Genomic DNA, 87,789 nt, shown 5'->3' with positions numbered 1-87,789 from the left:
GACTTCCAGCCCCGTGGTCGTGTTGAGATAGGTCACGGCGCCGTAGAGGTCGCCAATCCAGCGATTGAGCGCGACATTCGACAGCTGGCCGTCCTGATAGGCGCCGGCGGGAATGTTGACGGCAACACCGGTCGTCCAGTGGAAATTGCCGGAATGCCAGCCGATGAAGCTGGTGACGACGGGATCGCCGATGTTGAAGGTGGCGTCGCGCTGGCTGAAGGCGAAAGCTCGCCCCAGGCGCGGGGCGGCAATTAGGGCTCCGGCGCTGACTCTCGGAATGCCGAAGGGCAAGGTCACGGCGAAGCCGAGATTGCCGCCCAGGACCTCGAGCGGAGTCACCCAGGTCGGTGTCAGGAAATCGACCCGCGCCTCGACCTTGACGTCGCTGAGGACGGCCCCGCCGAGCTGGAGACGGCGGGAGCCCGGCAAGCTGCCGGAATAGCTGTAGAAATCATTCTGAAAATAGAAGCCCGGCGGCGGCACCAGGCCCGACAGAGCCCCGCGCAAGCCCGGGATATAAAGACTAGCGCCGCCTTCGGTCGCAAATGCCGGGCCCGCTGCCAGGCCGGCGAAGGCGCAGATTGCGGCACCGATTTTCAAAACGTGCCGCCGCATCGATTCGGTCCCCACATCGTGATGGAGGGAAGCTGGGCCGGCCTCGGTTTCATCGTCAAGCGAAGAGTTTCGGTGCAGAGACAGAAGACTGGCGAAGGTTTTCGAGTGTGGTGTTTACGACCCGGTAAGACGCAGACGATGTTATGCTGGGGGTGCAAGACGGGTGCCCAGACCGAAGAGGCTCCAATCCATGACTGTCTCATGAGCAGAGTTCTGTTGAGCGGCCTTGCGGCAGCGACAATCGTCGCTGCACTGTCGTCGCGCGCCGAGGCTTTCTGGGAGCGCTCCCAGATCATGGCCTGTGCGGAAGCCCAGTCCGAAGCAGAGCGGATCAGGCGGCAATGCTGGATTTTCGCTCCTGTGCCGGAGTTTCCGGCGCCGGTGCTGTCCGGGTACCGGTATGTGCCTTATGAGAAACGCTCCGGGCGCGCGCGTGGTCCCTGGCCGAATGGCGAGAAGGTCATCCGGCGCCTCGGCTAGGTCTTTCCTGAACCGAACGAGCGTTTGCCGCGGCGTTTCCTATTGTCGTGCTGCCGCGAAGGAACGAACGAAACCCGACGCAATCCGAGCCTCGGGCCGATCCCCAGGCGGGTCTCAGCACTTATAGACTGTGCCGGCGGTGCTGGGTCCCTTCCAGGTATGGGCTGCGACCGGTGAGACCACATGTGTCCCGCCGGCTTCGGCGGCACGGATCTTCAGCYTGGCAAGGGCACTGTCGCGGGCGCTGTCGATCAGCAGCGTCTGATTGATGGTCGAATCGCCATTGATCTCCGCGATCTGCTTGCAGGCTTGAACGATTTCCTTGTTCTCCGTCACGACGACTGCGTTGGAGCGCGAGTTCGGAACGGCGCAGGCGGCGAGTGCGAGCGTCGACAGGAGCAGTATCGGGCGCAGTAGCATCGGGGTCTTTCCTGAAGGCCTGTGTGTGGCCATATCACATTTCGCACGATCAGCCGCCTGGCTGCAATTTCGGGAAACAGGCCGCCGCGGACGATCGCATTGAACCGCGGACGCAGGTGTTCTATCCCGGGGCCGCTTTCACTCAGGTCGCTTCAAGAGCCGCAGGCCCATCGCGCCGCAGCCGGCGACCTTTCGCATAAGGATCGACCATGGCCCGCAAGAAATCCAAACCGCTCGATGCCGAGTTCGTCATGTTCGACATCGTCTATTCCGATGGCTCGCGCTCGTCGAACCGGCGGGTTCCCTCCGACCTGCTCGGCGGGCTCGATGGTGACGAGCCGGCGCGCGAGGCCATCATGGAACAGGACCAGATCATCGCGGAGAAGTCCGGCAGGCCGGCTCTCGCGATCACCTCGCTGACCCGTTCCGGAAAGGCCGCCCCGGAAAAGCCGGCGCAGAAAGCCCGCCGCTAGCACGCGTAACCGCGACGCCACACATGCGGAAACCTTAATATCTCGTCTGCCTTGACGGTTGCCGTAGCGATAGTTTTCATGCGAATTGGCGGTCTTGGGTGGCTGAAAAAGGATATATTGATGCGTTCTCTTATTGTCGTGGGGCTTCTGGCCGCGGGGCTGGCCGGCTGCCAGACTGCACAGGAATCGATGGCCGACGCAGAAATCACCTGCGAAGCTCAGGGCTTCCGTCCGGGCACGCGCGCTTATCAGCAGTGCCGTTCTGCCAATTATGTCGAGAACCGCCGTGCATCGAATGAGACCGCCAGTGCGGTGACCGCCGGCGTTGCCGCGGGCGTCGTCGGCGGCGCAATTGTCGGTGCCGCAGCGTCTCGCCCCTATTACGGTCGCGGCTATTACTATGGCCGTCCCGGCTACTGGTGGTGACATTCCATTTCCGGGAGGCTTCGGCCTCCCGGTTTTTGTTTGAAGCGCGCACTGGTTGGTTGACCGGCTGCAGGTCTCCCCGATCACTTTTTAAGATCACCGGACTGGATCTCGAAATCCGTCCAATGATTTCACTTTTCTGTTTGCATCGGCTTGCCCGAAGGCCGCGATCCACCTCTCGGGCCGATGCTCTAGCGTTTCGTGCTGCGGCGTCGCACCGGAGCCGGCGCTGGCTCGCTCGATGACGTCAGCAGCGAGCCGAGCACATAGACCGCGATGCCAATGCCGAGCAACGCTGCGAGCGGCTCCTTCTCCGTCCGTTTCGCCAGCAGGCGGCTGCCATCACGGGCATAATCCTGGGCGATATTGCCTGACGATTGCAGCCAGCTTTCGCCGGCCTTCATCGAATCTCTCCCCGCCTTGATCATGTCGTCTCCGCCATAATCGGAGAAGAGCCGGCGCAGGCGCCCGTAGTCGGGCTCCCATTGCGGTCGTGCGGGTCGCATGCTCGCCCAGGCGATCAAGCCGACGCTGAGGGCGCCGAGGCCGAAGGCGACGACCGGATGGCGTTGGATGGCGCGCAGGGCAACCTCGCCCTTTTCCTGGGCGTAATGCCCTGCCTCGCCGGGATCGACATCGCGGATCGCGTCCTTGGCGCGATCATAGCCATCCTTGACGGTCCCAGCGAGATCGGCCGCCTTGGCGCGGATCGTATTGCCGGCACGCTTGGCCTCATCCTCTGCCTCGTCCCAATCCTTCGGCATGTCGGGCGGAAACGCATTGTTGGTCGCCATCGCGGACACTCCAGTCTCTCGTTTCGGGTGTGCAAACTGAACGATGCTGTAGCGACAGAGTTCCGTCAGCGTTCACGGAAATGTGCCGAGCCTGCCGGCTAAGGCTTGTTGAGGCCGACTTCCGGTCACGAGGGTGCCCAGATTGGATGCGAGGTCGTCACCATCCGATCGGGATCGACTAAGGAGATGATCATGGAAACACAGCACCTTCAGATGCAGTGCAACCCCATCATGACCGACCCGGAATGGATTGCCCTTGAAAGCCTCGACGAGGAGACCAAGCACTTCATCTTCGACGATGCCGTGTTGCTGTCGCTGCGGCAGCGGGGACTCGTGGAGCCGGCCGATGGCCTGTGGCGTGTCACTGCGCGCGGCCACCGGGCTCTGAGCGAGCGCAACTATTGGTGGCTCGCGCATACCCAGGCCTCGCGCTCGCTCTGCTCCAGCGCGTTCTCGGGGTGAGCGGAAGCCCTTTCGGCCAAAACCCGGTCTCTTGGCCATCATTGGCCGGGTGTGCCTCTGGATATCGCGCGGCGATACATCACATGACAGTCAGTCGTCCTGATTGAAGAGCGCCATGGCCAAGCCTGTCAGCATCACCGTTTCTCATGACCTCGGACGCGAGGCCGCCCTGGACCGGCTGCGCAGCGGCATCGACCGCATCCGCGACAAGCTCGGCATGGTGAAGATGCAGCTGGTCGAGGAGAACTGGGACGGGGATGCCGTCCAGTTCGGCGTCGCCGCACTCGGCTATACCGTCAGGGGCAAGCTCGAGGTCGAGGAGACGCTTGTCCGCATCGAGGTGATGTTGCCCTGGGTGCTCGCGGTCTTCGCCGAGAAGCTCGAGCTCGGCGTCGAGAAGCAGGGACAGGTCCTGCTCGAGAAGCCACGCTCCTGATCACAGGTGGCGGGCGCTGCCGGAACGCTTCGCGTTCGTAAAGTTTCCGTTCACCATCAGGCTGCTGCAGTGACCCATTGCGACAATTCGCCGGGCACGATCGGCAATATTATTGCTGCCTGAAGCGAGAGGGGCGGCGCGCTGCGGTTGAAATTCCACCTTCCGCCCGCMATGGTCTGACAACCCCTTTTCATCACTCACCGCTCCGGGAGACCAATGCATCACGGCCCGCTGATCGCCATCCTTGTCGCGGGCCTCGGCCTTGCTTTCGTCTTCGGGGCGCTTGCCCAGAAATTCCGCTTCCCTCCTCTCGTCGGTTATTTGCTCGCAGGCGTCGCGGTCGGGCCCTTCACCCCGGGGTTCGTCGCGGATCAGGGGCTTGCCAATCAGCTGGCCGAAATCGGCGTCATCCTGCTGATGTTCGGCGTCGGCCTGCATTTCTCGCTGAAGGACCTGCTTTCCGTCAAAGCCGTTGCCGTGCCCGGCGCCATCGTTCAGATCGGCGTCGCGACCTTGCTGGGCCTCGGCCTCGGCTTGCTGCTGGGCTGGACATGGGTCGCAGGCGTGGTCTTCGGCCTCGCTTTGTCGGTGGCGAGTACGGTCGTGCTGTTGCGGGCGCTCCAGGAGCGTCGCCTCGTCCAGACCGAGAAGGGCAAGATCGCGGTCGGCTGGCTGATCGTCGAGGATCTCGCCATGGTCCTCGCGCTGGTCCTGATTCCGGCGGTCGCTGATGCGCTGAACGGCGCGCGGCCGGGTGCGCCGAGCCCGCTTGCGGCCCAGTTCGATCTGGGGCTGTGGGGCGTGCTCGGGCTGACCCTCGCCAAGGTCATCGCCTTCGTCGCGTTCATGCTCATCGTCGGTCGTCGCGTCATTCCCTGGTGCCTGCACTGGGTCGCCCATACCGGCTCTCGCGAGCTGTTCCGGCTGGCGGTGCTCRCTGTCGCTCTCGGTGTCGCCTTCCTGGCAGCCAGCCTGTTCGGTGTCTCGTTCGCACTTGGTGCCTTCTTCGCGGGCATGATCTTGAGCGAGTCACCGCTCAGCCAGCGCGCTGCGGAGGAATCCCTGCCGCTGCGCGATGCCTTCGCGGTGCTGTTCTTCGTCTCGGTCGGCATGTTGTTCGATCCGGGGATTCTGCTGCGCGCGCCGGGCCCGCTGCTCGCGACGCTCGCGATCATCCTGGTCGGAAAATCGGTGGCGGCCTGGCTGATCGTGCGCGCCTTTGGCCGGTCGAATGCCGTGGCGCTGACGATCTCGGCCAGCCTGGCGCAGATCGGCGAGTTCTCCTTCATCCTGGCCGGGCTTGGCGTTTCGCTCGCGATCCTGCCGGAGCAGGGGCGCGACCTGATCCTGGCCGGCGCCATCCTGTCGATCCTGCTCAACCCGGTCCTGTTCGCGATCGTCGAGAAGATCAGCGCGGAGACGCAGCCGGCGAAGCCGAAGCCGAGCGTGGCGGCGCCCGCGCCGGCGCCTGAGCCCGAACGGGATATCGTGCCGACCTCGCTTTCCCAACACATGATCGTCGTCGGTTACGGTCGTGTCGGCTCATTGCTGGGGGCCGGGCTGCTCGCGCATGGCGAGAAGCTGCTGGTGATCGAGGACCAGTCCGATGCGATCGAAACCGCCAGGCGCGATGGGGCCGAGATCATCGTCGGGAATGCGGCTGATCCCGAAGTCCTTTCGGCTGCGGGTGTGGCGCGGGCCAAACGGCTCTTCGTGGCGATTCCGCAGAGCTTCGAGGCCGGCCAGGTTTGCATGCAGGCCCGACGCGACAACCCGACGCTGCCGATCGTCGCCCGCGCGCATTCGGATGCGGAGGTCGAGCACCTGACCAAATGCGGTGCGACGCTGACGATCATGGGTGAGGCCGAGATCGCGCGTGCCATGCTGGCGCTGTGCGTGAGACTGGGGTCGGCGCCAACCGAGCCGCCGCCGCCGGCAGAAGCAGCCTGAGGTTTCCGCTGGACCCCACGATATCCGCGATTGCCGGAAGGCGCCTTCGTAGGTCTCGGTGGAAGCGAGTTCTTTCGGATTGAGCCGGGCGGCCCAATGCCTCACGCCCGTTCGCGAGTGTGCTCAGGTGGGCTCGGTTTCCGATTTCGGCGCATCGGGAAACCGGTCCGTCCGATCAGGCATACCCCGGTCGGACCGCCGGAGACGGGGCCTTGCGGTTGAAATCGGCGGGCAGCTTCCCCACCTGCCTTGCCCGATGTCCTGCCAACCCAAGAGCCGATGAGCCAATTGATCCAGAAGCGCGCGCTGCTGCTGCGCAATCCCAAGGCGCGGCGTGGCCAGGAGTCGATCACGCCCCTCCTCGAGCGGCTGGAAGGCGGCGGGCTCACCGTAAGCGTTGAAACCTTCGAGGCATTGCCCGAGATCGCCCGCGATATCGTACGCCTGCGCCACATGGCGGATCTCGTCATCGTTTGCGGTGGCGATGGTTCGGTGTCCTCTGCGGCGCTCGCGGCGATGGAAAGCGGCCTGCCGCTGGGCATCATCCCGATGGGCACGGCCAATGACCTGGCTCGAACGCTCGACATCCCGATGGACCTGCTGGCAGCCGCCGATGTGATCGCGCGTGGCGAAACGCGCCCGGTCGATGTCGGCACGGTCAATGGCCACGCCTTCTTCAATGTCGCGAGCATCGGGCTGAGCAGCGAGCTCGCGCAAAGTCTCGACCCGGTGCTGAAGCGGCGTTTCGGAAGGCTGGGTTACGCGCTGGCCGCCATGAAGGTCATGACCCGGGCGTCCAGGTTCAGCGCGACCATCACCGAGAAGGGGCGGGCGATCGACGTCGAGACCTATCAGATCGCGGTCGGCAACGGGCGGCACTATGGCGGTGGCAATGTGGTGCAGGAGAATGCCGAGATCGATGACGGGCATCTCGACCTCTACAGCCTGGAGATGACGAACCTCTGGAAGCTGGCATTGATGCTGCGTTCATTCCGCTCGGGAACTCATGGTGCGTGGCGCGAGGTTCGCACTGCGAAATGCGTCGAGTTCGACATCGAGACGAAGAGGCCCATGCCGATCAACACTGACGGCGAGATCGTCACTGCAACGCCGGCCCATTTCAAGGTTCATCCCAAGGCCATCTCGATCTTTGCGCCGGCCTCCGCCACGCATTTGGCAATGGCGCGCCCTTCCTTGTATCACCGTTGACGAGGCGCTTTGGCGTGGCAGGGCTGCCTGGCAACATGGCCGCGATGCTGGGCGGACGGTAAAGCCGAGCCTCGCGACCTGCTCCGCAACCGTCAGGCAGGCACAGTGTCTGCCGCGGGCATCGCGGCCTTCATATCCATCCACGCCAGCTCGAGGACATGGCCGTCCGGATCCTCGAAGGCGCGGTTATACAAGAAGCCCAGGTCAATCGGGTCACGAACCTCGATCACATAGATGCCGAGCAACTGTTCCTTTGTCTCGGCAAAGGGACCGTCGGTGACGAGTGTCCCGCTCTTGCGCACGCTTGTCGCGGTATTGGTGGGCATCCGCCGAACCACCGGCCTGAACGTCCGGCCCGATTTGTCGTGTACGGCAATCAACCGGTCGACGACGACCGCTTCCTCCTCGCGCGACCAGGCGGTCGTGATATCCTTGTCATGGTAGCACAGCACGGTGTAAAGCATCTGCAGACCTGCCTTCGGTTCAAGGACGAAGCTTGAGCCCCCGTGCCGACATGTGGTGCCAGAATTTTGCCGGGTGGCCTGCCACCTGAAAAGATCGCGCTTGCCACGAACTCGCAGTGTCCCGAAACGCGCTGCCGGGATCGTTCAGACGGACAGCTTGCCCAACGCGCGGATCGTTTCCATGAGGCCCTTGTGCAGTTTCTTGTCGCGCCGGACGACGATCGCCAGCGTGCGCTTGAGGTTCGGGGTCAGGCTCCTCACCGCGACGCCGGATGGTGCTCGGTGGCCTGCGACGGCCATGCCTGGCAGGACGGCACAGCCCAGCCCTGCACCGACGAGTTCCTTGATGGCTTCGACGCTCCCCAGCGACATGATCGGCCTGAGCGTCACCCCAGACTGAGAGAGCCACGCATCGGCAATGCTGCGCGTCCTCCCGCCGGGCTCGAAAAGAATCACGGGCCGTCCGGCGAGCCAGGCCGGGTCGACCTTGGCGGGAAGCGGCATGTCCTGCGGCGCGATGAGCACGAACTCGTCGTCGAGCACCGGGGTCACGTCCAGCATGCGGCCCGCTGCAGGCAACGTCACCAGTGCGATATCGATCGCGTTCTCCTCGATGGCCTTGAGAAAATCGGTCGTGTTGCCGGTGGTGACCGTGATCTCGAGCGTCGGGAATTTCCGGCGGAGTTCCTTCAGCACCGGTGGCAGCAGATAGATGCAGGCCGTTGCGCCTGTTCCGAGCCTGACACGTCCCATCGCGCCCTTGCCATGCCGTGCCATGGCTTCGGTCGCGCTKCCGACCAGGCGGCCGATCTGGTGCGCATAGCCCAGGAGTTCATCACCTGCCGGGGTTGTCTGGCATTTGCGGCCGATCCGTTCGATCAGCGTCACTCCCAGACGCCGCTCCAGCTGGCGCAACTGCAAGCTGACCGCGGGCTGCGAGAGCCCTCGGCGTTCGGCCGCAGCGGTGAAGCTGCTCAGCTCCACGACGTCGACGAAGGCCTGTAACTGATCGAGACTGAGATTGGACACCCAAAGAATATCTCATGCTCCGTATAATGAGGCAAATCTTCCCTAATGACGGAGGGAGGCGTAGCCAGGGTGCCAGGATCCACCTTCGAAGAGCGAAACATGCCCAGCCTGGCGGAATGCCCATCACAGCTATCGGCCATCTCGTCGTCCAGGGTCGCAATCCGCGCGGCGCAAGAGCGCGACCTCGAGACCATCCAGGAGATTTATGCGCACCATGTTCTGCATGGGCTCGCCAGTTTCGAGACCGTTCCGCCTTCGCTCGACGAGTTGGCGGCCAGGCGCGCCGCTGTCCTCGATCTCGGCCTGCCCTTCCTGGTTGCGGAAATCGACGCGGCGGTCGTCGGCTACTGCTATGCGACGTGCTACCGGCCCCGGCCCGCCTATCGTTATACGGTGGAGGATTCCGTCTATGTCGCGCCGGGAATGGCAGGGCGCGGCATCGGGAGCCGGCTCCTGGCCGCCCTCATCGACCACTGCGAGAGGGGCCCCTGGCGCCAGATGGTGGCCGTCATAGGCAATAGCGACAATCGTGGTTCGATCGCCTTGCACGGCAGGCTCGGCTTCGAACCGGTCGGCACGTTTCGGGCAATCGGCTTCAAGCTGGGAGGGTGGCTGGACACGGTGCTGATGCAAAGGGCGTTGGGCCAGGGAGCCCATACGCCACCAGATGACGGTTCGTATCCATCGGCCTCGGCATGATGCGCCCCTGGGCGGTCTTCAATCTCGGTCTCACGCAGCTCATCTCGTGGGGGGTGACGTATTACCTGATCGGCGCGTTCGGCAATCTGATCGTCGCGGATACGGGCTGGTCGCGAGAGGCGGTCTACGGAGGGTATTCGCTTGCCCTCCTGGTGATGGGGCTGAGCTCTGCGCCGATTGGCGCACTGATCGATCGAAGGGGAGGGCGCTCCGTCATGATCGGGGGAGCGTGGCTCAATGCGCTCGGCTGCCTCTTGCTCGCGCTGGGAGGCAATCTCGCGCTCTACTTCACGGCCTGGTTCATGCTCGGTCTGGGCATGCGCATGTCGCTCTACGACGCTGCCTTCGCCACCCTGGCGCGGTTGCTGGGTAGCGACGCGCGCCGCCCGATATCCCAGATCACGCTCCTGGGAGGCCTGGCCTCGACGGTCTTCTGGCCGATCGGCAGTGCTCTTGCGGAAACCCTGGGCTGGCGGGGAGCCGTGTTCGCCTATGCGGCGATTTCTCTGCTGGCGATCCCGCTGCTGATCACATTGCCCGTCCCCTCGCGGCCGATCAGGTCGTCCTCCCGGTCCAGTACCGGCCGCATCGAAACCCCGCGTCGGAAGATTTGGGCGGCAGGCCTGTTTGCCTTGATCGTGACGCTGGCGAACTTCCTGAATTCGGCGATGTCGGCGCACATGATTGCGATGATGGTCGGCCTCGGGTTGAGCGCGTCGACTGCAATCATGGCCGCGAGCTTCCGTGGGATCGGCCAGTCGGCGGCGCGCCTCTGCGAGGTCCTGTTCGGAGCCCGGGTCGATCCCATTGCTCTCAACCTCTTTGCCACCGTCGTCCTGCTCGTCAGTTTCGTCGCTGGCTTCCTGGCGGTGTCGACTTGGCAGGCTGCGCTTGTCTTCGCCTTCATGTATGGCGCCGGCAACGGCTTGCTGACGATCACGCGGGGAACCGTGCCGCTCATCCTGTTCGATCCGGCGAGCTATGGACGCTTCGTCGGGACACTCGTGGCCCCGAGCTTCCTGCTATCGGCCACGGCGCCGATCGCCTATGCGGCCACGATCACGCGCTACGGCGACGCGGGTGCGCTCCTGCTGTCGGCCGCGGTCGCAACCGTCGGGGCCTTCGCAGCGCTCGCCTTGTTCGTTCTCGGCCATGTGCGAGCACCCTGACCTGGGCGAAGCCGGGCCGCCGGCGTTTCGCTAAAGGACGTAATCCTTGTAACGCTCGATGTATTCGCGCGCGCTCCGGTTTAGTTCTCTGATGCGCATCTCGGCGTCGTCGGCGTCGCCTCGGATGATCGCTGCCAGTACGGCCCGATATTGAAGTATGCCCGCCTGGGCACGGCCGGGAAGGAGCGCCACCCGACGGATCGTGACACGGGTGCGGTCGTAGATGCGCTCGAGCAGATCGGTGAGGACCGGGTTGCGCGCGGCTTCGGTTATGCGGGTTCGAAACGTCTCGATTGCCTCGACATGGCGGTCGATATCGCCTGCCTTCAGGCTTTCCTCGAATGACGGGCCGAACAATTCGCTGATGTCGTCCCAATCGCCCCTTTTCGAGTTCAGGGTCGCCAGCCGAACGGCGAGGCCGTCGAGCGCTTCCCGTACCTCGTAGAGGCGATATGTGGTCTCCATATCAACCGCGGAGACGATTGCACCCTTGTTGGGTTCTCGTGTGATCAGGCTGCGGTCTTCCAGCGTCGCCAGCACCTCGCGCGCCTTAGCTCGCGGCAAATCATAGGCCTGGGCCAGATCCTCTTCCGGAATGCGGCTGCCAGGGCTGATCGCCCGCGAGGAAATTTTCCTGCGCATGTCGGCGATGGCGCCCACGACAGTCGCCGCCTTTCTCTTTTGCCTAGGCATTCTGCAACCTCACGGTGTCGGTTCCCTTCGATAGAGCGGCTGAACAGATAGATCAATCGTCTCGACAACAGATTGTACAATCGATTGCAAGATAGTTGACACACGAAAATGTACACGCTTAACTCCACTCATGGCGATTGCCGCCGGGGAGGGAGCCGCATGAGGCTGAATCAAGAATTGGCCGTTCCGGGCCCTGAGTGCGCATCGTTGCTCGACAGGCGGAATGCCGCCGTGGCGCGTGGCGTCGCGAATGGCCCGCCGGTCTTTGCTTCACACGCCTCCGGCGCGAAGCTGACGGATGTCGACGGCAATGCGTTCCTGGATTTCGCGGGCGGAATCGGCACGCTGAACGTGGGGCACGCGCACCCGGACGTAGTGCAGGCGGTGAAGGCCCAGGCCGACCAGTTCCTGCATACCTGCTTCAATATCGTTATGTATCCCGGCTATGTCGATCTGGCCGAGAAGCTCATCGAACTCGTTCCCGGTTCATGGCCGAAGAAGGTCATGCTCCAGACGACCGGCGCGGAGGCGGTCGAAAACGCCATCAAGGTGGCGCGCAGCGCGACGGGGCGCCAGGCTGTCATTGCTTTCGAAGGAGCCTTCCATGGCCGTACCTTCATGGCTCTGTCGCTCACCGCGAAGGCGCCGGCCTATAAGAGCGGGTTCGGGCCCCTGGCGTCGGAGATCTACCGCGCGCCGTTCCCGGTCCTCTATCGTTCCGGCCATGAAAGCGAAGAGGCTTGCAGCGCGGCCGCCTTCGCCGAGTTTGCTCGGCTGGTCGAAATGGAGGTCTCTCCCGACGCCGTCGCTGCAGTGATCATCGAGCCGCTTCAGGGCGAGGGCGGCTTTCATGCTGCGCCTGCGCCCTTCCTGAGGCAGCTCCGCGAATACTGCACGCGGCACGGTATCGTGCTCATTGCCGACGAGATCCAGTCCGGTTTCTGTCGGACGGGCGAGTGGTTCGCGACGCAGCATGCCGGCATCGAGGCCGACCTTTACACACTCGCCAAATCGATGGGCGGCGGGCTGCCGATCGCCGCGTTAGTCGGACGCGCCGAGCTGATGGATGCGCCCCGTGTCGGCGGTCTGGGCGGGACCTATGGAGGCAATCCTCTTTCCTGCGCCGCCGCCCTGGCCACGATCGCGGTGATGGAACGGGATGATTATCAGGAGAAGGCCCGCCGCATCGGTGCGGTCGTCGAGGATCGTTTCTCCGGCTGGGCGCAGCAATAWGCGATCGTCGGCGATGCGCGTGGCCTCGGGGCGATGCGAGCCATCGAGATCGTCCGGGATCGCAAATCTCACGCGCCGGCCGGCGATCTGGCGGCTCAGATCGTCGAAGAGTGCTATCGCAATGGTCTGATCCTGGTGAAGGCTGGCTTCCACGGCAACGTCATTCGCTTCCTTGGGCCGCTCTCGCTGGAGGCGGAGGAGTTGGAGCGCGGCCTCGGCATTCTCGGCGATGCGGTCGCCGCCGCAGACCGGCGCGCCAGCCCGCTGGCAATGAGCGCCTGAGATCGACATGAACACGCTTCTCAAGCTCAAAAATGCGCGCAAGGTCGTGAAACTGCTCGGCAATGCCGGGTCGGACAGCCAGGTTCTGGTCCTTTACGACCTCTTCACCGATCATAATGTCGAGGCGCTGGCGATCGCCCTGTCCGAAGCCGGCGCGGGCGTGCACCTCATGCAGATCGAGGGCTCGTCGAGACATGGGCGGCAGCTCTCCGAGATCACCGCGCAAGCCATGAAGGCGTCGGATCTCGTCATCGGACTGACCCGCGCCAATATCGCACACACACAGGCGCGTCAGGAGGCCACGCGCGCCGGTGTGGGAGTCATCGTTCTGCCCGAGTCGCATCAAGGCGATTTCTTCCTGGCAGAGGGTTGGGAGGCGGATTTCGTGGCCTTGCGGCCGCAGATCGAATGTCTGGCCGATGCCTTCACCCAGGCCGGCACTGCCCGTGTCACCAGTCCMGACGGGACGAACGTGACCATGAGCATCGCCGGGCGACGTGGTCGCGCCCTTCATGGCTTCGCCAACACGGTCGACATCTCCGCAGGCTACTGTCTCGAGGCTAGCCTGGCGCCGGTGGAGGGAACGGCCGAGGGCGTCATTGTCGTCAACGCCAGCATTCCAGGCGTGAGCCTGATCCGTGACGAGCCCGTCCGCATCCACATGGAGAAGGGCATGGCGGTCGCGATCGAAGGCGGAGCCGAGGCCCGGATGTTCAGCGACCTCCTGAAGAGCTTCAACGATCCGCTGGTCTATAATCTCGGTGAACTCGGCGTCGGCATGAATCCGAACTGCGTTCTCGACGGCACCATGCTGTCCGATGAGAGCGTTTACGGCTCGATCCAGCTTGCCCTCGGCACCAGCGCCTATATCGGCGGCACAGTAAAGGCCGCTGCCCACTACGACACCATCCTCACCGACGCCACGCTCGAGCTGGATGGACGCGCCGTCCTTCGCGGCAGGGACCTGCTGCTGGAGTACGTATGATGGGCATCGAGGTTTCGCGCGACGGGACAGGCGTGGTGACGGTCCTGCTCAACCGTCCCGAGAAGCGCAACGCTTTCACCATGGAGATGTACCAGGCGTTCGGCGCAGCCTTCTCCCAGCTTGAGAGTGATGACGCGGTCCGCTGCGTCGTCGTCAGGGGCGCCGGCGGGCATTTTTGTGCCGGGAGTGACATTGGCGGCTTCGGGGATGATCGCGACGGGCGCCAGCAAGCCCGCGACTATGCCGACTTCACGCTTGCGATGACGGACCGGCTCAAGAACCTGCGTCACCCGACTGTCGCCTGCATCGAAGGCGCTTGTGTCGGGGGCGGCCTGGAGATCGCCTCGATGTGCGACATCCGGATCGCGGCGTGCTCGGCCCGGTTCGGAGTGCCGATCAACCGCATTGGCATCACGCTGGACTACCGCGAGCTTGAGGACATCGTCGCCGTCATCGGCCATTCCGCGGCGCTCGAAATCCTGCTGGAAGGTCGAATCTTCGGAGCCGAGGAGGCTCTGTCGAAAGGACTCGTGACCCGGCTTGCCGATGATGATGCCGTCGCCGCCGAGGCCTATGGCGCCGCAGAGCGGATCGCCGGCGCGGCGCCTCTGGTCAATCGCTGGCACAAGAAATTCATCCAGCGCCTGCGGCAGGGCGGGACGCTGACGCCGGAGGAAAGTGACGAAGCCTATGCCTGCTTCGACACCGAGGATTACCGGCTGGGCCGAGCGGCGTTCGGACAGAAGATCAAGCCGGCTTTTGTCGGGCGCTGACAAGAAGATGACAGGTAAAATTCCGATGAGCAGCCGTCCGTCGCCAATCTCCGGCATGAAGGTCCTCGATCTCTCCCAGATCATGGCGGGTCCTTACTGCACCATGGTCCTGGCCGATCTCGGTGCCGAGGTGATCAAGGTCGAGAAGCCCGTCACCGGCGACGATTCCCGTGAGATGGGCCCCTATGTGAACGGCGAGTCGACTTGCTTCGCGCAGATCAACCGGAACAAGGAGGGTATCTCCCTCAACCTGAAGGATCCGCAGGCGCGCGATATCCTTTACGACATGGTTCGCTGGGCCGATGTGGTGGTGGAGAACTACCGGGTCGGCGTGACGAAGTCCCTCGGGGTCGACTACGAGACGCTGAGCAAGATCAATCCGCGCCTGATTTACTGCTCGGTGTCCGGCTACGGCCAGACGGGGCCTTATTCCGGGAAGGGCGGCTTCGACCTGGTCGCCCAGGGCCTGACCGGCATCATGAGCATGACCGGCGAACCCGACGGCCGACCCCTCAAATCCGGTATCGCGATTTATGATGTTGGCGCGGGTCTCACGGCCGCCTATTCGATCATCGCGGCCCATGTCCATCAGCTTAAGACCGGCGAGGGCCAGCACATCGACATCTCCCTCGCCGAATGCGGTCTGCCCTGGTTCATCTGGGAGGCTGCCGCCTATTTCGCCGAGGGTACGGTGGCAAAGGCGACGGGCAGCCGCCACCGCGTTTCGGCGCCGTACCAGGCACTGCGCACCGGCGACGGCTTCATCATCATCGGAGCCGCGAACCAGCGGACGTGGGAGAAGCTCTGCCGGGATGTGATCGGCCGTCCGGAACTGATCACCGACCCGCGATTTGTGACCAATATGGACCGGCTCGAGAACATTAAGGCGCTCGAGCCCCTGCTCGAAGAGGCTTTCGCCTCCGCCGATGCTGCGACCTGGATCGCGCGCTGCGAGGCGGCCAGTGTCCCATGTGGTCCGATTAACGACTTCGGACAGGCGATGAATGACCCGCATTACATCGCTCGCGGCATGATCGAGGAGATCGACCATCCCAAGCTCGGTGCCATGCGGATGATCGGGATTCCGACCAAATTCTCGAAGACGCCAGGTGCAATCAGGAAGCCGGCCCCACTGCTCGGAGAGGATACCGACAGGGTCCTGCGTCGGTTCGGCATTTCGGATGACCAGATCGCGAGCCTACGAGGCCGCGGCGCCGTTCAATAGACCGTCACTCGGGGGCGGAAAGCCGCCCCCAACCGTCCAAGAATAACGGCAAAAGCCAACATAGGGGAACGATGATGAAACAGCCTTACAATCTGTCACGCCGCGCCTTTTTGGTCTCAGGGACCGCCGCAGCAGGCCTAGGGGCGCTTCCGGGCCAAAGCTTCGCGCAGGGGGAGCGGGTATTTCGGCTCGGCGCGCTCAACTCGATCACCGGCATCGGCGGCCCCTACGGCCCCTACATGTTGGAAGCGATCAAACTAGCGGTGGCCGAGGTCAACTCTGCGGGCGGTGCGGCGGGCCGCAAGTTCCAGCTCTTCGCCGAAGATGATCAGACGAAGCCCGAGGCGGCTGTCCTCGCGGTCAAGAAGCTCGTCGAGATCAACAAGGTCGAGGCGGTCGTAGGCATCTGGGCGTCCTCGGTCGGCCTGGCGACGATGCCGATCACCAACGACGCCAATCTGATCACGATGAACACCTGCGGCGCGCCGGAGATGCTCACCGAGAACAAGAAGGGCCTCGCCTGGATGTTCCAGGCTTCCAATGCGATCTTCGGGAATGCCTTTGCGGAGGTTGCGCGGCGCCGGGGCTTCAAGCGCCCCGCCGTCATGGCCTTCAACAACTCGACCTTTGTCGGGCAGGCGAACTATTTCAAGAGCGCCTGGGAGGCCAATGGCGGCAAGGTCAGCGCCTTTGTCGTCTACGAGCCCAACCAGAGCAGCTATCGCACCGAGCTTGCCCGTGTCCTCGCGTCGAAGCCGGATGTCATCTCGCTCAGCGCCTATCGTCCCGACGCCACCATCATCCTCAAGGAATGGTACCAGAGCGGCCAGGACTGCAAGTTCATCATGCCTGGCTGGACCGCCAACGAAGACCTCGTCAAGGCGCTCGGCAAGGAAGCGACGGAAGGGCTGATCTCGATCTCGAATGTCGCGGCCGAGCAGCATCCGGCGTTCAAGCGTTTCGCAGCCGAATTCAAGACGATCACCAAGCGCGAGCCCRATATTTTTGCCGCGCAGTGCTACGACATGGTGATCACGCTTGCCCTTGCCCTCGAAGCTGCGGGAGCCCAGGCGGACGTCGCCGCCATCAACGGTCAGATCCGCGCGGTCACCGGGACCGGAGGCACCAAGGCCAACTCCTTCGTCGAAGGCCGCGATATCCTGCGCAAGGGACAGAAGGTCGATTACGACGGGGCGTCCTCGCGTCTCGAGTTCGGCAAGCATGGCGAGACGGTGCCCGATTTCGGTGTGTTCGACATTCAGGACGGCAAGCTCGTCCTGAAAGAGACCATCCCCGGCCAGCTGCCGGCATAGGAAGGTCGCACCGATGGATTGGATCTCGATCGCTAACGCGGTCATCAACGGCGTCGTGATCGGGATGTTACTGGCCTTGCCCGCACTCGCGATCACGCTCGTGTTCGGCATTGCTCGCTTTCCCAATGCGGCCACCGGCGACTACATGACCCTGGGCGCCTACACGACCATTGCCTCCCAGATGTTTCTGGGAGGCTCGATCGTAACCGCCGTGCTCGGCGCGATGACGATGACCGCCGCTGTTTCGCTGTTGATGTATTTCTGGGTCTTCCGGGCACTGGCGGAACGCTCGCACGTCGCCCGGCTTATTGCTTCCATCGGCGTGGCCTTTGCCGTTCGCAGCACAATCACCTTCTTCGCGGGGCAGGACCAATATGTCGTGGACCTGCCACTGGTGCGGGCCTGGAATTTCGGCGGAATCCGCATCCTGCCGACGGATCTCTACATCGTCGGCGCTGCGATCATCGCGCTCCTGCTGGTTTTCTGCGTCATGTATCTGACCCCGACGGGACGTCGCATGAGGGCGATCGCGGACAGCTCGGAACTGGCCGCCGCGAGCGGCATTCGAGCGCGCAGGGTGATGATCTTCCTCTGGGCCGTGGCCGGAGCATTCTGCGGACTCGGTGGTGCGCTGCTGGGCATCAAGGCAGTGGTGCTGCCCGAACTCGGCTGGGAACTCCTGATGCCGATGTTTGCTGGCGTGATCCTCGGCGGGATCGGCAGCCCTGTGGGCGCGGTTCTGGGCATCGTGACGTTCAGCATCGCGCAGGAAGTCGCGAGCTTGTTCGTCGGCCCTGCCTACAAGGTCGTTCTCGCCTTCCTGATCCTTCTTTGCGTGCTGCTCCTGCGACCGCAGGGAATGTTCGGCCGTCCGATTGCAGCGAGGTGATGCCATGGAAGGCTATTTGATCGCGATCTCGATCAGCGTGCTGATCTATCTCCTGATGGCGAGCGGGCTGGCGCTGCAATACGGCTTCACCGGCCTGGTGAATTTCGGCCATGTCGGGTTCTTCGCCATCGGCTCCTACAYCTCGGCCCTGCTAGCATTGAAAGGGGTGCCGATCCCCGTCTCGCTGGCTGCAGCGACGGCGCTCGCCGCCCTCGCGGCCTACCCGTTGGGGATGATCTCGCTGCGGCTGGGCGGCGACTATCTCGCCATCGTCACGCTCGGCTTCTCCGAAGCTGTCCGCATGACACTGCAGACAGAGGAATGGCTGACGCGCGGCATGCATGGGCTGCCGGGCATCCCCAGGCTCTTTGCCGGTTGGGTCGATCCGAAAATGACCGATTTCTACATCTTTCTCTTGCTGCTTGCGGTCTGTGCCGTGGTCTTCCTGCTGATCCATCATATCATCAGGAGCCCGTTCGGCCGGGTGATCGAAGCCATCCGCGACAACGAGGTAGCGGTCAGGGCGCTGGGCAAGAATCCGGCCCAGTTCAAGACGCGATCCCTGATGATCGGGGCCGGAATCGCGGGCCTCGCGGGCGGACTCCAGGCCCATTACCTGACCTTCATCAGCCCCGAGCAATACGTCCCGCTCATCACCTTCTACATCTGGATCGCCCTTGTCCTGGGCGGTGTCGGATCATTGCGCGGCGTGGTCATCGGAACCGTATTGCTCGTCGGGTTCCTCGAAGGCTCGCGTTTCCTGCGCGATGTCTTCACCGGCGTCTCCGAGGTCCAACTGGCGAGCGTCCGGATCTGGATCATCGGCATGGCTCTGATCTGCGTCGTGCTCTACCGCCCGCAAGGCCTGTTCGGAAAATCGTCGCGGAGGAGCAACTGATGGCGCTCCTTTCGATAACCGATATCACGGCTCGCTTCGGCGGCTTTCGTGCCCTCGACTATGTTTCGCTCGAAGTCGGCGAAGGCGAACTGGTCGGGTTGATCGGAACGAATGGTGCGGGAAAGAGCACGCTGTTCTCGGTCGCCACCGGCTATATTCCGGCGGGGTCCGGCAGTGTGGTCTTCCAGGGCGAAGACATCACCGAAGTGCCGGTCCATCAGCGGGTCCGGCGCGGTCTCGCCCGCACATTCCAGGTCCCGCGTGAATTCAGCCACATGACGGTGTTCGACAACCTGATGGTGGCAGCGCGGGATCAGCGTGGCGAGAAGCTCGCCGCCCTGGTTTTCGCGCGCGGCGCGATCCGGCAGGAGGAAGAGCGACTGGCCGAGCGCGTGCGGGAAGTGATGGCCTTCCTCAACCTCGCGCGCGTCTCGGACGAACTGGCGGGCAAGCTCTCGGGCGGCCAGAAGAAGCTGCTCGAGATCGGCCGGCTGCTGATGCTCGAACCCAAATGCATCCTGCTCGACGAGCCTTTCGCCGGGGTGAATCCGGTTCTGATCGAGCAGCTCTGCGACCGGATCGTCGAGTTGAACCGGCGCGGCATCGCCGTGCTGATCATCGAGCACAATCTCGCCGAGCTCGCGCGCGTCGTGCCCCGACTCTACGCGATGGATCGCGGCAAGGTCATCGCCAGTGGCACGCCTGACGCGGTTCTCGCCGATCCGGGCGTCCGCGAAGCCTATATGGGGGGTGTGATATGAGCCTTCTGCAAATCGCCAACCTGTCCGGCGGTTACGGCGATGTCGACATCATCACCGGTATCGACATGCATGTCGGCGCCAGGGAAATCGTCACGATCGCGGGCACCAACGGCGCCGGCAAGTCGACCCTCATCAAGGCGGCGATGGGCATCCTGCCCCGTATCGCCGGCACCATGGTGTTCGACGGCATCGATCTGATGAAGCTGCAAATCGAGGACCGCGTCCGCATCGGCATTTCCTACGTGCCGCAAGTCCGAAACGTCTTTGGCACCCTGACCGTGCTGGAGAACCTGCAGGTCGTGGAACATGCGCCTGGCAAAAGCGCACGAATCCGCGACATGTTCGATCTCTTCCCCGCTCTGGCGGGGCGGCGCGGCACCTATGCGGAAAACCTCTCCGGCGGCGAGCGTCAGCAACTCGCCTTTGCGCGGGCCTTGATGTCCTCGCCCCGCCTGATCCTGCTTGACGAGCCGTCCGCGGCGCTGTCGCCGGCGCTGACCGACCAGGTCTTCGAGGAGGTCAAGCGGCTGCCGCAGGCCGATGTTGCGGTGCTGATGGTCGAGCAACGGGCACGTCAGGCGCTCGCCTTCAGCGACCGCGGATACATCCTCGATGCGGGGCGCATCGTCTTGTCTGACACAGGCGCAAGCCTGCTAGCCAACGAGGAAATGGGCGACGTCTATATCGGACGCGGCCAATCCCAGGCGGCAATGCCCCACGCACCTTCCACGCACGTCTAGAAACGGGACAGGCACAATGGACATTTCTTCCGTCGACCGGCCGGTGACGGCCAAACGGCCGGCTGCCTCGCGCACGGCCATGCTCACCGCGACCGAGGGCTTGCGAGCGCTCGATCAGGGGACTCTGACCTGCGAAGCCTGGGCACGCGCCTGCCTGGAGCGCATCGAGGAGCGCAATGGCGGCGTCAAGGCGTGGGTCCATGTGAACGCCGACGCCGCCCTCGCTCACGCGCGGGCTCTCGACCGGAACGGCCGTAGCCGCCTGTTCGACGGCGTCCCGCTCGGTCTCAAGGATACGATCGACACCGCCGACATGCCGACTGAGCTGGGCGATCCCGAGATATTTCCTCGCCGCCAGCCGCAGTCCGACGCGCCGGTGGTTTCGATGGCGCGCAATTTCGGCTTCACCATCCTTGGGAAGAACACGGTCTCGCGGCACGCCATCATGCTGCCGGGACCCGCACGCAATCCTCACGATCTGACGCGCACGCCGGCGGCCTCCTCGGCCGGCTCCGGCGCCGCCGTCGCCGATTTCATGACGCCGATCTCCATCGGCACACAGACGGCCGGCTCGATCCTGAGGCCATCCGCCTTCTGCGGAGCGGTAGGCTTCAAGCCAACGCTGGACGCCATTCCCTATGTCGGCATCAGGACCTATTCGCGCCCGCTCGACGTCATCGGGCCGATCTGTCGCTCGGTGGAAGACGCGACGCTCTTCATGCGCGGCTTCACCCGCGATCCGCGCTTCGATGCAACGACATCCGTGCGTACCGACATGCGCGTCGGCGTGTGGAGGACGAAGGATTTCGATAAGGCCGATCCCGCTGCGCTGGCCATCTTCGAGGACAATCTGCGCAAACTGGAAGCGGCAGGTGCGACCGTCCAGTCGCTGGTCATGCCCGCGATCTTCGAGACGATCGGGGAAGCGCAGGATGTGATCATGGCCTATGATCTGGCGCGCGAGTATGCCGACATCAAGCGCAACCATGCGGACAAGTGCGATCGCGAACTGATCGAATACCTCGAACTCGGCGAGAGCTACTCCGCCGACGATTATGCGCGTGCGCTCGACGCCGCGGACGCGTGCCGCAGGGCCTTCCACGATCTCGCGCGCGATGTCGACGTGCTCGTCATGCCGTCGACCTTGGGCGAGGCGCCGGAGGCGACGAGCACCGGCAGCTCCGCCTTCATCCGCATCTGGTCCCTGCTGCACAACCCTTCGATCACCTTGCCGGTGTCTCGCGGACCAGCAGGCTTGCCGCTCGGTTTCCAGGTGGTCGGCTGCGTCAAGGAAGATGCGCGCCTGCTCTACTGGTCTCGCTGCATCGAAACCATCCTGGGAAGCTCGGCCCATATCGCCTGATTGGCCCGAGCCGCGACGCCTGGCTGGAACTCTCATGGGATCCAGTGCACAAGCGATGGATGACGACGAGCTTTAGACCGGAGCAACGGGAGAGCGGCAGGGATGCGATCGTACGCACCGCAACCCTGCTGTTCGGTGAGCGCGGTTATCAGGGGGTGAGCATGCGCCTCCTGGCGGAGCAGCTCGGCATCACCGCCCCCAGCCTCTATCACCATTTCTCCTCAAAGGAGGCGCTGCTCTTCGCCGTCCTCGAGGACAATCAACGGGATTTCCTCGCAACGACCGAGGAAGCCGTCGCGAAGGCAGCTCCCGACCCAAGGCGCCCTCGATGTGTGACGGCGTCATCACCTGGTATCGCAGCAACGGCAGGCTTACCGTGAAAGAAGCGGCCGGGCTCTATGCCACCATGGCGCTTGACCTCGTCGGCGTCAGACCAGATGCCGGGAGCTCCGCGCTGGATGGTCAATTGCCATCTCCGCGATGAAGCGTCGGTGGTTGGAGACATATTCCGCCGCGGTCTCCGCGATGTCGTGGATCTCCTGATCCGTCAACGACCGCACCGCCTTGGCAGGGGCCCCCACGATCAGCGAGTTCGGTTCGAAGCGCTTGCCCTGGGTGATGAGAGCGTTTGCGCCGACGATGCAGTTTTCTCCGATGACGGCGCCGTTCAGAATGGTCGAGCCCATGCCGACGAGCACCCGGTCGGCAAGCGTGCAGCCGTGCAGAACGGCGCGGTGCCCGACAGTGCACGAGGCGCCGACCGCCAAAGGATATCCTGCGTCCACGTGGAGCACGGCGCCGTCCTGAATGTTTGATCCGGCACCGATCGATATGCGGTCATTGTCGCCCCGGATGACGGCGGCGAACCAAACGCTGGTGTCGTCATCGAAGATGACGTCGCCGATGATCGAGGCATCGGGGGCGAACCAATAGCGGCCCGAGCGCGGAAGGGTCGGGCGCAGATCGCCCAGGTTCATGATTGGCATGGATCTTCTGTGGAGACCGAGGGATTTTGAGGCTTCTCACGGGGCAGGGCGCGGGCATCCGCCTCCCTTGCGCGAGTCTAGAAGCCGACCGAGAGACCCAGCCGCTTCGCTGCGTTCATGACGTGCCGCCGGGCGGCGCTGCGTGCCGCCTCCACACGTTGCTCGACAATATTGTCATAGATTTCCTTATGTTCCATGAGAACTGCCTCCGGCCGGCCGACATAGGAGGAAGAATTCAGACGGGCGATGCGGACAGAGTTCTTGAGCTGCGCTCCAAGAAGATCAACCAGCTCGAGAATGAACGCATTTCCGGTCGCCTTGGCGATCGTGCTGTGGAAAGCGAAGTCCGCGTCAATGCCGTCATCCCCATCGCGGATATTCGCATCAATGGCGTGGAGACACTGAGAGAGCGCGCGCAAGTCGCTGTCCGAACGCCTTAGCGCGGCATAGCCCGCCGCATCACCCTCGAGAGTCAGGCGCAATTCGAAGACCTGCGACAGCTGCTCGCGATTATTCTCGATCTCTCGTGGATCGAGCCGGAACGATCCCGCGGCGCGCATGCTCGTCACGAAGGCGCCGCTGCCCTGGCGCGCGTCGACCAGCCCCTCCTGCTTGAGCCTCGAGATGGCTTCCCTGATGACGGCTCGGCTGACACCCATGCTCCGTGAGAGTGCGAACTCGGTCGGCAATTTCTGGCCGATCTCGAGTTCGCCCCCGCTGATGCGTGCCGCGAGATCGCCGGCGATCTGCTCGGCAAGGTTCGGCCGTCGCAAGGGACGAGGCTCTTCGGCAGGCGTGGATCCGGCGCTCTTGGCTTTCATTTCACCCAATCCCTATCAAAGGAATATTTGTCGGGCAACTTTGATCGTCGCTGGAATGCGGCGCTTGTTCATGCTGCAGGAACACATTCTCGGGGCAGGCCTCTGCTCGATTCCAGGCGGAGCGTGTCATCTTCCCGCGAAACCTATGAAAGGCTCGCGCGCCCAGCTGTGTAACTCGATTCAGGGACATTCTTCGCGCTGCTTGGTTTTCGCGATCCGCAAAGTCGGGCGGAACGCGACCGCGCTTGACGGCCATCTTCTAGTATGTCTTTTTGTCCGACAACCAAACGCTTGTTAAGTTCAAGACAAGAACAAAGAATGCAGCATCCGGGGAGGCTGACGTGAACGCAATCAAACTGCCATACGAGTCGAACGGCGGATGCATAGCCCAGCGGAGGTGCCCTGGAGGTTGGGGCGTGGCGATGCTGGTCGCTGCCGGCGTGACCTTATCAGTCGCCGCCTGCGGCTTCCTCCTCGGTTCTGTGATCGGTGGCCTTGTTGCCTGGGTGAAGCTGTCAGGCGGTGCGGTCGCTCGCGCTGCGGCCGATGCCTACACCACGATTCTTCGCGGCATTCCGGACCTTCTCATCATCTACCTCTTCTATTTCGGGGGGAGCGCGCTGCTCAGCAGCATCGCGGGACTTTTCGGTCCCGGGGGCTTCGTCGGTGTGTCGGGGTTCGCCGCGGGTGCCGCTGCGATCGGCATTATCTCCGGCGCCTATCAGTCAGAGGTCTTTCGAGGCGCGTACACGGCGCTGAACTGGGGTGAGATCGAGGCGGCGAAATCCGTGGGCATGCACCGCACGCTGATGTTCCGCCGCATCATCGCGCCACAGGTGCTGCGATATGCCATCCCGGGCCTGGGCAATGTCTGGCAACTGGCCTTGAAGGAGTCCGCCCTCGTCTCGGTCACGGGGCTGGTCGAGCTGCTCCGCCAGTCGGCCATTGGCGCCGGCTCCACGCGTGAGCCGTTCAGCTTCTATCTCGCTGCCGCTGTGCTCTACCTGGCAATCACCACGGTTTCCTCATGGGGATTCCGGCGCGCCGAGAGCTACGCGATGCGCGGCGTCCGGAGAGCCTGAATGCAGCCCGCTCACATGCCCATCACCCTCAAGCATCCTGAGAAGCGAAGCCCGTGATTGACGCCGCATTCATGGGGGAAACCTTCCTCAAGCTGCTGGAAGGACTGCCCCTCACACTCAAACTCACGTTTTCATCCGTCACTCTGGGTCTGATCGTTGCGATGGCCCTCGCGACGATGCGCATGTCAGGGGTGCCGGTCCTGGACTGGCTTGCGCGCAGCTATGTGTTCGTGTTCCGCGGGACGCCGCTTCTTGTTCAGATCTTCCTCATCTACTACGGGCTCGGTCAATTTCGGCTGGCCCTGCAGGCCATGAACCTATGGGGTTTCTTCCGCGAGCCGTATTGGTGCGCTCTGCTCGCCCTGACCCTGAATACCGCCGCCTATGTGAGCGAGATCATCCGCGGAGGCTTGCAGTCCGTCCCGCAAGGTCAGATCGAAGCGGCACGCGCCTGCGGGATGTCGCCGCTTCTCCTCTATCGGCGGATCATCGTTCCGATTGCTGTCCGTCAGGCACTTCCGGGCTACGGCAATGAAATCATCCTGATGGTGAAGGCGACCTCGCTCGCCTCGATCATCACGATGATGGAAGTGACCGGCATTGCGCATAAGCTGATTTCGCAGAGCTTCCGCGCGATCGAGATCTTCATCTGCGCCGGGGCCATCTACCTCATTCTCAATTTCCTCGTGACGCGGGCCATTCAAGCCCTGGAGCACAGGCTTTCGCCGCATCTGCGGGACGCGCCCATGCCCATTCAGCGCCTTGAGCCGGTCCATGAGTAGCGGAGACGATCGGTGACCTCATTGTCCACGCCAGCCGTTTCGGTGCGCGATCTGCGCAAAAGTTTCGGCTCCTTGGAAGTTTTGCGCGGTATTTCGCTCGATGCGGCCGAGGGACAGGTGATCTCAATCCTCGGCTCGTCGGGCTCCGGCAAGTCAACGATGCTTCGATGCATCAACGTGCTGGAGACGCCCGACGCCGGCGAGATCGCGATCGGCGGTGAAGTCATTGCACTGCGCAAGGGCCGAAACGGACGCACGGAGCCGGCTAATCGCTCCCAGGTCGACCGGATCCGCTCCCGCGTCGCGATGGTCTTCCAGAGCTTCAATCTCTGGTCGCACCTGACGGTGCTTGAGAACGTCATCGAGGCGCCGATCCATGTGCAAAAGCGACCAAGGGCGGAGTGCATCGCCGAGGCCGAGGCGCTGCTTGCGAAGGTCGGCATCGTCGACAAGCGCAACCACTATCCGGCTCATCTGTCGGGCGGCCAGCAGCAGCGTGCCGCAATCGCGCGCGCCCTCGCCATGAAGCCGAAGCTGATGCTGTTCGACGAGCCAACCTCGGCGCTCGATCCCGAACTCGTCGGCGAGGTCCTGCGCGTCATGCGATCGCTGGCGGAAGAGGGCCGCACCATGCTCGTGGTCACGCACGAAATGGGTTTTGCCCGGGATGTCTCGTCTCGCGTGGTGTTCCTCCACAAGGGGATGGTGGAGGAGGACGGGCCGCCTGGCGAAGTATTCAGCGCACCAACATCGCCACGGTTTCGACAATTCATCTCTGAGCATCGTTAGGAGGGGACACGATGAACAACCCGAGATTTCGACTGGGCTGGCTGGCGCTGAGCGCTTGCGCATTCCTGGCGACTGCCGCCGAAGCACAGCAGGGAAAGGAGATCACCATCGCAACCGAAGGTGCCTTCATGCCCTGGAACTACACCGAGCCGAGCGGGAAGCTCGGCGGTTTCGACGTCGAGTTGGTGAACGATCTCTGCCGCCGGATGAATGCCAAGTGCAAGGTCGTCGGTCAGGACTGGGCCGGCATCATCCCGGCTCTCCAGGCCGGAAAGCACGATGCGGTGATGACGGGAATGAACATCACCGACAAAAGGCTGGCGGTGATCGGCTTTTCGAGGCCCTACGCCACGAGCCGCCACGTCTTCGCGACGATGACCGATCGCGAAATGCTCAATCTGCCCAAGAGCGGACAGCTGATCGACATCACATCTCTGAACGACGACGGCAAAAACACGATTGAGCAGATGAAAAAGCTGATCAAGGGGAAAACGATCGGCGTGCAGACATCGACCAACGCCCTTGCATTCCTGGAGACCTACTTCAAGGGAGACATCGAGATCAGGGAGTACAAGACAGCCGAGCAGCATGATCTTGATCTCTCCGCAGGTCGCATCGATGCGGTGTTCGTCGATTACGCGTCTGCGATGTCGTCGCGTGAAAGGAAGGAACTGAACGGCATGACCGTTGCGGGGCCGTCATTTCGCGGCGGACTGCTTGGTCGTGGCGTCGCGATCGGCCTGCGCAAGGACGATGGCGAGCTCAAGCAACGCTTTGACCAGGCGATCGAGCAGGCACTCGCGGATGGCACGATCAAGACTCTGTCGATGAAATGGTTCAAGTCCGACATGTCGCCTCCGCAATAGTCCCGTCGATGGAGTGGATTGACGGACTGGATCTTGAGAACCCCCGGGCGGGCAGGGCTGTCGGCCGAGCCCACCCGGACCGAACTCCGCCTGTTGACCTTAGGTCGGCAAGGCCAGGCACAATCAGTGGCCGGTGCAAGCAAAGCGAATCCGTCTGACGGGGCGAGAGTTCCCAAACGGTTCCGATCAACACGCCCGGATTTGCCAGCGATCGAGCACAGACATGAGCGACACCAGACATCTTGACGCCATCAGCGCAATCGTCGGGACCAAGGGATTGGTCACAGACGCTGCCGATAGGCGCCGATACGAGGTCGGAGCACGGTATGACGAGGGGAGGGCGCTATTCGTCGTCCGGCCCGGGACAACCGAAGAGGTGTCCCGCATCGTCGCCTATGCGGTCTCGAATGGCATTCGCCTCGTGCCCCAAGGCGGGAATACGGGTGTGGTCGGGGGATCCACTCCCGATCAGTCGGGAACGCAGGTCGTTCTCAGCGTCGACCGCTTGAGCGCTCCGCTCGAAATCGATCTGACCAATCGCACGGTGACGGTAGGGGCCGGCGTTCGCTTGTCGACGCTGAATGAGACCCTCGCGACGCATGGGCTCTTTCTGCCGATCGATCTCGGCGCAGATCCGATGGTTGGCGGCATGATTGCCACGAACACCGGTGGCGCTCGCTTCCTCCGTTATGGCGCCATGCGGCGACAGGTTCTGGGTCTGGAGGTCGTGCTTCCAGATTGCAATGGCACCATCCTTGACCTCACAACCGGCCTGCGGAAGGACAACGCGCATATCGACCTGAAACATCTCTTCGTCGGGACGAGCGGGGCGTTCGGCGTTATTACAAGGGCGGTTCTCGAAGTGCAGCGCGTCCCGCGACAGGTCGCGACGGCGTTGCTCGTGCCGCGTGACGATGAGGCCATTCCCCTCCTGCTCACGGCGCTTGAGGAAGCGTGCGGCGAGTATCTGAGCGCCGTCGAGGGGATTTCGCGGAACGCGATGAAGCGAACATTTGCCCATGTCGAGCGCCTGAGGAATCCGTTCGCTCGCGGCGAGATTCCGCCTTACGCGATCCTCGTCGAACTGACCCGGAATTGGCCCGAGCGCGGGCATGAAGCCGCGCTCCCAGCCGTTCTCGAGACCGTTCTCGCCGAGCTGTTCGAGCAGGATGATCCGCTGCTCGCCGATGCGCTGATTGGTCGGTCGGAGGAACTCTGGGCGTTGCGGCATTCCTTGCCGGAGGGGCTGAAGGCGGCGGGGCATGTGATCGCCTTCGATCTTTCCCTGAAGCGCTCAGACCTTGTTCCCTTCCGAACCGAGATCATTCCGCTCCTCAACGCCGAGTTCCCCGAGCTCGAGCTCTGCGATTTCGGGCATATTGCCGATGGCGGCATGCACTTCAATCTTGTGCATCCCGGCCGGCCAGATGCCGCCTATATCGACCGCGTCCGGGACAAGGTGCTGGACGTCGTGATCCGAGGCTACGCGGGCAGTTTTACCGGCGAGCATGCGCTGGGCCGATCAAACCAGTCTCTCTACGATCGATACACACCGGAACTCGTGAAGCAGCTTTCGGGATCTCTCCAGGGCGCGCTGACCGAGGCTACGATGGGAAACGTGCGTTTCGCGTCGGCGAACCGGGCGCCTCGTTAGCGCGGTTCTCCGGGTCTCAACTGCGTTCATCCTGCCGGTGCTGAAATGACCTGAGACGCAACTGCGCCAGCAGGGCCCCGGCTGGAGCAGGCGCTTGGAGACGCCCGCCTACGGACGGGAGTCCAGGTTCGGCTCACGGCGCCCCCGAGCTTGGAGCCTTTCCGTGCACCTTCTGGCGCTCAAGATGCAGATGCGCGACGAAGTCGGAGACAAGTTGCGAGCGCAGGCTGTGCGAGGGGTAGAGAACTCCGAAATTATAGGCGATGGCCGGCCGGAACGGACGGGAGACTAACCCCAGCGGTTCGAACGCTTTTGCCGTGAACGGGTCCGCAATCGTCAGGCCCAGTCCCTGCGCCACCATCTGGCAAGCAATGGCGGCGATCGGGGTTTCGACGCGAACGTCGCAGCGCACCCTGGCGTCGTCGAGCACCTGCTGCAGCGAGCGGGACATGAAACTCCCCGCGCCCTTGCCGATGAACGGCATGCCGTCCAGGTCCTGCGGGACGATCTCCGGCCGCACCGCAAGCGGGTGACCGGCCGGCATCACGCAGACGCCGATGGCAGGGTCGAACAGCTCGATCTCGACACCGGGCTTGTCCATCGGGAGCATCGCGAAGCCGACATCGAATTGCTGTGTCGAAACCCACGAGGCAATCGACTCCGAACGCTGCGCCTGGATCGCAGCGGCGACGCTCGGGCGGTCCTTGAGAAATCCGGCAAGGGCGACAGGCAGGAAGGTGTGCGCCAGCGCGGGCATGCTGACGATCCGCAACTGCTCGACGCGGCGCTCCTTGATCTGGGCGGCGCGCTCGCTGATCCGTTCGAGCCCGACGAAACTGCGCTCGACTTCCTGATGCAGGGCCATCGCTTCGGGCGTCGCGACCGTGCGGCCATCGCTGCGCGTGAACAACACGAATCCGACCGCCTCCTGCAGCTCCTTCATCAATCGGCTGATCGAGGGCTGGGAGCTGCGAAGCAGGCGCGCGGCCTTGGTGAAGCTCCCGACATGCAGAACCGCGTTGAAGGCTTCGGCATGCCTGTGGGTGATCTGAGCCAAATCCGGCACTCCATTCCCGTTCCGCTACGGTCGGCCTGACCGGGCATTGCGACCCGGTCGGTGCGCCGGCAGGGCAATCGCGGCGATACCATATCAAATCTGAATGGCGTGATCCATAATCAGTCGATTGACAGATGGGTGCCGCTCCCCAACCCTTGGCTGCAACGGGGGCCGTGTTCCCCGGCCAAACAGGGGATTTTTCGGCATGGCCACTTTGCGTTCGACTTCGCTTGGATCCGTCTTCGCCCTCGCGCTCGCCACGGGCGGCCTTGTCAGCGCGGGAGCGAGCGCCCAGCAGACGATGTATGTCGCGGGCTATGGCGGCTCCTTCGAGCGCCTGATGCGCACCGCGATCATTCCGCCCTTCGAGAAGGCGAACAACGTCAAGGTCGAGTATGTCGCGGGACAGTCGACGGCGACGCTCGCCAAGCTGCAGGCCCAGCGCGGCAAGCAGGAGATCGACGTCGCCATGGTCGATGACGGCCCGATGTATCAGGCCGTGCAGTTCGGGTTCTGCGCGCCGATCGAGAAGGCCCCGGTGCTCGACGATGTCTATCCGATCGCGAAACTGGACGAGAAGGCCATCGCCTTCGGCATCGGCGTCACCACCCCGGTCTACAATGCCAAGATCTTCAAGGAGAAAGGCTGGCCGGTGCCGACCTCCTGGGGCGACCTCGGCAACAGCGCCTATAAGGGGCAGCTTGCCCTGCTCGGCGCCGCCAGCACGACCGGCCTGCATGGGCTGATCATGGTGGCGCGCGCCGAGGGCGGCGGCGAGAGCAAGATCGAGCCCGGCTTCGCCGCCTTCAAGGACAAGATCCGGCCCAATATCCTGACCTTCGCACCCTCCGCACCGAAGCTCGAGGAGCTGCTGCAAAGCGGCGAGATCGCGCTGACCGTGATCTCGCGCTCGCGCGCCGTCGCGCTGAAGAAGGAGGGCCTGCCGCTTGAAGTGGCCGAGCCGAAGGAAGGGGCCGGCGCACTGATGGTGACGATGTGCCCCGTCGTTGACAGCGACGTGGCGCCGCAATCGCAAAAGTTCATCCAGCACATGCTCTCGCCAGCCATCCAGAAGGTCTTTGCCGGCGCGGGCTATGGCCCGGTGAACCGCAAGACGGAGCTGACGGCGGATGAAGCCGCGGGGCTGGCGGTCGGCGACCAGGCCGTTTCCAAGCTCGCCAAGATCGACTGGCCGACCGTCAACCAGAACCGGGCTGCGTGGACGCAGCGCTGGAACCGCGAGATCGAGCGCTAGATCAGCGGACCGGATCTTATCCGATTCGCCGATCTAACCTTTTGATCTGCATCACCTTTCGGGCCGATTCCTGAAGCCCTCGTTCCTCCGGACATCAGGCCTGCGCCAAGGGCGCAGGCGGTTTCATGGATCACCCTCGACTATGGCCAAGATCGCCCTTCGCGGGCTTACCAAGCGCTTTGCCGCCTTCACGGCGCTCAACGGAATCGACCTGGCGATCGAGCCCGGCGAGTTCGTCGGGCTGCTCGGTCCGTCCGGCTGCGGCAAGACCACGACGCTGAACATCGTCGCCGGCTTCGAGGAGCCGACCAGCGGCGAGGTACTGCTCGACGGGCGCAGCCTCCGGGGTGTTCCGGCCAGCCAGCGCGGCATGGGCATCGTCTTCCAGAGCTATGCCCTGTTCCCGCACCTGACGGTCGCCGAGAATGTCGCGTTCGGGCTCGAAATGCGGAAGATCGCCAAGCCCGCCCGTCAGCAGAAGGTCAAGGAAGCGCTCGATCTGGTGCGTCTCGGCCATCTCGCCGAGCGCTATCCCCGGCAATTGTCCGGCGGGCAGCAACAGCGGGTCGCGCTGGCGCGGGCGCTCGCCATCGAGCCCGCCCTGTTGCTGCTCGACGAGCCGCTTTCCAATCTCGATGCCAAGCTGCGCGAGGAAATGCAGGTCGAGATCCGGGCGATCCAGCGCCGCGTCGGCACGACGACGATCATGGTCACGCATGATCAGGCCGAGGCGCTGGCGACCTGTGACCGGATCGCGGTGATGGATGCCGGGCGGATCGTCCAGCTTGCCGATCCGTTGACGCTCTATGACGCACCGACGAGCCATTTCGCCGCGAGCTTCGTCGGCCGCTCCTCCCAACTCAAGGCAAGGATCGTCTCGGTGGAGGCCGGGCGTTGCTCGCTGCGCATCGAGGGCGTCGAGGCGGCGGTGCCCGGCACGGCGCAGCCCTCGCTTTCGGCAGGCAGCGCGGTGGTGATCGCCTTGCGCCCGGAAAAGGTCCGCCTCGTGCCGCCCGGGACCGGTTTTCTCGGCGGTCGGCTGACATCACGGGTCTTCCAAGGCAGTTCATGGCTGTTCTCCGTCGAGACGGCCATTGGTGCGGTCCTGTCGTCGGRGCCGCATCGTGGAGTGCCCGCCTTCAACGAGGGCGACGATGTCGGGCTCAACTGGCGGCCCGAGGATGCCGCCATCATCGCGGACGCGCATCATGGCTGAGGCATCCAGGAGCCGCGTGCCGCTGCTGCTCAGTCTGCCGGCGCTGCTCTTCTTCGCAGCGCTTCTGGTGACGCCGCTGGTGATGATCGCCGTGCTGAGCTTCCAGTCCTTCGACCTCGCGACCGGTGCGACCGGCGGGGCGACACTGTCGAACTTCGCGGATACGCTGGGCGATCCCTATTACCACACCATCTTCCTGCGGACGGTCGGGATCGCGCTGGCGACGACGGTGCTCTGCGTGCTGATCGGCGCACCCGAAGCCTATTTCCTGTCGCGGATGCGACCACCCTGGCGCTCGATCTTCCTGATCGTGACGCTGAGCCCGCTGCTGATCTCGGTCGTGGTGCGCACGCTCGGATGGGCGCTGCTGTTCGGCCGCAACGGTGTGATCAACAACGTCGCCTCCGGGCTCGGCCTGACGAGCGGGCCGATCCCGATGCTCTACACCATCCAGGGCGTCGTCATCGCGCTCGTCCATGTCGCGGTGCCGTTCATGATCATCTCGGTCTGGGCCGCCCTGCAACGGCTCGACCCCAAGGTGGTTCGTTCGGCGCAGTCGCTCGGCGCTGGCGAGACCACGATCTTCATCAGGATCATCCTGCCCCAGATCGTGCCCGGCATCCTGTCGGGATCGCTGATCGTCTTCGCGCTCGCGGCCAGTGCCTTCGCGACGCCCGCGATCATCGGCGGGCGCCAGCTCAAGGTCGTCGCCACCGCCACCTATGACGAGTTCCTGGGCACGCTGAACTGGCCGCTCGGCGCGGCGATCGCGATCGTGCTGCTCATCGTCAACGCCACGATCATGCTGACCTATAACCGCTTGCTCGAGCGGCGCTATGCGAGGTTTGCCCAATGAACCGCAACGGCCCCGTCGCGCTCCTCTGCCACAGCCTGTTCGTCATCTTCATGCTGGCACCGCTAATTGTGGTGATGTGGATGTCGCTGACGCCGAGCAACCTGCTCTCGCTGCCCACGACCTCGTTCTCGCTGCGCTGGTTCAGGGCCATCCTGGCCAATCCGCAGTTCGTTTCCGCCTTCTGGATGAGCATCGTGCTCGGCGTCGTTGCCGCGACCTGCGCGATGGCGCTCGCCGTGCCGGCCGCGCTCGCTCTGGCACGGCATCAATTCCCCGGGCGCGAGGCCCTGGTCGGGCTGTTCCTGTCGCCGCTGATCATCCCGCATGTCGTGCTCGGCGTCGCGTTCCTGCGCTTCTTCACACAGGTCAATATTACCGGCTCGACCGCAGGCCTGCTCGCCAGCCACGTGCTGATCATTTTCCCCTATGGGCTGAGGCTGGTGCTCGCGGCCCTGACCGCGGCCGATCCGGCGCTCGAACGCGCCGCGATCTCGCTCGGCGCCTCCAGCTGGACCGTGTTCCGGCGGGTGGTGTTTCCGCTGATGATCCCCGGCGTCGCCGGCGGCTGGGTGATCTCATTCATCCAGAGCTTCGACGAGGTGACGATGACGGTGTTCGTGGCGACGCCGTCCTCGATGACGCTGCCGGTCAAGATGTACCACTACATCGAGGAATCGATCGATCCGCTCGTCGCCTCGGTCTCGACCGTCGTCATCCTGCTGACCTTCCTGCTGATGGTCCTCGTCGACCGCATCTACGGGCTCGATCGCATGCTGGTCGGGAAAGGCTGACTAGCCGGGCTGACCGGCAAGCGCGGACAGGCCAGGCCGCCGCGCCCCCCTCTTCTCAATCGTCAAGGACATTCCAGATGAAAGCCATCGTCGTCGGTGCCGGTGTCATCGGCTCGTCGGTCGCCTATCGCCTCGCCCAGGCCGGCGCGGCGGTCACCATCGTCGAGGAAAGGCGGATCGGCGGCGGCACCTCCAGCGTGACCTATGCCTGGGTCAATGCCTGCGAGAAGCTGACCTCCCATGCCTATTACAAGTTGAACTTCGCCGGCCGGCAGGCCCATGAGGACATCCTGGCCGAGTTTCCGCACGCGAACTGGTACCACCGCCCTGGCGTGCTGCAATGGCAGAATGCGGAGGCCGAAGCCGGCGCACGCGACGGCACCGACCCGCTGGTGAAGCTCAGGCAGCTGATCGACTGGGGCTACCCGGCCGAGCTGCTCAGTCTGAAGGAGGTTCGCGAGCTCGAGCCGGAGATCGACCCGGACGTGATCGGCAATGCGCCGGTGATCTACTACCCCCGGGATGGTTGGCTCGATGCCGTGCCCTATGCCGGCGCGCTCGTCACTGCTGCGCAGGAGCGCCATGGTGCGAGGCTCGTCAACGCCAAGGTCTCGGGACTGCTGGTCAGCGGCGGGCGCTGCGATGGCGTGGAGATCGCGGGCGGCGATCCGATCCATGCCGATATCGTCGTGAACTGTTCGGGACGCTGGTCCAACGAGGTCGCCAACCGGAGCGAACATCAGGTTCCGCTCGCACCGACGGTCGGCCTAGTCGCCTATACCCCACCGGCGGGCGTGACGCTGCGCAGTGCCTTGCGCACTCCCCTGCTCAATATGCGGCCCGATGGCGGCGGCAGGTTCCTGCTGCGCTCGAACGAGCTTGACCGGCTGGTCGCCGCCGACGCCGCTTCCCTGCCCACGCATCCCCAGGCTCAGGAACTGCTCGCCCGGGCCAAGACGACGATCCCGGCACTGCGCTCCGTCGAGGTCGAGGCCGTTCGCATCGCGATCCGGCCGATCCCGCGTGACACGCTCTCGGCTGTCGGGCCGGTCCCGGGGCTCGACAACTACTATGTCGCCGTCACGCATAGCGGCGTGACGCTCGGCGCCTTCCTCGGCGAAGCCATCGCCGACGAAGTCGTGCGCGGCCGCACCCGCTCCGAACTGGCCGAGTTCCGGCCGGCCCGCTTCTTCAACTGACGACCCGACGAGGACAGGACATGAAAACCGCCATCATGGGCGCAGGCGCGATCGCCTATGCAAGCGCAGCACTGCTGATCCAGAACGGTCATGAAGCCCGGCTGTGGTCGCCATCCGGCCGCCGCATCGCAGCGCTCGCCCAGGGCCAGACGCTGCGCAGCGAAGGGGTCGTCGCCGGGGAGTTCAAGCCGACCATCGCCACGGATTGCGCTGCCGCGCTGGCAGGGGCGGATGCGATCCTGATCGCGCTTCCCGCGAACGGCCATAAGGCGGTGATGGACGCCATGGCGCCGCATCTCGTCTCGGGCCAGACGGTCGTGATCAGCTCGCACGCCTCGCTGGGCGCGATCTATCTGGCACGATTGATCGCGGATCGCGGGCTCGATGTCCCGGTCGTGGCGTTGAGCACGACGGTGCTGCGCGCGCGCCAGACGAGCGACACGTCCGTGAAGATCGCGACGCTGCGCGGCAAGGTCGATATCTCGACCCTGCCGACGGAAGCCGCCGCGCGCGGCCTCACTATCTGCAAGACGCTGTTTGGCGACCGTTTCCGCGCGATCTCGAATGTGCTGGCCGTGGCGCTGAGCAACGTCAATCCGCAAAGCCATATGGCGCTGGCCCTCTGCAATTTCACGCGCATGGAGAAGGCCGAGGCCTGGGGCCAGAGCGAGCACATGACGATGGCCGTCGGGCGGCTGTTGGAAGCGATCGACGCCGAACGCCTCGCCATCGCGGCGGCGTTCGGCGTCGAGGTCCGCACCATGCGCGAGCATTATTCGCTGACCTATGGGCTTCCCGATGCAGCCCTCGGAGAGACCGCGAAATTGCTGGCAGCCAGCCAGGAGCCGACGCTCGGGCCGGCCACGATCGACACGCGCTATACACTCGAGGACGTGCCGTTCGGGCTCTCGCCCCTGGTCGCACTCGGACGCCTATGCGGGGTCGCGACCCCCTTGCACGAGGCTGGCCTCCAGATTTTCTCGGCACTTTACGGTCGCGATCTCGCCGCGGAAAACGACATCCTGCCGGCGCTGATGGCCCGCCAGCTCACGCGAGAATCACTCATTGCAATGACGCGGTGACGAGGAGCCTCGAGAGGGCGCTCAAAGGTCGGTGCTCTGGGGTAGGATCACCAGGTCCCGGATGGTGACGTTTCGCGGCCGGGTCAGCATGAAATGCACGGCCTCGGCGACCTCCTCGGCCTCGATCAGGCCGCCCCTGGCGCGCTCCGCTTCGAGCTTCTCCTGCGGCCAGTCGGCGATGAGGGCGGTGACGACCGGACCCGGCAGGACCGCCCCGACGCGCAGTCCGTGCGGAATGACCTGGCGCCGTAGGGTATGAACGAAGGCCTGCACCGCGTGCTTGGAGGCGGTGTAGATCGGCTCCCACACCACGGGCACAATGCCGGCGATAGAACTGGTGACGAGAATATCGCCCGTCTTGCGCGCGATCATATGTGGGAGCACCGCATGGATGCTGCGGAATACGGCGTTGATATTGAGATGCAGCATGCGGTCCCAGGCGTCGGGATCTCCGTCGCTGACGGGCCCGCCGACATAGGCTCCGGCATTGGCGTGGAAGATGTCGAGCTCTCCGGCCCGCTCGAGGATCTGCGACATCATGCCGGAGACGGAGGCCGGATCGGCCAGGTCCACGACGAGCGGTATGGCCTCGGCGCCGAGAGACTTGGTGACACGGCCCAATGCTTCACTGTCGCGATCGACGAGAACGACGCGCGCGCCAGCCGCCAGCAGCCGTTTCGCGCAGGCCAGTCCGATCCCCGATGCGGCGCCGGTAATCGCGGCGACCTTTCCGGCCAGTTCCTGAGTCACGTCATCGCCTCCGACACGGCATGATCTTTCGTCTCCTGCAGCAGATCGCGCGCCGCGCGTGCGGCTGCCTGCAGCGTTTCAAAGGCAGCAAAGCGCCTGTCGTGTAACTKGGCGATGTCGCCGCCGACCGGTGCGAAGACACTGGCGCCCGGTGCCATCTCGACCATGGCTTGCGCGAGGTCCTGGAAGTTTCCGGCCGCCGTCGCACCAAGCATCGCGGATCCGAGAAGGACGGGGTCGACATCCTCGGGAACGAGCACGGGCAATCCGGCACAATCAGCGAGCATTTGCCGGATCAGCGGAGCGCGACCGGCGCCGCCGCTGAGCACGATCGCATCGATCGTTGCGCCCTTGGCGCGGCTGACCTCGATGATCTGCCGAAGGCCGTAGCCGATGCCCGTCAGCCCGGCGACATAGAGCGCGACGAGATGGTCCAGATCGCGCTCCATGCCCAGGCCGGCGATCAAGGCTCGGGCCTGCGGATCGGCATGCGGCGATCGGTTCCCGAGAAAATCCGGCACGACGACGAGACCCTTCGCAAGACGTGCAGCCTCCGAAAGGTCGGCGGCGCTCGTCGCCGCGCGCGCGGCGAGCCAGTCTGGCAATGAGCAATGGTCCGCCGCCGCGCGCTGCTGCGCCTCCGGCGCGGCCGGATGAAATCCGATCAATTGTTCGATCGCGGCGCCGGCGCCGGATTGACCGCCCTCGCTGAGCCAGAGATCAGGCGCCATCGCCGAGAAGTAGGGGCCCCACACACCGGGAATGAAGATCGGCTCGCGGCTGCTTGCCATGGTACAGGCGGAGGTGCCGAAGACATAGGCCATGCGGGTTAGTGCCGTGCCGTGCGACGAGCGCACACCAACCGAGCCGACACCGCCGGCATGAGCGTCGATCAAGCCCGCCGCTACGGCAGTGCCTGGCTTCAGCCCGAGTTCGGCAGCTGCCTCTTCGGTCAGCCCCTGTGCGAGGGCAGTGCCTCCGGGAACGATCTCCGTGCCGATGCGGGCAAAGCCATCGTCGCCGAGATCGCCGAGCCCGATCTGGTGGAAATAGCCTGCGTCCCAGCGCGCTTCATGCGCGAGATAGGTCCATTTGCAGGTCACCGTGCAGGTCGAGCGCGCCAGCGAGCCGCTTGCCCGCCAGGTCAGGAAGTCGGCGAGGTCGAGGAACTGCCAGGCTGCATGATAGGTGGCCGGCAGATTCTCCTTCAACCAAAGCAGCTTCGGCGTCTCCATCTCGGGCGAAATCGTGCCGCCGACATAGGCGAGCACCGGATGGTTCGTGCGGTTGATGCGTTCGGCCTGATCCAGCGCACGATGGTCCATCCAGACGATGATGTTGCGGCCCGGATCGCCATGGGGACCGACGGGCAGCGGCACGCCGTTCTRCCCGAGCACCACCAGCGAGCATGTCGCATCGAAGCCGATGCCCGCGATGGCCTCCGGCGCGAGCTGTGCCATCGCCATGGCCTCGCGGACGCAGGCGCAGACCGCATTCCAAATGTCAGCGCTCGATTGCTCGGCGATGTCCGGCCCGTCCCGATAGAGCGCGATGCCCCGCTTCGCCGTCGCGAGCATGCGCCCGCTCGGGTCGAAGATTCCGGCGCGGGCGCTCGCGGTGCCGACATCGATGCCAATGAAATGCTCGGTCATATCCTCGCGATCCTGTCGGAAGGGGCGGCATCGGCCGCCCCGTGCAGAGCGGTCAGGCTGCGGCGCGATTTGGCGACCCGGCACGCGTCCCATCTGGATTGCGCAAGTAGACGCCGCGCTCGAGTTGCTGGCGGCGTAGGTCCTCGATGTCGATATCGGCCGGCGGGCGGTTGCCGCGGACCGAGATCCTGGCGGCGCGCCCGGCCGCCTCGCCCATTGCCATGCAGGTTGCCATGACGCGGATCGCGCCCATGGCCTCGTGTGTCGCAGAGATGCTGCGTCCGGCGACCAGCAGATTGCCGATCTTCTGCGGGATCAGTGAGCGGTATGGAATATCGTAGCAGTCGCCGCACCAGATCAGGGTACAGCCGTCGTCGGACGGGCGGTGAATATCGATCGGATAGCTCGCCACCGCGATCGCATCGTCGAAATGGCGACAGGACAGGACGTCGTCCTGCGTCATCACATATTGGCCGATGATGCGGCGTGTCTCGCGGATGCCCAGGAAAGGCGCGGTCTTGGTGAAATAGGCCTTCTCGAAGCCCGGCACGTAATTGACGAGATAGGTGACGATATCGTCGATCTGGGCGCGACCTTCGATCTCGCCCTTGGTCAGGCTGCGGGCGTTGGTTCCATCCGTGCCCTTGACGCGGGTCATGTTGATCCAGACCTCGCCCTTCTTCAGACCGGTGATGATGATGGTCCGCTCGTTCGGGATCTGCAGGCCGCGCTCGGCCTTGGCCTTGGCCATCAGCTCACGCATGCCGACGACGATGAACTGCCGGTTCTGGCCGAAATACTCGGCGGGAATGAAGTCGGTGAGGTAGGTGCGTGCTTCCGGCGGAGCATTTGCGATGCTCATCCGAAGCGCATCGGTGTCGACGCCGGCCAGGCAGAACATCAGCGTCGGCGGCTGCATGCCGCCGTCGGCATTGCCCTTCTCCGTGGGCACGCCGGCGCTGTAGGCGACGTCGGCATCGCCGCTGCAGTCGATGACGACCTTGGCGAGGATGGCGATGCGGCCGGTCTTGCTCTCCGTGATGACGCCGCGAATGATGTCGTTCTCGACAAGCGCGCCGGCGAAGAAGGTGTAGAACAGCACATCGACGCCGGCCTCGGTCAGCATCTCGAGCGCCACGGTCTTGACCGCTTCGGGTTCGACCAGCGTGATGCCCATATGCAGCGGGCAGGGCCGATGCTCGCTCGCGCCATCCCGCTCATTGCGCAGGCGTTCGATGAATTTCTGCGGCAGCTGCGGCTTTCGATGAGCCCGACGCGGAGACCGTCTTCGGCTGCGGCCAGGGCAGCGGTGATTCCGGACGGCCCGCCGCCGACGACGAGCACGTCATAATCGGCTGAAACGGGGATGGAGCGCGCCGGCTCCTCGATGAAGCGAACCCCTGTGGTGGACATGAGGCGATTTCCTTCCATTGGCATCGTTCGATCGTGGTGCGGGGCCGGCGCCGAGGCGCCGGCCGTTGTCGTTCAATCAGGCCGGCATCATCGGCTTGACGCGCTCGATGATGGCGCCGACTGCGTCCTTGACGGGCTTGCGTCCGAGCACGGCGAGTTGGACCTCCTCAAGGAACGTCGCCTGCGCTCGGGCCGCCTCGGGAAATGGCGGGAAGGCGCCGCGCGCCGTCGCCAGCACCCTGGCTTCTGTGGCGGCGAGAGCGTTTTTGGCCTTCAGGCTTTCATCGGCATAGGTCGAGACGCGCACCGGGCCATTGCCGTTGACGGCCATGCCGAGCGTCACGCGCTTGCTCGACACTTCCCTGATGAAGCTCCAGGCCAGCGCCTTGTCCTTGGCATTCTTCGGGATCGACATCGCCCAGGCTTCGACCACGGAGGCCATCGGCATCTTGCCCTTGAGCCCGGCGGCGATCGGGAACTCGACCGCCTTGATCTTGCCCGCAAACTTACTCTGCTCGGGATTGTTGAGCTGCGCGCCGCGGGCGAAAGGCAGGACGGTGAAGGCGGCACGGCCCTGTTGCAGCCAGGTCACCTGATCGTCGTTCTTKGTCGTCGCATAGCTGCGCGGCAGGCTTCCGGATTCGAACATGCCGCGCAAAGCCGCGAGCCCGCTTTCCAGAGCGGCACGGTCCGGGACCAACTTGAGATCAGGACTGATGAAGTCTCCGCCATAGGCGCGGGCAAACATCACGGGGAAGACGGCGAGATCGCTCGCCAGCACCATGCCGGTTACCGGCGTACCGGCCTTGGAGGTGAAGGTCGTCTTTTTGGCCTGCTCGATCAGCTCTTCGAGGGTCGTCGGCGGCGCCGAGATCCCGGCCTCATCGAGCAGGGCCTCGTTGTAGAACAGGCCCTGCGTCGCATGACGCACCGGGATGCCGATCAGCTTGCCGTCGACCGTCATGCCCTGCACGAGACCAGGCGCGATATCGCCGAAATCCTCGATCGGGTCCTGCTTCTGAAGAGCGTCCAGCGGCTCGAACAGGGCGGCGATCTGAGAGGTCGGCCGGTTGTCGATGAGATAGCCAACCCCGTACTCGGTCTCCTTCAGGCTCGCCTCCCGGAAGAGCCGGTCCTGCAGCGGGTTGGAGTCGAAGGTGGTGAAGGTGATCTCGGCATCATTGGCCTTGCGCCAGTCCTTCAGCAGGTCACTGTCGCCGCTGCCGAGCACGGTCTGATGGACCTTGTGGCTCAGCACGTTCAGCGTCTTGCCGGCGGCCAGGGCAGGCCCGGTTGCGAGCGCGGCCGCGGCGCCGGCAGCGCCGGCCATGAAACCGCGGCGTGTCACGTCTGTTGCAGGCTTGTTCGACATGGCTTCCTCCCTTTTTTGATTGGCTACCCCTTCGTCGAACCGGCGGTGAGGCCGGCCACGAGATAGCGGTTCATGAAGACGACGAAGAGCAGGACGGGCACGAGCTGCACCGTCGAGGCGGCAAAGAGGATCCCCCAGTCGACGCCGTCGATGGAGCCGATCATCTCCGAGATGACGAGCGGCGCGGTCTTGGCGCGCGTCGCCGTGAAGATGAAGGCGAACAGGAACTCGTTCCAGGAGAAGACGATCACGAAGACCGCGACGGCGAGAACGCCCGGCATCGCCAGTGGCGCGATGATCTTGCGCAGGATCGTCATGCGGCTGGCGCCGTCGATCGAGGCAGCCTCGTCGAGCTCGCGCGGGATCTGGTCCATGAAGGTGCGCATCAGCACCGTCCCGAGCGACACGAAGAAGGTCGCGTAGAGCAGGATCAGCACGAGATGGGTGTCGCTGAGGCCAAGTGCGTTGACGATCGGGAACAGCGGCAGCGTCACCACGATCGGCGGGATGAGGCGTACGACGATCAGTCCGACGATGCTGGCTCCCAGCCATCGGCTGGAATGGCGGGAATAGACATAGCCCGCACAGGCGCTGGCGATGATCGCGAGCAGCGTCGCGCCGACCGTGATCAGCAGGCTGTTCAGCAGAGCTTCGAAGAAGACACCCCAGGACCGCCAGAGTTCGGCGTAGTGCTTCAGCGTCGGCGTGAAGAGCCATTTCGGCGGAACCGCGAAAATGTCCTGACCCGGCTTCAGCGACGAAACGGCGATGAAGAGGATCGGAAACAGCGACCAGAACAGGATCGCCGCGACGGCGAGAGCCTTGCCGGCCCCGATGAGGAGACGCTCAGTGCGCATGGGAGAGGCCTCCCCGTCGCAGCAGAAGAACATAGCCGGCCGCGAGCAGCAGCGAGACCACGACCATGATCCAGGCGGTCGCCGCCGCCGACCCGAAGGCGTTGAAGCTGAACGCCTCCTGATAGAGATAGATCGCCACGACTTCGGTCGAGCGCGCCGGTCCGCCCTTGGTCAGCAGCCACGCCTCCGAGAACAGGCGGAAGGCGAAGATGTAGCGGAAGAGCAGCGCGATCAGYATCGCCGGGCCGAGCAGTGGCAGTGTCACACGCCGGAAGGCCTGCCAGCGCGTGGCTCCGTCGATCCGCGCCGCCTCGTAGAGCTGGGCGGGGATGGCGAGGCGTGCCGCATAGACGATCACGAAGGTAAAGGGCAGATGCAGCCAGACCGTCAGCAGCCCGATCAGCACCATGGCGTGCGACGGTTCGAAGGACCAATCCAGCGTCGGCAGGCTCAATGCCCGCAAGGCCAGCGTGACCGGCCCGGCATCGGGATCGAACAGGAAGCGCCACATCACCACGGCGGTGACCTCGCTGACGGCATAGGGCGCGAGCACGGCGACGAGAAGGAAGCGGCGAAACGGCAGGCCACTGGCGAAAAGCAGCGCCATGCCGAGCCCGACGGCCAGTTCGAGGTGGACGGCCACGACGACGAGCACGACCGTGTTCAGCAGCGCGCTGTGAAAGGCCGGGTCCGCGAGGACACGCATATAATTCTGAAGCCCGACGAAGCTCGGCGCCTGGCCGAAGCTCGAGGTGTTCAGGCTGAGCCACATCACATAGAGCGACGGCAGCACGATCACGCTCAGGATGAGCAGATGGACYGGCGCGAGCAGCGGCAGAATCCGTGCCGTTTTTTCAGGCTGCACTCTTTCCTCCAGGACTTCTTTCGATCCAGGCTCTCTTGGCCCGGTGGCGCGGACATGGGGTTGTCCGTCAATGCATGGCTTTGGGCGCAGAGATCGCCGTCTCCGGGTTCAGAAGCGGTTCGGGGCTATCGCTGTCGCGACCATCGTCCGCCGCGGGCACGAGATCGCGGACGGACTCGCGGACCTGCAGGCTGGTCTGCAGTACGATGCGCTGCGGCGCCGAGCCGTCGCCCGCCATGCGCGCGCGCAGGCGCTGCCAGGCGGCTGCGGCGATCTCCGCGATCGGCTGCCGAATTGCGGTGAGGCCGGTCTTGCGCGCGCTCATCCAGGGATAGTCGTCGAAACCGACCACGGAGACCGGATCGGGAATATCGACCCGCAGACGGGCCAGCGCCGAGAGCGCGCTGAGCGTCGTGACGTTGGTCAGGGCGATGACTGCGCTCGGCCGCCGGTGTCGCTCGAGCCAATGCAGGAAGGCGCCGGCCCCGCGCTCGGCATTGGAAYCKAGTTCGATGACGGTCGGCTCGTGGCCGATCGTCGCACGAATCAGGTCGCAGGCGCCGCGCGTGCGCTCGCGGATCGGTGAAATTCCGAGGCTTGAGGCGGCGACGACGATGTCACGATGACCCCTGCCCAACAGATGCCTTGCCGCGATCTCACCGGCTTCTCGATTATCGATTGCGACCGTGTCGACGATGCAGCCTTCGGGCGGCACGCGATCCGCGAAAACCATCGGCAGGCGACCGATCTCGCGCTCGAGTCCTGCGGGCATGCCGTCGCTGCAGGGAATCGCGATCAGGCCGGAAGGGCGCCAGGCCAGCAGGGCACGCAGCCGCGATTGTTCCAAAGCGATGTCGTCACGCGAATTGGCGACGATGATGTCATATCCGTCCGCCTGCGCCATCACTTCGAGCTGCGAGACCAGGGAGGTGAAGAACACGTCGTCCAGATCCGGAACGAGTACGCCCACGACCTTTGCCTGGCCCGAACGGAGCTGAGAGGCAGCGCGGTCGACTTGGTAGGACAGCTCGCGGGCCGCCTTCTGGACCCGCTCCTGGAGATCGGCATTGACCGGCTTGTTGCCGCTGAAGACGTTCGACACCGTGGCGATAGACACGCCAGCGAGCGCCGCTACCTCCTTGATCGTGACACGTTTCGAGCTCACCGCATGGCCTGTTAAACGTTTTACAGTAAAACGTTTAACGGAGCGCGCGCGTTGATGCAACTGCCTTTCACATGGCTCCCTGTGGCCGGGGGCCAGGCTTGAGCGGGTCGGCCAAGCCTCCGTGCAACGGAGCCCGAAGCTCAGCGATCCAATCCCTTGACATCTGGGGTCCGTCCTATCTGGCACCCTGTGTGCATGGCGCGCCGCTCTGCCGCGCTTATAGCGACGACCTGCGGCTTGCCGGCCATGAGATCATCCTGAAGGGCGGCCAGATGGGGCCCGCAGGATTTCTTTGCGAGGGCTCGCGGGGGTATTCTTCCCAAGGTAGCCAATCGCTCCCCGCGCGGCAGATATCGGAATACGGAGCGCTCAACCGCCTGAGAGAGCGACGGGCCTTGGCAGGACGCCGTTCGTTGCAGCCAATCTGTTCAACGACGCTCGGGGGCGTTCGAAACTGAGCCGTCCGCGCTTGAAGCCAGTGATGGGCTCGGCAATCTCTGCCAGCGCATCGGTTGGGGTCTTGGCATCGAGAATGACAAGATCCGCGGGATTCCCAACCGCGATCCCGTAGTCAGGCAGCCGCATCAGCCGCGCAGGCAGCGTCGTGATCAGGTCCAGACAGCACGGAAAATCGCCCGGCCCGCATTGCGCGACATTGGCATAGAGATTCGCCATGCGGAGCAGCGAACAGTCACCGAAAGGGGTGAAGGGATTGAGAACGTTGTTGGTCGCGATCGAGCAGACCACACCTTGCGCGGCGAGACGATGGGCTGGTGCGAGCCCGCGCGGCTGAGCGTAGGCCGATTGCCGCCCCATCAAATACAGGTCTGTCGCCGGGAGCACAGTCAGTGCAACTCCGGAATCGGAAAGCCGGTGCCCGATCACAGCCAGCGTTTCCGGATCGACCATCGATAGTTTGCTGACATGGCCAATTGTGACGCGACCCTGCCAGCGATGGTGCTCAGACTGGCGGCAGACTTCGTCGAGATGCATCCAGCTCGGATCGAGGTCGAAGTCGAGATGGAAGTCGAGGTCGACGTCAAATTCCCTTGCCAGTGCGAAGAGACGGTCGATCTGGGCAACCGGGTCGGTATCAGTATAGGGGCAGCCGCCGAGGAGGTCGGCGCCATCGCGTAACGCTGCAAGCAGCAGCGCCTCCGTGCCCGGGTCGTTGGTCAAGCCCTCTTGTGGGAAGACGCAGATCGAAAGATCGAGCGCCCAGGCATAGTCGGTTCTCAAGGCCTTGATCGCCTGAAAGCTCCGAATCCCGGCACGGGGATCGACCTCGACATGAGTGCGCATGCGGGTCGTGCCCTTCGCGATTGCCTTGTCGAGCACGCAAGCGCCGCGCTCGTAGACATCGGTCACGCTAAAGTCCCGTTTCATCGCGGCCACAGCCGCAATGGCGTTGCTGAGCCCGCCATGGGAGTGGCCGCAGCGGCCAAGCAAGCAGGCCTTGTCGAGATGGATATGGCTGTCGACGAAACCTGGCACGACAAGGCGGCCACCGACGTCATGGGCCGGTGCATCGGTGACGAGATTTGGTGCCATGGCGACGATACGACCGGCGCTGACTCCGATGTCCTGCGGCCGCTCGCATCCCGCAATGGCGGCCTGGCGGAAGACGAGATCGAGAGCTGTGTCGGACGGCATGATGCTGCTTCGGAATCGGCATTGAATGGATCGAAAACATGCATGCACTTAATGTGCCGGGATGATGCTCTCCGACGCACCGCCGTTGAGCCATGGCTGCGGCGAGGAGGGGAAGGCGCGAGAGGAGGCGAGATAGTCAGGCGTCGCCATGAACCCGTGGGGGTCACGGGCCCCCGAGCCAGGCCCCTGGCTCGGGGGCCCGCTGTCGCCGGGATGTCTGGAACGAGAATGTTGCCTCGATCCTGCAGCCGCACGGCATCGCCGCGGGCAGCGCTATTCCGCTGCGTCCAGGCGCCGCTTGCGGACGGTGGATCGCGTGACCGGCGCGTCAGCATAGGGCGCCAGGATATCCATGATGTCGCGGCCGCGCGGCTTGGCCTGCGCGACGAGGGCCCGCTCCGCCACCGAATCGAGGTGGTGATGCATCAAGCTCATCACCTTCTCCGCATCGCCGCTTTCAAGCGCATCGATGAGCAGGCGATGCTCATTGATTGCGCATTCCGAGGAATGCGGGCGGCTGAACAGCGATAGCGTCAGGCAACAGCGATAGGCGATCTCGCTGACATAGCGGATCATGATCGCGCTTTCCGTCATGGTGGCGAGAAGGATGTGGAATTCGGTGGCGAGCCGGATCGAGACCGCGTCGGGCCCACCGCGTGCCGCGTCTTCCTGATCGATATGAGCGCGTAGCGCCGTGAGCTGGGCCTTGCTCAACCTGCCTGCGAGCTGGCGCACGACGAGGCGCTCGAGCTGGATCCGAATATCGAAGGTGTCGCGCGCCTCTTGCCAGCTCGGGGTGGCGACGACGGCGATGCGGTTGCGGCGTAATTCCACCAGGCCCTCGGCCGCGAGCTGGCCGAGCGCGTGGCGCGCGATCGTGCGGCTCACGCCAAAGCGTTCCCCGAGCGCATCCTCCGGCAGTTTGGCGCCAGGCTCGAGCGCCTGCTCGATGATCGCACGCCGCAACGCCCGGCAGATCGTTCCGACCTTGTCCGATGGGCTGTCTTCGGCCTTGTCGCGCGCCATGTCCCGTGTCCGCGTGTGAAGCCACCCCTCTTAGCGCCTCGGTTCCAAACTCTGCAATCTGCTCGGATCGGGAGCCGCCGGATAGAATACAAGATGGCATCATGATTGCATGCACTTTTGGGAATGAACCTCGCGATAGCCACACTCCCTATCGTCTCGGCTCCTGATGCGATCATGGCACAGGGCACCATGACACGGCCGGGCTCGGCGATCGAACTGTCGCAGACGAGCGTCACCTTCGGGCGGGGCGCAAACGCCGTTCCCGCCTTGGCGGAGACGACCCTGCGTATCCAGGACGGTGAGTTCCTCGCGCTGGTCGGCCCGTCGGGTTGCGGCAAGTCGACGATCCTGAAGCTCGTCAGCGGGCTCGTGCAGCCGACGACGGGCGTCGTCATCGTGGGTGGCCGCGAGGTTGCGGCGAAGGCGCTCAGGATCGGGATGGCATTCCAGAACCCGACCATGTTGCCCTGGCTGACGATCGAACAGAACGTCATGTTGCCCTTGAAGATCGTCCAGCCTTTCCGCTCGCGTTATCGGCGGGAGAAACGCGCTGCTTTCCGCGACAAGGCGCATGCATTGCTGGCGCAAGTCGGATTGCAGGGATTTGCCAGCAAATATCCCTGGCAACTCTCAGGCGGCATGCTTCAGCGGGCCAATCTTTGCCGAGCGTTGATCCATGAGCCGCGCATGCTGCTGCTCGATGAGCCCTTTGGCGCTCTCGATCAGTTCACGCGCGAGGAACTTTGGGCGATCCTGCAGGATCTTTGGCTGGCTCACCGTCCGACCGTGCTGCTGGTGACGCATGATCTGCGCGAGGCCGGATTCCTGGCGAGCCGCATCTGCGTGATGAGCGCGCGGCCCGGCCGCATCCTCGACGACAGCGAGGTTGCGTTTGCACGCCCGCGCACCATCGCCATGAGCTTCGAGCCGGATTTCGTGGCGCTGAACCAGCGCTTGCGTGACTTCATTGTTGATGCCCGCTCGGCGCCGGCAAGCCAGGACGGTGCATGAGATGAGCGAGTTCAAGCGCAAGTTCTGGGCAGCGGCGCTGATCGCGCTCTTCTTCGCGTCCTGGGAGCTGTTCTGCCTGCTCGCGGGCGTGTCGGACCTGATCCTGCCGCGGCCAAGCCAGGTCTTCGCTACGCTTCTCGCGCGCTTCCCTGTTCTCTGGCCCCATATCCTGCAGACGCTGGCGACGACGATGGCCGGCTTCGTCCTCGGCGTCCTGCTCGGGGTCTTCCTTGGTGCGACGATCGGGGTGTCGCGCACGGCCTATGACACGGTCTATCCGCTACTGATCGRCTTCTCCTCGATCCCCAAGGTCGCGGTCGTGCCGATCTTCGTGCTCTGGTTCGGCTCCGRCACAGTCCCGGCCGTGCTGACCTCGCTCGCGATGTGCTTCTTCCCGATCGCCGTCAATATTGCGACCGGGCTTGCCACCACCGAGCCGGAAATGGAGGACGTGCTGAAGGCGCTCGGCGCCAGCAAGCTCGACATCCTGTGGAATGTCGGCCTGCCGCGGACGATGCCGTTCTTCTTCGCCTCGCTGAAGGTCGCGATCACCTATGCCTTCGTCGGCACCGTGCTGGCGGAAACCGTCGCCTCCAATCGCGGCATCGGCAACGTGATGATGAGCGCCTCGTCGAATTTCAACGTGCCGCTGGTCTTTGCCGGGCTCTTCATCCTCGCCGGCCTGGGAGTCGCGCTCTACGCCGCGTTCTCGCTGATCGAGATGCGTGTCACCGGCTGGGCCAATCGCAAGAACGACTTCGCTGCCGCCTGATCCAATTCGTATCAACCAGAGGGGACATGAGGATGCTCAAGACGTTGACCGCGACGCTGTTCGCAGGCCTTGCACTGGCCAACTCCGCCATGGCGCAGGAGACGACGCTCAAGTTCACGCTGGGCTGGAAGACCCAGGGCTCCGATGCGGTGTTCTTCGTCGCCCGTGACAAGGGCTACTACAAGGCAGAGGGCTTGAACGTCGTGATCGACCAGGGCGAGGGTTCGGGCTGCTGATCAAGGGCGATGTCGACGGCGCGCTCGTCTTCAACATCACCGGCTACTTCAACCTGCTTCTCAACCGGCAGGATCCCGACAAGGATTTCAACTGGCTGAGCTTCGGGGATTACGGGCTCGACCTCTATTCCAACGGGCTGATGGTCTCGCAGAAGCTGCTGAAGGATAACCCCAAGGCGGTGGCAGGGCTCGTTCGTGCGACCAACAAGGCCATGATCGAGATCGCTAAGGACCAGGCCCTCGGCATGAAGGGCGTGATGAATTTCGACAATCTCGTCAACGAGGCTGTCGAGAAGAAGCGGCTGCAATACTCCTTCAGCGAGCTGATCGTCTCGCCGGAAATGAAGGAAATCGGTGTCGGCGACACCAAGGACGACCGCATGGCGCGCGCCATCGACATCATTGCCGAGGGCTATCAGCTCGCCCGCAAGCCGAAGCCCGAAGAGATCTTTTCGCGCCAGTTCCTTCCGCCCAAGGCGGAGCGCGAGCTGGTCTACACGGCAAATTGATCGGCCATGGCGGCAGGGCGGCGCGATCGGCACCGTCCTGACCGATCCGTCGCTGGTTTGTGACCAGGCGTCGGTGATTGTTTTCTATGCTCGTCAACGTCGCATGACACAGGGAGATTCTGCCCTTCGCGATTACTGGTGCGCGCCGCGGTCGTGGCTACGCGGGCTGTACAGTCCCGACGTCGCGCCCGATCTTCGTGTAGATACCGGCGCCGATCATGCCACCATCGACGGCGAGATCCGTGCCGGTGATGAAGCGGCTATCGGGTCCGAGCAGGAACATCACCGCGCCGGCGATCTCGTCCGGGTCGGCACCACGCGCGAGTGGCGTCATCATCCGGTTCCCTTCGAAGAAGGCGGTTGCGCGCTGAGCGTCGTAGCCTCCGTTGGGCTGATTGATCATCGGGGTATCGACCAGCCCCGGGCAGATCGTGTTCACCCGAATTCCCCGAGCCGCCAGTTCGATGGCAGCCGCCTTCGCGAGACCGCGCAGCCCCCATTTGCTGGCGGTGTAGGCGGCGCTGAAATAGCCGGTGAGGCCAGCCGTGGAAGACACGTTCACGATCGACCCGCCGTCGGCCATGTGCGGCGCCAGGTGCCGGATACCCAGGAAGGCGGCATTGAGGTTGACGTTCAGCACGGCCAGCCACTCGTCATGCGTGGTCTCCGTAACGGTCTTGCGCAGCGTGATGCCGGCGTTGTTGACCAGCCCCGAGAGCGAGCCTCCGAGTGTGCCGGCTGCGGCGAGGATCTCGGCCCAGGATTCCTCCCGCGATATGTCGGCCGTGACGACACTCAGCCTGTCCGCTGTGTCGCCGAGCACTGACCAATGCGGGTCGTCGGGGCCAAGCACGTCGGCGACCACGACCTTCGCGCCGGCCGCAAGAAGGCGGGACACCTCGGCAGCGCCTTGCCCCCTTGCCCCACCGGTGACGACGAAGACCCGATCCTGCCAGAAGGACGAACTCATGACCTGCCGATGCCTCCGTCGACACCCAGAACGTGGCCGGTGATGTAGCCGGCGGCATCGGAAGCGAGGAAGCTCACGGAATCCGCGATCTCTGTCGGCTGCCCCATGCGTCCGAGTGGCGTCCGACCAAGATAGATCGCCTTCTGCTCGGGATCGGCATGCATCCATGCGCTCATCGGGGTCTCGATATAGCCGGGGGCGATGGCGTTGACGCGAATGTTCAGGGGGCCCCACTCGATCGCGAGACAGGACGTCAGATGCGCGATTGCGGCCTTGGCAGCAGCATAATGAGCGCAGTTGGGCCGGGCCTTCAGGCCGGCATAGCTTGAGAGGTTGACGATCGAACCACCGCCGCCGTCCTTCATGACCCGCGCAGCGGCCTGTGCCCCGAAGAATGCCGCCGTCAGATTGACGTCGATCGACTTGCTCCAGTCATCGACCGTGATGTCGAGTGCGGCCTGGCGTTCCAGGAAGCCCGCGTTGTTCACCCAGATGTCGATGCGGCCGTGATCGGCTGCGATCTGCGCGACGGTATCCTGCAGGGCGGCCGTATTCGCGATGTCGACGATCCGGCGATCGATGCCGGCCGACCCTGGTCCGTCCTGGCGGTCGAGCGCAACGACCCTGGCGCCTTCGGCATTCAGCTTCGCGCAGATGGCTGCTCCAATGCCGCCGCTCGCGCCGGTCACGACGGCGATCTTGCCCCGATGGGCCTTCTGGCAATCCTGCATGGTTCCCGTTCCTGGAAGAATGGGCCGCACGCTGTGCGGCCCGGTTGGTCAGCGACCGCTGCGGATCTGGCTGAGGGGGACGCCGCGGGTTTCGCGGATCATGATGGCGGCGATGACGGCGAGGGCGCCGAGGACCATGATGTAGAGCGAGAACACCCAGGACAGTCCGATCGAGCTCAGCCAGGCGTTGAGATAAGGGGCCGTGCCTCCGAAAATCGCGACCGAAAGCGACGACAGGAAGCCGACTCCGAGCGCCCGCTGCTGGGTCGGGATCTGCTCTGCGATCAGGGTCGGGTAGATCGAGGCGATGATCGCCCAGACGGCCAGGCCGATGCCTTGAGAGAGGAAGAGGGTCCAGGGCTCGTTTGTCAGAATCGCTGCGACCGGGATCGGAGCCAGGATCAGTCCGAGCCCATAGATGAACACCATCGGCTTGCGGCCGACCTTGTCTGCGAGGTGCCCGAACAAGGGCAGCAGACAGAGAACGACGAGTTGAGCGAGCAGGCTCGCGATGAGGGCTCCGCGGGCATCCATTCCGCGCGCGGAGATCGCAAAGCTCGGAGCGAAGGTCACCCAGGTGTAGTAGGCGACATTGGAGCCGGCCGAGAAGAAGACCACCTTCAGCAGGATCTGGAGTTTGTCGCGGCCATTCATCGGCGCGACAACCGCAGGTGTGGCTTCGTCCGCGTCATAGACCGGGGACTCATGCGCGGCGCGGCGCATGTAGAGCGCGAACAGACCGAGGATACCACCGAAGGCGAAGCCGAGACGCCAGCCATAGGCCATCATGTCCGCCGGCGAGAATAGCGACGTCAGCACGATACCGAGGAGGGTCGCCGCCATGACGCCGAGCGTCACGCTGATGAAGACGCTGCTTGCCCAAAGGCCGCGCCTTTCGGCGGGAGCGATCTCTGCAACATAGGCATAGGAGACGCCGGACTCTCCGCCATGCGCCAGGCCCTGCAGCAGGCGTGCGATCAGCAACAGCGCCGACGCCCAGATTCCGATGCTCGCGTAGGAGGGGATGAGGGCGATCATCAGGCTGGCCGCAGCCATCGTCGACATCGTCACGATCAGGGTGTTCTTGCGGCCGATCCGATCGCCGAAGCGCCCAAAGATGATGCCGCCGATCGGTCTCGCAACGAAACCAACCGCAAAGACGGCGAGCGTCGAGAGCAGCGCGGATGTGGAGTCCGTCTTCTCGAAGAAGTTGGCTGCGAGATAGACGGCGAAGGTGCCATAGAGCGTCCAGTCGAACCACTCGAGCAGATTCCCGACGGCGGCGGCTCGGAGCGACTGGAGCGATTTGCTCCTAGCGACACGATCGTGCGGACGCGCGGCCTCGCCGCCCGCCAGAATATCGGCTGACATGAATTCCTCCCTGGTGGCTCTTTGGCCGTTCTGTTTAGAGATGGGTCGAGAACCAGCGCGCTGCCGCGCTGCTCGTCGTCTCGAAATGCTGCTGGTAGGCGGAGTAATGGCCGCCCTGGAGCAGCAGCAATTCCTTGGGCTCGCGCGCCTGGGTGAAGGCGTCGAGTTGAAGATCGGTCGGCGTCTGAAGGTCGTTGTCGGCAACGATCATCAGGAGCGCTGCGGGCCCGATCCGCGACACCCATTGACCTGGCTCGTAGCTGCGCGCGAGTTCGAGAGATCGGATGGTCACTTCGTTGCGCCATTCGGGGCAGCGCGCGGCCTGTCCGATCATGTAGTCGTATGATTCCGCGCCGGGATAGGCGACGTCCGGCCCTTCATCCTGCCCGACCTCGCGCATCGTGCCTGGCGGTTGTCCGTTCAGGCGCGCCAACCGGTCATCCGCGAAAAAGCGCTGGAGCGTCTCGGCGTGGCGCGGATGGACCTTCCGCAGGCCGGACAGGTAGCCGCTGATCGTCGGAACCTGGCTCACGACGCATTTCACCCGGCGATCGGTGGCACCGACTACGAGGACATGGCCTCCGCTGTAGCTGGTTCCCCAGATCCCGATGCGCTGCACGTCGACGTCGGGGCGCGAACAAAGATAGGTGACCGCAGTCCTATAGTCCTCCTGCTGCCAGGCGGGATCGATCTCCTGGCGGGGCAGTCCGGAGCTCTTGCCGAGCCGCCGATAATCGAAGGTCAGGCAGGCGATGCCCTGTGCCGCAATGATGCGGGCATAGTCCTCGAGATCACCGCCCGCGACCATTCCCCAGCCGTGTCCGAGGGCAACGGCGGGAAGCGGTCCGCTCGTCGACGGCAGATGGAAGGAGCCGCGAATGACATCCTCACCGGCGCGAAATTCCACGGGGGTGGTTGAAACGTCCATTCGCCTGTCCTCCTGATCCGCCTTGGCGCTGGCTGCGGGAGCGGATGTATTTTCAAGAGGTTTTGGCGAATGGTGCCTCTTGATCAACGCCGCAAAACAACTTTATCAATCGGTATTCCCGATTGATCAGGCGCCATGGATCTCCGCAAACTCGATTGCTTCCTGGCCGTGGCTCACCGGCTGCACTTCGGCCAGGCCGCCGAAGCACTGGGCGTGAAGCAATCCGTCGTATCGGAGTCGATCAAATCTCTCGAGAGCCATCTCGGAGGTCGGCTGTTTGAGCGGACGAGCCGGCGCGTATCGCTCACAGCTCTCGGGCAAGCTCTGCTGAAGGATCTCGAACCGCCGGTCAATGCTCTCAGGGCGGCGCTTGGCGATGCGCGCAAACGCGCTCAGGGCCAGCAGACGGAATTGCTCGTCGGCTATCTCGGCGGTGGATTCTACGAGCTCACATCGGCGGTGGTTGCGGAATTCGCGCGCTCTCGTCCCGACATCTCGCTCCGCTTCGTCGAGCTCAACTATCTGAACCAGGGATCGGCGGTCCTGGACGGCAAGGTCGACGTGGCGCTGGCGCGGCTGCCGCTTGCGACACACAGCCTGACGCGAGGCGCCATTCTCTTCCAGGATGCACGCACGCTCGTTGTGCCGAGCGGACACCGCCTGGCGGCCAACAAGCTGGTGGATCCAGAAGAGCTGCAATACGAGCGAATGGTCCGATTGCCCGCCGGCGCAGCGTCCGACGAGTGGTGCAACTATCATTTTCCGCGTGTGACCCCGTCGGGGCAGGCCATCGCCGACGGTCCCGAGATCGCGACGGTGCGAGAAGGGCTGGTCGCGGTCGCAGCCGGCCAATGCGTCATGACCTTGACCTCGCGAGCCCGGAACTACTTCGCCCATCCTGGCGTCGAGTTCATCGAGATTGATCTGCCGCCGATCCAGAGCGCCCTGACCTGGCGCACTTTCGATCACCGCTCAGGGCCCCGAGATCTCGAAATGGCGGCAAGGGCCGTCGCCGCCCGCCTCGGCACGCTCGCCCTTGCAGAAGGCCCGCGCTGATCGGGGCGGCCTCGCAATTCCGGTCTTCCCGGGGCCTGGCGATCAGCTCTCGTCGGCCAGGGGGTGCAGGTCGCGCACCATGCTCTTCAGGCGCTCGTCGAGGACATGGGTGTAGATCTGGGTCGTGGCGATATCGGCATGGCCGAGCAGTTCCTGCACGACGCGAAGATCCGCACCGTTCTGCAGCAGATGGCTGGCGAAGGCGTGGCGCAGCACGTGCGGGCTCAGCGCCGCGGATAAGCCGGCTGCCCCGGCCAGCATCTTGAGGTCGCGGCCAAAGGCCTGGCGCGTCAGATGCCCACTCTCGCCGTCGGACGGGAAGAGCCAGCGGCCGTCCGCGCTTCCAGCCTGGCGCAGGGCCTCCAGATAGCTGCGTGCGGCCTCGCGGGCAGCGTCGTTCAGCGSCACCAGCCGGTCCTTGTTGCCCTTGCCGCGCACGACAAGGAAGCGCTCGCGCGTCGTTGCCGCTGAGAGCGGCAACGCCAWCAGTTCGGACACGCGCAGGCCCGTGGCGTAGAGCATCTCGATCAGGCAGCGCATGCGCAGGGCCTTCAGCCGTGCCGCCGGGGTAAGACCATCGCGTTCGCTGAGGAGCCGCGCCGTCTCGATCAGGCGATCGACATCGGCGACGGAAATGACCTTGGGCAGCGGCCGGCCCTGCCTTGGTCCGTCGATCGCGGCGGAGGGGTCGGCGCCCGTCAGCCCTTCCGTATAGAGGAAGCGATGGAACTGGCGCACCGCGGAAAGCCGGCGCGCCGTCGATGACGCCTTCAATCCACGGGCTGCAAGATCGGCGAGCCAGTCCCGGATGTCCTGGGCGCCGATGGAGCCGAGGTCGCCGCGGCCGGCGATGAAGCCGGTATAGTCGTCGAGGTCGCGCTCATAGGCCTCGAGCGTGTTCTTCGCCGCGCCGCGCTCCGCCGCGAGCATGTCGAGAAAGGCCGTGATCCGGCTGCGCGCCAGCCGGCTCATCGCTGCTGCAGCTTGGACGGTGGCACGATCTCGACCATCTCGCGCTGCTCGGGCTGGACGAAGGTGACCAGCGCGATCATTCCGGCGAAGATCAGCCCGCCGACGATGGCGAGAAAGGCGATGAATCTGAAGAGGGTCGGCACGGGCCGGATGTCTCCTGGAACCTTGCCCCGATTCAGGACTATCCGGTTATTCCCGATGCCTGGCGGTTCGCGCAAGTGCAGACCGGTTCATCAGCGTCGTGAGGGCATGACGTCGGCTGACGGCTCATGCTAGACCGGCTGCGAGGAAATGCCGCGATGACAATAGCCGACCCCATCGAGAACYTGGACAATTCCGAGTTGCGCAGTCTGCTCGGGAAGCGCGCAGTCGTGCTTGTCGGCATGATGGGCTCGGGCAAGAGTTCCGTGGGGCGGCGGCTGGCAACGCGGCTCGGCCTGGCTTTCGTCGACGCCGACGTCGAAATCGAAACTGCGGCCGGCATGACGATTCCCGAGATTTTCGCGCAGCGCGGCGAAACCGAGTTCCGTGACGGCGAGAGACGCGTCATCAGCCGGGTTCTGGCGACACGCGCGCCGCTGGTGCTCGCGACCGGGGGCGGCGCCTTCATGAACGCGGAAACGCGGGAGCGCATCATCGAACTCGGCATCTCGATCTGGCTCAAGGCGGATGCCGATGTGCTGATGCGCCGGGTGCGCAAGCGCTCCAACCGGCCCCTGCTGCAGACTGCCGACCCTGAAGCGACGATGCGGCGGATGCTGGCGGAGCGCGAACCGGTCTATGCTCTGGCTGATGTAACGGTGACCTCGCGCGATGACCCCCATGAGGTCGTCGTCGAGGAGGCGATAGTCGCGCTCGATCGCCATTTGCGTTCCCTTGAGAGCCTTTGAGCTGCTGAGAGCGAAGACATGATCAAACCTGCGAACGAGAAGTCCGGCGCGCGGATCGTGGTTCCCGTTGCGCTCGAAGGGCGCAGCTACGACATCCATATCGGCCGCCACCAGCTTTGCGAGGCGGCGAGCCTGATCGCCAGCTTCGCGCCTGGCGCCAAGGCGGCGCTGGTCACCGACGAGCATGTCGCCGGCCTGCATGCGCCCGCCTTCGAAACCTGCCTCCAACAGGCCGGCGTCGCGACCACGCGGATCGAGATCCCGCCCGGCGAGGCATCGAAATCCTATGCTCGGTTCGCGGCGCTTTGCGACGCGCTGCTCGCTGCGAAGATCGAGCGCAACGATCTCGTCATCGCCTTTGGCGGCGGTGTGGTCGGCGACCTGACCGGTTTCGCGGCGGCCGTGCTCAGGCGCGGCGTGCGCTTCGTGCAGATCCCGACGACGTTGCTGTCGCAGGTCGATTCCTCGGTCGGCGGCAAGACAGGGATCAACTCCTCGCATGGCAAGAACCTGATCGGCGCCTTCCACCAGCCAGCCCTGGTCATTGCCGACACGGCGCTGCTCGATACGCTGAGCGAGCGGGAGTTCAAGGCTGGCTATGCCGAGGTTGTGAAATACGGGTTGATCGGCGACCCGAATTTCTTCGACTGGTGCGAAGTCAACTGGAGCCGCATCATTGCAGGCGGACCCGAGCGCGATCATGCTGTCGCCGTGTCCTGCCGCGCCAAGGCGGCGATCGTGGCACGGGACGAACGCGAGGAGGGGGACCGCGCCTTGCTCAATCTCGGCCACACCTTCGCTCACGCGCTGGAGCGCCTAACCGGCTATGACGCGAACCGGCTGGTGCATGGCGAGGCGGTGGCGATCGGTCTTGCGCTCGCCTTCCGCTTCTCGCAGCGGCTCGGCCTTTGTTCCGGACAGGATGCAGGGCGGGTCGCGGCGCATCTCGATGCCGTCGGCCTGCCGAGCCGATTGCAGCAGGTGCCGGGCGGGGCCGGCAGCACGGAGGAGATCGTTGCCGCGATGACCCAGGACAAGAAGGTCAAGCGCGGCGTGCTGACCTTCATCCTGGCGCGCGGCATCGGCAAGAGCTTCATCGCGCCGGGCGTCGCGGCGGACGAGGTCAGGGACTTCATCGAGGCCGAGCTCGCGGCCGCCTGAGCACGCTGGGACCATGCTCGAGAACATCAACCCCTGGCTGGCCGCGCTGATCGTCCTGATCTGCCTGTTGCTATCAGCCTTCTTCTCGGGCAGCGAGACGGCGCTGACGGCTGCCTCGAAAGCCCGGATCGCCGCGCTGGAGAAGGCGGGAAGCCGACGGGCCGGCATCGCGATGCGGCTGCTGGCGACGCGGGAGCGGCTGATCGGCGCCATGCTGATCGGCAACAATGTCGTCAATATCGGTGCCTCGGCCTTCGCCACCAGCGTGCTGGTCGCGGCCTTCGGCAATGCCGGGGTGATCTATGCGACGGCCGTGATGTCGGTCCTCGTGATCATCTTCGCGGAGATCATGCCGAAGACAGCGGCGATCGCGAAGCCCGACCAGGCGGCGCTGCGGCTGGCGCGGCCGGTGGCCTGGGTCGTTGCCGTGCTGGGCCCGCTGACACTGGCGATCGAATGGTTTGTTCGGCGCTTCCTGCGCCTCTTCGGCATCCGTATCGACGAGAACCAGTCGATCCTTTCACCGAATGAAGAGCTGCGTGGTCAGGTCGACCTGATGCACCAGGAGGGGGCGGTCAAGAAGGCCGATCGCGACATGCTCGGCGGGCTGCTCGACCTGAAGGAGCTCGGCGTCGAGGACGTGATGATCCACCGCACCAAGATGCGGACGATCAATCTCGATATCGGACCGGAAGCGATCGTGCGCGAGGTCCTGGCCTCGCCCTATACGCGGATGCCGCTCTGGCGCGACAAGCCGGAGAACATTGTCGGCATCCTGCACGCCAAGGACCTGCTGCGGGCGCTCGATGCTGCCGGCGGGGATGCCGGCAAGCTCGACGTGGCGCAGATCGCCCTCGCGCCCTGGTTCACCCCGGTCACGACCTCGCTGCCTGATCAGCTCAAGGCCTTCCTGGCGCGCAAGACCCATTTCGCGCTTGTCGTCGACGAGTATGGCGAGGTGATGGGGCTGGTGACGCTCGAGGATATCCTCGAGGAAATCGTCGGCGATATCCGCGACGAACATGACATCGCGGTGCCGGGCCTGCGCCAGCAGGTGGATGGGTCGGTGGTCGTTGATGGCGGAGTGCCGATCCGGGACCTGAACCGCGCGATGGACTGGGACCTGCCCGACGAGGAGGCGACAACGATTGCCGGCCTCGTCATTCACGAGGCCCGCACCATCCCCGAGGCCGGGCAGGCCTTCACCTTCCACGGCTTCAAGTTCGAAGTGGTGCGCAAGAGCCGCAACCGCGTGACCTCGCTCCGGATCACCCCCCTGGCGCTTGCCCTCGCCGCTACGGGCTGAACACTAGCACCAGGAAGACGAAGAAGACGCAGAGATGCACGGCGCCTTCCAGCATCGTCGTGCGTGAGCCGGTGAAAGTCAGCGTGCTCAGCATCAGCGTCATCGCCAGGATGACCATATTGGTGGCCGACAGGCCGAGCGTGACCGGCTGGCCGGTGAGAAGGCCGATGCCCAGCACGGCAGGCACCGTCAGGCCAAGCGTCGAGGCTGCCGCACCCAGGCACAGATTGATCGCGCGCTGGAGCTGGTTGGCATTGATCGCGCGCAGGGCCGTAATGCATTCCGGCGTGAAGACGACCATCGCGATCAGGATGCCGCCGAGCGCCGGGGGGGCGTCGAGCTTGGCGATGCCGAAATCGAGCACGGCCGCCAGGCTCTTCGCCAGGATGACGATCGGCAGGATATTGGCCAGGAGCAGCCCGATATTGGGCAGGATGCTCCCGGACGCGGCGTGCCCGACGCCGGATCAGGAAGGCCGCGTAGAGCGCCAGGGTGAACAGCGAGAAGCAGATGGCCTGCACGTTGGTCAGCGTGCCGTCGCTGGTCGAGGTGGTGAAATTCGGCAGAACCAGCGCGATGACCGTCAGCGGGATGATCACGACCAGATAGGCGGTGGCACCTTGCAGATTGTAGCTCTGCTGGAAATGGCGCAGGCCGCCGAAGATCAGCCCGATGCCGACGACGCCGTTGAGCACGATCATCAGCACGGCGAACATCGTGTCGCGGCCAAGTGTCGGCGCCCCGGTTGCCCCGAGCATCACGGCCCCGATCAGCGCCACCTCGATGATGACGATCGAGAGCGTCAGGATCAGCGTGCCATAGGGTTCGCCCAGCCTGTGCGCCAGTTCCTCCGCCTCATGCACGACGCCGATCGCCGACCAGGCGATGATGCCGAGCAACCAGGCAAAGATCAGCATGGACAGGACGGGGGAGCCAAGCTGCCCGAGAATCGTCTTGCCGAAGAACAGATAAGCAAGGACMGAGGCCCAGGCGCAGATGAGGCGGATGATCATGCTGGTCAAAGACAGACCCCATCCTTGTGGCGGGCGGACGACAAACGAGACATCGCCCGGCGAGGACGCCGGGCGATGGACCGAGGGATATACGCGCGGCGTCGGAGGATCGTTGGCTCCGCCGCGCCTCATTCGCAAGTATTCACTGTCGGCGTAGCACATCCGTCGCCAGATGGTCGGACGAAACACCATCGATGAAAAAGACCGCGCCGGACGAATTGCGCATGCGCAAGGGCAGGATAGCCTGATAGGCCTCTGATTCGTACCAGGCCTTCGCGGCCGCACGGTTCGGGAACTCGATCACGATCAGGTCGCCCGACCAGCTGCCCTCCAGCAGCTCCGGCGGATCGCCATGGATGATGAAGCGCCCCTGGAACGGTGCCAGCGTCGCATCGATACCTTCGAGATAGCCAATGATCTCAGGTCCCAGAGCGACGTGGGTGAGGTGGGCCATGGCGTAGGTCTTCATCGTGAAATCCCCTTCGTTGTCAGCCGGGCTGGTCTGCCGATGTCGCGACCTTCGCCTGCAGATGGAATGAAGTCGATTACCTCCAGGGTTATCGCGGCAACCCGTTCGCAATCCCGCCGCAAACCCGCGCGACAGCTGGGGCATGACCAAGCGTCTCCTTCGTTCGAGGGAGAGTTGACCATGGTCCGCTTCGACGGGGCGCTGGTCTATCTCGCGCTCTGTCATGCGCCGGATCCGCAGGTTCTGTGCGTCACCTATGCCGAGAATGGCAGCAAGCTCGGCGACCGGGTCGTGGCCAGCGGCAGCTTCGAACGGGTCGGACCCAACCATGTGAAGCTCGATCCCTGTCTGCATCACGAACCGGACAAGGAGAGGCCGCGCTAAGGCATCGGCCCGAAAAGTGGATTGCGGTTTTCGGAAAAGCCGATGCAAAGACAAAGGGTTAGATCATCGGACTGGATACGATATCCGGTCCGATGATCTAAGGCATCGGCTCGAACAATGGATTGCGGTTTTCGGCACAGCCGATGATCCAAGGCCGTCCGGTGCAGCACGCGGTCAATCGGCGGCGAGCTTCTGGGCGAGCGGGCTGACCGCGTCCTCTGCCAGCATCGCGACCGGCTTGTCGGTGACGAGATACTGCGCCCGCGCGAGCGCGGCGAAGCGTCCGCCCCTGGCGACGAGTTCGTCGAAGGAGCCCATCTCGATGACGCGGCCCTGCTCGAAAACGAGAATCCGGTTGGCGTTGCGGATGGTGGCCAGGCGGTGCGCAATGACGAAAGTCGTGCGGCCCTTCATCACCTCGTCGAGCGCCTTCTGGAGCTTCACTTCCGTGGCAGCGTCGAGCGCGGAGGTGGCTTCGTCGAGAATCAGGATCGGTGGGTTCTTGAGGAGCGCGCGCGCGATCGAAAGGCGCTGGCGCTCGCCGCCAGACAGCGTGCGGCCGCGTTCGCCAACCAGGGTGTCGAGCCCGTCGGTCTGGCGCGCCATGACTTCGGTCGCCTGGGCCCGGTCGAGCGCCTCAAGCATCTCGGCATCGGTCGCGTCGGGCTTGCCGACGGTGAGATTCTCGCGGATCGAGCGAGCGAAGAGCATCGGCTCCTGAAAGACGACGCCGATATTGCGGCGCAGGCTGAGCAGCGAGATGTCCCGAATATCACTGCCATCGGCGAGGATACGGCCGGATTGCGGATCGAAGGCGCGGTGCAGCAGGCCGAGCGTGGTCGACTTGCCGGAGCCGGTCGAGCCGACAATGGCGATGGTCTCGCCGGGCTCGACGGCGAAGGACACGTCGGCGACCGCCGCGCGCTTGCCGTCATAGGAGAACGAAACGTCATCGAAGGTGATGCGGCCCTCGAGGCGGCCGACATCGGGCGCGCCCGGGAGATCGCGCACGGCCGGCATGGTGTCGAGCACCCCGAAGAATTCGCGCATCTTCGGCGCCTGCATGAAGATGAAGTTCACGAAGGAGACGATCTGCTCAAGCCGGCCGACCAGCATGGTGGCGAAGCCCATGAAGGTGACGATTTCACCGACGGTTGTCTGCCCCATCATCAGGAGCCAGGTGCCGACGACGAAGATCGCCAGCACGGTGAGCGTTGCCGAGGCGCGGGTTGCCACCGTCGCGATCGCCMACCAGGACAGCACCGGAAGCTGCGCCTCCAGCAGGCTGGCGATGGTGGAGCGCAGGCCGCGTACCTCCGCTTCGATGCGGGTGAAGCTCTGGATCACCGGGACATTGCCGAGCGCGTCCGAGGCGCGTTCGGCAAGGTTGGAGTGGTAACCTTCGACATTGCTCTGGAGCTTTTCGGTCTTGCGCAGCACGAAGGCCGTCAGCGTGCCAAAGAGCACGACGAGGCTGATCAGCAGCAGCCCGAGCTGCCAGTTCTTCCAGAGGGTGAAGGGCAGCAGGATGAAGAGCGCGACGAAGCTGGCGCAGTGTTCGCGGAAGAAGGAGAGCCATAGCGCCCACATGCCGCTGGTGCCTTCCAGCATCACCTTGAGCACCCGGCCGGAATGAGTCTGGGTGTGGTAGGCCAGCGGCAGGGTCAGGGCATGCTCGAAATAGTCGGCCATCACGGCGAGGCGGCGGCGATGGGCCAGCCGGTCGGCATGGAGGGCGACGAAAACGCTGGCTCCGATATTGAAGAGCCCGAAGCCGACCCAAGCCGCGATCAGGACATTGATGTCGCTCCAGTTTGGTCGCTGGCCGGAGCTCTGGATGCTGGTCAACCTGTCGATCAGCGTGCCGAACAGAATCGGCTCGGCGAAGGCTGCGGCCGCCAGCAGGATATTGGCGAGCGCAAGGATCAGCCCCAGCCGCTTTTCGGGGCCGAGTTCGCCGAGGACGCGGGCATAGAGCGCAAACAAGGACATCCGCGGAGCATTATCCGAGCCGCGGGCCTGAGCAAGTGCTCAAGCTTAACGCTTCGTTCAAACCGCTCCCGCTATGGTTACCAGACTGCCAAGACAGGGCGCTGCGCGGGTGCTGGATCTGCGTGGATCAGGATGGCTTAAATGGATATCGCAACCGGCGTCGGCATTCTGGGCGGTATCGCGACAATCATTTCGCTGATCATGATCGATGGTGGCAATTTCGCCGCCTATTGGGATAAGCACGCCGCGATCATCATCTTCGGTGGTGCCTCGGCCGCGACCATGCTGCGCTTCCCGTTCACCGTGATTGCCCATGGCATTCCGATGGGCTTCCGTTTCGCCTTCACGATGCGCTCGATCCATCCGCGCGAGTTGATCGACGAGATCACGCGCGTCGCCGAGATCGCCCGCAAGAGCGGCCCTGTCGCGCTGGAAAACGTCGAGGTCTCCGATCCGTTCCTGGCCCAGGGCCTGCGCTACATCGCCGACGGCTATGACAAGGAGTTCATCCGCGACACGATGGAGCGTGACCGCGACAACTTCCTGCAGCGGCTCGACGAGGGTTCGAAGGTCTATCGCGCCATCGGCGACTGCGCCCCGGCCTGGGGCATGATCGGCACGATTCTCGGCATGGTGACGATGTTCGCCAATATGAGCGACCCGTCCAAGCTTGGCCCCGCCATGGCGACGGCGCTGCTCGCGACGCTCTATGGAGCGATGGTCGCGAACATGTTCACGCTGCCAATCGCCGACAAGCTGCATATCAAGCTCGAGGAAGAAGAGATCTCGCGCACGCTGATCATCGACGGCGTCCTGCAGATGCGCGATGCCAAGAGCGCGACGCTGGTGCGCGAAATGCTGCTCGCCTATCTCCCCGACCATCATCGGGCCGAGATGGCCCAAGCGGCCTGACGGAAACCTGAGCGATGGCGAAGAAAAATCGCGGCGGCCATGGCGGTCACGGCTGGTTCGTGACCTTCGCCGATCTGATGGCGCTGCTGATGGCGTTCTTCGTCATGGTCGCGGCCTATTCGAGCCAGGACAAGAACAAGCTCCAGATCGTCGCGGGCTCGATGCGCGAGGCTTTCGGCACACAGACCGACATGCGGCTCGCCGGCATCGTCGAGGTCGACGGCATCCCGACCAAGACCCATATCAAGAACGCCTATATCCGGCCGCTCAGCGATGCGTCCGACACGACAGCGCCCAACCACAACCAGCAGAAGGAAGACGGCCTGGTCTCGGCGACGCATGACCGTGGCTTTGCGCTCGCGGCCGCCTCGCTCCGGCAGGCCCTGCGCGAGATGCCGGAGATCGCCGAGCTCTCGCGTAACATCCTGGTGGAGGTTTCCGAGGCGGGCATCGATATCCAGCTCGTCGATCAGGATGGGCGGGCGATGTTTGCCGAGGGCTCGGCGCAGCCGAACGAGCGCATGCGCAAGCTGCTCGCGGCCGTCGCCCCGACGCTGCGGCGGATGTCCAACAAGATCGCGATCACGGGCCATACGGCGGCGCCACGTCCCGGAGCGGCCCCGGAAGGCAATCCCTGGGAGCTCTCCGTGGCGCGTGCCGCGGCGGTCCGCGAGATCCTCAGCAATACGGGTGTCCCGGATGACCGCTTCGCCTCCGTCACCGGCAAGGGCGACACCGAGCCGCTGATCAAGGACAATCCTTATCTCGCCTATAACCGCCGTGTCGGGATCGTCCTCAAGGCGGATGCACCGCCGCTGCCCTTCGGCGCGAAACCCTGAGGCAGCTTCGTCTCAGCGCGTCAGCMTTGCCTCAGGGGGCGAGGATCAGTGCCCAGTAGACCTGATATTTCGAGCCCGGCGCATAGGCGGTGGCAATGCCCATGCGGGTGGCGCCCGGCGTCTTCATGACACGGTCGTGCTGCGGCGAGTCGCGCCAGCCCGAGAAAGCTTCGGCCAACCGCCGATAGCCGGCGGACAGATTGGCTTCCGCTCCCGGCTGGCCGGCCCGCGCCAGCCGCGCCTTGACGGCTTCGGCCTGGACTGGCTTGTCGGCCGCGGCCATGGCGCCGGCCTCCTGCTCGGCAGCCTCGACCAGGGCCGGATCAAGTTTCAGCGTGCCGAGCCCGTGGTTCATCCGGTAGGCCGAGATCATGGCGCGCGCCTCATTTGCATCGACCCGGGCCGAGGGCGAGCCGAGATCGCGGTAGAAAGCGGGCTGGCTGGTCCGGGCAGGCTCGGTGCAGCCGGCAATGCCGAAGACGGCGAGCGCACCGGCGACGAGGGCGGGGCAGGTCACGGTTCGGTGCGCCACGGCGGCTGCACGGAAAGGCTTGGGCATCRCATCATTCCTTGCTGTCGTCCTTGGACGCATCCTTGGCCGGCTCGGGCGCGTGCGTGGTTTCGCGCCGCACCTGCTCCTCCGGCTCCTCCTCCTCCCCCGTCTCACCGTTGAGGAGGCGGGGCCTTGATGCGCGCGCGGTGGTTACGGCTTTCTTGCGATGCGAAGGCTTTGTTTCGCGCCCGACGGCGGCGGCGATGTCTCCGAGCGATTGTTCGATTCCGTCGAGGCCCTTGACGAGCAGCTCTGCGCCGGCTGCCGGCCCTTCCATTTCGGTCAGGCGCTTGTGAATGGCGAAGTTGAGATCGCTGGTGACGCGGCCGACGATGTCGACATCCGCGACGACGCAGATCAGGTCGAAATCCATCGTCGAGGTGCCGATCTTCTTGAACTGCACGGTTGGCGGCGGCTTCTGTAACACGTCGCCATGGGAGTGGGCGGCCTCGGYGAGCATCGTGCGCACGTCGGACGCGTCCAAACTCCTGGGCACGGTGATCGAGATCAGCGAGCGGCCGGTGCGATCGGCGCGCACCCGGTTCCTGACCACACCCGAGACGAGGTTGGAGTTCGGCACGATCACGGTCGAGCGATCGAAGGTCGCGATCTCGGTCGAGCGGACATTGATGCGCTTGACGATGCCTTCCGCGTCGCCGACCACGACCTGATCGCCGACCCGGATCGGGCGCTCCCACAGCAGGATCAGCCCCGAGACGAAATTCGAGACCACGGACTGCAGGCCAAAACCGATACCGACGGAGAGGGCGCTGGCGACGAGGGTCAGGCGTTCGAGGCTGAGACCCAGCGCAGAGACGGAGAGCGCGACGGCTGCGGCATAGCCGAGATAGCCGGCGGCGGTGATGATCGAGTTGCGCAAACCGGTATCGAGCTGCGTCGTCGGCAGGAACTTGCCTTCAAGCCAGCCCTGGGCGCCGCGTGTCGCCGTCAGGGCGAGCGCGAAGAGCAACCCGGAGACGATGATCGAGGACAGCGAGATCGTGACGCCGCCGACCTGGAAACCGAAGAAGGCGGCGCGCAGCGATGTCAGGAAATCGACCGATTCCAGGCCCCAGGGGGCCAGCGCGAGCATCAACGTCACCACGATCAGCACGAGCTTGAGCAGCCCGGTGACGATGACGGCGATCTTCTGCAGCGCCGAGCCCCGGATGCCGACGCCGGCCTTCAGGGTCAGCGCGAAATGTCCGTTGCCGGTCAAGAGCTCGCTGATGCCGAGATCGAGCAGCTGGTAGGCAAGGACGAACAGGCAGGCGAGAATGCCGAGCCAGAGCACCTGCTCGGTCAGGAAGGAGGCGAAGACGACATAGCCCGTCAATGCAGCCAATGCGATGACGAGGCCGACGATCCAGCCGAAGATGCGGATCGGCCCGAGCGAGGCGCCATCGACTGCCACATAGGGGCCGAGACAGGCCTCCTCCTCGACTTCCTTGTCGTCGCGAAGCTGGTAAAGCCCGGCGATCAGGACCRCCGCGAAGACGAGCACAACCACGCCGCGGACGACAATCGACGATGCCAGGCTGGCGGCGATGGCCTGGAGCCAGGCCTCGAGCACCTTGCCGGTCGATACAACGAGCGCGAGCGACGCCGCGATCCAGACCACGGTCCGGGCCGTCGAGTCCATGACGCTGACAAGGCGCCGCTGCGGCTTGTTGGGAGCAAACAGCGCGTCGGCCAATGCCTGGACGAAAGCGAAGATCGCGAGCCCGACGACGATCGCCCAGATGACCGGCTGGATGCGTGGCGGCAGGAGGCCCGCAGTTTTGAGCGCGGCGTAGATCAACCAGCTTGCGAGCGCCGGTGGGGCCGCACCGGCCACGATATGGGCGAGCGCGACGTGAAGGCAGCGCAAGCTGTTGGTATCGCCTGTTGGATCGAGCCGTTCCGCAAAGCGCGGCAGGTAGCGTGCACGGGCGACGTAGAGCAGGATCGCGCCGAGGAGGGCGACAGCGACAAGCGCTCCGCGGGCCGTGCTGGATGCTTCGACGACGACGGAGAGCCAGTCCCCGAAGATCAGGCCGGACGCGCGCATGTCCTCCGGCGAGGTCGACAGTGCTGCGCCCCAGAGCTCCGGGTTGACGATGGCGGGCCCCGGCGCGAACAAGGCCTTGGCGAAGAGGTCGCGGCGCCGGTCGCCGATGCTGGCCAGAAGCTGTTCTGCCTGGAGAAGGGCCGAGCGCGAGATCTTCAAAGTCTCGTCAGCGTCGGCAAACGCCTTCTCTCGCGTTTCGCGCTCTCGGACGACTTCGGCGGATTCGGCCGGCGCCTTTGCGTCGGGCTTCGGGCCAAGCTGCTCGATGCGCAACTTGGCCTGCTCGGTCTTCGGAGCCTGTTCCTCGGTGATATGGCGGAGCTGTTCGAGCAGAGGCTGCAGCCTGAGCCGGTGGCGCTGCAGCTCGGCATCGGTCGCATTCGGATTGGCGAAGAGGGTCTCGATCTGGGCGAGTTCGGCACGCGCTGCGTCGAGACGCGTCCTGGCCGGGGCCGGATCGGGAGCCTGGGCCCAGCTCTGTGCGGCAAAGATCAGGGCTATGGCCAGAAGCCCAAGCGCTGCCAGTGCGGCGCGCCACGCCGTGGCGATGGAAACCTCTCGTATGGCGCGGGCCGTCATGGCGATCCTGGCTCGTTCAGGCTGATTCGACGCGATGCCGCACCTCGCCCTCTCCAGCTGCGTAAGGCAAGGCGAGATCGGAAAATGCGTCGGATGGGGCAAGGACGGCACCTTGTTGCTGGGAATGCCGAACTGGCGCCTGATTCATCACATTGATGTGAGAAATGGAGCAGTCAGCGAAATGCGAGGATTGCCCTGATCGTCGATAATCAGGACGTGATCATGGCGATCAGGGGGCTGATTGCGCATTTTTGGGTCGATCCTGCTGGGATCGTACAGGTCATCCCGGAGCGGAGCGTCTGGGATACGGGCGCGGCGCTCGCACTTTTGGCATTGGCTCAAGGTCGCTTTCTGGATTTCAATCTCATCTAAATACAATCTGTCCGCGTGCCCGTTGGCACGGTGGACTCCTGGCGAGGCGCGCTGGCTCTCTCGCCACTCTTCTGAAATCGAACCGGGAGGTTGCGGTGGCGAAGCTGAGCATAAACGGCAAAGTGGTGGATGTGGCGGTCGATGGCGACACGCCGCTRCTTTGGGTGATACGCGAAAAGATCGGCCTGACCGGAACGAAATATGGCTGCGGCGTCGCGCAATGCGGTGCCTGTACCGTGCATATCGACGGGGTCGCGGCGCGCTCCTGCGCTCTCCCCGTGAGTGCCGTTTCGGCGGAACAGAAGATCGTCACCATCGAAGGGCTTTCGCCGGATGGATMGCATCCGGTGCAGAAAGCCTGGATCGCTCATGATGTTCCGCAATGCGGCTACTGCCAGAGCGGTATGATCATGGCCGCTGCTGCGCTCCTCCAGGCCAATCCCAAGCCGAGCGACGCCGATATCGCCAATGAAATGACCAATATCTGCCGTTGCGGCACCTATACGCGGGTCAAGGCGGCAATCCTGGATGTGGCGGCCAGCGGCACGCTCGGCCGGGGCTAAGCCTCTTCGCGTCGGCCCGGCTGAGCGTCGGTCCGCATGTTTCACGTTTCGCCTGGGTAGGGTCGAGCGCGACGGGCCAGGTGCCCTTGCTCCCCTGCTTCCCTAACGGAATCTGGAGAACGATATGATTTCTGCCTCGGCTGACACATCTGCGACCCTGTCCCGCCGCACCATGCTCGCCGGCTCCGCTGCGGCGGCCGGGGCCTTCACCTTCGGCTTTGCCATACCGTTCGCTGGCGAGGCGATGGCGCAGGGGGCCGTCAAGGAAATCAATGCGTGGGTGGTGGTCCATCCCGACGACAAGGTGGTGATCCGCATCGCCCGCTCCGAAATGGGGCAGGGGACGCTGACGGGGCTCGCCCAGCTCGTCGCCGAGGAACTGAACTGCGACTGGGCCAGGGTGACGACCGAATATCCGACGCCGGGCCAGAACGTCGCGCGCAACCGCGTCTGGGGCAATTTTTCGACGGGTGGCAGCCGTGGCATCCGGGAATCGCATGAGTATGTCCGCAAGGGCGGCGCGGCGGCGCGAATGATGCTGATCCGGGCTGCCGCGAACCAGTGGAGCGTGCCGGCGGCGGAGTGCTCCGCCGAGAAGAGCATCATCACGCACAAGGCTTCCGGCCGCTCGCTGCGATATGGGCAGGTCGCCGAGGCGGCGTCGAAGCTCGAGGCTCCCAAGGATGTTCCGCTCAAGGATCCGAAGGACTGGACGATTGCCGGCAAGCCGCTGAAGCGGCTCGACACGGTCGACAAGACCAATGGCGCCAAGATCTACGGCATCGATCTGAAGATGCCCGGCATGCTCAATGCCGCAATCAAGGACTGCCCGGTCTTCGGCGGCAAGGTGAAGAGTTTCGACGCTGCCAAGGTCAAGGCCATGCCGGGTGTGACGCATGTCGTGCCGGTGGGCGAGACGGCCGTCGCCGTCGTCGCCGAGACCTGGTGGCAGGCGAAGACGGCACTCGATGCGCTGCCGATCGAGTGGGACAATGGCGAGAATGCCAAGGTCTCGAGCGAGAGCATCGCTGCTTGGCTCAAGGAAGGTCTCGATGCGCCCGAAGCCGTCATCGGTAACCAGGTCGGAGACGCGAAGGCTGCGATCGCCAAGGCGGCGCGTGTCGTCGAGTCGGTCTATTCCTACCCCTTCCAGAACCACGCCACGATGGAGCCGATGAACGCGACGGCGCGCTACACGCCGGAGCGCTGCGAGGTCTGGACCCCGACCCAGAACGGGGAGGCGGCACTGGCTGCGGCGTCCGAAGCCTCGGGACTGCCGATCGCCAAATGCGAGGCCTACAAGATCGATCTTGGCGGCGGGTTTGGCCGGCGCGGCGCGGTGCATGACTGGGTCAGGCAAGTGGTTGCCATCGCCAAGCAGATTCCCGGCACGCCGATCAAGCTTGTCTGGTCGCGCGAGGAGGACATGCTGCATGGCCGCTACCACCCGGTGACGCAGTGCAAACTGACCGGCGGGCTCGACAAGGATGGCAATCTGACCGGGCTGCACATGCGCATTTCCGGCCAGTCGATCGTTGCCGGCATCTTCCCGCAGAACATCCAGAACGGGCGTGACCCCGCCGTCTTCCAGGGCCTCAATCCCCCGGGGCCGGAGGCTTCGATCGGATATGGCATCCCGAATCTGCTGATCGACCATGCGATGCGCAATCCGCATGTGCCGCCCGGCTTCTGGCGCGGCGTGAACCTGAACCAGAACACGATCTATCTCGAATGCTTCATGGACGAGCTCGCCCATGCGGCGGGCAAGGACCCGCTCGAATTCCGCCGGGCGCTGATGAAGAACCATCCCAAGCATCTGGCAGTTCTCAATGCGGTCGCCGAGAAGGCGGAATGGGGCAAGACCCTGCCGGCCGGGGTCTATCGCGGCATCTGCCAGACCATGGGTTTTGGCTCCTATGTCGCGGCGGTCGCGGAGGTTTCGGTCAGCGCAGAGGGCAAGCTGAAGATTCACCGTATCGTCGCGGCGACCGACCCGGGCCACGCCGTCAACCCGGCCCAGATCGAGCGCCAGGTCGAGGGCTCCTTCGTCTATGGCCTTTCGGCGGCGCTCTATGGCGAGTGCACGGTCAAGGACGGGCGCATGGTCGAGGAGAATTTCGACACCTACACCGTGCTGCGCCTGGATGAGATGCCGGTGGTCGAGACGGTGATCGTTCCGTCCGGCGGTTTCTGGGGTGGCGTCGGCGAACCGACGATCGCGGTTGCCGCCCCGGCGGTGTTCAACGCGATCTTCGCGGCGATCGGCAAGCGTGTGCGCTCGGTCCCGCTGAAGAACATGGATCTGCGGAAGGCCTAGGACCCGGCGTGTGACGCGCCTCGGCTTCGCCACAGCCCTCCTGCTCGGAGGACTGGCTTCCTCCCGGCCGGGCGCGGCGCTGGAGCCCTACGCCGTCGTCGGGGACGCGATTCCAAAGGCTCTCGGCGCGCGTGTCGGCGATGTGGCGCGAGGGCAGGCCATCCTGCGCGACCGGGAGCGCGGCAATTGCCTGATCTGTCATCAGGGGGCGGATCCGGCAGAGCCGTTCCAGGGTGCGATAGGACCGCCACTGGCCGGCATCGGGGCCCGGCTCGACGCCGGGCAGATCAGGCTGAGGCTGGTCGATTCATCGCGGCTCAATCCGGAGACGGTGATGCCGCCCTATTACCGGACCGAGGGCTTGCACGATGTCGGCCCGGTCTATCGTGGCAAGCCGGCTCTGTCGGAGCAGGAGATCGAGGATGTCGTTGCCTATCTCGCCACTCTCAAGACATTCTGAGTCCGCCCCGAGCCGGCGTGACATCGTCGTCGGTGCTGCGGCCGGGATCGGCCTTGCCAGCCTGCCGAAGGTGGCGATGGCTGCGACGCAGCCGGCGCTGCCGGAGCTGATCGCGCGGCTGACCGATGGCGCGGTGCCGGAGCGCGGCAGGATCACGCTGGAGATTCCGGCGCTCGTCGAGAACGGCAATTCGGTCGATACGAGTATCGTGGTCGAGAGCCCGATGACGGAGGCGGACCATGTCCGCTGGATTCATCTTATCGCCGAGAAGAACCCGTTCCCGGACATGGCGCGGTTTCATCTTGGCCCCCGCTCCGGCCGCGCCGAGGTCGCGACCACTTTGCGGCTGGCGACCTCGCAGAAGGTTACCGTCGTCGCTGCGCTCAGCACGGGGGGCTATCTCATGAGCGATGCCGATGTCGTCGTGACGTTGAGCGCCTGCATCGACGGCGGATGAGGAGAGATCTCCGATGGCATTCAACGCCCGCATCAGCATGCCGACGGAAGCTCGCGCCGGCGAGATCATCGAGATCCGCGTTCTGACGCGGCATCCGATGGATCGCGGCGGCCAATCCGACGGCAAGGGAGGCACCGTTCCGCGGAAAATCCTGAACCGGCTGACGGCGACCTATTCCGGGGAACCGATCTTCCGGCTCGACATGTATACGGGGGTCTCGGCCAATCCCTTCGTCTCCTTCACGACGCGCGCGGTCGAGACGGGCGACATCGTCTTCGAATGGCGCGAGGACGGCGGAGCGGTCTTCACCCGGACGGCCAGGCTGACGGTGACGTGAGCCCGGGCGATGTGGTTGAAGCTGGCCTTGGGACTCCTGATCGCGACGCTCGGCACAGCCGCGGGCGGCGAAGAGATCACCTCGGGGAGCGCCTTCCTGTCGCCCGATCTGCGCCGGCAGCAGGATGATCCGACGCGAAACCCGGCCTGGTTCTGGGTCGAGCAGGGTCAGGAACTTTTCAGTCGCAAGCCGGGGGCCAGCCAGGCCTGCAGCCAGTGCCATGCCGAGCCGGAGAGGAGCCTGCGTGGCGCGGCGACGCATTATCCGCGGGTGGATGCCGGCACCGGGCAGCTCCTGAATCTCGAGGGGCGCATCGAACAGTGCCGCGTGGAGCGGCAGAAGCAGCCGGCCTTCGGCTATGAGAGCGGTGAGCTTCTGGCGCTGACGGCCTATGTCGCTTCGTTGTCGCGGGGCTTGCCGATGGACGTCGAGACCCGCGGTCCGGCACAACCTTTCTACGACGCGGGCAGGGCCTTCTTCGAGCGCCGCCAGGGGCAGCTCAACCTCTCCTGCAAGCAATGCCATGACGGGCTGGTTGGCCAGAAGTTGCGCGGCGACACGATCAGCCATGGCGCGGGGACCGGCTATCCGGCCTATCGGCTGGAATGGGACGGCGTCGGTTCGCTGCATCGGCGCTTGCGCGCCTGCTCGCTCGGCGTCCGGGCGACGCAGTTCGACTACGGCGCGCCGGAATATCTGGCGCTCGAGCTCTATCTTGCCGGGCGTGCGCGCGGCCTGCCGATCGAGACGCCGGCCATGCGGCGTTAGATCATCGGACCGGATATCGTATCCGGTCCGATGATCTAACCATCTGTGATTGCATCGGCTTTCCCGAAAACCGCAATCCACTTTTCGGGCCGATGCTTTAGCTCTTGGCGGACCGACCGGGAACCGTCACGATCCCGGCACATTCATGTCGGAGATCCGGCGAATGCCTCGCCTGCCTGTCCTGCTTGCCGCCCTCGGGTTCGCCAGCGTTGCCGTTGCCCAGCCGGCTCCCGAACCTCCGGCTGCTGTTGCGGTCCCGTCGAGTCCGGCGCCCTTCGTTCTGAAGGACACTGAGGTCCGGACGATCCATGCCAAGACGCTGCAGCGCGACTACGAGATCTATGTCAGCCTGCCGGTCTCCTATCACTCCTCGCCACGCCGGCGCTTTCCCGTGCTGTTCGTCACCGATGCCGATTACGCCTTCCCGCTGGTGCGCAGCATTGCCCGCCGGGTCGGCAATCGCGGCCAGGGGCTGGAAGAGTTCATTCTGGTCGGTCTCTCCTACGCGCTCGGCGACACGCCGCAGTTCAGCCGCCGCCGGGACTACACGCCGACGCCCAATGGCGAAAAGACGAAGGACGAATCCGGCCGGACACCGATCTTCGGCGAAGCAGAGCCCTATCGCCGCTTTCTTGCCGACGAGGTGATGCCCTTCGTTGCCGCGACCTATCGCACCGACACCAATCGCAGCATCTTTGCCGGCCATTCCTATGGCGGGCTGCTCGGCGTCCACATCCTGCTGACCGAGCCGAAGATGTTCTCGCATTATATCATCGGCAGCCCTTCGCTCTGGTACGACCAGAAGGTGATGCTTGCGCGCGAGCGCACCTATGCCGAGACGAACAAGGACCTGAAGGCCGATGTGCTGATGGCGATCGCTTCCTTCGAGACGATCAGCAAGGCCTCGCCGCGCTATAGCGGCAAGCTCGACATGATCGCCGACCTGCAGGAATTCGAGAAGGCGCTCCGCTCGCACAACTATCCCGGCCTGAAGCTGACCACGGAGATCATCCAGGACGAGGATCATCTCACTGTCTTCCCCGCGATCATCACGCGTGGGCTGATGTGGGCGCTGCCGGCAAAGCGGAGCTGAGCGGTCAGYCCTTCTTATCGTCGGCCTTTCCATTCTTGGCCTTGCCGCGGCCCTTCGGCTTCGTCCGGTTCTGGTAGCTTGCATTGCCAAGGCCGGTGCCGATGGTCAGCACCGCCCAATGCTCGACATCCTGCATTGACGGCATCTCGCTCAGTCCCTGGATGACGGCGTCGTTATGCATCACGACCGTCGTCTCGTGTCCGCCGATCTCGGGGACCATCTCGCGGATGCTCTCGACCAGGTTGAACCGGCTGCTTTGCCAGTTGCCAGGCAGGTTCTGCGCGCCGCGGTCGATCGAGCCGTCCCGTTCGATCAGGCCGGGGCAGCCGACGCCGATAAAGGGAGCAACGCGGAGGCCCGCCTTGCCGGCCTGCTTGATCTGGGCATCGAGCATCTTGCCGAGCCGCTTGATTGCGTCGTCGCGATTGGTCTCCTCGTCGGCGTGGCGCCAGAGTTCGGATTGCCAGACCTTGGCCTTGGCGAGGTCAGGCGCCTTGTCCTGGCGCAGCTCGACGATGCCGGCGCGAATATTCGAGCCGCCGATATCGACGGCGACGAGGCTGTCATAGGCCTCGAAGATCCATTTCGGCGCAAGATGGGCGCTACCGACCAGCCCGGCCTCGTCGGGATGATGGCGGATCGGCACAAGGTCGATACTATGTCCGTCGGTCTGCAGGATGATGCCGGCACGCGCGATCGCAAGCTCGCCGACCCTGCTCTGGCGGAATCCGCCGCCGACCACGATACGCTCGACGGTGCTCCAGGGCTTCAGCCTGGCGAAGCGGCGAATGACGAAGGCCAGCGACTGGGCGTAGCGTTCGATGGCGCTGAGGATGAGAGCCGCCTCGCGCGGCTCGCCTTCCCCCAGCAGCGCATCGAGCTCCTTCTTGCCGATCTTGTCGGAGTCGACCGTGATGGGGTCTTCGCCGGTCCGGCGCAGGTGCTCGCGAAGGGCGTCGAGATGCTCGAGAAATGCGCCACGTTTAGCCTTGTCGCCAACGAAGCCGTCCTCGTCGCGAACCTCCAGATTATAGCTGGTGACGACAACCGAAGGCAGGTCATCCACTCCGTGAGGACCGCCCGCGCGTGCTTTCGTCGTCATTTCGGCTGCCATGTTCCGCTATCCCCCGTGTGGACTCCCGAAGGGAACGGCCTCGGTGCTCCCAGGGTTCCGTAAGCTGGCGGCATATCGCCTCCTGGGATGAACAGCGCATGGCGCCCCTGCGCGGCGCGCGCGGGGAAGACCGCCCCCTGCGATTGACCTCGCGGGGCCTCTTCCCTTCCATGGCGGCCAAGGCGCGACGGTCGATGCGCCATGGCTGGTTTCCGGGGATATGCGATGCTTGAGTTTCTTCTGCGCGCGGTGCTGATCGGTGTCGGCGCGACAATCCTGTTCGATCTCTGGGCCCAGTTCCTGAACCGCGCCTTCGGCCTGCCGACTCCGAACTGGGCTATGACCGGGCGCTGGTTCGGCCATCTGGCGCAAGGTCGACTGGCGCATGAGGATATTGGACGCTCCGAGCCGGTGGCGAACGAACGCGCCCTCGGCTGGATCGCGCATTACCTGATCGGCATCCTGTTCGCGGCGGTCCTGCTGGCGATCTGGGGGCTCGACTGGGCCCGCAATCCGAGCCTCGCGCCTGCTCTGATCGTCGGTCTCGTCACGGTCGGCTGCGGCTGGTTCATCCTGCAGCCGGGAATGGGCGCCGGCATCGCGGCGTCGAAGAAGCCGAATGCCGGCCAGATCCGCGCCATGAACATCGCGGGCCATATCGTCTTTGGCGTGGGGCTCTATTGCTCGGCGCTCCTGCTGCGCTGAGCATGCCGGCGGCAGCTCCCCGGTTCAGGACCTTCCCCGGTTCAGGACCTGGCGAGAAGGGCCGTAAGCGCGGGCGACAGGCCGACGCTCCCGACCGGCGCCGGGAAGGCGAGATCGCCGCTTGCCGGTTTCGCCGTACCGCCATTGAGAGCGGCCAGGACCGCTTTCATGCCGGTCTGGACCGAGCAGATCACCGGAATATCGAGAAGTGGCTGGACGCGTGCGGCGAGGCCGGCAAGTCCGGCGCCGCCGAGAATGACGGCTCCGGCGCCGTCGCGTTCCGCCGTCTTGCGGCAGGCTGCGGCGAGCAGTGCAATCGAGCCATCGGGATCACGGGCGATATCGGCCCCCGTCGGAGTGACTGTTTCAACCGAGGCAAGCCGGCCGTCGAGGCCGATCATGGCGACGAATTCATGCAGGATCGGTCCCCAGCGCTCGCCGCCGGTGACGATCGAGAACTGCCGCGCCATCGCCGCGGCGGCCAGGCAACTCGCCTCCGCCATGCCGATGACCGGAACGGGAGAGACCTCCTTCAGGGCGTGAAGCCCTGGGTCGCCAAAGCAGGCGAGATAGACCGCGTCGCAGCCGGCGCCATGCTCGGCATAGGCCTCGAGGGCGGCATGGGCCGCAATCACCCCCGCGCTGCGGCTCGAAATATACTGCGCGCCGAAGCGGCCTGTCACCGGATGCAGGGCGACATTGGACGGAGCATGCGGCGCCACGACCTGCATGACGAGATCCGTCATCGCCTGGGTCGTGTTGGGATTGATCAGCAGGATACGCAAGAGAGCCTCGGGCAGGGTGCAGGCTTCAGGCTTAGCGAGCTCGAGGCCCCAGGCCAAGCGACCAGCGCGGACAAGGTCCAAGTCATGAATGTATACGGGGCGCTTCGCAGAGGCGCGGTGTGGGCGCTGCGATGGCCCCGATGCCTCTGGCGGGCGACCGCCACGGCCGAGAGCGCCGTTCGATGAGCCTGAGGGCGGAGGCGATGCTTGGACAAGGTGCTCAAAGTGGCGCGTTGCGATCTAAGCGCGAATAGCGCTGACCAATGGGCGATGAGAGGCGTTTGTGGGTTGATAGTGGGAGAGCGCTCCCTACCGTAAGGATCAAGGTCGGCCTCCGGTCTGTGGCGCTCAGGCGCGCGCAGACCGAAGGCGAGTGCGGGGCCTTTCCTTGCGCGGCACAAAACGGCTACATTCCGCGCTCATAATGCCGCAACTTTGCCACATGTCTGACAAGGGGCCAGCATGGTGAACTTAGTCTGTCGCGTGAGCCTTGCCGGCTTGCTGGCTGCTGGCTGCTCGCCACAAGCGATGCCAACGGTCGAAGCGATCACAAAGCCGACGGTCGAGACTTTTGCTCGGCTGGGGAGTTGGCGACCCTGGCAGTCTGCTCAAGCGGAGAAGCCGCAGACTGCGCCTCTCGTTCTCTCTGACCCCGCGCCGGAGGCGAACAAGCCAGATTCGATCGTGCGTGAGCCGGTAACGGTGACCAGGCCAGCGCCCAAGCTGACAGCGGTCGCTGTACGGGCCCCGAAGCCGGTCGCTCGGCCCGTTCAACCTATTGTGCCCGCTTCGATGCCCGAGGAACCCAGTAAGACCCCGCCGGCCCTCGTCTCTTGCCGCACGCATAACGAACCCGGCCAGCGCGTACACATGGAGTGTAGTCCTGTCGATTGATAGAAGGCGGTGAACAGGTAACTGGAGCGCGAGCAAATCGCGGGCTATCAAGGTCCACGAGGCATTGATTGCATTGCTGTGCGGGCACAAACCTGAAGAAGGAGTGTCCGGTATCTCGGGTTCGGTAGGACCAATACCGGGGCATAACTATGTTTGTTCTGTTCAACCCGGTTGCCGGAAGGGCTCGTGGGTTCTCGGCTTGCGATCTCGCAAAACTCTTTCCCAATATCGGAGGCCGCGTCGGGCATGATCGGATCGCGTGCCGAACTCGGTGTGTTGCCACTCGGCACTGCGAATTTGTTCGCGCAGGAACTCGGGATCCCGCTTGATATCGTGGAAGCCGCTCGCCTTATCAATGAGGGATATTCAGTGCCGGTCTATCCGGGACTGTACTCTGCTGTGGGGCGTCGAGAACGAGTATTCGTCCAAACTCTAGGAGTTGGATTCGATGGTGCGGTTGTTCGCCGCCTGAACAAAGATGCGAAGAAGATAATTGGTAAACTCGCATACGTCATCGCGGCTATACAGTGCCTGCTGGTGCATCGAGACCAAAAATTCTCCGTGCGCATCGATGGAGGCCCCGATGAACTTGTTTCGGGACTGCTGGTGATGAAGGGCCGGTTCTACGCAGGGTCCTTCATTATAAGCGAAAATGCCACGCCAAAGGCATCAGGTTTCATTGTCGCGCTTCAACGTGAAGGAAGCCGTTTCGCGCAGTTGAAGTCCGCATTCTGTATCGCCACAAATAGGTTTTCGTCGCTTTCGTTCATTGAAATGAGACGCGCCGACCATGTCTCCATTCGTGGTACATCGGATGTACAAATCGATGGCGATCTGGCGCCGCCGCCCCCGGCGGACATTCGTGCCGCAGGCTCATGTGTCCATGTTCGCGTGGCCCGATCGACAGCAGCGAACAGCATCCGTGTGTCGCGATCAGCTTCTGTGCGTTGATCTTGCGCGGTTTCAGGCCAGGGGCCTCGTTCCTGCCCAGCGATGTCACAGTCCGTGGGGACAACCGATCTGCACAGAGGACCATAGCTCGCGCTTTCAACACGATCGAGGCCCGCCTAGTGCCTTCGCAGTGGCGGGCCAATAATGAAACGCGTCGGGGCTGCCTTGGTTATGGGGGAGTGGGCGAGCGGTGCTCGCGATCAACAAGTCGCCTGAGCTTCCTGGCGCCCTGGCGATAAGAGACCGCCGCGTTGGAGCAGTCAGGGGGGCGTTGGGATTGGTCGACGCCGTATCTGGATTAACGCGCGGAAGCCCGCGAGCATCGGCGTTTCGATGAAGCGAAAAACGACATAGGCCAGCAATACGCTCATGCCGACAGACGCGAGCATGACCGGAATGCTCTGCGCCTGATCGAGCCAGGGCAGCTTGGTGGCTACGATCCGCATTGGCTCGATCACCATCAGGTGGGTCAGGTAGAGCGAATAGGACATGCCGCCGAGCGCAAGCAGGGCCCGATTCCGACAGGCGAGGCCGGATGCTTCGGCCAAGAGTGCGGTCAAGAGAACTGCTGTGACGATGATGAGCGCCACAGCCGCTGGCGGCTCGTGCCACGCCACGCAGATCGTGACGACGCCGCCGGCAACGATCGCGGACACGACCTTCATTGTCCTGCGCAACGGAGGCATCCAGAGCCGCGCGGCAAGCCAAACATAGTAGAGAGCAATGCCGATCACGAAGAAGCCGGTCACCCTCCCCCCATAGGTCGAGCAGACCCGCCCGCATGGGGCAAAATGCTGAACCGCCTGCAAGAGCAGTAGCACAACCGCAGCGATCAGTGGCGCCCACCTCTTGCTTATCGCGAGCGCGACACCAAACAGCACGTAGAAAAACATTTCATAGTTGAGGGTCCAACCGACGCGCAGCACCGGCGGCTTGTCGGCCGGAACGAACAGAAGGCTCTCGAGCAAGTGCGGCCACGTATAGGGTGTAAAAATGAAGAAAACCGCAGTTGCGATCCAGTAGAGAGGCACCACACGGACAAGGCGTTTGAGCAGGAACCCGGTGCTATCCTGGCGTGTCACATGGGTGATGATGAAACCGCTGATCGCGAAGAAGATGGACACGCCATAGAATTCAGTTGAGATGCCGCGGACGATCTGAAAATCGCTGTGGTAGAAACTCACTCCAAGCGCCGCCAAGCCTCTGAGCAATTGCAGATTGTAGATCATCCCGGCGCAGCCCCCGATGCGCCGAATGACGCGTTGAAATTGTTCCGCGTCGCAGTTTCGACCGCCTCTGCAGACACCCTCTTCCTTCATGATGCATGACAACGCGGATCGCAATATCGCGGCCGATCGGGGCACTTGTCAGTGCAGGCCAACGCGACGCTCGGGCTTCGCCGACTCTGGATGCCGCGCGCAGGCGATCGCTGACAGAAGAGCCTCCGTGGCGATGCAGTGCTGATGGGAGGTCGTCCGCAAGAAGCGCGCGACATGGCCAGGGCGCGCCACAAGGCGGGAATACCGGGCTTGAAAGCCTTCCGAAAACGCCAGTGAGCAGGCGTATCGAGAATGAATGGTGCCCCTGGCCGGGATCGAAATATAAGCCTAATGCATTGTTATCAAACTGATATTCAATCAATTATCTTCATAAAGGCCATCAAATAAGCCAACAATCCTATTCGGCAGGCACTCACGCATTCCGGCGCATTGGGGCGCATCACTTATCAACAGATACGTCGGCATGCCGCGCTACTGAAGCGGTTGCTGAAGGCCGCGACACGTCTGAGAACAGAGATGTGGATCTGCCGGAAAAACGGCCGCTCAGCGAAGATGGTAATAATGCGCAACGAGGCTGCCTTACACGTTTGCGCGGATCTCAATTCGTAGAACTTTGCTCGACCTGACCCAGGAGGCGCTGCGCGGCGAGGTCCGCAAGCCGAGGCTCAAACTCCGTGATAGGCTCGCCCAGGCGAAGCAAAGCTCGGAGCCTACCAGGCCGCAACAACTGCGGCAGCTACATCCAGTCACAGCACGCCTCGGCAGCCCTTAACCGCCCTCATTGCGTCTGACGATAATGACTTCGGCGCCGGCGTCGAGGCAGCGCCGCGCCCATCATTCGTCCGGTTCTAGTGAAATTAATTGCACAACAGGGTGGGAAAAAACCCCGTAGAGACCATCTCGAAATTGGCTCTACGGGGTCTCAGGCACCCGACACCTCTGGGGGAGTAGTCGGGGGGTTCGGAGATGGAGAAGTCTCAGGCTCTCCGCAACTGCGGCTCCTGGCCGTCGAGGCGGGTCATGGCGGAGGTTTTGCCACTCCTTATGCTGAGCCCGGTGAGCAGCCCGGTCAACCACGCACACGTTCATGCCTCGCTCCGTCGGAAGAAGCGCACGGCTGCATCGAGCTTCGGGCCACTGTTGGCGACAATGATGCGGCCAAGGCTTTCCGTCGCGGAGATGCCGTCGGCCATCATATGCGCAACAATCGCTTCCCGCACCTCATCGAGTGCCTTCACAAGCCTGGCGGCGCGGTCCTCGATGGCGTCATGAGCATTGCGCATCGCATCGAGGCGACCTCGGCCTGGGCACCACGCTGCACGCTGCATGAGCCCGGTGCGGCCCTTGGCGGCAGCCTTCAGCCGCGCAGCCTGGTCCTCCATGTCGATTTGGTCCTCGGCCCCCTCGCCGTGGCCTTGCCCGTTTGCAGACATTCCGAAGGTCGCAGGAGGGTGGATTGTGCCTTGGTGGACTTGGACGTGGCCTGTACTGGGCTGGGTGATCCTCCTGTTGGCATTTTCCGTCGGCGGCGGGGGCGCCACCGCGGCTGCGGGAATAGCCCTGCTAGGCACGGTGTTCGCGGCCGTTCACCACGCGGAGGTGGTCGCGCACCGCGTCGGCGAGCCGTTTGGAACGCTCGTTCTCGCCGTGGCGGTCGCGGTGATTGAGACGGCACTGATCATCTCGATCACGATTTCAGCTCCAGCCGAAAACACCGGATTGGCACGCGACGCGGTATTCGCCGCTGTCATGATTGTGTGCAATGGCATCGTGGGCGCCTGTCTACTCTTGGGCGGCGCCCGCTACCACGAACAGGGATTTCAACTCCAGGGGGCGAGCGCGGCCTTGGCGGTGTTAGCCGCGCTGACCGGCCTCACCCTGATCCTTCCAAACTTTGCGGCCAGCGAACTCGGTCCGCAATACAGCATATCGCAACTCGTCTTCGCTGGGCTTGTGTCTCTGGTGCTCTATAGCTCCTTTGTTTTCGTCCAGACCGTACGGCACCGCGATTACTTCCTCCCACTCCAAACCGACAACGAGGAAGTGCACGCGCCTCCTCCCACTAACGGAATCGCTGTTCTGAGCGCCGGCCTTCTTTTCGTCTCCCTGGTCGCCGTCGTCGGTCTCGCCAAATTTCTGACGCCCATGGTGGAACTTGGAGTAACGCGCCTTAGGGTGCCGAAAGCCGTCGTGGGAATTATCATCGCTGCGCTGGTGCTACTGCCCGAAGGAGCGCGGCCTCGGGCAATCGAATGCAGACCAGTTTGAACCTGGCGCTGGGATCCGCGCTCGCGACAATCGGCATGACCATACCGGCCGTTGCTGCTGTTTCGATCATGCTTGGGCAGCCGCTCACACTCGGCCTGGATGCAAAGGATCAAGTCCTGCTGGCGCTGACGCTGCTTATCAGCGTGATCACCTTGGGCACCGGCCGGACCACGGTGCTTCAGGGAGTCGTGCATCTGGTCCTCTTCGCCGTTTTCTTGTTCTTTGCGGTGGTGCCGTAAGGCACGGCGCATAAGCGAGCCGAACACCCGCTTCCGGATCCAGTTCGGACATCGACCTCGGTGCACTATCTCGGCCGGAACTGGCCCATGGCTGCCCCCTCGGCCTTCTGGTTCCGGGCAGCGCTCGCGTCAACGACCTTCGCGCCAGGTTCACCAGGTCATGTTTTGCGGCGTTCCTGTTCGTCGCCGTAGGGCCGTAAGGCTTGGTCGAGGGCAGCCGCACGACCACGAACGCGGCTTGCGGCCCCCGGCAAGAGGCGTATTTTGTATAGCACTTCCTCGCTGACCTTTGCGGCGCGGCCTCTCGCCGGTGACAAGGGGCACGGCATGTCGACGGTCGCACCCTGATCGGGACGCGATCATGAGATTGCCGCTCGCGCGCTCGGGAGGATGCCATGGGCATGTCTATCGGCGCCGTCTCAAGTACTCCGGGGCGCACAACCCCTTGGCCCGCACTGATCCTGCTCGGGCTGCTGGGCGCGTGCCAGCAGGCCGAAGCCCCGGCACCGGAGATCCGGCCCGTCAAAACCATTACGGTCGAGCGCCGCGCCGATGAGCAATCCGTGTCCCTGACCGGACAGATCCGGGCCCAGAATGAGGTCAGCCTCGCCTTCCGCATCGACGGTCGCATGCTGGAGCGGCCGGTCAATGTCGGCGATCAGGTCAAGCCCGGTCAGGTCGTGGCGCGGCTTGACCCGCAGAACCCGCAGAATGCCCTCCGCTCGGCTCAGGCCAGCCTGTCGGCCGCGCAGGGTCAGCTTACCCAGGCGAGGAACACCTTCGGGCGGCAACAGAGCCTGCTCCAGAAGGGTTACACGACCCGCGCCCAGTTTGATGACGCCCAGCAGTCGTTGCAGACCACCGAGGCGCAGGTGGATTCCTCACAGGCGCAGTTGCGCAACGCCCAGGACCAGCTCGGCTACACCGAACTCCAGGCTGACGCACCCGGCACCGTGACCGCCAAAGGGGCGGAGCCCGGCGAGGTGGTGAGGGCCGGGCAAATGATCGTCCAGGTCGCTCGTCAGGGCGGGCGGGACGCCGTGTTCGACGTGCCGGCGCAACTCGTCCGCATGAGGCCGCGTCAGGCGACCATCACCATCGCGTTGGCGGACGACGCCACCGTGAAGGCCATCGGCAGGGTGCGGGAGATCGCACCGCAAGCCGATCCGGTCACGCGTACCTACCAGGTGAAGGTCGGTCTGACGGACCCGCCCACCGCCATGCGTCTCGGCTCGACCGTGGTCGGGCGGGTCTCCGAGACCTCCGGCGAGGTGATTGAGGTCCCGGCAACGGCGCTGACCGAAGCGAATGGACGTCCGGCGGTCTGGGTGGTCGATCCCGCCGCGCAAACCGTGTCACTGCGCAATATCGACGTGGTCCGCTACGACCCGGCCAGCGTGACTATCTCCCAGGGCATCGAAGCCGGCGACGTCGTCGTCACCGCTGGCGTCCAGGCCCTGCGACCTAGGCAGAAGGTCCGACTGCTCGGAGCTACGTCATGAGGCTCAATCTGTCCGAGTGGGCAATCCACCATCGTTCCTTCATCGTTTTCCTGATGCTCATCGTCCTGACTGCGGGGAGCGCCTCCTACTTTGCCCTGGGGCGGGCCGAGGATCCGGCATTCTCCGTCAAGACCATGATTGTCAGCGCTGGATGGCCCGGCGCGACCCTTAACAACACGCTTCAGCAGGTTACTGAGCGCCTCGAACGGAAGCTCCAGGAGACCCCGCATCTCGACTACATCCGCAGTTACACGACACCCGGCCAGACGACGATCTTCGTCAACTTGAAAGGCGAGGTTGCGGCCCGGAACGTCCCTGACATCTGGTACCAGGTCCGCAAGAAGATCGGCGACATCCGGAACACCTTGCCCCAGGGAGTGACCGGCCCGGGCTTCAACGACGAGTTCGGCGACACCTATGGGATCGTCTACGGCTTCACTGCCAGTGGGTTCACCCACCGCGAGCTGCGCGACTACGTCGAGGATACCCGCTCGCGGCTTCTCCTGGTGCGCGACGTGTCCAAGATCGACGTCGTCGGGGCGCAGGACGAGAAAATCTATATCGAGTTCTCGACCGAGCAACTCGCAGGGCTCGGGCTCGACAATGCCGCCCTCGTCGCGACCCTTCAGAAGCAGAATGCCGTCGCCCCCGCGGGGGTGGTCGAGACCGGCAACGAGAAGCTCCTGATCCGGGTATCGGGAGAGTTCCGCTCCGAGCAGGACCTGCTGGCGGTCAATTTCGTTGCCAACGGGCGCATCATCCGCCTGAGCGACATCGCCACGGTCCGGCGCGCCTACGGCGATCCGCCTCAACCGATGTTCAGGGCCAACGGACAGCCCGCCATCGGGATTGCCATTTCCATGCGGGACGGCGGCGACGTGCTGGCGCTCGGCCGGAATATCGCAAATGCCATGGCAGCGATCCGAGTGGACCTGCCCATTGGGATCGAGCCTGTGCTCGTGGCCGACCAGCCGGTGACGGTCGAGCACTCGATCAAGGAATTCATGAAGACACTATGGGAGGCCGTCGCCATCGTTCTGGTGATCAGCTTCCTCAGCCTCGGTCTGCGGGCGGGCGCAGTCGTCGCGCTGTCGATCCCGCTGGTTCTCGCCATGGTGTTCATGACGATGGCGTATGCCGGCATCGACCTGCAACGGATCTCGCTCGGCGCGCTCATCATCTCCCTCGGCCTCCTGGTGGACGACGCCATGATCACGGTCGAGACGATGATCACGCGGCTCGAACAGGGCGCCAGCAAGGAGGACGCCGCCACCTTTGCCTACACGTCGGTCGCGTTCCCCATGCTGACCGGCACCCTGGTCACCGTGGCGGGCTTCGTCCCCATTGGCTTCGCCCGCAGCTCCGCTGGGGAATACACCTTCTCGATCTTCGCCGTGGTCGGCATCGCGCTCGTCGCGTCGTGGTTCGTCGCCGTGCTCTTCTCGCCGCTGCTCGGGGTCTGGCTCCTGCCCAGGCAAGCGAAGCACGCCCATGCCGAGCCGGGGCGGCTGATGCGGGCGTTCCGGCGTTTTCTCATCGTCGCCATGCGGGCGCGCTGGGCCACCATCCTGGCGACGCTTGTCCTGTTTGGGCTCGCGCTCTACGGAATGCGCTTCGTCCCGCAGCAGTTCTTCCCAGCCTCGGACCGGCCCGAACTGCTCGTCGATCTCAAGCTTCCTCAGAATGCCTCGATCCAAGCGAGCGAGACCGTGGTCAGCCGGCTCGACGGTATCCTGAAGGGTGACGGCGAGATCGACCACTGGAGCACCTATGTGGGCCGTGGCGCCGTCCGGTTCTATCTACCGCTGAATGTCCAGCTCCCGAATGACTTCTTCTCGCAGGCGGTGATCGTCACGAAGAACCTTGAGGCCCGGGAGCGGGTCAGGGCCCGCTTGGAGAGGGTGCTGGAGACTGAGTTCCCGAGCGTCGTCGCCCGGGTGTATCCGCTTGAGCTTGGGCCGCCTGTGGGTTGGCCGTTGCAGTATCGCGTCACCGGACCCGACGTGAACACCGTCCGTGAGACCGCATTCAAGGTCGCCGACGTGATGGGCTCGGATTCGTATGTCCAGAAGATCAACTTCGAGTGGATCGAGCCGGCACGAACCTTTCAGATCCGTGTCAACCAGGACGAGGCCCGGCTGCTGGGCCTAAACTCCCAGGATGTGGCTCAGGCCCTCAACGGTGTCGTGACCGGCGCGTCGGTAACCCAGGTGCGGGACGGCATCTACCTCATCGACGTCGTCGTCCGCGCCGGCAGCGAGCAACGCACCTCGCTGGCGGCCCTGCGCGATCTTCAGCTTCCGCTGCCGAACGGCCGGACGGTGCCGATCACCCAGCTCGCATCCGTGGATTACGGTCTGGAGTTTCCGCTCGTCTGGCGGCGGGATCGGGTGCCGAGCCTCGTCGTGCAGGCGGATGTCGCTCCCGGCGCCCAGTCGGCATCGATCGTCGAGGAGCTGGCCCCCAGGATGGACAAGCTGATTGCGAGCCTGCCCGGCGGCTACAACGTGGCCGTCGGCGGCACGGCGGAGGAGAGCGCCAAGTCGCAGGCGTCGGTGATCGCGGTCGTTCCCCTCATGTTTGCGCTGATGCTCATTCTGCTCATGGTGCAGCTCCAAAGCTTCCAGCGCCTGTTCCTGGTGCTGAGCGTGGCGCCCCTGGGTCTGATCGGGGTCGTTCTGGCTCTTCTGCTGGTGAACAAGCCGCTCGGGTTCGTCGCCATCCTGGGTGTCCTCGCGCTTGTCGGCATGATCGCGCGCAACTCGGTGATCCTGATCGACCAGATCGAGACGGAAAGAGCCCATGGGCTGCATCCGTGGGATGCCGTCGTAGAGGCAACGGTGCACCGCTTCCGTCCCATCCTGCTAACAGCGGCGGCGGCGATCCTGGGCATGATTCCAATTGCCCCAACGGTGTTTTGGGGCCCGATGGCCTACGCTATCATGGGCGGGCTTGCGGTCGCGACAGGGCTGACGCTGATATTCCTACCGGCGCTGTACGTCGCATGGTTCCGAATAAGCTCGCCGGTCGTGATAGAGGCGTCCGAGCGGCCGCCCGAGGCGGCACCGGCCCTGGAGGGCGCGACCGCCAAATGACGGCAGGTACAACGCAGCACCGGCTTGGCAAAGGAAGGTGGCGGTCCACGCCTGACGCGAACGCACGATCCGGTCTCCTCGCCGAGCAGGTATTGTGTCTGCCTGGGGCGTCTTCACACGGTCAAGGTTCCGGACCGGCCTTATCGCGCTGCCGCCGGCAAGCGGACCTTCTGAATGCCGGCTTTAGATCAACTTCGGCCCCCAGGTGGTACAGGCTTGAAAGTCTCACTTGGGTCGAGAGCGGTGATCAGGTGCTCGCCCGAGACCTGACATTGGCGAGCTTGCCGCAAAGCGGACCTCGCCATGGTCTGAGAAGGGCGGGAAGCCGAAGTTCAATGGTCATGGACCCGAGGCCGGGGCGCGGCCTTGAGCGGGAGTTGGGTCGAGCCCCGAAACGCGGCAGCTTCGCCGGTCACTCAGTTTCGGCGCTCTACGCGTCTTTCCGTACGGTTAGTACGCCGATCAGTGCGTCGAACGTCCCGTCCAGTGCGCCGATCCTGACGCCGGTTCATACCGGTGGTTTCGGCCTGGGACTGTGATGACTTCAGTACCGCTGCAGTCCCTGTCAGGGTCAATACGGCCGCCGACCACAACAACGAAAGGCCGCGTCGACGTGTGATCCCTTCCGAGTTGAAGACTTCGCTCATGTCCGGGCTCCTCGCGTTCAATGAACCGCTTTTCCGGCCCCCGCCGCCCATCCAGACCGACGTGTTCGAAGCCCTCACATGCGTTCGCAAACCACGGTGAGAAACCATCAACGTCACTCATTGGAGCATTGTTTATGGACCTCGAAGGGGTGTCACACAAGCGTATTGGGTCGGAAGCCGAAATCCGGCCAAGAGTGTCCATTCGCGGACATGGCCCAGCTACGCCCTCTGGCAGGCGAGACCCGACCGACAGCCCATCGCCGCTGAC

The 87,789-nt window shown here is 64.3% G+C and carries 84 protein-coding genes and 4 pseudogenes; 54 read left to right on the top strand and 34 right to left on the bottom strand.

Annotated elements, in window-relative coordinates; translation table 11 throughout:
- Positions 1–615 (bottom strand): SphA family protein (locus tag AC1DRP_RS21260; protein ID WP_476769461.1); only part of this gene is annotated, 615 nt, incomplete at its 3' end.
- A 201-nt stretch (positions 616–816) separates the two neighbouring features.
- Here AC1DRP_RS21260 and AC1DRP_RS21255 point away from each other — a divergent pair.
- Positions 817–1,095 (top strand): hypothetical protein, encoded by a 279-nt coding sequence (locus tag AC1DRP_RS21255; RefSeq protein ID WP_476769460.1) that lies wholly within the window; start codon positions 817–819, stop codon positions 1,093–1,095.
- A gap of 114 nt (positions 1,096–1,209) precedes the next feature.
- On the opposite strand, the gene AC1DRP_RS21250 is transcribed toward AC1DRP_RS21255, so the two are convergent.
- Complete coding sequence (locus AC1DRP_RS21250) at positions 1,210–1,515, bottom strand: hypothetical protein (RefSeq protein WP_476769459.1); 306 nt, start codon at positions 1,513–1,515, stop codon at positions 1,210–1,212.
- Between the two features lie 209 nt (positions 1,516–1,724).
- On the opposite strand from AC1DRP_RS21250, the gene AC1DRP_RS21245 reads away from it, so the two are divergent.
- Positions 1,725–1,988: a hypothetical protein gene (locus AC1DRP_RS21245; protein WP_441492480.1), complete on the top strand. Its 264-nt coding sequence runs from the start codon at positions 1,725–1,727 to the stop codon at positions 1,986–1,988.
- Between the two features lie 120 nt (positions 1,989–2,108).
- The gene (locus AC1DRP_RS21240) at positions 2,109–2,414 is read left to right on the top strand and encodes a hypothetical protein (RefSeq protein ID WP_084651267.1); all 306 of its coding nucleotides are present in this window, start codon (positions 2,109–2,111) and stop codon (positions 2,412–2,414) included.
- Between the two features lie 191 nt (positions 2,415–2,605).
- On the opposite strand, the gene AC1DRP_RS21235 is transcribed toward AC1DRP_RS21240, so the two are convergent.
- Positions 2,606–3,208, bottom strand: coding sequence for a hypothetical protein (locus AC1DRP_RS21235; RefSeq protein ID WP_441492481.1), 603 nt, complete (start codon positions 3,206–3,208; stop codon positions 2,606–2,608).
- A gap of 192 nt (positions 3,209–3,400) precedes the next feature.
- Here AC1DRP_RS21235 and AC1DRP_RS21230 point away from each other — a divergent pair, with 192 nt between their 5' ends.
- From AC1DRP_RS21230 to AC1DRP_RS21215, 4 genes are all read left to right on the top strand, one after another.
- Positions 3,401–3,670: a hypothetical protein gene (locus AC1DRP_RS21230; protein WP_441492482.1), complete on the top strand. Its 270-nt coding sequence runs from the start codon at positions 3,401–3,403 to the stop codon at positions 3,668–3,670.
- Positions 3,671–3,785: 115 nt separating this feature from the next.
- Entirely contained in the window at positions 3,786–4,106 is a 321-nt protein-coding gene (locus tag AC1DRP_RS21225) for a polyhydroxyalkanoic acid system family protein (RefSeq protein WP_476769458.1), read from the top strand.
- Between the two features lie 216 nt (positions 4,107–4,322).
- Positions 4,323–6,056 (top strand): YbaL family putative K(+) efflux transporter, encoded by a 1,734-nt coding sequence (gene ybaL, locus AC1DRP_RS21220; RefSeq protein ID WP_476769457.1) that lies wholly within the window; start codon positions 4,323–4,325, stop codon positions 6,054–6,056.
- Positions 6,057–6,335: 279 nt separating this feature from the next.
- Entirely contained in the window at positions 6,336–7,265 is a 930-nt protein-coding gene (locus AC1DRP_RS21215) for a lipid kinase (protein WP_441505760.1), read from the top strand.
- Between the two features lie 92 nt (positions 7,266–7,357).
- Here the strand turns inward: AC1DRP_RS21215 and AC1DRP_RS21210 are convergent, their stop codons facing one another.
- The gene (locus tag AC1DRP_RS21210) at positions 7,358–7,729 is read right to left on the bottom strand and encodes a YciI family protein (protein ID WP_476769456.1); all 372 of its coding nucleotides are present in this window, start codon (positions 7,727–7,729) and stop codon (positions 7,358–7,360) included.
- A 144-nt stretch (positions 7,730–7,873) separates the two neighbouring features.
- Positions 7,874–8,758 carry a LysR family transcriptional regulator gene (locus AC1DRP_RS21205; RefSeq protein WP_476769455.1) on the bottom strand — a complete coding sequence of 295 codons (885 nt, stop codon included), beginning with the start codon at positions 8,756–8,758 and terminating at the stop codon, positions 7,874–7,876.
- A gap of 99 nt (positions 8,759–8,857) precedes the next feature.
- On the opposite strand from AC1DRP_RS21205, the gene AC1DRP_RS21200 reads away from it, so the two are divergent.
- Together AC1DRP_RS21200 and AC1DRP_RS21195 are read left to right on the top strand one after the other, a co-directional pair.
- Positions 8,858–9,457, top strand: coding sequence for an N-acetyltransferase family protein (locus AC1DRP_RS21200; RefSeq protein WP_476769454.1), 600 nt, complete (start codon positions 8,858–8,860; stop codon positions 9,455–9,457).
- Positions 9,454–10,626 carry an MFS transporter gene (locus AC1DRP_RS21195; protein WP_441505756.1) on the top strand — a complete coding sequence of 391 codons (1,173 nt, stop codon included), beginning with the start codon at positions 9,454–9,456 and terminating at the stop codon, positions 10,624–10,626. Before AC1DRP_RS21200 ends, AC1DRP_RS21195 begins: the two co-directional genes overlap by 4 nt.
- A 30-nt stretch (positions 10,627–10,656) precedes the next feature.
- Here the strand turns inward: AC1DRP_RS21195 and AC1DRP_RS21190 are convergent, their stop codons facing one another.
- The gene (locus AC1DRP_RS21190; RefSeq protein WP_441505755.1) at positions 10,657–11,286 is read right to left on the bottom strand and encodes a GntR family transcriptional regulator; all 630 of its coding nucleotides are present in this window, start codon (positions 11,284–11,286) and stop codon (positions 10,657–10,659) included.
- Between the two features lie 192 nt (positions 11,287–11,478).
- Here AC1DRP_RS21190 and gabT point away from each other — a divergent pair, with 192 nt between their 5' ends.
- The 11 genes from gabT to AC1DRP_RS21135 all read left to right on the top strand — a co-directional run bounded on the left by gabT (position 11,479) and on the right by AC1DRP_RS21135 (position 22,161).
- A complete protein-coding gene (gene gabT, locus AC1DRP_RS21185) occupies positions 11,479–12,834 on the top strand; it encodes a 4-aminobutyrate--2-oxoglutarate transaminase (RefSeq protein ID WP_476769453.1) in 1,356 nt (451 codons plus the stop codon).
- A gap of 7 nt (positions 12,835–12,841) precedes the next feature.
- On the top strand, positions 12,842–13,819 hold the full coding sequence (locus AC1DRP_RS21180; protein ID WP_441505753.1) for an aminopeptidase: 978 nt from the start codon (positions 12,842–12,844) through the stop codon (positions 13,817–13,819).
- Positions 13,816–14,592, top strand: a complete 777-nt coding sequence (locus AC1DRP_RS21175) for an enoyl-CoA hydratase/isomerase family protein (RefSeq protein WP_476769452.1) — start codon at positions 13,816–13,818, stop codon at positions 14,590–14,592. Before AC1DRP_RS21180 ends, AC1DRP_RS21175 begins: the two co-directional genes overlap by 4 nt.
- Before the next feature lie 25 nt (positions 14,593–14,617).
- Complete coding sequence (locus AC1DRP_RS21170) at positions 14,618–15,817, top strand: CaiB/BaiF CoA transferase family protein (RefSeq protein ID WP_441505751.1); 1,200 nt, start codon at positions 14,618–14,620, stop codon at positions 15,815–15,817.
- A 74-nt stretch (positions 15,818–15,891) separates the two neighbouring features.
- A complete protein-coding gene (locus tag AC1DRP_RS21165; RefSeq protein ID WP_476769451.1) occupies positions 15,892–17,130 on the top strand; it encodes an ABC transporter substrate-binding protein in 1,239 nt (412 codons plus the stop codon).
- A gap of 13 nt (positions 17,131–17,143) precedes the next feature.
- Positions 17,144–18,019 carry a branched-chain amino acid ABC transporter permease gene (locus AC1DRP_RS21160; RefSeq protein ID WP_441505749.1) on the top strand — a complete coding sequence of 292 codons (876 nt, stop codon included), beginning with the start codon at positions 17,144–17,146 and terminating at the stop codon, positions 18,017–18,019.
- A gap of 4 nt (positions 18,020–18,023) precedes the next feature.
- Entirely contained in the window at positions 18,024–18,917 is an 894-nt protein-coding gene (locus AC1DRP_RS21155; protein WP_476769450.1) for a branched-chain amino acid ABC transporter permease, read from the top strand.
- Entirely contained in the window at positions 18,917–19,678 is a 762-nt protein-coding gene (locus tag AC1DRP_RS21150) for an ABC transporter ATP-binding protein (RefSeq protein ID WP_441505747.1), read from the top strand. Before AC1DRP_RS21155 ends, AC1DRP_RS21150 begins: the two co-directional genes overlap by 1 nt.
- Positions 19,675–20,418: an ABC transporter ATP-binding protein gene (locus AC1DRP_RS21145; protein WP_441505746.1), complete on the top strand. Its 744-nt coding sequence runs from the start codon at positions 19,675–19,677 to the stop codon at positions 20,416–20,418. Before AC1DRP_RS21150 ends, AC1DRP_RS21145 begins: the two co-directional genes overlap by 4 nt.
- Before the next feature lie 16 nt (positions 20,419–20,434).
- A complete protein-coding gene (locus AC1DRP_RS21140) occupies positions 20,435–21,781 on the top strand; it encodes an amidase (protein ID WP_441505745.1) in 1,347 nt (448 codons plus the stop codon).
- 59 nt (positions 21,782–21,840) lie between these two features.
- Positions 21,841–22,161 (top strand): TetR/AcrR family transcriptional regulator, encoded by a 321-nt coding sequence (locus AC1DRP_RS21135; RefSeq protein WP_476769449.1) that lies wholly within the window; start codon positions 21,841–21,843, stop codon positions 22,159–22,161.
- Positions 22,162–22,209: 48 nt separating this feature from the next.
- Here AC1DRP_RS21135 and AC1DRP_RS21130 read toward each other — a convergent pair whose 3' ends face one another.
- Together AC1DRP_RS21130 and AC1DRP_RS21125 are read right to left on the bottom strand one after the other, a co-directional pair.
- A complete protein-coding gene (locus tag AC1DRP_RS21130; RefSeq protein ID WP_441505743.1) occupies positions 22,210–22,767 on the bottom strand; it encodes a gamma carbonic anhydrase family protein in 558 nt (185 codons plus the stop codon).
- 77 nt (positions 22,768–22,844) lie between these two features.
- Entirely contained in the window at positions 22,845–23,588 is a 744-nt protein-coding gene (locus AC1DRP_RS21125) for a FadR/GntR family transcriptional regulator (RefSeq protein WP_441505742.1), read from the bottom strand.
- Positions 23,589–24,010: 422 nt separating this feature from the next.
- Between AC1DRP_RS21125 and AC1DRP_RS21120 the strand changes: the two genes are divergently transcribed.
- From AC1DRP_RS21120 to AC1DRP_RS21100, 5 genes are all read left to right on the top strand, one after another.
- Entirely contained in the window at positions 24,011–24,670 is a 660-nt protein-coding gene (locus tag AC1DRP_RS21120; RefSeq protein ID WP_476769462.1) for an ABC transporter permease, read from the top strand.
- Between the two features lie 56 nt (positions 24,671–24,726).
- Positions 24,727–25,452: an ABC transporter permease gene (locus AC1DRP_RS21115; RefSeq protein ID WP_441505814.1), complete on the top strand. Its 726-nt coding sequence runs from the start codon at positions 24,727–24,729 to the stop codon at positions 25,450–25,452.
- A 12-nt stretch (positions 25,453–25,464) separates the two neighbouring features.
- Positions 25,465–26,241 (top strand): ABC transporter ATP-binding protein, encoded by a 777-nt coding sequence (locus AC1DRP_RS21110; protein WP_441505740.1) that lies wholly within the window; start codon positions 25,465–25,467, stop codon positions 26,239–26,241.
- 11 nt (positions 26,242–26,252) lie between these two features.
- Positions 26,253–27,107, top strand: a complete 855-nt coding sequence (locus AC1DRP_RS21105; RefSeq protein WP_441505739.1) for a transporter substrate-binding domain-containing protein — start codon at positions 26,253–26,255, stop codon at positions 27,105–27,107.
- Positions 27,108–27,330: 223 nt separating this feature from the next.
- Positions 27,331–28,761, top strand: coding sequence for an FAD-binding oxidoreductase (locus AC1DRP_RS21100; RefSeq protein WP_441505738.1), 1,431 nt, complete (start codon positions 27,331–27,333; stop codon positions 28,759–28,761).
- 133 nt (positions 28,762–28,894) lie between these two features.
- Here the strand turns inward: AC1DRP_RS21100 and AC1DRP_RS21095 are convergent, their stop codons facing one another.
- Positions 28,895–29,818 carry a LysR substrate-binding domain-containing protein gene (locus tag AC1DRP_RS21095; protein WP_441505737.1) on the bottom strand — a complete coding sequence of 308 codons (924 nt, stop codon included), beginning with the start codon at positions 29,816–29,818 and terminating at the stop codon, positions 28,895–28,897.
- A 205-nt stretch (positions 29,819–30,023) separates the two neighbouring features.
- On the opposite strand from AC1DRP_RS21095, the gene AC1DRP_RS21090 reads away from it, so the two are divergent.
- The 6 genes from AC1DRP_RS21090 to AC1DRP_RS21065 all read left to right on the top strand — a co-directional run bounded on the left by AC1DRP_RS21090 (position 30,024) and on the right by AC1DRP_RS21065 (position 36,217).
- On the top strand, positions 30,024–31,073 hold the full coding sequence (locus AC1DRP_RS21090; RefSeq protein WP_441492493.1) for an ABC transporter substrate-binding protein: 1,050 nt from the start codon (positions 30,024–30,026) through the stop codon (positions 31,071–31,073).
- A 142-nt stretch (positions 31,074–31,215) separates the two neighbouring features.
- Positions 31,216–32,289, top strand: coding sequence for an ABC transporter ATP-binding protein (locus AC1DRP_RS21085; RefSeq protein WP_476769448.1), 1,074 nt, complete (start codon positions 31,216–31,218; stop codon positions 32,287–32,289).
- The gene (locus tag AC1DRP_RS21080) at positions 32,282–33,145 is read left to right on the top strand and encodes an ABC transporter permease (RefSeq protein ID WP_476769447.1); all 864 of its coding nucleotides are present in this window, start codon (positions 32,282–32,284) and stop codon (positions 33,143–33,145) included. Before AC1DRP_RS21085 ends, AC1DRP_RS21080 begins: the two co-directional genes overlap by 8 nt.
- Complete coding sequence (locus tag AC1DRP_RS21075) at positions 33,142–33,936, top strand: ABC transporter permease (RefSeq protein ID WP_441492496.1); 795 nt, start codon at positions 33,142–33,144, stop codon at positions 33,934–33,936. The genes AC1DRP_RS21080 and AC1DRP_RS21075 overlap by 4 nt, the downstream gene beginning before the upstream one ends.
- 77 nt (positions 33,937–34,013) lie before the next feature.
- A complete protein-coding gene (locus AC1DRP_RS21070) occupies positions 34,014–35,135 on the top strand; it encodes an NAD(P)/FAD-dependent oxidoreductase (protein ID WP_476769446.1) in 1,122 nt (373 codons plus the stop codon).
- 20 nt (positions 35,136–35,155) lie between these two features.
- Entirely contained in the window at positions 35,156–36,217 is a 1,062-nt protein-coding gene (locus tag AC1DRP_RS21065; protein WP_476769445.1) for an NAD/NADP octopine/nopaline dehydrogenase family protein, read from the top strand.
- Positions 36,218–36,238: 21 nt separating this feature from the next.
- On the opposite strand, the gene AC1DRP_RS21060 is transcribed toward AC1DRP_RS21065, so the two are convergent.
- The 9 genes and pseudogenes from AC1DRP_RS21060 to AC1DRP_RS21020 all read right to left on the bottom strand — a co-directional run bounded on the left by AC1DRP_RS21060 (position 36,239) and on the right by AC1DRP_RS21020 (position 46,970).
- Positions 36,239–36,967, bottom strand: coding sequence for an SDR family oxidoreductase (locus AC1DRP_RS21060; RefSeq protein ID WP_476769444.1), 729 nt, complete (start codon positions 36,965–36,967; stop codon positions 36,239–36,241).
- Positions 36,964–38,619: an FGGY-family carbohydrate kinase gene (locus tag AC1DRP_RS21055; protein ID WP_476769443.1), complete on the bottom strand. Its 1,656-nt coding sequence runs from the start codon at positions 38,617–38,619 to the stop codon at positions 36,964–36,966. Before AC1DRP_RS21055 ends, AC1DRP_RS21060 begins: the two co-directional genes overlap by 4 nt.
- 52 nt (positions 38,620–38,671) lie before the next feature.
- Positions 38,672–40,032: pseudogene (locus AC1DRP_RS21050) on the bottom strand (FAD-dependent oxidoreductase).
- Positions 40,033–40,108: 76 nt separating this feature from the next.
- Positions 40,109–41,404 carry an ABC transporter substrate-binding protein gene (locus tag AC1DRP_RS21045; RefSeq protein WP_441505733.1) on the bottom strand — a complete coding sequence of 432 codons (1,296 nt, stop codon included), beginning with the start codon at positions 41,402–41,404 and terminating at the stop codon, positions 40,109–40,111.
- 23 nt (positions 41,405–41,427) lie between these two features.
- Complete coding sequence (locus tag AC1DRP_RS21040) at positions 41,428–42,261, bottom strand: carbohydrate ABC transporter permease (RefSeq protein WP_441505732.1); 834 nt, start codon at positions 42,259–42,261, stop codon at positions 41,428–41,430.
- A complete protein-coding gene (locus tag AC1DRP_RS21035; RefSeq protein WP_476769442.1) occupies positions 42,251–43,126 on the bottom strand; it encodes a carbohydrate ABC transporter permease in 876 nt (291 codons plus the stop codon). The genes AC1DRP_RS21040 and AC1DRP_RS21035 overlap by 11 nt, the downstream gene beginning before the upstream one ends.
- Before the next feature lie 67 nt (positions 43,127–43,193).
- Positions 43,194–44,291 (bottom strand): LacI family DNA-binding transcriptional regulator, encoded by a 1,098-nt coding sequence (locus AC1DRP_RS21030; protein ID WP_476769441.1) that lies wholly within the window; start codon positions 44,289–44,291, stop codon positions 43,194–43,196.
- Positions 44,292–44,660: 369 nt separating this feature from the next.
- Positions 44,661–45,944: an amidohydrolase family protein gene (locus AC1DRP_RS21025; protein WP_441505729.1), complete on the bottom strand. Its 1,284-nt coding sequence runs from the start codon at positions 45,942–45,944 to the stop codon at positions 44,661–44,663.
- 273 nt (positions 45,945–46,217) lie between these two features.
- The gene (locus tag AC1DRP_RS21020) at positions 46,218–46,970 is read right to left on the bottom strand and encodes a GntR family transcriptional regulator (RefSeq protein ID WP_441505728.1); all 753 of its coding nucleotides are present in this window, start codon (positions 46,968–46,970) and stop codon (positions 46,218–46,220) included.
- A gap of 174 nt (positions 46,971–47,144) precedes the next feature.
- Here AC1DRP_RS21020 and AC1DRP_RS21015 point away from each other — a divergent pair, with 174 nt between their 5' ends.
- From AC1DRP_RS21015 to AC1DRP_RS21005, 3 genes and pseudogenes are all read left to right on the top strand, one after another.
- Complete coding sequence (locus tag AC1DRP_RS21015) at positions 47,145–47,981, top strand: ABC transporter ATP-binding protein (protein ID WP_441505727.1); 837 nt, start codon at positions 47,145–47,147, stop codon at positions 47,979–47,981.
- Position 47,982: 1 nt separating this feature from the next.
- Positions 47,983–48,753, top strand: coding sequence for an ABC transporter permease (locus AC1DRP_RS21010; protein ID WP_476769440.1), 771 nt, complete (start codon positions 47,983–47,985; stop codon positions 48,751–48,753).
- A gap of 32 nt (positions 48,754–48,785) precedes the next feature.
- Positions 48,786–49,498, top strand: a pseudogene (locus AC1DRP_RS21005) (ABC transporter substrate-binding protein).
- A 157-nt stretch (positions 49,499–49,655) separates the two neighbouring features.
- Here AC1DRP_RS21005 and AC1DRP_RS21000 read toward each other — a convergent pair.
- The 4 genes from AC1DRP_RS21000 to AC1DRP_RS20985 are packed head-to-tail and all read right to left on the bottom strand — an operon-like array spanning position 49,656 to position 53,585.
- Positions 49,656–50,468 carry an SDR family NAD(P)-dependent oxidoreductase gene (locus AC1DRP_RS21000; protein ID WP_441505724.1) on the bottom strand — a complete coding sequence of 271 codons (813 nt, stop codon included), beginning with the start codon at positions 50,466–50,468 and terminating at the stop codon, positions 49,656–49,658.
- Positions 50,465–51,199 (bottom strand): SDR family NAD(P)-dependent oxidoreductase, encoded by a 735-nt coding sequence (locus tag AC1DRP_RS20995; protein ID WP_441505723.1) that lies wholly within the window; start codon positions 51,197–51,199, stop codon positions 50,465–50,467. The genes AC1DRP_RS21000 and AC1DRP_RS20995 overlap by 4 nt, the downstream gene beginning before the upstream one ends.
- A gap of 48 nt (positions 51,200–51,247) precedes the next feature.
- Entirely contained in the window at positions 51,248–52,570 is a 1,323-nt protein-coding gene (locus AC1DRP_RS20990) for an MFS transporter (protein WP_441505722.1), read from the bottom strand.
- A gap of 34 nt (positions 52,571–52,604) precedes the next feature.
- Positions 52,605–53,585, bottom strand: coding sequence for an alpha/beta hydrolase (locus AC1DRP_RS20985; RefSeq protein ID WP_441505721.1), 981 nt, complete (start codon positions 53,583–53,585; stop codon positions 52,605–52,607).
- 48 nt (positions 53,586–53,633) lie between these two features.
- On the opposite strand from AC1DRP_RS20985, the gene AC1DRP_RS20980 reads away from it, so the two are divergent.
- On the top strand, positions 53,634–54,554 hold the full coding sequence (locus AC1DRP_RS20980; protein WP_441505720.1) for a LysR family transcriptional regulator: 921 nt from the start codon (positions 53,634–53,636) through the stop codon (positions 54,552–54,554).
- 42 nt (positions 54,555–54,596) lie between these two features.
- Here the strand turns inward: AC1DRP_RS20980 and AC1DRP_RS20975 are convergent, their stop codons facing one another.
- Positions 54,597–55,526, bottom strand: coding sequence for a site-specific tyrosine recombinase XerD (locus AC1DRP_RS20975; protein ID WP_476769439.1), 930 nt, complete (start codon positions 55,524–55,526; stop codon positions 54,597–54,599).
- Positions 55,523–55,669, bottom strand: a complete 147-nt coding sequence (locus tag AC1DRP_RS20970; protein ID WP_441492512.1) for a histidine kinase — start codon at positions 55,667–55,669, stop codon at positions 55,523–55,525. The genes AC1DRP_RS20975 and AC1DRP_RS20970 overlap by 4 nt, the downstream gene beginning before the upstream one ends.
- Positions 55,670–55,825: 156 nt before the next feature.
- Here AC1DRP_RS20970 and AC1DRP_RS20965 point away from each other — a divergent pair, with 156 nt between their 5' ends.
- The 3 genes from AC1DRP_RS20965 to AC1DRP_RS20955 are packed head-to-tail and all read left to right on the top strand — an operon-like array spanning position 55,826 to position 58,883.
- Positions 55,826–56,416 carry a shikimate kinase gene (locus AC1DRP_RS20965; RefSeq protein WP_441492513.1) on the top strand — a complete coding sequence of 197 codons (591 nt, stop codon included), beginning with the start codon at positions 55,826–55,828 and terminating at the stop codon, positions 56,414–56,416.
- An 18-nt stretch (positions 56,417–56,434) separates the two neighbouring features.
- Positions 56,435–57,577: a 3-dehydroquinate synthase gene (aroB, locus tag AC1DRP_RS20960; RefSeq protein ID WP_441505718.1), complete on the top strand. Its 1,143-nt coding sequence runs from the start codon at positions 56,435–56,437 to the stop codon at positions 57,575–57,577.
- A gap of 13 nt (positions 57,578–57,590) precedes the next feature.
- Complete coding sequence (locus AC1DRP_RS20955; RefSeq protein WP_441492515.1) at positions 57,591–58,883, top strand: HlyC/CorC family transporter; 1,293 nt, start codon at positions 57,591–57,593, stop codon at positions 58,881–58,883.
- On the opposite strand, the gene AC1DRP_RS20950 is transcribed toward AC1DRP_RS20955, so the two are convergent.
- The 3 genes and pseudogenes from AC1DRP_RS20950 to AC1DRP_RS20940 form a co-directional block, all read right to left on the bottom strand.
- Positions 58,873–59,247: a hypothetical protein gene (locus AC1DRP_RS20950; RefSeq protein WP_476769438.1), complete on the bottom strand. Its 375-nt coding sequence runs from the start codon at positions 59,245–59,247 to the stop codon at positions 58,873–58,875. The two genes, AC1DRP_RS20955 and AC1DRP_RS20950, sit on opposite strands and share 11 nt — an antisense overlap.
- 160 nt (positions 59,248–59,407) lie before the next feature.
- Positions 59,408–59,800 (bottom strand): annotated as a pseudogene (locus AC1DRP_RS20945) (calcium:cation antiporter); the annotation flags it as partial.
- 238 nt (positions 59,801–60,038) lie between these two features.
- Positions 60,039–60,365 carry a DUF1330 domain-containing protein gene (locus AC1DRP_RS20940; RefSeq protein WP_441505717.1) on the bottom strand — a complete coding sequence of 109 codons (327 nt, stop codon included), beginning with the start codon at positions 60,363–60,365 and terminating at the stop codon, positions 60,039–60,041.
- A 180-nt stretch (positions 60,366–60,545) separates the two neighbouring features.
- On the opposite strand from AC1DRP_RS20940, the gene AC1DRP_RS20935 reads away from it, so the two are divergent.
- The gene (locus AC1DRP_RS20935; RefSeq protein ID WP_476769437.1) at positions 60,546–60,749 is read left to right on the top strand and encodes a hypothetical protein; all 204 of its coding nucleotides are present in this window, start codon (positions 60,546–60,548) and stop codon (positions 60,747–60,749) included.
- Positions 60,750–60,923: 174 nt separating this feature from the next.
- Here AC1DRP_RS20935 and AC1DRP_RS20930 read toward each other — a convergent pair whose 3' ends face one another.
- Positions 60,924–62,741 (bottom strand): glucan ABC transporter ATP-binding protein/ permease, encoded by a 1,818-nt coding sequence (locus AC1DRP_RS20930; RefSeq protein ID WP_476769436.1) that lies wholly within the window; start codon positions 62,739–62,741, stop codon positions 60,924–60,926.
- Positions 62,742–62,882: 141 nt separating this feature from the next.
- Between AC1DRP_RS20930 and AC1DRP_RS20925 the strand changes: the two genes are divergently transcribed.
- Together AC1DRP_RS20925 and AC1DRP_RS20920 are read left to right on the top strand one after the other, a co-directional pair.
- Positions 62,883–63,653, top strand: coding sequence for a motility protein A (locus tag AC1DRP_RS20925; protein WP_441505715.1), 771 nt, complete (start codon positions 62,883–62,885; stop codon positions 63,651–63,653).
- Positions 63,654–63,667: 14 nt separating this feature from the next.
- On the top strand, positions 63,668–64,492 hold the full coding sequence (locus AC1DRP_RS20920; RefSeq protein ID WP_441492520.1) for an OmpA/MotB family protein: 825 nt from the start codon (positions 63,668–63,670) through the stop codon (positions 64,490–64,492).
- Positions 64,493–64,523: 31 nt separating this feature from the next.
- Here the strand turns inward: AC1DRP_RS20920 and AC1DRP_RS20915 are convergent, their stop codons facing one another.
- Together AC1DRP_RS20915 and AC1DRP_RS20910 are read right to left on the bottom strand one after the other, a co-directional pair.
- Positions 64,524–65,051 (bottom strand): CAP domain-containing protein, encoded by a 528-nt coding sequence (locus tag AC1DRP_RS20915; RefSeq protein WP_441492521.1) that lies wholly within the window; start codon positions 65,049–65,051, stop codon positions 64,524–64,526.
- A gap of 4 nt (positions 65,052–65,055) precedes the next feature.
- Positions 65,056–67,674: a DUF3772 domain-containing protein gene (locus AC1DRP_RS20910; RefSeq protein ID WP_476769435.1), complete on the bottom strand. Its 2,619-nt coding sequence runs from the start codon at positions 67,672–67,674 to the stop codon at positions 65,056–65,058.
- A gap of 222 nt (positions 67,675–67,896) precedes the next feature.
- Between AC1DRP_RS20910 and AC1DRP_RS20905 the strand changes: the two genes are divergently transcribed.
- The 8 genes from AC1DRP_RS20905 (at position 67,897) to AC1DRP_RS20870 (ending at position 74,041) form a co-directional block, all read left to right on the top strand.
- Entirely contained in the window at positions 67,897–68,046 is a 150-nt protein-coding gene (locus AC1DRP_RS20905) for a hypothetical protein (protein ID WP_441505713.1), read from the top strand.
- 95 nt (positions 68,047–68,141) lie between these two features.
- Entirely contained in the window at positions 68,142–68,609 is a 468-nt protein-coding gene (locus tag AC1DRP_RS20900) for a (2Fe-2S)-binding protein (RefSeq protein WP_476769434.1), read from the top strand.
- 124 nt (positions 68,610–68,733) lie between these two features.
- Positions 68,734–70,926, top strand: coding sequence for a xanthine dehydrogenase family protein molybdopterin-binding subunit (locus AC1DRP_RS20895; protein ID WP_441505711.1), 2,193 nt, complete (start codon positions 68,734–68,736; stop codon positions 70,924–70,926).
- Positions 70,927–70,936: 10 nt separating this feature from the next.
- Positions 70,937–71,386 (top strand): sulfur oxidation c-type cytochrome SoxX, encoded by a 450-nt coding sequence (soxX, locus tag AC1DRP_RS20890; RefSeq protein ID WP_441505710.1) that lies wholly within the window; start codon positions 70,937–70,939, stop codon positions 71,384–71,386.
- Positions 71,349–71,843, top strand: a complete 495-nt coding sequence (locus tag AC1DRP_RS20885; protein WP_441505709.1) for a thiosulfate oxidation carrier protein SoxY — start codon at positions 71,349–71,351, stop codon at positions 71,841–71,843. The genes soxX and AC1DRP_RS20885 overlap by 38 nt, the downstream gene beginning before the upstream one ends.
- 13 nt (positions 71,844–71,856) lie before the next feature.
- Complete coding sequence (locus AC1DRP_RS20880; RefSeq protein ID WP_069878835.1) at positions 71,857–72,180, top strand: thiosulfate oxidation carrier complex protein SoxZ; 324 nt, start codon at positions 71,857–71,859, stop codon at positions 72,178–72,180.
- A gap of 9 nt (positions 72,181–72,189) precedes the next feature.
- The gene (gene soxA, locus AC1DRP_RS20875; protein ID WP_441505708.1) at positions 72,190–72,948 is read left to right on the top strand and encodes a sulfur oxidation c-type cytochrome SoxA; all 759 of its coding nucleotides are present in this window, start codon (positions 72,190–72,192) and stop codon (positions 72,946–72,948) included.
- A gap of 163 nt (positions 72,949–73,111) precedes the next feature.
- Positions 73,112–74,041 (top strand): alpha/beta hydrolase, encoded by a 930-nt coding sequence (locus tag AC1DRP_RS20870; protein WP_441505707.1) that lies wholly within the window; start codon positions 73,112–73,114, stop codon positions 74,039–74,041.
- Positions 74,042–74,045: 4 nt separating this feature from the next.
- Here AC1DRP_RS20870 and AC1DRP_RS20865 read toward each other — a convergent pair whose 3' ends face one another.
- On the bottom strand, positions 74,046–75,155 hold the full coding sequence (locus AC1DRP_RS20865) for an ROK family protein (protein WP_476769433.1): 1,110 nt from the start codon (positions 75,153–75,155) through the stop codon (positions 74,046–74,048).
- A gap of 225 nt (positions 75,156–75,380) precedes the next feature.
- Here AC1DRP_RS20865 and AC1DRP_RS20860 point away from each other — a divergent pair, with 225 nt between their 5' ends.
- Complete coding sequence (locus tag AC1DRP_RS20860; RefSeq protein ID WP_441505706.1) at positions 75,381–75,860, top strand: DUF2938 domain-containing protein; 480 nt, start codon at positions 75,381–75,383, stop codon at positions 75,858–75,860.
- Between the two features lie 41 nt (positions 75,861–75,901).
- On the opposite strand, the gene AC1DRP_RS20855 is transcribed toward AC1DRP_RS20860, so the two are convergent.
- A complete protein-coding gene (locus AC1DRP_RS20855; protein WP_441505705.1) occupies positions 75,902–76,645 on the bottom strand; it encodes an aspartate/glutamate racemase family protein in 744 nt (247 codons plus the stop codon).
- Between the two features lie 1,080 nt (positions 76,646–77,725).
- On the opposite strand from AC1DRP_RS20855, the gene AC1DRP_RS20850 reads away from it, so the two are divergent.
- Complete coding sequence (locus AC1DRP_RS20850) at positions 77,726–78,490, top strand: diacylglycerol/lipid kinase family protein (RefSeq protein WP_476769432.1); 765 nt, start codon at positions 77,726–77,728, stop codon at positions 78,488–78,490.
- A gap of 260 nt (positions 78,491–78,750) precedes the next feature.
- On the opposite strand, the gene AC1DRP_RS20845 is transcribed toward AC1DRP_RS20850, so the two are convergent.
- Positions 78,751–79,719, bottom strand: a complete 969-nt coding sequence (locus AC1DRP_RS20845; RefSeq protein WP_441505703.1) for an acyltransferase family protein — start codon at positions 79,717–79,719, stop codon at positions 78,751–78,753.
- A gap of 1,136 nt (positions 79,720–80,855) precedes the next feature.
- Entirely contained in the window at positions 80,856–81,152 is a 297-nt protein-coding gene (locus AC1DRP_RS20840) for a hypothetical protein (RefSeq protein ID WP_476769431.1), read from the bottom strand.
- Positions 81,153–81,201: 49 nt separating this feature from the next.
- Here AC1DRP_RS20840 and AC1DRP_RS20835 point away from each other — a divergent pair.
- From AC1DRP_RS20835 to AC1DRP_RS20825, 3 genes and pseudogenes are all read left to right on the top strand, one after another.
- Positions 81,202–82,277: pseudogene (locus tag AC1DRP_RS20835) on the top strand (calcium:cation antiporter).
- Positions 82,278–82,672: 395 nt separating this feature from the next.
- The gene (locus AC1DRP_RS20830; protein ID WP_476769430.1) at positions 82,673–83,779 is read left to right on the top strand and encodes an efflux RND transporter periplasmic adaptor subunit; all 1,107 of its coding nucleotides are present in this window, start codon (positions 82,673–82,675) and stop codon (positions 83,777–83,779) included.
- Positions 83,776–86,874 (top strand): efflux RND transporter permease subunit, encoded by a 3,099-nt coding sequence (locus AC1DRP_RS20825; protein WP_476769429.1) that lies wholly within the window; start codon positions 83,776–83,778, stop codon positions 86,872–86,874. Before AC1DRP_RS20830 ends, AC1DRP_RS20825 begins: the two co-directional genes overlap by 4 nt.
- Positions 86,875–87,789: the final 915 nt, after the last annotated feature.

The organism is Allobosea sp. 01N443 (assembly GCF_056399325.1).
This window is presented reverse-complemented; position numbering and strand designations above follow the sequence as displayed.

Excerpts from the sequence above, each read along its gene's own strand:
- AC1DRP_RS21255 (WP_476769460.1), top strand. The coding sequence starts at position 817 with ATGAGCAGAGTTCTGTTGAGCGGCCTTGCGGCAGCGACAATCGTCGCT.
- AC1DRP_RS21245 (WP_441492480.1), top strand. The coding sequence starts at position 1,725 with ATGGCCCGCAAGAAATCCAAACCGCTCGATGCCGAGTTCGTCATGTTC.
- AC1DRP_RS21240 (WP_084651267.1), top strand. The coding sequence starts at position 2,109 with ATGCGTTCTCTTATTGTCGTGGGGCTTCTGGCCGCGGGGCTGGCCGGC.
- AC1DRP_RS21235 (WP_441492481.1), bottom strand. The coding sequence starts at position 3,208 with ATGGCGACCAACAATGCGTTTCCGCCCGACATGCCGAAGGATTGGGAC.
- AC1DRP_RS21230 (WP_441492482.1), top strand. The coding sequence starts at position 3,401 with ATGGAAACACAGCACCTTCAGATGCAGTGCAACCCCATCATGACCGAC.
- AC1DRP_RS21225 (WP_476769458.1), top strand. The coding sequence starts at position 3,786 with ATGGCCAAGCCTGTCAGCATCACCGTTTCTCATGACCTCGGACGCGAG.
- AC1DRP_RS21215 (WP_441505760.1), top strand. The coding sequence starts at position 6,336 with ATGAGCCAATTGATCCAGAAGCGCGCGCTGCTGCTGCGCAATCCCAAG.
- AC1DRP_RS21210 (WP_476769456.1), bottom strand. The coding sequence starts at position 7,729 with ATGCTTTACACCGTGCTGTGCTACCATGACAAGGATATCACGACCGCC.
- AC1DRP_RS21200 (WP_476769454.1), top strand. The coding sequence starts at position 8,858 with ATGCCCAGCCTGGCGGAATGCCCATCACAGCTATCGGCCATCTCGTCG.
- AC1DRP_RS21195 (WP_441505756.1), top strand. The coding sequence starts at position 9,454 with ATGATGCGCCCCTGGGCGGTCTTCAATCTCGGTCTCACGCAGCTCATC.
- AC1DRP_RS21175 (WP_476769452.1), top strand. The coding sequence starts at position 13,816 with ATGATGGGCATCGAGGTTTCGCGCGACGGGACAGGCGTGGTGACGGTC.
- AC1DRP_RS21170 (WP_441505751.1), top strand. The coding sequence starts at position 14,618 with ATGAGCAGCCGTCCGTCGCCAATCTCCGGCATGAAGGTCCTCGATCTC.
- AC1DRP_RS21160 (WP_441505749.1), top strand. The coding sequence starts at position 17,144 with ATGGATTGGATCTCGATCGCTAACGCGGTCATCAACGGCGTCGTGATC.
- AC1DRP_RS21150 (WP_441505747.1), top strand. The coding sequence starts at position 18,917 with ATGGCGCTCCTTTCGATAACCGATATCACGGCTCGCTTCGGCGGCTTT.
- AC1DRP_RS21145 (WP_441505746.1), top strand. The coding sequence starts at position 19,675 with ATGAGCCTTCTGCAAATCGCCAACCTGTCCGGCGGTTACGGCGATGTC.
- AC1DRP_RS21140 (WP_441505745.1), top strand. The coding sequence starts at position 20,435 with ATGGACATTTCTTCCGTCGACCGGCCGGTGACGGCCAAACGGCCGGCT.
- AC1DRP_RS21135 (WP_476769449.1), top strand. The coding sequence starts at position 21,841 with ATGACGACGAGCTTTAGACCGGAGCAACGGGAGAGCGGCAGGGATGCG.
- AC1DRP_RS21130 (WP_441505743.1), bottom strand. The coding sequence starts at position 22,767 with ATGCCAATCATGAACCTGGGCGATCTGCGCCCGACCCTTCCGCGCTCG.
- AC1DRP_RS21125 (WP_441505742.1), bottom strand. The coding sequence starts at position 23,588 with ATGAAAGCCAAGAGCGCCGGATCCACGCCTGCCGAAGAGCCTCGTCCC.
- AC1DRP_RS21120 (WP_476769462.1), top strand. The coding sequence starts at position 24,011 with ATGCTGGTCGCTGCCGGCGTGACCTTATCAGTCGCCGCCTGCGGCTTC.
- AC1DRP_RS21105 (WP_441505739.1), top strand. The coding sequence starts at position 26,253 with ATGAACAACCCGAGATTTCGACTGGGCTGGCTGGCGCTGAGCGCTTGC.
- AC1DRP_RS21100 (WP_441505738.1), top strand. The coding sequence starts at position 27,331 with ATGAGCGACACCAGACATCTTGACGCCATCAGCGCAATCGTCGGGACC.
- AC1DRP_RS21090 (WP_441492493.1), top strand. The coding sequence starts at position 30,024 with ATGGCCACTTTGCGTTCGACTTCGCTTGGATCCGTCTTCGCCCTCGCG.
- AC1DRP_RS21080 (WP_476769447.1), top strand. The coding sequence starts at position 32,282 with ATGGCTGAGGCATCCAGGAGCCGCGTGCCGCTGCTGCTCAGTCTGCCG.
- AC1DRP_RS21075 (WP_441492496.1), top strand. The coding sequence starts at position 33,142 with ATGAACCGCAACGGCCCCGTCGCGCTCCTCTGCCACAGCCTGTTCGTC.
- AC1DRP_RS21070 (WP_476769446.1), top strand. The coding sequence starts at position 34,014 with ATGAAAGCCATCGTCGTCGGTGCCGGTGTCATCGGCTCGTCGGTCGCC.
- AC1DRP_RS21065 (WP_476769445.1), top strand. The coding sequence starts at position 35,156 with ATGAAAACCGCCATCATGGGCGCAGGCGCGATCGCCTATGCAAGCGCA.
- AC1DRP_RS21040 (WP_441505732.1), bottom strand. The coding sequence starts at position 42,261 with ATGCGCACTGAGCGTCTCCTCATCGGGGCCGGCAAGGCTCTCGCCGTC.
- AC1DRP_RS21025 (WP_441505729.1), bottom strand. The coding sequence starts at position 45,944 with ATGCCGTCCGACACAGCTCTCGATCTCGTCTTCCGCCAGGCCGCCATT.
- AC1DRP_RS21020 (WP_441505728.1), bottom strand. The coding sequence starts at position 46,970 with ATGGCGCGCGACAAGGCCGAAGACAGCCCATCGGACAAGGTCGGAACG.
- AC1DRP_RS21015 (WP_441505727.1), top strand. The coding sequence starts at position 47,145 with ATGGCACAGGGCACCATGACACGGCCGGGCTCGGCGATCGAACTGTCG.
- AC1DRP_RS21000 (WP_441505724.1), bottom strand. The coding sequence starts at position 50,468 with ATGAGTTCGTCCTTCTGGCAGGATCGGGTCTTCGTCGTCACCGGTGGG.
- AC1DRP_RS20995 (WP_441505723.1), bottom strand. The coding sequence starts at position 51,199 with ATGCAGGATTGCCAGAAGGCCCATCGGGGCAAGATCGCCGTCGTGACC.
- AC1DRP_RS20990 (WP_441505722.1), bottom strand. The coding sequence starts at position 52,570 with ATGTCAGCCGATATTCTGGCGGGCGGCGAGGCCGCGCGTCCGCACGAT.
- AC1DRP_RS20980 (WP_441505720.1), top strand. The coding sequence starts at position 53,634 with ATGGATCTCCGCAAACTCGATTGCTTCCTGGCCGTGGCTCACCGGCTG.
- aroB (WP_441505718.1), top strand. The coding sequence starts at position 56,435 with ATGATCAAACCTGCGAACGAGAAGTCCGGCGCGCGGATCGTGGTTCCC.
- AC1DRP_RS20955 (WP_441492515.1), top strand. The coding sequence starts at position 57,591 with ATGCTCGAGAACATCAACCCCTGGCTGGCCGCGCTGATCGTCCTGATC.
- AC1DRP_RS20940 (WP_441505717.1), bottom strand. The coding sequence starts at position 60,365 with ATGAAGACCTACGCCATGGCCCACCTCACCCACGTCGCTCTGGGACCT.
- AC1DRP_RS20935 (WP_476769437.1), top strand. The coding sequence starts at position 60,546 with ATGGTCCGCTTCGACGGGGCGCTGGTCTATCTCGCGCTCTGTCATGCG.
- AC1DRP_RS20925 (WP_441505715.1), top strand. The coding sequence starts at position 62,883 with ATGGATATCGCAACCGGCGTCGGCATTCTGGGCGGTATCGCGACAATC.
- AC1DRP_RS20920 (WP_441492520.1), top strand. The coding sequence starts at position 63,668 with ATGGCGAAGAAAAATCGCGGCGGCCATGGCGGTCACGGCTGGTTCGTG.
- AC1DRP_RS20915 (WP_441492521.1), bottom strand. The coding sequence starts at position 65,051 with ATGCCCAAGCCTTTCCGTGCAGCCGCCGTGGCGCACCGAACCGTGACC.
- AC1DRP_RS20905 (WP_441505713.1), top strand. The coding sequence starts at position 67,897 with ATGGCGATCAGGGGGCTGATTGCGCATTTTTGGGTCGATCCTGCTGGG.
- AC1DRP_RS20895 (WP_441505711.1), top strand. The coding sequence starts at position 68,734 with ATGATTTCTGCCTCGGCTGACACATCTGCGACCCTGTCCCGCCGCACC.
- AC1DRP_RS20885 (WP_441505709.1), top strand. The coding sequence starts at position 71,349 with ATGTCGTTGCCTATCTCGCCACTCTCAAGACATTCTGAGTCCGCCCCG.
- AC1DRP_RS20880 (WP_069878835.1), top strand. The coding sequence starts at position 71,857 with ATGGCATTCAACGCCCGCATCAGCATGCCGACGGAAGCTCGCGCCGGC.
- soxA (WP_441505708.1), top strand. The coding sequence starts at position 72,190 with ATGTGGTTGAAGCTGGCCTTGGGACTCCTGATCGCGACGCTCGGCACA.
- AC1DRP_RS20870 (WP_441505707.1), top strand. The coding sequence starts at position 73,112 with ATGCCTCGCCTGCCTGTCCTGCTTGCCGCCCTCGGGTTCGCCAGCGTT.
- AC1DRP_RS20860 (WP_441505706.1), top strand. The coding sequence starts at position 75,381 with ATGCTTGAGTTTCTTCTGCGCGCGGTGCTGATCGGTGTCGGCGCGACA.
- AC1DRP_RS20845 (WP_441505703.1), bottom strand. The coding sequence starts at position 79,719 with ATGATCTACAATCTGCAATTGCTCAGAGGCTTGGCGGCGCTTGGAGTG.
- AC1DRP_RS20840 (WP_476769431.1), bottom strand. The coding sequence starts at position 81,152 with ATGGAGGACCAGGCTGCGCGGCTGAAGGCTGCCGCCAAGGGCCGCACC.
- AC1DRP_RS20830 (WP_476769430.1), top strand. The coding sequence starts at position 82,673 with ATGGGCATGTCTATCGGCGCCGTCTCAAGTACTCCGGGGCGCACAACC.
- AC1DRP_RS20825 (WP_476769429.1), top strand. The coding sequence starts at position 83,776 with ATGAGGCTCAATCTGTCCGAGTGGGCAATCCACCATCGTTCCTTCATC.